Here is a 96,401-nt window from a genome sequence, read left to right as displayed (position 1 = left end):
GGCGACGCCCGCGGCGCCCGCACCGATCACGGCCGGTCCCAGCGCCAGGCGCCCCCCGAACGCGCCGGCCATGGCCGCACCGCCGGCGGTCGCGCCCAGAAGCGCGCGGCGGCTCAGGCCGTTTTGCTGTTTGGTTTCCATGGTCGAACTCCTTTTCGTGTGTTCAAGCTTCGATCTTGCGGGTGGCGTTGGGATGGCCGGCCGGGGGCTGGCCCAGCTTGGGCGTGCTGCCGGCGGCCACGGCCTCGCGCCGTTTCAACTTGCGGATCACCACCGGGCAGGTGGTCTTGGACTGGTAAAGCACCTGGCAATGCATGCAGTTGATGCATTCGTTGGGATTGATCTCGCCCGTCGGGTGGATCGACTGCACCGGGCATTGCTGGGCGCAGATCTGGCAGGGATTGCCGCATTCGTGATAGCGCTTGAGCCAGTCGAACATGCGCATCCGCGCCGGGATCGCCAGCGCCGCGCCAAGCGGGCACAGGTAGCGGCAATAGAAGCGCTCGACGAAGAGCCCGGCGATCAGCAGCGCCGCGGCATAGGCCACGAAGGGCCAGGCGCGGATGAATTTCAGGATGATCGCGGTCTTGAAGGGCTCGACCTCGGCCAGATGCTCGGCCTGCTCGACGCTCATCAGCGAGACGCCGAAAAGGCCCAGGAAGATCATGTATTTGACCGGCCACAGCCGCTCGTGCAGACCCCAGGGCAGCGTCCATTGCGGGATGCGCAGCTTGCGCGCGATCTGGTTGGTCAGCTCTTGCAGCGCGCCGAAGGGGCAAAGCCAGCCGCAATAGGCGCCCCGGCCCCAGAACAGCAGCGCGGCGGCGACCGCGAACCACAGGATGAAGGTCAGCGGGTCCAGCAGGAAGGCCTGCCAGCTAAAGCCGTTCACCAGGCTGCCGAACAGCGCCATCAGGTTCACGACCGAAAGCTGCGCATTGGCATACCAGCCCAGGAAGACCAGCGTCACGGTCAGAAAGCCCATGCGGAAGATGTAGAAGGCGCGCTCGTTCCGGGTCGCGAAGCTCTGGAAGAAGAATGCCCCCGTCAGCACCAGCAGCATGGCGGCAAGCCCGGCGATCTTGGGCTTGGAATCCAGCCAGATCCGCTTCCACAGCTGCGCCTGGGCCTGGCTTTCGTCGGACTGGGCCACGGGTGCCGCCGCCTCGGGCGCGGGTGCGGGGGCGGCAACGCTGCGCAGGTATTTCTGCGGCAGCTGATAGCCCAGGTCGAAGGTGTGGAAGACCTTCTCGATCGGCCCGACCTCGCGATGCACCAGCAGCTGGATGCGGAAGGGCTTGGTCGGGTCGAAGCCCGAGGCGGCGGGGATCTTGAACAGGTCCATCTCGGTGAAATCCGGCGCGCCATCGGCGGCGACGGCGTTCAGCCGGCGATGGTCGCGGTCGCGGAAGCGCACCGAGACGTCGTCCTGGATCAGCACGATGCGGTCGAAGATGCCGCCGCGGACATAGCCCGAGCCCTTGAAGCTGTAGAGCCCGCGGCCCATGACCGCGATGGCCTGGTCGCCCGGCGCCAGCCAGGCCTGCAGGTTCGCGGCCTGCGCATCGCCCAGCAGCGCCTTGCCGACGGCCGGGACCGAGACCAGCCCGGCCTGCATCTCGATGAAGGTGGTGTCCGGCGCCTCGGACAGCGCGCGCTCGGCGGCGCGGCGGTCGGGATTGGCGGCGAAGGCCGCGTTCACTTGGCCCACGTCCAGCGACAGCCGGCGCAGGGTGCCGTCGCCCTCCATCTCGTGCCAGTCGGCCGAGGGGGCCGCGTCGGGGTCGATCTCGAATTTCGGGCCGGCGGCCACGGTTTCGGCGGCCAGCCCGCCAAGGCCGAGCGCGCGCGCGACCTTCAGCCCCGAGCGCACGATGGAATCGTCGATCACCATCACCGTGACCGTGGCGCCCGAGATGATCTCGACCTCATGCGCCGTGCCGCCCGATTGCGCCTCGGCCACGAGGTCGAGGCCCCGGTAGCCCTCGACCAGCGCCTTGACCTTGGCCTCGGGGATGCCGATCAGCACGATGGGTTCGGAATGCTTGACCAGCCGGACGCCAGCCACCTTCGCGTCCTTGTCCAGCGCGACGAGCGTATGGATGGGCTTGCCGGAATAGCCGGTGGTGCCGACGAAATCCGAGGTGACGAAGGCATGGGCGACGGTCTCGCCCCCCTTCAGCACCGGCGCCACGGCCAGGTCGGCGCGGATCGGCCCGAAACCGTCGGCGCCGGGCACCAGCTCGCCCGCGTTCTGTTCCGGCAGCAGCTGCGCCAGCACGCTTTCGGCGGCGGCCGGCAGGGCCGGCAGCAACAGCGATGCGATCGTCAGGACAAGGCGGAGGATCTTCATGCTCGGGCATCCATGGCAATTGCCTGGACCCGGCGCATCGGCTGGCGCGGATTGCCCGCATCAGACCAGAGGCTGTCGCCCGCAGGCGACGGGACCGCATGGGTCCAGGCAGAGGGGAAAGACGGGGGGCCGCGCGTCAGCACCAGCACCGGACGAACCGCACCGCGCACCTGCGCCGCGCCCGGCGCCACGGCCGGCCGCACCCAGGGCATCGTCCGGACCGGCAGGACGGAGTCGCCCCCCGAGGCCAGCAGCGGCGGGTGGCAGACCGGGCAGTCGCGGCATTCCTGCGGCGCGGGATGTTCGTTGCCTTGGGCGTCCAGCCAGACGGTGCGGGCATGGCCCTCGGCGCAGATGACGACCTCTTGCAAGGGGCCCGACGCCGCCGCGGCCAGATGGGCGGGCATCGCCGCACCCGTCCCCGCCCATCCCGCAACGAGAAGAAGGAGAATCGCGGCAAAGGCGAAAAGGCGCTGGGCCCGGTTATGGTTCGCGCGGCGGCACATGTCGCCGGTCTATGCCTTTGCCCGATCGCAAGCGTTGATCTAGGTCAAGCCAAATACAATGACGCGAGGTCACAGGGGGCCGGCCGCGGACAGGGACGCCGCCCTGCGACATTCTGTCATGACGGAAATCCGAGTTTTTCCCTCTGCCTTTGACTTATCTCAAGCCATGCGTCGCGCAACGGCCCTAGAACAAGACACGACGGGCGGGTTTGCCGCCCGGACCACCAAGGAGAACACGATGTTCCACAATTCCCTCGCCGCTGCTGCCGCCGCGCTGCTGGCCCTTGCCGCCCCCGCGTTCGCTGCGACCCACGAGGTGCATATGCTCAACAAGGGCGAATCGGGCGCCATGGTGTTCGAGCCGGCCTTTGTCCGCGCCGAGCCCGGCGACGTCATCAACTTCGTCCCCACCGACAAGAGCCACAACGTCGAAGCGATTAAGGAAATCCTGCCCGAAGGCGTGGAAACCTTCAAAAGCAAGATCAACGAATCCTATACGCTGACCGTGACCGAACCGGGGCTCTATGGCGTGAAATGCACGCCGCATTTCGGCATGGGCATGGTCGGGCTGGTGCAGGTGGGCGAGGCGCCCGATAACCTCGACGCCGCCAAGACCGCCAAGATGCCCAAGAAGGCGCGCGAGCGCATGGATGCCGAACTGGCCCAGGTCAACTGACCGGGGCCGGCGGCCACCGCCCAAGGGGGAAACAAGCGCGGCGCGAGACACTCGCCCGCGCCTTTCTTGATGAAAGTCGTGTCTTATCCGCCCCCCGCCATGGCCAAACGCCCGGCGCATCCCCATATGCCGGACAGGACGGCACCCCGGAGGGCAATGGCATGACCAGGATCGACTTGACCGAACAGGGTTTTATCGTCGAGGCGCAGGAACTGGCCGCGGCCTTCGGCGTCGAGCCGGGCCAGGTGCCCGAACTGATGCGCGCCAATCGCATCACCACCCGCTGCGAAACCGGCGAGGGCGAGGATGCCGGGCGCCATCGCCTGACCTTTTTCTTCCGGAACCAGGCGCTGCGCCTGACCGTCGACGCCGAGGGCACGATCCTGAAACGCGCGCGCTTCGACGTCCCGGCCCGCAACGCCGGGGCGCGCTGAACACGCAGGCGGGGCATCCGGCCAGCCGAAAGCCCCGCGCCCGGTCACGACGCAAGGACGCGCGGGAACAGGACTTCCTCTTCCAGATGGATATGGGCGATCACGTCGTCGCACAGCTTGCGCAAGCCGGTGTAAAGCGCCGTCCACGAACCGCAGGCGCCGGCCGGCAGGGTCAGGCCATGGGTCACATGCTCGATCCGGCGCAGCAGCTCGGCAGTATCCTCATGCTCGGCCCGCATGATGCGAATCGGCCCGGCCAGCATGGCGCCGCCGCCTTGCAGGATGGCGGGGAACAGCACGGTTTCCTCCTTGGCCATGTGCGATTCCAGGTCGTCGCGCAGCGCGATCAGCGCCTCGGTCAGGCCCAGGGGGGCCTCGTCATGGTCGCCATGCACCATCTCGACCCGGTCGGCCAGGCCGATCAGCCAGCCCAGCTCCTCGCGGTGGGTGTCGTGATAGCGGCTCAGGATATGGTCGATCAGCGCCGAGGTCTCGGTCGGGGCGTCGCGGCCGGCATTGTCGATCAGCGCCTGCAATTCGGCGGTCAGCGCCGGCAGGGCGATGCCGGCCTTTTCGGCGGCTTCGGCCAGGCCGGCACTGGCACCGCAGCAAAAGCTGATGCCGGCGCGGCGGAACACCTCGGCGGCGCCGGGCAGCCGGGCGGCGATGTCGCCGACGGGGGTATCTGGGGCAAGGGTGATGTCAGTCATGATGGTCTCCTCCATGGGGGGCGGGTCGAGAGGGGGCCCAGGCTTGGGCCCGGGGCGGGCCGAGGCGCAGCAGATCGACCGCGCGGGCGGCGATCTGGGCGGTGACTTCGGCCAGGCTTTGCGGGCGCAGGTAGAAGGCCGGCACCGGCGGCAGGATCACCGCGCCCATCCGGGTCGCGGCCTGCATGTTTTCCAGATGCGCCAGGGTCAGCGGCGCCTCGCGCGCCAGCAGCACCAGCGGCCGGCGTTCCTTCAGCTGCACCCCGGCGGCGCGGGTCAGCAACCCGTCGTCGAAGCCATGCGCGATGGCCGCGAGGCTGCGCATGGAACAGGGCGCGACGATCATGCCCGCGACCGGGCACGACCCCGAGGCGATGGCCGCGCCCAGGTCGCGCTGCGCATGCACCCGCGCGGCCAGCGCCTGCAAGGCGGTCAGCGCGTCCGGCCCGACCTCTTCGGCCAGCGTGCGCCGCGCCATGTCCGAGACGACCAGGTCGATTTCCGCCCCGGCGCGGGCCAGCGCGCGGGCGCAATCCAGCGCCAGAACCGCGCCCGAGGCACCCGAGACGCCCAGCACCACCCTCATGGCAGCACCGCGGCCAGCAGCGCCTCGGCCCGCGCCTCGTGCGCCGGGTCAAGCCGCATGACCCGGCCCCATTCGCGGCTGGTCTCGGCGCCGATCTTGGTGGTGGCGTCCAGCCCCAGCTTGCCCGCCAGCCCCTCGACGGGCGAGGCGAAGTCCAGGTAGTCCATCGGCGTGCGGTCCAGCAGCATCACGTCGCGGCCGGGGTCCATCCGGGTCGAGATCGCCCAGGCGATGTCGTCCCAGCTGCGCACGTCGATGTCGCTGTCCACGACCACCACCAGCTTGGTATAGCTGAATTGCGGCAGCATCCCCCACAGCGCCATCATCACCCGCCGCGCCTGGCCGGGATAGCGCTTGTCGATCGCCACCACCGCCATGCGATAGGAACAGGCGGCGGGCGGCAGCCACAGGTCGGTGATCTCGGGGATCTGGGCGCGGATCACCGGCAGGGCCAGGTCGTTGAACACCTCTCCGATGACCGAGGGCTCGTCGGGCGGCCGGCCGGTGACGGTCGACAGGTAAAGCGGATCGCCCCGGCAGGTGATGCGGCTGACGCGCATGACCGGAAAGGGCTCGACGGCGTTGTAATAGCCGGTGTGGTCGCCGAAGGGGCCCTCGGGTGCGGTCTCGCCGGGATGCACCCAGCCCTCGACGACGATTTCGGCGCGGGCGGGGACCATCAGCGGCACGGTCTGCGCCGCAACCAGTTCGGTCCGCGCGCCGCGCAGCACGCCGGAAAAGCCCAGTTCCGACACTGTCTCGGGCAGCGGCAGCGCGGCGGCCAGCAGCAGCGCCGGATCGGCGCCAAGCGCGATGGCGACCGGCATCGGCTCGTCCGCCTGCGCCCAGCTGCGGTGATGCGCCGCACCGCCGCGATGCGCCAGCCAGCGCAGGATCAGCCGGTCGGGGCCCAGCACCTGCGCGCGATAGACGCCCAGGTTGTAGCGGGTCAGATCCTCGGCCCGGCTGTCCTGCGGCCGGGTCAGCACCACCGGCCAGGTGATCAGCGGCCCGCCGTCCTCGGGCCAGGGCGTCTGCACCGGCAGCGAATCGAGGCCGGGCAGTTCGGCCTCTTGCGCCGGGCCGTGGCGCAAGAGCTTCGGCCGCGTCGCCAGCGCCGCGCGCAGCATGGGCCAGCGCGACATGACGTCGCGCATGCCCTCGACCGGGGCCGGGCTGCGCAGCGCGGCCAGGAATTCGCCAAAGCCCGCGACCTCGTCCGGCTGCAGGCCCAGCCCGGCCGCGACCCGCGCCCTGGTGCCGAAAAGATTGGCGATGACGGGGATGCGCGCGCCCTCGGGCCGGTCGAAGCGCAGCGCCGGCCCGCCGCGGCGCAGGCAGGCCAGCTCGACCGCCGTCATCTCGTGGCGCAGCGACACCGGCTCGGCGATGCGCGCGAACTCGCCCCGCGCCTCCAGCCAGGACAGAAAGGTCCGCAGGTCGGGAAATGAAGGAAGGCTGCGCATCAAGGGCTCCGACAGGCCCGCGGCAAGGCGGGCGGATCATGGCGGAAAGGCTAGGCGGGAATTTCCGCGGCTGATTTGACGAATATCAATCACAGCGCCGATTGGTCGGCCTAGACCCGGAACATGACCCAGCGCCCCACCCTGCCGCCGCTGCTGATGCGGCTTCCGCCCCCGCCGCTTTCCCGCCCGGCCCTTGGCCTGGCGCTGACGGCGTTCCTGCGCCGGATCGCCGCGAACAACCCGGCGATCCTGGCGCGCCTTGGTCCCTATGGCCAGGCGCGCTTCCTGCTCGATGTCAGCGACGGGCCGTTCCTGCTGCTGATGCAGCCCCAGGCGCGGCGGCTGACCGCCCATCCGCGCCATGCCCCCGAGCCCGAGCATGACGCCGCGATCCGGGGCGGGCTGGCGGCGTTCCTGGCCATGCTGCATGGCGCCGAGGACGGGGATGCGCTGTTCTTTTCCGGCGAGTTGCAGATCGGCGGCGATACCTCGGCGGTTCTGGCGCTGCGCAATGCGCTGGACGATGCCGAGCTGGACCTGACCGAGGAACTGGCGGCGCTGACCGGCCGGCCGCTGGGGCGCTGGCTGCGCCGCGGCTCGGCGCTGGTCGCGCGCAGAAGCGGGCTGGTTCTGTCCCGACAAGAGGTGATGCCATGATGGAGCTGGTCTGCCCGGCCGGAACCCCGGCGGCCCTGCGCGCCGCGGTCGATGCGGGGGCGCATACGGTCTATTGCGGCTTTGCCGACGAAACCAATGCCCGCAACTTCCCCGGCCTGAACTTCAGCCGCGAGGAACTGGCCGAGGGCATCGCCTATGCCCATGCCCGCGGCGCGCATGTGCTGGTGGCGATCAACACCTTCCCGCGCGCCGGCGACCAGGCGCTGTGGCACCGCGCCGTCGGCGACGCCGCCCGGCTGGGCGCGGATGCGGTGATCCTGGCCGACCTGGGCCTGATCGCGCATGCCGCCGAGGCTCATCCCGGCCTGCGGCTGCACCTGTCGGTGCAGGCCGCCGCCGCCAATCCCGACGCGATCAACTTCTATGCCGAAACCTTCGGCATCCGCCGGGTCGTCCTGCCCCGCGTGCTGTCGGTCGAGGAGATCACCGCCATCAACCGCGAGATCGAGGTGGAAACCGAGGTCTTCGTCTTTGGCGGGCTCTGCGTCATGGCCGAGGGGCGCTGTTCGCTGTCCTCCTATGCCACCGGGCTGTCGCCGAACATGAACGGCGTCTGCTCGCCCGCCAGCCACGTCGCCTACGCCGATGTCGCCGGCAATCACGAGGCGCGGCTGGGCGATTTCCTGATCCACCGCACGCCCAAGGGGATGCCGGTGCCCTATCCGACGCTGTGCAAGGGCTGCTTCAGCTCGCCCGACGGCAAGGGCGGCGGCCAGACCGGCCATATCTTCGAAGACCCGGTCAGCCTGGACGCGACCCGGCTGATCCCGGCGCTGCAAAAGGCCGGGGTCAGCGCATTGAAGATCGAGGGGCGGCAACGCTCGCGCGCCTATGTGGCGCAGGTGGTGCGCGCCTTCCGCGCCGCCGTCGAGGCCGCCGACCAGGGCGCGCCCATGCCCGAGGGACTGCTTGCGCGGCTGACCGAGGGCCAGGCCGCGACCACCGGCGCCTATGCCAAGACCTGGAGATGACCATGGACCTGACCGTCGGCCCCATCGCCTTTTTCTGGAGCGCGGAGCAGGTCCGCGCCTTTTACCTGACGCTGGCCGATACCCCCGTTCAGCGGGTGGTGATCGGCGAATGGGTCTGCTCGAAGCGCCTGCCCTTCTGGCAGCACGAGATCCCCGCCGCGGTCGAGGTGCTGCAGGCCGCAGGCAAGGAGGTGGCGCTTTCCACGCTGACGCTGATCACGCTCAAGCGCGAGCGGCGGCAGACGGCCGAGCTGTTCGCCTCGGGCCTGCCGGTCGAGATCGCCGACCTGACCGCGCTCCAGCACCTGCCCGAGGGCGCGCCCTTCTGGGTCGGCCCGACGGTCAACGTCTATAACGAGGGCACGCTGGAATGGCTGGCCGCGAAAGGCGCGCAGCGCATCTGCCTGCCGCCCGAGCTGCCGCTGGAATCGGTGGCGCAGCTGGCCCGCGCCGGGCAGGACGCCGGCGTCGCGGTCGAGGTCTGGGGCCATGGCCGGGCGCCGCTGGCGATCTCGGGGCGCTGCTATCACGCGCGGCTGCACGACCGCGCCAAGGACAGCTGCCAGTTCGTCTGCGCCGAGGATCCCGACGGCCGCACGGTCGAGACGCTGGAGGGCCAGCCCTTCCTGACCGTGAACGGCGTGCAGACGCTGAGCTATACGCATATGAGCGTCGCGGGACAGGCCGATGCCCTGCGCGATGCCGGCGTCGCCGCGCTGCGGCTTTCGCCGCAGCCGGGCGATTTCGCCGCTGTGGCCCGGCTTTACGCCCAACTGCTGGAAAGCGGGCTTTCGCCGCAGGACGCCCTGGCCGGCTTGCGCCGCATCCAGCCCGGCGCCATCTTTGCCCAAGGGTTCCTGGAGGCGCGCCCCGGCGCCGCCCCCTGCCCATGACCCCATCTTGACGGAGACGCGCGATGTCCACCTCGGAACGCATGCGCAACTATCGCGGGCCGGTGCTGCTGAGCCACGGCTTCCGCGCCTTCTTCCTGATCTCGGCGCTCTGGGCGGCGCTGGCCATGGCGATCTGGGTGGCCATGCTGGCGGGGGCCGAGATCCTGCCCCTGGCCTTCGACCCGTTCAGCTGGCACGCCCATGAATTCCTTTACGGCTATCTCGGCGGGGTCATCGCCGGCTTCCTGCTGACCGCGGTGCCGAACTGGACCGGGCGGCTGCCGGTGATGGGGGCGCCCCTGGCCGGGCTGGTCGGGCTGTGGCTTCTGGGCCGGGCCGCGGTCGGGGTCTCGGCGCTGCTCGACTGGCGCGTGGTCCTGCTGGCCGATCTGGCCTGCGGGCTCATGCTGCTGGCCTTCCTGGCGCGCGAGATCCTGCACGGCCGGAACTGGCGCAACCTGCCGGTTCTGGCGCTGCTGGGGCTGTTCGCCGCCGGCAACGCGCTGTTCCATGTCGAGGCCGCCCGCGGCGACGCGGCCTTCGAGGGCATGGGGATGCGGCTGGGCCTGGCCGCGGGCCTGATGCTGATCGCGCTGATCGGCGGGCGCATCATCCCCAGCTTTACCCGCAACTGGCTGGCAGCGCGGGGGGTGCAGCAACTGCCGGCGCCCTTCGACCGCGGCGACGGGCTGGTGCTGGGGCTGACCGGGGTGACGCTGGCGGGCTTCGTCGCCCTGCCCGACGGCCGGGCCATGCCCTGGCTGATGCTGGCCTGCGGCGCGGCGCATCTGTGGCGGCTGGCGCGCTGGCAGGGGGCGCGGACCGGGGCCGAGCCGCTGCTTTGGGTGCTGCACCTGGCCTATGGCTTCCTGGCGCTCGGCTTCTGGGCCGAGGCGGCGGCGGGCCTGGGCCTGATGGCGGCGGCACCGGCGCGGCATGTCTGGCTGGCCGGCGCCATAGGGCTGATGACGCTGGCGGTGATGAGCCGGGCGAGCCTGGGCCATAGCGGGCGGGCGCTGCATGCCGGGCGCGGCACCACGGCGCTTTACCTGGCGCTCGCCGCCTCGGTGGTGCTGCGGCTGCTGGCCGGGGTACTGCCGGCGCAGGTCTGGCTGCTGCACCTGTCGGGGACGCTGTGGGTTCTGGCCTTCGGCGGCTTCGCCCTGCTCTACCTGCCGGTGCTGGCGCGGCCGCGCGTGGCGAAAAAGCCGGTCTCGGGCGCAAGGCGGACAGCCTGAAGCGCACCACGAAAAGAAAGGCCCGGTCGCGACGACCGGGCCTTTTTCGTTGCATGAGCCTTGGGGGCCTTGGGGGCCTTGCAGGTCAGGCGGGTTGCAGCCGGCAGGCCCGCTGGCACCAGCCCATGACCGCCGCCTGATCGGCGGGAAGCGGCGTGGCGAGCCCGTCGGCAAAGGCCTGGAACGCCGGCAGGTTCAGCCCGTTCACACCAGCCAGCACCGGGATGCCGCGCGACAGTGCCTCGGCGATCAGGGGCGCAAAGCCGCGGCCCTCGGATTCCTGCTTGCCGAACTTGTTGACCAGCAGCAAGTCGGCGCCGGGCAGCGCGGCGGCGACGCCCAGCACCGCCGCCTCCAGCACGCCGGCGTCCAGCCGGCAGCCGCGGGCGCCGTTGCCGCGATCCTCGCTGATGCGCAGCACCGGGCCGTCGGGCAGCACGCGCAGGTCCATGTCGCATTTGACGCGGCCCTCGCGCTCGGGGTTGGTCTGCACCGTCCCGGCCAGCCGCAGCCCCGCCGCCTGCGCCGCCCCGGCAAGGGCGGCAAGGAAGCGGTCGTTCGCGCCGCGGCCGGGCAGGCTGACATAGGCCAGTTGCATCACGCCCGCCTTTCCTGGTCGAAGGAAACGCCCGAGATCTCGGCCCCGGCGACCAGCCCGTCCAGGTAGTCGCGGCTGGCGCGCAGCCAGGCCGCCTTGTCATGCGCCTGGCGCAATTGCGGCAGCACGGCCTGGAACGGCAGCACCGCGCCCTGCGCGCGCGCATCCAGGCGGACGACATGCAGGCCATAGCGGGTTTCGGCCAGGGCCAGCGCGCCTTCCTCCATCGTGGCCAGCACGGCCTCGAACTCGGGGACGGTATCGCCCGAGGTCAGCTGCCCCAGAACCCCGCCGGCATTCTTCGAGGAACAGGCGCTCAACTCGGCCGCCAGTTCGGCAAAGCGGCGCGGCTGGGCGCGCAACTGGGCCAGCACCGCCTCGGCCCTGGCCCGCGCCTGGGCACGGGCCTCGGCATCGTCGGGGGCGGTGGCGAACAGGATATGCGCCGCCTCGAAAAGCGAGGGGGCGCGGAACTGTTCGGGATGGGCGGCGTAATGCGCGGCCAGCGCCGCCTCGTCGGCAGGCGCGGGCCGGATCTTCTGGTCCAGCAGGGCGCGGATCGCGGCCTCGTCCTCGGTCTCCCATTGGCCGGGGGCAAGCTCGGCCGGTTCGGCCGCGATGCCCTGGGCGCGGGCTTCCTGCAGCAGAAGCTCGCGCACCGCCAGCGCCCGCGCGGCGGCGCGCCAGGCATGGCCGGGCTTGCCCTTGGGCGCGGGGTGGTTCTGCGCCTCGGCCGCGATGCGGCCGGGGTCCAGGGTCACGCCGTTCACGACGACGGGCGGTAGCAGCGGTTTCATCTCCATCGCCGCTTACTCCGCCGGGTGGCGCTTGGCCGGGTAACGCTTGGTCCGCACGATCTGGTAGCCCGGCCGCCACAGGTAGCGCACGGGGGCCGAGATCATGTGGACCAGCCGGGTGAACGGGAACAGCAGGAAAATGGTCAGCCCCAGCAGGATATGCAGCTTGAAGAGCCAATGCACGCCCACGAGGTGATCCGCCGCGCCCGAGCGGAAATAGACGATGCCCTGCGCCCAGGACATCAGCCGCGTCATCTCGTGCCCGTCCAGATGCTGCATCGAGACCAGGATGGTCGCAAGCCCCAGCACCAGCTGGGCGATCAGCAGGGCCAGGATGCCGGTATCGGCCAGCGTCGTATGGGCGCGCACCCGCGGGTCGGTCAGCCGGCGATGCAGCAGCATCCCGCCGCCCACCAGCGCCATGACCCCGGCGATGCCGCCGGCGGTCATCGCCAGCACCTGCTTGGCGCCATGGCTGATGCCGAAGGCGTCAAAGACCGCGATGGGCGTCAGAAGCCCGCCCAGATGGCCGAAGAAGATCACCAGCACGCCGACATGGAACAGGACCGAGCCGATGACGAATTGCCGCCGCCGCAGGATCTGGCTGGACTTGGATTTCCAGCTGAACGGATCCTGGTCATAGCGGATGATCGAGCCGAGGATCATCACCGTGATGGCGATATAGGGATAGATCCCGAAAAGGAAATTGTTCATCTGCTCCTCCTCATTGCGCCGGGTTCGCGACGCGCGGGGCGTCCATGCGGGCAAGGATGTCGCGGCTGACCGGGCAGCCGGCATTGGGGTCGGGACCGAAAGTGACCTGCGCCTCTTCCCAGACGGCATCCAGCGCGGCCAGATCCTCGGGGTCGTCGTCGGGGACGGCGGCCAGCTCCTCGGGCAGTTCGGGTGGCTCGGTCACGACCAGCGTCACCAGCGCGCTCAGCACGCCGGCATAGGCGCTTTCGCGCCGCGTCAGCCGGTCAGCCAGCGCGACCAGGATATGGGCGGCATCGGCCAGCAGCGCCTCGGCCTCGGGCAAGGGCCGGGTGGACAGGTATTCCAGCAGCACCGGCAGGTGGTCGGGCAGTTCCGGCCCGACCAGGTCGAAGCCGCCGGCGCGATAGGTTTCCAAGAGATCGACCATGGCGCCGCCGCGGTCGCGGCTTTCGCCATGCACATGCTCGAACAGGTTCAGCGACAGGCTGCGCGAGCGGTCGAACAGCAGCACATAGCGTTCCTGCAGGTCGTAGAGGTCGCCCTGGCGCAGCTCTTGCAGCAGCCGGGCGATTTCCTCCATGCGCTTGGGGCCAAGCAGCCCCTCGGCATGCAGCACCGCGTCGATTTCGGTCAGCGCCGCGATCAGCTCCTCGCTGGGATAGGAAAGCAGCGCGGAAAGGGCCTTGAAGCTTTTCATGCGATGAACTCCTGCGGGCTGCGGAACTTCTTGCCGCCGAAGAGCGAGGGGGTGTCGCCCGACGAACAGCCGTGCCCGTCGGTAAAGCCGCAGCCGCCGCGCAGGTCATAGGCGTCCTCGACGATCTCGCGATGCGTGGTCGGGATGACGAAGCGGTCCTCGTAATTGGCGATGGCGAGCAGCTGATACATCTCGTCGATCTGCTGCGGGGTCAGGCCGACGCGCTTGGCGACGCCCAGGTTCACCACCCCGTCCAGCGTCTTGGAACGCATGTAGCTGCGCATGGCCAGCATCCGCTCCAGCGCGGCGGCGACCGGGGCCTCGTCCCCCGCGGTCAGCATGTTGGCAAGGTAGCGCAGCGGGATGCGCAGGCTGCGCACGTCGGGCATGTCGTCCTGCGCTGCGATCTTGCCCGCCTCGGCCGCGTTCTGGATCGGCGACAGCGGCGGGACATACCAGACCATCGGCAGGGTGCGATATTCCGGGTGCAGCGGGAAGGCGATCTTCCATTCCATCGCCATCTTCCAGATCGGCGAGCGCTGCGCGCCGCGGATCCAGTCCTCGGGCACGCCCTCGGCGCGGGCGGCGGCGATCACCTCGGGGTCGTTCGGGTCCAGGAACACGCCCAGCTGCGCGTCGTAGAGGTCCATTTCCGATTCCGCCGCCGCGGCCTCGGCGATCCTGTCCGCATCATAGAGCATCACCCCCAGGTAGCGGATGCGGCCGACGCAGGTTTCCGAACAGACCGTGGGCTGGCCCGATTCAAGCCGGGGATAGCACAGGATGCATTTTTCCGACTTCCCGGTGGACCAGTTGTAATAGATCTTCTTGTAGGGGCAGCCGGACACGCACATCCGCCAGCCCCGGCACTTGTCCTGATCGATCAGCACCACCCCGTCCTCTTCGCGCTTGTAGATCGCGCCCGAGGGGCAGGAGGCGACGCAGGCCGGGTTGAGGCAATGCTCGCAAAGCCTCGGCAGATACATCATGAAGGTGTTTTCATATTCGCCGTAGATGTCCTTCTGGATGCCCTCGAAGTTGTAGTCCTTGCTGCGTTTCTCGAACTCGCCGCCCAGGATCTCCTCCCAGTTCGGGCCCCATTCGATCTTTTCCATCCGCTCGCCCGAGATCTTGGATCGCGGCCTTGCGGTCGGGAAGGCCTGCATCTCGGGCGCCGATTTCAGGTGGTCGTAGTCGAAATCGAAGGGCTCGTAGAAATCGTCGATCTCGGGCAGGTCGGGGTTGGCAAAGATATTGGCCAGGATGCGCCACTTGCCGCCCTGCTTGGGCCGCAGATGGCCCGAGCGGGTCCGCACCCAGCCGCCGTTCCAGCGCTTCTGGTTTTCCCAATCCTTGGGATAGCCGATGCCGGGCTTGGTCTCGACGTTGTTGAACCAGGCGTATTCGACGCCTTCGCGCGAGGTCCAGACGTTCTTGCACGTCACCGAGCAGGTATGGCAGCCGATACACTTGTCCAGGTTCAGCACCATGCCGATTTGCGCACGCACTTTCATTCCGCTGCCTCCATCTTTTGGGTTGCGGGCCCCGTTTGCAGGGGCTGGTCGAGCCAGTCGACCTTGTTCATCTTGCGAACGATGACGAATTCGTCGCGGTTGGCCCCCACGGTGCCGTAGTAGTTGAAGCCATAGGCCAGTTGCGCATAGCCGCCGATCATGTGGGTGGGCTTGGGCACGATGCGCGTCACCGAATTGTGGATGCCGCCGCGCAGGTTGGTGATCTGGCTGCCGGGCGTGTTCACGATCTTTTCCTGGGCGTGATACATGAACATGCTGCCTTCCTTCATGCGCTGGCTGACCACCGCGCGCGCGGTGATGACGCCATTGCTGTTGAAGACCTCGACCCAGTCGTTGTCGACCAGCCCGGCTTTCCTGGCGTCGATCTCGGATATCCACACCACCGGGCCGCCGCGGTTCAGCGTCAGCATCAGCAAGTTGTCGGTATAGGTCGAATGGATGCCCCATTTCTGGTGCGGGGTGATGAAGTTCAGCACCACGTGCTTTTCGCCCGCGGCCAGCGACTTCCTCGCATCCGCGCCGACGGTCTTCAGGTCCACCGGCGGGCGCCAGGTCACGAAGCTTTCGCCAAAGGCGCGCATCCATTCGTGGTCCTGGTAAAGCTGCTGGCGGCCCGAGACGGTGCGCCACGGGATCAGCTCATGCACGTTGGTCCAGCCAGCGTTATAGCAGACCTCCTCGCTTTCGATGCCGGACCAGGTGGGGGACGAGATGATCTTGCGCGGCTGGGCGGCGATGTCGCGGAAGCGGATCTTCTCGTCCTCCTTGACCTCGGCCAGATGGGCGTGGTCGCGGCCCGTGGCGCGGCCAAGCGCGGCCCATGCCTTGACCGCCACCTCGCCATTGGTCTCGGGCGCCAGCATCAGCACCACCTCGGCGGCGTCGATAGCCGTCTCGATCCGCGCCATGCCCTTGGTCGCGCCCTCTTCGGTCACGCGGCCGTTCAGCGCCTGCAGGTGATGCACCTCGTCCTTGGTGTCCCAGCTGATGCCCTTGCCGCCGTTGCCCAGCTTTTCCATCAAGGGGCCCAGCGCGGTGAAGCGCTTGTAGAGGTTCGGATAGTCGCGCTCGATCTCGATATAGGCGGGCGCGGTCTTGCCGGGGATCAGCTCGCATTCGCCCAGCTTCCAGTCCTGCACGAAGGGCTGGGCGATCTCGCCGGCGCTGTCGTGCTGCAGGGGCAGCTGCACCACGTCGGTCTCGACCCCCAGCACCTCGGGCGCAATCTCCGAGAACTTGCGGGCGATGGACTTGAAGATCTCCCAGTCGGATTTCGACTCGTAGGCCGGGTCCACCGCCGCTTGCAGCGGGTGGATGAACGGATGCATGTCCGAGGTGTTCATGTCGTCCTTTTCATACCAGCTGGCGGTCGGCAGGACGATGTCGGCATAGACGGCGGTGGTGGACATGCGGAAGTCGATCGTCACCAGCAGGTCCAGCTTGCCCTCCGGCGCCTGCTCGTGCCAGGCGGCCTCGACCGGCTTCTGCCGGCCCTCCTGGCCCAGATCCTTGCCCTGCACGCCATGATCGGTGCCCAAGAGGTGCTTGAGGAAATATTCATGCCCCTTGCCCGAGGAACCGAGCAGGTTCGAGCGCCAGACGAACAGGTTCCTCGGCCAGTTCTCGGGCGCGTCGGGGTCTTCGCAGGACATCTGCAGATCGCCCGACTTCAGCTCGCGCGCGACGTAATCCCTGGCGGGGATGCCTTCGGCCTTGGCGGCACGGCCGACCTCCAGCGGGTTGGTCCTCAGCTGCGGGGCCGAGGGCAGCCAGCCCATCCGCTCGGCGCGGATGTTGTAGTCGATCAGGCTGAGCCGGTTCCAGTCGCCCGCCGGCGCGGTCGGCGACAGGATCTCCTGCGCGCTGACCGTCTCGTAGCGCCATTGGTCGGTATGGGCATACCAGGCCGAGGTCGCGTTCATGTGCCGCGGCGGGCGCGCCCAGTCCAGCGCGAATGCCAGCGCCGTCCAGCCGGTCTGTGGGCGCAGCTTTTCCTGGCCGACGTAATGCGCCCAGCCGCCGCCCGACTGGCCGACGCAGCCGCACATCACCAGCATGTTGATGACGGCGCGATAGTTCATGTCCATGTGGAACCAATGGTTCATCGCCGCGCCGATGATGATCATCGACCGCCCATTGGTCTTTTCGGCATTGGCGGCGAATTCGCGCGCGACCTGGATGATCTTGTCGCGGCGCACGCCGGTGATGCGCTCGGCCCAGGCGGGGGTAAAGGGCACGTCGGCGTCATAGTCGCGCGCGACGTTCTCGCCGCCCAGGCCCCGGTCCAGGCTGTAATTGGCGCAGAACAGGTCGAAGACGGTGGCGACCAGCGCCTGCTGGCCATCGGCCAGGGTCAGCCGCTTGACCGGCACGTTGCGGGTCAGCACCGCGCCGCGGTCGTCGACGGCGAAGCCATTGGTCGCGGCGCCGCCGAAATAGGGGAAGTCGACGCCGACCACGTCGTCGCGATCCTCGTCCAGGATCAGGCTCATCTTCAGCCGGACCTCGTCCTCGCCGGCCTTCTGCTCAAGGTTCCAGCGCCCCTGCTCGCCCCAGCGGAAGCCGACCGAGCCGTTCGGGACCACGATGCGGCCGGTCACGTCGTCGATGGCGACCGTCTTCCATTCCGGGTTGTTCGCCTGGTCCAGCGCGCCGTCGAAATCGCTGGCGCGCAGCTGGCGGCCGGGGATCAGGCGGCCGTCCCGTTCCTCCAGCCGCACCAGCATGGGCATGTCGGAATAGCGCCGGCAGTAATCCTCGAAATATTCGGCCTGCCGGTCCAGGTGGAACTCGCGCAGGATGACATGGCCGAAGGCCATGCCCAGCGCCGCGTCGGTGCCCTGCTTGGCGTTCAGCCAGATGTCGCCGAACTTCGCCGCCTCGGAATAGTCGGGGCAGATCACCGCCGACTTGGTGCCGCGATAGCGCGCCTCGGTATAGAAATGCGCGTCGGGCGTGCGGGTCTGCGGCACGTTCGAACCCCAGAGCAGCAGGTAGCCCGCGTTATACCAATCCGCCGATTCCGGCACGTCGGTCTGTTCGCCCCAGGTCTGCGGGCTGGCCGGCGGCAGGTCGCAATACCAGTCATAGAAGGACATGCAGGTGCCGCCCAAGAGCGACAGGTAGCGCGTGCCCGCCGCATAGGAGATCATCGACATGGCCGGGATCGGCGAGAAGCCGAAGACCCGGTCTGGGCCATAGGTTTTCGCCGTATAGGCATTGGCCGCGGCCACGATCTCGGTCGCCTCGTCCCAGGTCGCGCGCACGAAGCCGCCCTTGCCGCGGATGCGGGTATAGCTTTCGCGCGCCTGCGGGTCGGCCTGGATCGCGCTCCAGGCCTCGATGGGGGTCATGGTCCGGCGCTTTTCGCGCCAGAGCTTCATCAGCCGGCCGCGGATCAGCGGCGTCTTCACCCGGTTCGCGGAATAGAGATACCAGCTGTAGGAGGCGCCGCGCGCGCAGCCGCGCGGCTCGTGGTTGGGCAGGTCCGGCCTGGTGCGGGGATAGTCGGTCTGCTGCGTTTCCCAGGTGACGATGCCGGATTTGACATAGATCTTCCAGGAACAGGAGCCGGTGCAGTTCACCCCATGGGTCGAGCGCACGATCTTGTCGTGCCGCCAGCGCCCGCGATAGGTGTCCTCCCAGTCGCGGTTTTCGGTCGTGGTCTGGCCATGCCCTTCCGAAAACACGTCCTTGCGCGTGGATTTCAGGAAGTTCAGGCGGTCCAGCAGATGGCTCATGGCTGTCTCCTATGTCAGGCAGGGGTGGCGGCGCCGGCAGGGGCGCGGCCGCGTTCGATGTCGTGCAAAAGCCCGCCCGGCCGGGTGTAGAACACCCAGGTCACGGCAAGGCACAGCACGTAGAAGCCCAGGAAGGCCCAGAGCGCGCCCAACGCCGATCCGGTCAGCGCGATCGAGCTGCCGTAGGCCTTGGGGATGAAGAAGCCGCCATAGGCGCCGATCGCGCTGGTGAAGGCGATGATCGCGGCGGATTCGCGGTCGGACTGCCGGCGGCGGTCCTCGGGGGAAAGCTGCGGCTCAAGCCGGGCGACTTCCTTGCGCATGATGACGGGGATCATCTGGAAGGTCGAGGAATTGCCGACCCCGGTAAAGAAGAACAGCGCCATGAAGCCCGCGAAGAAGCCCCAGAAGGACAGCGCCTGGAGCGAGACGATCACCAGCCCCACCGACACGATCATGCCGGCAAAGACCCAGAAGGTCACGCGCCCGCCGCCGACCCGGTCGGAAAGCCAGCCCGTCCCCGCCCGGCTGAGCGCGCCGACCAGCGGCCCCAGGAAGACGAATTGCAGCGCGTTCACATCGGGGAAGGCCAGCTTGATCAGCAGCGGGAAGCCCGCCGAATAGCCGATGAAGCTGCCGAAGGTGCCGATATAGAGCAGGCACATCACCCAGTTGTGCAGCCGGGTAAAGATCACCGCCTGCTCGCGGAAGCTGGCGCGGGCGTCGGTGATGTCGTTCATGCCCAGCCATGCCGCGATGGTCGAGACGATGATGAAGGGCACCCAGATGAAGCCCGCGTTCTGCATCCACAGCCGGCTGCCGTCCGAAAGCTCCTGCGCCGCGCCGCCCATGGCGCCGAAGACGCCCATGGTGATGACGATGGGCACCAGGAACTGCATCAGCGACACGCCCAGGTTGCCCAGGCCCGCGTTCAGCCCCAGGGCGTTGCCCTTTTCCGATTTCGGGAAGAAGAAGCTGATATTGGCCATGGACGAGGCGAAGTTCGCGCCCCCCAGCCCGCAAAGCAGCGCCAGCGCCACGAAGATCACATAGGGCGTCGAGGGATCCTGCACCGCATAGCCGATGCCCATGGCCGGGATCAGCAGCGAGGCGGTGGACAGCGTCGTCCACAGCCGCCCGCCAAAGATCGGCACCATGAAGCTGTAGAAGATGCGCAGCGTGGCCCCCGACAGCGCCGGCAGCGCCGCCAGCCAGAACAGCTGGTCCTGCGTAAAGTCGAAGCCGATCAGCGGCAGCTTGGCCACGACCACCGACCACACCATCCAGACCGCGAAGGCCAGCGTCAGCGCCGGGATCGAGATCCACAGGTTGCGCCGGGCGATCCTGCGGCCCTGCTCGGCCCAGAAGGTCGGGTTCTCGGGGCGCCAGTCGTCCAGCACGCGCGGCATCACCGTGCGCTCGGGGTCATGCACCTCGGCCAGTTCGGGAAAGTTCGGCAGCCGGTCCAGGGCGCGGCCCTGGGCGCGGCGCTCCATGGCGCGGATCGACAGGTGCATCCAGGCCATCGAGACGACGACGATCAGCAAAAGCAGGGCAAAGCACGAGGTCCAGATCCCGGTCAGGTCCAGCGCCGCGCCGAAGACGATGGGCAGAACGAAGCCCCCCAGCCCGCCGATCATGCCGACAAGCCCGCCGACCGCGCCGACGTGGTTCGGGTAATAGACCGGGATGTGCTTGAAGATCGCGGCCTTGCCCAGGCTCATGAAGAAGCCCAGCGCAAACAGCGTCACCACGAAGGGCCAGAGCCCCATCTCGGTCGAGAACGAGATCAGCCCGTCCTTGCCGCGGATGGTATAGTCCGTCGGCGGATAGGACAGCATGAACAGGAACAGCGCGCTGAAGCCGAAGGTCCAATACATCACCGTGCGCGCGCCGAAACGGTCCGACAGGATGCCGCCATAGGCGCGGAAGATGCTGGCCGACAGGCTGAAGGCCGCCGCCGCCATGCCGGCCACCCGCAGGTCGACGCCATAGACCTGCGTCAGGTAATGCGGCAGCCACAGCGCCAGGGCGACGAAGCCGCCGAAGACGAAGAAGTAGTAAAGCGCAAAGCGCCAGACCTGCAGATTCCTGAGCGGCGCGAACTGCTCGGCCAGGGTCGGCGCGGCGATGCCCTGGGCGCGGCGCGCCTCGAAATCGGGATCGTCGCGGGCGACCAGCAGGAAGACCACGCCCATCAGCGCGATGCCCACCGCCCAGATCTGCGCCACCGCCTGCCAGCCCCAGGCCACCAGGATGAAGGGCGCGATGAACTTGGTCACCGCGGCGCCGACATTGCCCATGCCGAAGATGCCAAGCGCGGTCCCCTGGCGCTGGGCCGGGAACCATTTCGAGACATAGGCGACGCCGATGATGAAGGAACCGCCCGCCATGCCCACGCCAAGCGCGGCCAGCAGGAAGGTGGCATAGCTGTCGGCCCAGGTCAGCGCCCAGGTGGCAAGGCCGGTGAACAGCATCTGCAACGAGAACACCAGGCGCCCGCCATAGCGTTCGGTCCAGACGCCCAGGATCAGCCGGATCAGCGACCCGGTCAGGATGGGCGTGGCGATCAGCACCCCATATTCGAACTCGGTCAGGCCGAGTTCCTGCTTGATGGTGATGCCGATGATGGAAAAGATCGTCCAGACGGCGAAGCACAGCGTGAAGGCGGTGGTGCTGAGCCACAGCGCCTTTTGCTGCTGCATCGGGGAATAGGAACTTGGGTCCGGCATGGCGGATGCTCCGATTGGGACGTTCGCGCGCTGTTTGTGGCGCTCACCCAACACGGGCCGCGGCGGCAATGTTTGATCTGGATCAACCTGGCCCAGCCGCACCCCGGAAACCGACCGGATTTCGATTCTGCGCCGTCAGGGTTGAAGGATACTCAATCCGGCACCCATCGTTCGCCCTGTCATTTCATGACAAATATGCCATTATTGATTGACAAATATCAAGATTTTTGCTATGTCAGATGCGATTCCAGACCCATCCGACAGGACAGCTTTATGCGCGAAGAGGACCGCAACGACATCCGCAACCTGCCGCTGTTTCGCAACATGACCAGCCCGTGCTTCGACGCGCTGATCCATGCGGCCTACGACCAGGTGTTCCCCGCCCAGCTGGAGCTGATCCGGCAGGGCGAGGTGGCGAATTTCCTGCATGTCGTGCTGGAGGGCGCGGTCGAGCTTTACGCCAACTGGCAGGACCGCGACACCACCATGGCCGTGGTCCAGCCGGTCGCCACCTTCATCCTGGCCGCCTGCATGCGCGACGCGCCCTATCTGATGTCGGCGCGCACCCTGCAACGCTCGCGCATCGTGCTGATCCCGGCGGTGGACGTGCGCGCGGCCTTTTCGCGCGACCACGGCTTTGCCCTGGCCACGGTGCAGGAACTGTCCGAGGGCTATCGCAACCTGGTGCGCCATGCCAAGAACCTCAAGCTGCGCAATGCCCGCGAAAGGCTGGGCGCCTATCTGTGGCAACGGTCGCAGGACGCGGGCGGCGTGGCGGGCTTCGTGCTGCCGCAGGAAAAGCGGCTGCTGGCCTCTTACCTGGGCATGACGCCGGAAAGCCTGTCGCGCGCCTTCAAGGCGCTGCGCGACCATGGCGTGCATATCGACGGCATGCGCGTCACCATCACCGACCCGGCCGCGCTGAAGGCGCTGGTCCAGCCCAACACCCTGCTGGACACGGCGCTGAACATTCCCTGACGGCGGGGATCCGAGCGCAAGCGGCGGCCTCCGACCGCGCCCGGATATGCCGGCGGATAGGTTCCGCCGATCCCGACCGAAAGGCAGCGGGTGCTGGCGCGACACGGCGCGCCGGCCCAGCGTGCCAGCCCGCCGGCGTGATCCATGATGCGGGTTTCGGCCCGAGCGCGCCCTGCCCGCCCCCAAGGGCGCGGCGCAGGCTGGGGCGGGACCGGGAAGGTCAGGCCAGCAGCCGCAGCCGCGGCAGCGAGGCCGCGGCCGCCGCCCAGGCAAGGCCCGCGCAAAGCGTGATCGCCGGCACCATGGTCGCCGCGGTATTGTCCAGGAGCGGCCCGGTCACGGCGATCATCAGCCCGCCCGTCAGCATCTGCAGCGTGCCGCCCAGCGACGAGGCGAGCCCGGCGATGTCGGGATGCGGGTCCAGCGACATGACCATGGCTGTCGGCATGACCAGCCCCAGGCAGGCATTGGCCACAAACAGCCCGGCGATGACCACCGCCAGCGCGTCGAACCCCGCCAGCACCACCAGGGACAGCGCCAGCGACAGCCCGGCAAAGCCGGTGATGGCCAGCGAGATCACCCGCTCCATCCCGAAGCGCTCGGCCAGCCGGCCGGCGAATTGCGAGGCGGTGAAGAAGCCCACCGCATTCACCGCGAAGGCCAGCGAGAACCCGGTCGGGCTGAGCCCGTATTGCCGGGTATAGACGAAGCTCGCCGAGGCCAGGAACACGAAGAAGCTGGCCATGCCGAAGCCGCCGATCATGGTCAGCCCCAGGAAGCGGCGGTCGGACAGCAGCCGCCGCGCCCCGGCCGTCATGGCCGCCAGCCGCACCGGCCGGCGCCGCTCGGCCGGCAGGGTCTCGGGCAGCACGAACAGGATCAGCCCCAGGCTCAGCAAGGCGGCCGCGGCCAGCACGGCGAAGATCTCGCGCCAGCCGCCCCAGGCCATCACCGCCGATCCGGTCAGCGGCGCCAGCATGGGCGAGACCGAGATCACGATCATGATCGCCGCCATCATCCTGGCCGCCGCGGGGCCGGTCGCCATGTCGCGGATCACCGCGCGCGGCACCGCCATCAGCGTGGCCGCGCCCAGCCCCTGCAAGGCGCGGGCGGCGATCAGCCAGCCGATGGTCGGCGCCAGGCTGGCCGCGACTGTGGCGGCCAGAAAGATCGCCACGCCGATCACCAGCGGCTTCTTGCGCCCGACCGCATCGGCCATGGGCCCATAGATCATCTGCGCAAAGCCGAAGACGATGAAATACGAGGTCAGGGTCAGCGCCGCCCCGGCCTCGGTGGTGCCAAGGTCGCTGGCCACCTGCGGCAGGGCGGGCAGATACATGTCGATCGCAAAGGGACCGACGGCGGAAAGCAGGCCAAGAAGCAGGGCCATGCGGAACAGGGGATCACGCATCGGAAAACCTGTAGCTGTTCGGATATGGGAAATGCGGGCGCAGAATCGCGCCAAGGGTCGTTCGCCGCCGCCGGCCCTGACTGCCATACCGCAGCAGCGGGTGCAACCCCGCACGGGCCGGGCGGGCAGAGTTGATAAATGTTCACCGCGCCCGGAATCCGGCTTCCAAAAATCCGCGACCCCCGGCAGGATGAGAAACGATTTCCCCGGATTCTGGACGCGGAGCGACGCGGATGAGGATCTATCACCTGATTTTCATGGCGCAGATCGCCGGCCTGGCCGGGCTGCTCGGCGCCGCCATTCTGTACTGGTAGACGGTTCCCCGACAGCACGTCTTGACAGGTGCGCCTGACATGCAACATTGGCGCCATGAACAAGGTGGCTGATTGGTTGTCCCATAAGAGCCCGGTCAGTCGGAAAAACGCCGCCGAGACGGTGTTCGAGGATCTGCGAGGCGCGATACTGGCCGGCCGCTTGCCGGTCGGCATCCGGCTGCCCTCCGAGGCCAAGCTGGCCGAGCATTACGGCGTCAGCCGCCCGATCATCCGCGAGGCCATGCGCTCGCTGCAGACGCTGGGCCTGACCCGCAGCCGCAGCGGCAGCGGCAGCTTCGTCATCTCGGACCGGCAGGCGCCGGAGCTTGCCTATGGCAACTATTCGGCGCGCGAGCTGATCGAGGCCCGCCCCTTCATCGAGATCCCCGCCGCCGGCTGGGCCGCCCTGCGCCGCAGCGACGAGGACATGGCCCGGCTCTTGCAGCTTTGCGACAGCATGGAGCGACAGGAGGATGCGCTGAAATGGGTGCGGCTGGATTCCGATTTCCACTGCCTGATCGCCGAGGCCGCCCGCAACCGGCTGTTCGCCCGCATCGTCACCGATTCCCGCGACGCGCTGATGCGGCAATCCGAACTGGTGAACCTGATGGCGGATCGGCGCATCACCTCGAACCTGGAACATCGCCGCATCGCCGAGGCGATCGCCGCCGGCTCCGAGACCGAGGCGCGCACCGCCATGCGCGACCATCTCGACGAGGTCGAACAGGCGATGACCTGGATCATCAGCCAGCGCCCGGCCAATTCCTGATCTTGCGGTGGCAGGCCCGCTGCGGCAATGATCCGCCCGCTTTCGCCCCCGGCCGCGCAAGATTACGCAGGGTGCAGGCGACCGGCCGGGCTTGACCCCGGCGGCGGCTGTGTTTATCGCAAGCTGTCAGACAGATCGCGGCAGGCCGGGCCCGCCCAAGCCGGCCGCAGTTCTGCAAGGGAGGGATTGCGCAACCATGCAGTTCGTGTCGTGACCGGGACCGGACGGATTCCGCTGCTGGCGGTGCTTGCCACCGGCGGCACCATCGCCAGCAGCCGGGACACGAACGGCGCCGCCAGCCCCAGCCTGGGAGCGGCGGATCTTTTGGCGATGCTGCCGCCGATGGCGGTCGACCTGCGCCCGCAAGAGGTGCTGGCCAAGGATTCCGCCAGCCTGACGCTGGCCGACATGCAGCGCATCAGTGACGCGGTGGCGGCCCAGCTGGCCGATCCCGGCATCGCCGGCGTCATCGCCCTGCACGGCACCGACGCGATGGAGGAAACCGCGCTTCTGGTGCAATTGCAGCATGCGCCGCGCAAGCCGGTGGTGTTCACGGGGGCGCAATTCGCCTCGGACCACCCGCGTTCGGACGGGGCGCGCAACCTGGCCGATGCCGTCCGCGCGGCCCTGCAGCCGCCCGGCCAGGGGGGCGTGGTCCTGGCCTTCGGCGGCCGGCTGCTGCCGGTCTGGGGGCTTTACAAATTCGCCTCGGACGCGCCGGACGCCTTTCGCCGCGTGGCCGAGGAAGGCCCCAGCGTCACCCGGCCCCTGCCCGCCCCGGTCGACAGCCTGCGCGTCGACATCGTCGCCACCCATCCCGGCAGCGACGGGCTGCATCTCGAGGCCAGCCTGGCCGCCGGGGCGCGGGGCATCGTGATCTCGGCGCTGGGATCGGGCAATGCCACGCCCGAACTGGTCGCCGCCATTGCGCGGGCACGAGCGCAGGGCGTGGTGGTGGTGGTCTCCAGCCGGGTGCCCGAGGGGCTGCTGTCGCCGATCTATGGCGGCGGCGGCGGCGGCCATGACATGCGTCGTGCGGGTGCCATCCATGCCCGGCTGCTGCGCCCCGGCCAGGCGCGCATCCTGCTGGCGGCGATGCTGGCCAATGGCTGCCCCGAGGCCGAGATCGCCCGCGCCTTCGAAACCGCACCGGAAGCCGCAACGACCTGAGCCCGGCCGCACAGCTCGTGGCGGACGCCACGCCGCTGATCTTGGCGGATGGAAGCCTCTGCCCACCCGCCAACGAATCGCGCCGCGGCGGGCCTTTCCCGCGCAGCCGATGCAGGGGAGCCGTGCTGGTTGGTCCAAGCCCCGCAGGAACATCCCAAGCGGCCGATGTTCCGGTGGTGGTTCGGGGAAATGGCGCACCCGACAGGATTCGAACCTGTGACCTTCGCCTTCGGAGGGCGACACTCTATCCAGCTGAGCTACGGGTGCCTCAGGCCGGTCCATAGCCGATCGGACCGGCCCCCGCAATGGCAAATCGCCGGTCAGGGCTTCAGGCGCCGGGGTTCCTCGGCGGCCAGATAGGCTTCCTGCTCGGGCGTCAGGTCGACGGTCTCGAACCCGGTCAGCATCGGCTTCACATGCTCGCGAAAGCCGTGGCCGACGGTCAGCAGGTAGACATGCGCCACCACGAAGCTGCCGATCGCAAAGGCGGTCAGGATGTGGATGTTGGCCACCGCCCAGATCGCCCATCCCGACGGGTCGAGATCGTCCCACAAGCCATAGCCCAGATAGGCAATGCCGCTGAGAAACACCGCCGGGAACAGCAGCACCTTCAACGCCAGATAGGCCAGCGCCTGCAAGGGGTTGTGCCGGCGCCGCAGCACCTTGCGATAGGGGTGCTCCTCGCCGCGGAACACCCCCCAGGCATAGAAGCGCGCGACCTGCCACAGCCCGGCGCGGCGCGGCGCGAACTGTCGCCACGTCCCGGTCGTCAGCAGCCAGAAGGCGGTGAAGGCCCAGAGCAGCATCAGCGCCACCGCGACGACGGAATGGATCGTCACCGCCAGGCCGAAGGTCAGAACCCCGTGCAGCCCCATGATCCGCAGCCCGGTGAACAGCAGGACCAGGATCGAGGCCGCCTGGCTCCAGTGCCACAGCCGGTTGAAGCGGGTATAGACCAGAACCTTGCGCTCAGCCATGATGCGCCCCCTTTCCCTTCCTGCCAAGCAGGCGCAGAAGCCCGTGCCCGGCCACGCCCGCGACCGCCATCGCCAGCAGGGCCAGCCCGATGATCCCGCCCGGCGGCAGGCCGGTGCCGGGAATATAGACGCCGGTGATTCCGGCCATGCGGCCTTCCGGCCGGTGGCAGGCACCGCATTTCAGCGCATCCTCGGCCGGCGCGACCATATGGGTGATCGGCCAATACATCTGCGTGTCGACGAAATCGAACTTCCCGGAATAATCCGTGCCCATGTAATGCGCCGCCGCCTGCAGCGCCTTGGACCAGTCGAAATTCGTCCAGAAGGCGGTATCGGTCTGCGGGCCATAGACCTGGCTGTGCAGAAGCACGTTGCGCTCGGTGTCGAAGGCCTGGCGGCCGACCATCTGCTTGAAGGGCCAGATCCGCGCATCCGGGTCGACGGCCGAACCCTCGAGCCGGTTGATCTCGACCGGCAGCGACGGATCGAAGACCGTCTCGGCGGTGGTGTACTCGACCGTGCCGTTGAACCAGCCATAGAAGGGCACCACGTTCTCGGCCCATTCGAAATTGCCCTTGGTGGACAGGTAGGTGTGCAGGTGCTGGCCGTCGGACTGGGTGAACTCCTCTTCGGCGAAGGGCTTGCCGTCCTTGAGCTTGCCGGCGGTCGACCAGTCCCACAGCGTCTTGGTCGCGACGCCGCCGCGAGCAAAGGACGGAATGTGGCAGGTCTGGCAGGCGACGCGGTCGGTATGGTCGTTCAGCTTCATCCCCGTCGGCGTCGCGGCATGGGGCCGGTTGCCGTGGCAGCTTTCGCAGGTCGCGGCATCGCGCGGCTGGCCCAGCAGATGGGCATCGACGATGTCCTTGGCCTCGACGGCATAGCGCGAGCCGGCGACGCGGTGGTCCTCGGTGACATGGCAGGTCTGGCAGGTGAAATTGCCGCCTTCGGGCGACATATGCACATCGGTCGCCAGGTCCGGCCGGATCAGCGCCGAGGACAGGTCGCCATGCTTCACGTTGTCGCCGCCGCCGCCGTAGAAATGGCAGTTGCCGCAATTGTCGCGTCCGGGCGCGCCCACCGATTGTGCCGCCCGCGCCAGATCGACCGGCTTGGCATCGGCGCCGGTGATGGTCTTGGCCCCGGCAGGCACCGGCTCCAGCGGCGGATGGCCCGCCATGTTGTCGAGCTTGGTATATTGGCCGGAACGGTCATGGCAGGCCAGGCAATCCACCCGCGCCGGGTCAGAGGGCGGCGGCTGGCGCACGTCGGTCCAGCCATAGCCGGCGTGGCAGGATGTGCAGCGCGCCTCGTTCGAGCCGACATTGCCGCAAAACGAATTGATGACGCTGGATTTTCCCAGCTTCTGCCCAGTTTCGGCATGGGTATAGTCCCATGTCCAGTGCAGCGTGTGCATGACCTGGTCGCCGGCCTCGGTATGGCAGGACAGGCAGGCCTGGGTGACTTCCGGCCCCGATGAGAAGGGCCCCTTCAGCGCCGGAAATTTCGAATGGTCGGCGGTGCTGCCGCTGCCCGGAACGGCAGGCGCCTCCTGCGCCTGCGCCGGCGCGGCCATCGCGGCCGCGACCCAAAAGGCCCATGCGAGCAAACGCATGGCCCGGTTTGTCGGTGGCATTTGCCCTCTTCCTCCCAAGGGTCGGCCGGTTCGCTACGGCCGAAGAGAGCGCGCTTCCTGAATGCAGTCTAGCAATGCCGGCACAACGCCGCCAGAATCGGGCGCCGCCGCAAATTGACGCATGCCTACGAAGGAACGAATATTACGCCGGAGGGGTCAGGCGAACAGTTCCCGGCAGAAGGACAGCCCGTCCACCAGCGCATCGACCTCGGCGCGGGTGTTATACATGGCGAAGCTGGCGCGCGCGGTGGCGCTGAGGCCGAAGAAGTCCAGCAGGGGCATGGCGCAATGCGTTCCCGCCCGCACCGCGATGCCGCGCTTGTCGAGGATGGTCGAGATGTCATGGGCATGCGCGCCCTGCATCGTCATCGAGAAGATCGCGCCCTTCTCGGCCGCGTCGCCCTGCACCGACAGCCAGTTCAGGCTGCGCAGCCGCTCGCGGGCATAGTCGCGCAGGTCACGCTCATGCGCGGCGATGTTCTCCATGCCAAGCGCCATCAGGTATTCCAGCGCCGCGCCCAGGCCGATCTGGTTGGCGATGCCGGGGGTGCCCGCCTCGAAGCGCAGCGGCGGGTCGGCGTAATCCACGCCGTCGCGGGTGACGGTGCGGATCATGTCACCGCCGCCCATGAAGGGGCGCATCTCGGCCTGGCGCTCGGCCCGGATCCAGATCGCGCCCGAGCCCGAGGGGCCATAGAGCTTGTGCCCGGTGATGCAGTAGAAATCGACGCCCAGCGTGGACAGGTCCACCGGCATATGCACCGCGGCCTGCGACCCGTCGGCCAGCACCGGCACGTCGGTCGCCCGCGCGATGGCGCCGACATCGACCACGGTGCCGGTCACGTTCGACATATGGGTGACGGCGATCAGCCGGGTGCGCGGTCCCACCGCCGCCAGCACCTTTTCGGGCGGCAGCGAGCCGTCGGGCTCGGGCTCGACCCATTTCAGCGCCACGCCCTGGCGTTCGCGCAGGAAGTGCCAGGGCACGATATTGGCGTGATGCTCCAGCACCGACAGCACGATCTCGTCGCCCGGCCCCAGCCGCGGCGCGGCCCAGCCATAGGAGACCAGGTTGATCCCCTCGGTCGCGCCCGAGGTGAAGATCACCTCGTCCTCGCGCGGGGCGTTCAGGAAGCGGGCGATGATGGCGCGCACCCGCTCGTAATTCTCGGTCGCGAGGTTGGACAGGAAATGCAAGCCGCGATGGACATTGGCATATTCCGCCTCATAGGCGCGGGTGATGGCGTCGATCACCACGCGCGGCTTTTGCGCCGAGGCGCCATTGTCCAGGTAGACCAGCGGCCGGCCGTTCACCTGCCGCGACAGGATCGGGAAATCGGCACGGATCTTTTCGACGTCGAAGCTCATGGTGTCACCTCGGGGACGATGCCGAATGCCGCCGCGATCAGCGACAGCACGAAGCCAAGCAGGAAAATGCTGCCGATCAGGCCCACGACCACCTTGCCGGTGCTGGTGAACCCGTGCAGCGCCTTGGTCATGGTCACGGCAAGATAGAGGAAAAGGCCAAAGGCCAGCATGGACAGCAGCGTGGCGGTAGCCGGGAACAGCGCCATCATCACCACCTGCACCGCCTGCAGCCCGACCAGCATCAGCTCGACCCAGCCGACGATCAGCAGCGCATCGGCGAACGTGCCATGCCCGCCGAACAGCCGGCCGATCTGGGCCACGAACAGCGCCGACAACGCCATGGCGCCCAGCTGGATGCCGGCCAGCGTCATCGGTTCGGAAAGCATGCGCGAGACAGGGTTGTCCACCTCGATCGGGAACAGCAGCAGCGACAGCGCGGCCAGCAGCGTGGACAGCGTCACCGCCAGCAGCAGCACCATCCAGCGCGTCGCCATCGGCAGGTCCAGCCCGCGCAGCACCGCGACCGCCGCATCGGGGTCGCGCAGGGTCAGGACCATCAGATCGCCAAGATCGCCCAGTTTCATCTGTTCCCCGCCAATGCGCGCAATCCCGCGCCCCATATCACGAGAAAGCCGAGCCCCGCCACCGCCCGCGTCACGCCAAGCGCCGCACCGGGGCCGACCAGCCCGGCGGTCAGCCCCGCCAGCAGCATCGCCGGCGCCACAGCCAGCAAGGCCCAGAACAGCGCCAGCCGCGAATCCTGCGGCGCGACCGGCCAGGGCGTCAGCCGCGACAGCGCCGAAACCAGCGCCGCCAGCCCATAGGCCAGCAGCGGCATCATGAACATCACCGCCAGCAGCGCCCCGCCCATGCGCGCGCCCAGCGGCACCTCGGGCATGAGCTGCGCATCCCGCGCATGGCCCGGCGCCTGCGCGATCAGAAAGATCAGCATCGCCGCCATCAGCACGACGATCAGCGCCCGGTCGGGCATGCCGCGCAGGGACCTAACTACCCTGCCCGGCGCCCACCAGCTTTCCAGGATGCGCGGGACGATGCCGGCCCGGCTCATGCCTTGCCCGGACTGGCCGCCTTGCCCGGATTGCCCGCGCGCGCCGTCAGCCAGTCTTCCAGCCGGCCCAGGATGTCGTCGCGCAGCCGCTGGTCCTCGATCTCGTCCAGCGCATCGGCCAGGAAGGACAGCACCAGCAGCACGATGGCGCGCTCCTTGGGCACCCCGCGCGAGCGCAGGTAGAACAGCGCCGTCTCGTCCAGCGCGCCGGTGGTCGAGCCATGCGAGCATTTCACGTCGTCGGCATAGATCTCGAGTTCCGGCTTGGCGAGGAACTGGCTGCCCTCGTCCAGCAGAAGCCCCTGGCTGATCTGGTAGCCGTCGGTCTTTTGCGCGCCGGGCTTGACCAGGATCTTGCCCTGGAAGATGCCCTCGGCCCCGTTCTTCAGCACCTTCTTGAACACCTGGCGGCTTTCGCAGCGCTCGGCGGCATGGGTGACGAAGACGGTGTCGTCATGGTGGAAGCGGCCGATGTCGCCGTCGCCCAGCACCGCGGCGGCGATATGGGCCACGGCATCGTCGCCGGCGATGTCGATCACCGCCTCGTTGCGCATCATCGAGCCGTTGACCGAAAGCGTGAAGGACTTGAACAGCGCCTCGGCAGCGACGCGGGCAAAGATATGGCCCAGCCCCAGCTTGGGATCGTTGGCGCGCTTGGCGCTGATGTGATGGAAGCGGGCGCCCCGGCCCAGGTCGGCCTCGATCACCACGTTCGAGCGCGCGCCGATCGAGCCGGTTTCCAGCAGCGTCAGCTCGGCCCCCTCCTCCAGCTGGACGAGGTGGTGCAGATGCACGTCGGCATCCGCCGCCGAGCGGCGATAGGTGATATGCACCGGACGCTCGACCTTGCCGGTGACGCGGATCAGCACGCCCTCGGCGGCGACCAGCGTGTTCAGCGCGGCGAAGGGTCGCTTGACCGGCACCTGGCCCGCGGTTTCCAGCCGGCCGTAAAGCCCGGCCGCCCAGTGATCCGCCCCGGCATCGGCGGCGGCCAGACTTTCGACCTGCACCCCCTCGGCCACAAGCGCATCCGAGGCCTCGGCGTCGAAGCGCCCGTCCACGAAGACCAGGTTCAGCCGGTCGATGCCGGTGAACAGGGTGGTTTCATCCGCCGCCAGCTCGACCGGCTGCGGCCGGGCCGCGTTGAAGGGCGCGGGATCGGTATAGCGCCAGTATTCGTCGCGCGCGCCGGGCAGGCCCATGGCCTCCAGCCGCTGCGCCGCATCCTCGCGCGCGGCGCGGGTAAAGCCGCCGCGCGGCAGGTCCAGCGCGTCCAGGCGCGCCGCAAGCGCGGCATCGCCGGGACGGGCCTTGCCCTCGACCGTGGGCACCTGCGCGGCAAGAACAGCCGTGTCCGCCATCATCCGACCTCCGCCAGCAGATCGCCGTAGCCGTTCTGCTCGACCTCCAGCGCCAGTTCGGGGCCGCCGGTGCGCACGATGCGGCCGTCGGCCATGATATGCACCACGTCGGGCCGGATATGGTCCAGAAGCCGCTGGTAATGGGTGATGACCAGGAAGCTGCGGTCGGGCGAGCGCAGGGCGTTCACGCCCTCGGCCACCAGCCGCATCGCGTCCACGTCAAGGCCGGAATCGGTCTCGTCCAGGATGCACATGCGCGGCTCGAGCATCGCCATCTGCAGGATCTCGTTGCGCTTCTTCTCGCCGCCCGAGAAGCCGACGTTGACCGCGCGCTTCAGCATCTCGCTGTCGATCTTCAGCGTCGCCGCCTTCTGGCGGATCAGCTTGAGGAAATCGGCCGAGGACAGCTCTTCCTCGCCGCGCGCCTTGCGCTGCGCGTTCACCGCGGTGCGCAGGAAGGTCATGTTGCCCACGCCGGGGATCTCGACCGGGTATTGGAAAGCCAGGAACAGGCCGGCGGCGGCGCGTTCCTCGGGCTCCATCTCCAGCAGGCTCTCGCCGTCCAGCGTGGCCTCACCGCCGGTGACCTCATAGCCGTCGCGACCCGACAGCACATAGGACAGCGTGGACTTGCCCGAGCCGTTCGGCCCCATGATGGCATGGACCTCGCCAGCCGGGACGGTCAGATCGACGCCCTTGAGGATCTGCTTGTCCTCATCCTCAAGCTTGACGTGCAGGTTCTTGATTTCCAGCATGGTTCGTTCCTATTCGACGCTTACGGCGGTGCCCGAGGCGGACACCATCAGCATGTTGTTGATGACTTCATAGTCCAGGTCGACGCCGACCACGGCATTGCCGCCCAGGGCGGCCGCGCGGTCCTGCATCTCGGACAGGGCGGTTTCGCGGGCCGAGGCCAGCGCGGATTCATAGGCGCCCGAACGGCCGCCCACGATGTCGCGAATCCCGGCGAAGATGTCGCGAAAGATATTGGCGCCGATGATGGTCTCGCCCGTCACCACGCCGTGATAGGCGCTGATGCGGCGGCCCTCGATGCCGGGGGTGGTGGTGACGATCATCCGACCGACCCCTCCAGGCTGATGGCGACCAGCGATTGCGCCTCCATGGCGAATTCCATCGGCAGGGCCTGCAAGACCTCGCGGCAGAAGCCGTTCACCACCAGGGCGACCGCCTCTTCCTCGTCCATGCCGCGCGAGCGGCAATAGAACAGCTGGTCGTCGTCCACCTTGCTGGTGGTCGCCTCATGCTCCACGCGGCTCGAGGTGTTCTTGACCTCGATATAGGGCACGGTATGGGCGCCGCATTTGTCGCCGATCAGCAGGCTGTCGCATTGCGTGTAGTTGCGGCTGTTCTTGGCGCGCGGGTGCATGGTCACGAGACCGCGATAGGTATTCTGCGCCTGCCCGGCGGAAATCCCTTTGGAAACAATGCGCGAGCGGGTGTTCTTGCCAAGATGGATCATCTTGGTGCCGGTATCGGCCTGCTGGTGGTTGTTGGCAATGGCGATCGAATAGAACTCGCCCTGCGACTCGTCGCCGCGCAGGATGCAGGAGGGGTATTTCCAGGTGATCGCGCTGCCGGTCTCGACCTGGGTCCACATCACCTTGGCCCGCGCCTCGCGGCAATCGGCGCGCTTGGTGACGAAGTTGTAGATGCCGCCCTTGCCTTCCTCGTCGCCGGGGAACCAGTTCTGCACGGTCGAATACTTGACCTCGGCATCCTCCAGCACGACGATCTCGACCACCGCGGCGTGCAGCTGGGCCACGTCGCGCTTGGGCGCGGTGCAGCCTTCCAGGTAGCTGACGTAAGAGCCCTTGTCGGCGATGATCAGCGTGCGCTCGAACTGGCCGGTATTCTCGGCATTGATGCGGAAATAGGTGGACAGCTCCATCGGGCAGCGCACCCCCGGCGGCACATAGACGAAGCTGCCGTCCGAAAAGACCGCCGAGTTCAGCGTGGCGAAGAAATTGTCCGACTGCGGCACGACCGAGCCCAGGTATTTCCGCACCAGCTCGGGATGCTCGCGGATCGCCTCGCTGATCGAGCAGAAGATGACGCCGGCCTTGGCCAGTTCGTCCTTGAAGGTGGTGCCGACGCTGACGCTGTCGAAGACCGCATCGACCGCGACCTTGCGCCCTTCGGCGGGCGCGCCCTCGGCACCCTCGATCCCGGCCAGGATCATCTGCTCCTTCAGCGGGATGCCCAGCTTTTCATAGGTGGCCAGCAGCTTGGGATCGACCTCGTCCAGCGACTTGGGCTTTTCAGCCATGCTTTTCGGGCGGGCGTAGTAATACTGGTCCTGATAGTCGATCTCGGGATAGTTGAGCATCGCCCATTTCGGCTCGGTCATGGTCTGCCAGCGGCGGAAGGCCTGCAGCCGCCACTCGGTCATCCATTCCGGTTCCTCGTTCTTCTTCGAGATCAGCCGGACGATGTCCTCGTTGATGCCCTTGGGGGCATATTCCATCTCGATCTCGGTATCCCAGCCGTATTTGTACGACCCCATGTTCTGGACGGTCTCGACGGTCTCGCGGTCTACGCCCTCGCGGATTTCGATTGCCTCGCCGATCTCTACAGTCATCTCAAACCCTTCCCGCGGTCGCCCGCCAATCATTCCTTTGCCGCCAGCGGCCATGCGCCGCAAGCCAGGCATCCGCAAAACGCATCACGTCCCGAGGCTCCGTCACCGGGCCGATCGAGACGCGGATCGCATCGCCCGCCCATTCCGCCGCGATGCCCATGGCCGTCAGAACCGAACTTGGCCGGACCTTGCCCGATGAACAGGCCGAGCCTGCCGAGACGGCAAATCCGGCCAGGTCCATCTGCATCACCTGCGTCTCTCCGCGCCATCCCGGCGTCAGGATCGACAATGTATTGGGCAGGCGGCGGGCCTCGCGCCCCGGAAATGTAACCATTTCCGCCCCGGATTCCAGTGTGGCCATCAGGGAATCGCGCAGTTGCGACACTTTTTCCCCGATTCCTTGATTCAGATCATTCTGCGCCGCTTTTGCGGCCGCTGCAAAGCCCATGATGCCGATCAGATTCTCGGTCCCGGCGCGGCGGCCCTGTTCCTGGCCGCCGCCCTTGATGCGCGCCTCGACCTCGGTGCCGCGGCGGACCACCAGCGCGCCGATGCCGCGCGGCCCGCCCAGCTTGTGGGCGCTGACGATGCCGGCCTCGATCCCCAGCCAGTTGAAGGCAAGGGGGATCTTGCCGAAGGCCTGCGTCAGGTCGCTGACCGCCAGGCCCTGCGGCAGATCCTGGATCACCCCGGTTTCGGAATTGGCCAGTTGCAGCGCGGTGCGGGCGGGATCGGCGACGGCGACCAGCCCCGCGCGGTCCGCGGGCAGCGTTGCCTCGCACCAGGCCAGGACAGCCGGATGCTCGACCGCCGCACAGGCCAAGCCCCGGCCCTCCAGCGCCAGCGCAGCCGCCTCGGTCGCGCCCGAGGTAAAGATCACGTCCGCCCCCTCGGCGCCAAGCGCCACGGCGACGTCCTCGCGCGCGCGCTCCAGCGCGGATTTCGCCGCCCGCCCCTCGGCATGGACCGAGGAAGGGTTGCCGACGATTTCCATCGCCGCCAGCATCGCCTCGCGCGCCTCGGGGCGCAGCGGCGCGGTGGCGTTCCAGTCCAGGTAGACCCGGCCGCTGCTCATCCGTGGTCCTCCGGCAGGCCCTGGCCGGCAGGGCTCAGCGCCTCGGCGATGCGGCCGGCCAGGCGGCGCGCCACCTCGTCCTTGGTCAGGCGCGGCCAGCTTTCCGCCCCTTCCTCCGAAATCAGCGTGACCGCATTCTCGGTCCCGCCCATGATCCCGGTCTCGGGGTTCACGTCATTGGCGACGATCCAGTCGCAGCCCTTGCGCTTGCGCTTGCGGGTGGCATTGTCCAGCACGTCGTCGGTCTCGGCGGCAAAGCCCACCACCAGCGCCGGCCGGTCGCGGTCGAGCCGGCTGATCCAGGCCAGGATGTCGGGGTTCTCGGCGAATTTCAGTTCGGGCAGCTTGCCCGAGCCGTCCTTCTTGATCTTGCCCGGACGGGCATTGGCGACATGCCAGTCGGCGACCGCCGCCGCCATGATCGCGGCATCGGCGGGCAAGGCCGCCTCGACCGCCTCGCGCATCTCGCGCGCGGTCTGGACGGCGATCACCTCGACGCCCTGGGGCGGCGGCACCTCGGCCGGGCCGGTGACGAAGCTGACCCGCGCGCCCAGGTCGCGCAGCGCCGCGGCGATGGCCGCGCCCTGCGCCCCGCTGGAGCGGTTGGCGATATAGCGCACCGGGTCGATGGGCTCATGCGTGGGCCCCGAGGTCACGATGACATGCCGCCCCGCCAGCACGCGGGCGGGCAGCGAGACCACCGCCTCGGGCGGCAGGCGCAGCGGCCGGTCGCGCCCCAGCGCCGCGCGGATCGCCGCCAGGATCGTCTGCGGCTCGGCCATGCGGCCGGGGCCGTATTCGCCGCAGGCCATGTCGCCCTCGTCCGGGCCGACGAAGCGGATGCCGTCGTTCTCCAGCGTCTCAAGGTTACGTTGCGTCGCCGGATGCTGCCACATGCGCACGTTCATCGCCGGCGCCGCCAGCACCGGCTTGTCGGTCGCCAGCAGCAGGGTCGAGGCCAGGTCGTCCGCCATCCCCGCCGCCATCCGCGCCAGCAGATTCGCCGTGGCCGGGGCGACCACCACCAGGTCGGCGGCGCGCGACAGCTGGATATGGCCCATCTCCGATTCGCGCGTCAGGTCGAACAGCTCGGTATGGCAGGGCGCCTCGGCCAGGGCCGAGAGGGTCAGGGGCGTCACGAACTCGGCCCCCGCCTGGGTCAGCACCGGCACGACCGAGCCGCCCTCGCGCCGGATCATGCGGACCAACTCGGGTATCTTGAATGCGGCGATGCCCCCGCCGACGATCAGCAATATGCGGCTGCCTTGCATGGTCGTTTCCCTGTGCCCCGTATGTGCCCCGTGTCATCCGCCCTGCACATAGGCGCAAGCGCGGCCCGGAACAAGCAAGCCGAACCCGTTAACCATTCTTTAAACCCTGCGGGTTAAGCCTGCCCCGGTGCAGGGGAGAAGTGCCGATGGCGGCGATTGCCTATACCGTGGCCTTCGACGGGGTCGAGGCGCGACTGGTCGAGGTGCAATGCTCGGTCTCGCCGGGCCTGCCGGGATTCGGCATCGTCGGCCTGCCCGACAAATCCGTCAGCGAGGCGCGGGAACGGGTGAAGGCCGCCTTCGGGGCGCTGTCCATCGCCATGCCCTCGCGCCGGGTGACGGTGAACCTGTCGCCCGCCGACCTGCCCAAGGAGGGCTCGCATTTCGACCTGCCCATCGCGCTTGCGGTGCTGGCCGCGCTGGAGATCGTCCCGGCCGAGGCGCTGGAGCGGGTGGTGGCGCTGGGGGAACTGGCGCTGGATGGGCGGCTGTCGCCGGTCGCAGGCGCCCTGCCCGCCGCCGTGGCCGCGGCCGAGGACGGCCGCGCGCTGCTGGTGCCGCGCGCCTGCGGGGCCGAGGCGGCCTGGGTCGGCACCGTGCCGGTCCTGGCGCCGCAGAGCCTGCGCGAGGTGGTCGATCACCTGACCGACCGCGCGCCCCTGGCCCGCGCCGCACCGGGCGAGCTGGCAGAAGCCGTGTTCGAGGCCGACCTTGCCGAGGTCAAGGGCCAGGAACGCGCCCGCCGGGCGCTGGAGATCGCCGCCGCCGGCCGCCACCACCTGCTGATGATCGGCCCGCCCGGCGCCAGCAAGTCGATGCTGGCAACCCGCCTGCCCGGCATCCTGCCGCCGCTGAGCCCGCAGGAGGCGCTGGAGACCTCGGTGATCCATTCCGTCGCCGGCCTGCTGGCCGAGGGCGGCATCTCGCGCACCGCCCCCTTTCGCCAGCCGCATCACACCGCCTCGATGGCGGCGATGGTGGGCGGCGGGCGCAACGCCCGGCCCGGCCAGGCGAGCCTTGCGCATAACGGCGTGCTGTTCCTGGACGAGCTGCCCGAGTTCGAGCGCCGGGTGATCGACGCCTTGCGCGAGCCGATCGAGACCGGCGAGATCCACGTCTCGCGCGCCAATGCCCATATCCGCTATCCGGCGCGTTTCCTGCTGGTCGCGGCCGCCAACCCCTGCCGCTGCGGCGAGATCGCGGATGCCAGCCGCGCCTGTTCCAAGGCGCCGCGCTGCGGGGCGGATTACCTGGGCCGCATCTCGGGGCCGATGATGGACCGGTTCGACCTGCGCATCGAGGTGCCGCAGGTCGCGATCGAGGATCTGGGGCTGCCCGCCACCGGCGAAAGCTCGGCCAGCGTCGCCCTGCGCGTGGCCGCCGCCCGCGCGCTGCAAGCCGCCCGCTTTGCCGATCACCCGACGGCGCGGGTGAACGCCGACGCCTCGGGCCGGCTGCTGGAGGAGATCGCGCCGCTCGACGGCGAATGCCGGTCGCTGCTGGCGCTGGCGGCCGAGCGGCTGGGGCTGACCCCGCGCGGCTATCACCGCATCCTGCGCAGCGCGCGCACCATCGCCGACCTGGACGCATCCGCCGCGATCCGCCAGCCGCACCTGGCCGAGGCGCTGTCCTATCGCCTGCCCTTCGGCCGCCCGGATTGAGGGGCGGAGCGTCGCCATGGCGGCAGGCGGCAGGCGGCAGGTGGCAGACGGCAGACAGCAGACGGCAGACGGCAGACGGCAGACGGCAGACGGCAGACGGCAGACGGCAGACGGCAGACGGCAGACGGCAGGAAGGATGGTTGCCAGAACAGGCGGCGCCGCAAGGCCGGCGGCCAGGTTCGAGCCATGCGGCTGGGAGAAAGGGCAAGCCGCGGGGCTGGCTCCCTCTTGCCGAAAACCGGCTCGCCCGCCGCCAGGGCATGGCGGCGCGGCACCTTTCCACGCCGGGCCGGTCCACACCGGGCCGGCATCGCGACAGGCCAATCCGCCCCTGCGCCGACCCCGCGGCCGCGGGTCAGCCCCGCTCGGCCAGCCGCCGCTCGATGGCGTCCCAGATCAGCCCTGCGGCATTGATGCCGTCGAAACGCTCAAGCTCCTGGATGCCGGTGGGCGAGGTCACGTTGATCTCGGTCAGCCAGCCGTCGATCACGTCGATGCCGGTGAAGATCAGCCCCTTTTCGCGCAGCACCGGGCCGATGCGGGCGCAGATCTCGTATTCGCGCTCGGTCAGGCCGATCTTTTCCGGCCGGCCGCCGACATGCATGTTGGAGCGCGCCTCGCCCGCAGCCGGGACGCGGTTGATCGCGCCGACCGGCTCGCCATCGACCAGGATGATGCGCTTGTCGCCGCGGACCACGGCGGGCAGGTATTTCTGCGCGATGATCGGCTCGCGGCTGTTCGACAGGAAGGTCTCGACCAGCGAGGACAGGTTCGGATCGTCGGGCCGCATGTGGAAGATGCCCACGCCGCCGTTGCCGTAGAGCGGCTTGAGGATGAAATCGCCGTGCCGCTCGCGGAAGGCGCGGATCTGCGCCAGTTCGCGGGTGATCAGCGTGGGCGGCGTCAGTTCGGGGAAATCCAGCACCAGCAGCTTCTCGGGGCTGTTGCGCACCCAGAAGGGGTCGTTGACGACATAGGTCGAGGGATGCACCCGGTCCAGCAGATGCGTGGTGGTGATATAGCCCATGTCGAAGGGCGGGTCCTGGCGCAGCCAGACCACGTCGAATTCCGACAGGTCCACGTCGGCCCAGTCGCCGAAGGTCACATGGTTGCCCTGTTCGCGGCGCAGGCTGATCGGGCGGCCGCGGGCCATGACCCGCCCCTCGCAATAGCTCAGGCGGTCGGCGGTATACTGGAACAGCCGGTGGCCGCGGGCCTCGGCCTCCAGTCCCAGCCGGAAGGTGCTGTCGCCGTCGATCGAGACATGCTCGACCGGGTCCATCTGAAGGGCCACGTAAAGACTCATGCTATCATTCCCAGCCAGTTTCGCCCGAAGTTCTGGCAAGCATGGGCGGGGTTTGCAAGCGGCAGCGCCGCGGCCCGCCCGCGGCAGGACCGGCGCGCCGGCACCGCCGCCCTGCGCGGTGGCCGGCCTGGGGGACGCCCAGGGGCGGCTCAGCCCTGGTCGGTTTCGTCCGCGTCCTGGCCGCGAAACCCCTGCGCCACCACGAATTTCTCGGAGGAATCCGAGCGGCTGGCCGGCGGCTTCACATTCGCCACCTTGCGGAAATTGCGCTTGAGCATGGCCTGCATCTCGGTCTCGGCCCCGCCGGCCAGAACCTTGGCGACGAAGGTGCCGCCCGGCTCCAGCACGTCGAAGGCCAGCTGCGCCGCCGCCTCGACCAGCGCCACGATGCGCAGGTGGTCGGTGCCCTTGTGCCCCGACGAGGCCGCCGCCATGTCCGACATCACCACATCGGCCCGCCCGCCAAGCCAGGCCTTGACCTGCGCGTCGGCGCCGTCGGACAGGAAGTCGAGCTGGTGGATCTCGGCCCCCGGAATCGGATCGACCTCTTGCAGGTCGACGCCCAGCACCCGGCCGACCTTCTTGCCGGGCTTGTCGCCAAGCGCGTTCACGCGCGCGACCGCCACCTGGCACCAGCCGCCGGGCGCGCAGCCCAGATCGACCACCCGCGCGCCGGGCACCAGGAAGCGATACTTGTCGTCCAGCTCCAGGATCTTGTAGGCGGCGCGGCCGCGATAGCCCTCGCGCTTGGCGCGCGCGACATAGGGGTCGTTCAACTGCCGCTCCAGCCACAGCGTGCTGGAAAGCTTGCGCCCCTTGGCCGATTTCACCCGCACCCGCAGGTCGCGCTGGCCGCGGCCCGAGCTTTTGCGCCCCTCGCCCGGCTTCTTGCCTTCGCTCATCTTCAAGCCACCCCGTTCATTCCATCCGGGGCCAGCACCCCGTCCTTGACCATCTGCACATAAAGCAGCCCCTCGCGCAGGCCGCGGTCGGCGACCGAAAGCCGCGTCGTCGGCCAGACCCGCATCAGCGTCTGCAGGATCGCCGCGCCCGACATGATCAGCGCATGGCGTTCCCGCCCGATGCGCGGATCGGCGCGCCGCCCCTCGGGGCCAAGCGCCAGATAGTCGCGGATCACCCGGTCGATCTGGGCCGTGGTCATGGTCAGCCCGTCCACCTTGGTCCGGTCATAGCGGCGCAGGCCCAGATGGCTGGCCGCCACCGTGGTCACGGTGCCCGAGGTGCCGATGATCTGGAACCCCTCCCGCATGGTCTGGGCCAGCGCATAGGGGGCGAAATCCGCCAGCATCTCCTCGAAATGCCAGGACATCAGGGCAAAGCGGCCTTGGTCGTCCTCGACATCCTCGAACTGGTCGCGCAGCGTGGCCACGCCCAGCGGCACGCTGATCCAGTCCACCACCCGCGCGCCGCCCGGCTGCGGGTCAGTGAAACCATTGCCCAGCCGCATGATCGCGCGCGAGCGTTCCTTGGGCTCGACATCCTCGAGGTCGATCCAGACCAGCTCGGTCGAGCCGCCGCCGATGTCCACCACCAGCAACTGCTCGGTGCGCTGGCTGACCAGCGGCGCGCAAGAGATCACGGCCAGCCGCGCCTCTTCCTCGGCGTCGATGATCTCGACCGGCAGGCCGGTCTCGCGCCGGATCATGCGCAGGAAGTCGCGGCTGTTCCTGGCCCGCCGGCAGGCCTCGGTGGCGACAAGGCGCATGCGCGCGACCTTGTGCGCCTCGAGCTTGCGCCGGCACACCTGCAAGGCATGCACCGTCCGCGCCATCGAGGGACGCGACAGCCTGCCTGATGCCTCGAGGCCGTGCCCAAGCTGGACCGGCTTCGAGAAACTGTCCACCACCTGGAACTGGCTGCCCGCGGGACGGGCAATCAGCATCCGGCAGCTGTTGGTGCCAAGATCCAAGGCCGCATAGAGCGGCCCGTCCTCGGCCGGGCGGGTGACGAAAGGCTCGACCGTTTTTCTCGGGAACGCGTCCGCACCCGCAGGACGCCTGGGCGCCATGGTCACGCCCTCCGATAACAAGTTGGACCGAAAGTAACCTGCGGCCGCCACGCCTTCAAGGGGGCGCGCGTTGGGGCGTGCGTGGGGCGTGCCTCTCGACAGGGGCGCGGGGGCGGGCTATGCCCTGCCCATGATCGTGATCGCCGCCTTCCTGATTGGCGCAGCGATCGGCTGGATGCGCGCCGCGAAAGCCGGCGGCAGCCGCGCCGACAAGCTGCAATATGCCGCCGCCCATGCTCTGGCGCTGACCGTGCTGGGGCTGTTCCTGACCATATTGCTCAGCCGGATGGGCTGATGTTCCGGCCCTTCCTCGACAGTCTGCGCCGCCATGGGGTGCCGGCCAGCCTGCGGGAATACCTGGACCTGCTGGCGGGGCTGCAGGCCGGGCTGTCGGACTGGTCGCCCGAGGGCTTCTATCACCTCGCCCGCGCCACGCTGGTCAAGAACGAGGCGCATATCGACCGATTCGACCGCGCCTTTGCCGAAGCCTTCGCGGGTCTGGACGAGATCCCGGTCGAGGCGCTGGTGAACGAGGTCTCGATCCCGCGCGAATGGCTGGAAAAGCTGGCCGAGAAGCTGCTGACCCCCGAGGAACGCGCCGCCGTCGAGGGCGCCGGTTCCTTCGAGGAGCTGATGAAGCGCCTGCGCGAGCGGCTGGCCGAGCAGCAGGGCCGCCACCAGGGCGGCAACAAGTGGATCGGCACCGCCGGCACCTCGCCCTTCGGCGCCTATGGCTACAACCCCGAGGGCGTGCGGATCGGCCAGCACGAAAGCCGCCACCGCCGCGCCGTCAAGGTCTGGGACAAGCGCGAGTTCCGCGATTTCGACGATTCGGTGGAACTCGGCACCCGCAACATCAAGGTGGCGCTGAAGCGGTTGCGGCAATGGGCCCGCCACGGCGCGCTCGAGGAGCTGGACCTGCCCGGCACCATCCGCGCCAGCGCCGAGCATGGCTATATCGACGTCCAGACCCGGCCCGAGCGCCACAATGCCGTCAAGGTGCTGCTATTCCTGGATGCGGGCGGCAGCATGGACGACCATTCCCGGCTGGTGGACGAGCTGTTCTCGGCCGCCCGCGCCGAGTTCAAGCACCTGGAGCATTTCTATTTCCACAATTGCGTCTACGAGGCGCTGTGGAAGGACAACCGCCGCCGCTGGACCGAAACCACGCCGACGTGGGAGGTCATCAACCGCTTCGGCCGCGACTACAAGGCGATCTTCGTCGGCGACGCCGCGATGTCGCCCTATGAGATCGCCATCCCCGGCGGCGCCAACGAACACTGGAACCCCGAATCGGGCGAGACATGGCTGCGGCGCCTGCGCGAGACCTGGCCCGACCATGTCTGGCTGAACCCGGTGCCCCGCGCGCATTGGCCGCATACCCGCTCGATCGACATGATTCGCGAGATATTCGAGGATCGCATGCAGCCCCTGACGCTGGAGGGGCTGACCCAGGCCATGCGCATCCTTGGCTGAGCGCCGCGCCATGCCCATATTGCGCTTATGCTGAAATTCACGCCGATCCTGCTGATCCTGCTCTATGCCGCCGCGATGTGGTTCTTTTCCGCATGGCGGCTCAAGGCCGAGCTGAACCAGAAGTCCACGCCGCTGCAGCACCCCCGGCTGGTGCCGATGCTGGAACGGCTGGGCCGGGCCATGGACCTGCCGCGGGTGCAGGCGCATGTCTACGAGGTCGGCCATGTGAACGGGCTGGCCGCGCCGGATGGCCGCATCTTCCTGACCCGCGGTTTCCTCGACCGGCTGGACCGCGGCGAAGTGACCGAGGCCGAGCTGGCATCGGTCATCGCGCATGAGCTGGGCCATGTCGCCCATGGCCATACCCGGCGCCGCATGGTGGATTTCGCCGGCCAGAACGTGGTGCGCATGGTGCTGGCGGGCGTCCTGGGCCGTTTCCTGCCCGGCATCGGCGTCTGGATCGCCAATCTCGCCGCCAGCGCCATCGCCGCGCGCCTGTCGCGCCAGGACGAGTTCGAGGCCGACGCCTTCGCCAGCGCGCTGATGGTCAAGGCCGGGCTGGGCACCGAGCCGCAGAAAAGCCTGTTTCGCAAGCTCGACCGGCTGGCGGGCGCGGGACGCGCCGGGGCGCCGGCCTGGCTGATGTCGCATCCGCCCGCCGCGGCACGCATCGCCGCCATCGAAAAGCTCGAGGCGCGCTGGGAATTAGCCTAACTTGTCTGCGCGCGCGGATCGCGTATGCTGCGCGGGCAAGCAGTTGATTTTCCATGACCCGCCCCTTTCGTCGCCGCGTCCTCTACATTCCGGGCTATGATCCGATCCCGCCCCGCCGCTATCGCGAGCTTTACCGGCGCGAGGGGGCGGAACAGGCCCGCATCTCCGGCTACGGCCTGGCCTTCGGCTCGCGCCGCGACCGCACGGGCTTCGGCTGGGGCGTGACCGGCGATTTCGCCGGCACCGCCGCCGAGGCCGAGTTCGAGGTGCTGGTCTGGGCCGACATCGTGCAGGGCTCGATGGGCCAGGGCATCCTTGCGACCTATGGCCAGCTTTTCCGCACCGCCTGGGCCTATGTCGGCTCGGGCGCACTGTTCCGGCTGATGCGGCTGCGCCGTGGGCCCGTGATCGCGGCGCTCTACCCGGTGGCGGTGCTGCTGGCGCAGCTGCTGGCCTCGGCGCTGGCCGGGGCGCTGGTCGGCTGGGCGCTGGGACGGCTGACCGGGTTCGGCTGGTGGCTGGGCGGACCCGTCGCGCTGGCGCTGACCTGGGCCGGGCTGCACCTGTGGCGGCGCATCGACGGCAAGATATTCGCCTGGTATCTGATGCACGACTATGCCTTCACCGCCCAGGACCGCGGCGCCTATCCCCCGGCGCTCAAGGTGCGGCTGGCGCGTTTCGCCGACCGCATCGCCGAGGTGCTGGCGGGCGACTGGGACGAGGTGCTGGTCGTCGGCCACAGTTCCGGCGCCTATCTGGGCGTCTCGGTTCTGGCCGAGCTGATCCGCTCGGGCCGGGTTCCCGCGCAGGGACCGCGGCTTTCCTACCTGTCGCTGGGCCATGTCGTGCCCATGGCGTCCTTCCTGCCGCACGCGAACCGGCTGCGCGCCGACCTGCGCTTTCTCTCGGCGCGCGGGGAACTCGACTGGATCGACGTGACCGCGCCGGGCGACGCCTGCTGCTTCGGCCTGTGCGATCCGGTCGCGGTCTCGGGCGTCGAGCCGCCCGGCCGCCGCCACCCGCTGGTGCTGTCGGCGGCCTTCACCCAGACGCTTTCCCCGCAAAAGCGGCGCGCGCTGCGCAGGCGCTGGTTCCGGCTGCATTTCCAGTATCTCTGCGCCTTCGACCGGCCGGGCGACTACGATTACTTCGCCATCACCGCCGGGCCGCTGACGCTGGGACAGCGCTTCGCTGGGCGCAGCCATTCGCCGGGGCGGATCGCGCGCGCCGTCAACCGCTGGTGCGCGCCATGATCCCGCCCAAACCGCCGGCCCGGCCGGGAAAAGCCTCGGTCTGGCGCTTCATCCGCGATTTCCGCCGCGACATCCTGTCGGCGCAATCCGACCGGCTCTATCGCGCCTGGATGGCCGAGTTCCGCGGCCCCTTCGTCCACAGCTTCACCTGCAACGACCCGGCGCTGGTCGATCTGATCCTGAAGAAGCGGCCGATGGATTTCCCGAAATCGCCGCGCATGGCCGCGGGCTTGCAGCCGCTGCTGGGCAATTCCAGCTTCATCTCGAATGGCGAGACCTGGCTCCACCAGCGCCGCATCATCGACCCCGCCTTCGAGGGCGGCCGCCTGCGCGAGGCTTTCCCGGCGATGTGGGACGCGGCCCAGGCCGGCGTCGCGCGCCTGCAGCCGCTGGCCGACGGCGCCGAGATCGACATCGAGCCGCAGACCAGCCATATCGCCGCCGACGTGATCTTCCGCACGCTGTTCTCGATCCCGATCGAGGATGCGACCGCCGCCCAGGTCTTCCAGGCCTTCCGCGAGCATCAGGAGGCGCAGCCGATGGTGAACCTCGGCGGGCTGATGGCGCTGCCCCGCTGGGCGCGGCTGCACGGCCGCCGGGTGCGCCGGACCGCAAGCCGCATCCGCACCCTGATCCGCCAGCTGGTCGCGGCCCGCACCAACGAGATCGCCACCGGCACCGCGCCGCCGGACCTTGCGACCAAGATCATGACCACCCCCGACCCGCAGACCGGCCGCACCTTCACCGAGGCCGAGATGATCGACGAGGTCGCGACCTTCTTCCTGGCCGGGCACGAGACAGGCGCCTCGGCCCTGGCCTGGGCGCTCTACCTGCTCGCCGAAAGCCCCGACTGGCAGGACCGGCTGGCCGAAGAGGCGCGGCAGAACCTCGCCCCCGATTTCGCCGCCATGCGCCACTTGCCGCTGGCCCGCGCCGTCTTCCGCGAGGCGCTGCGGCTCTACCCGCCCGTGGCGATGACCGTGCGGCAATGCCGCCGGCCCGAGACCCTGCGCGACCGCAAGGCACCGAAAGGGGCGCAACTGGTGCTGTCGCCCTGGCACCTGCACCGGCACCAGCGGCTCTGGGACGACCCCGACCGCTTCGACCCCGCGCGCTGGGAAACCGAAAACGGCAAGACCTGCCAGCGCGAGGCCTTCATCCCCTTCTCGGCCGGCCCCCGCGCCTGCCCCGGCGCCGGCTTCGCCATGATCGAGGGGCCGCTGATCCTCGCGGCGCTGCTGCGCGCCTATCGCCTGGAACCGGCCCGCGAACGCCCGGTGCCGGTGATGCGGCTGACGCTGCGCGGCAAAGACGGCATCCGCCTGCGCCTTTCCCCAAGGCAAGGGGGATGACCCGCGCCCGCAGCACCCCCAAGGCACCGACGCCAGGACATTTCTTCGTTCCACAAATACTCATGCGACGCCGCCAACCGGCGCAAACCGCCGCACCCCGCACCGGCATTTCCACCGCCCGCCCCGGCAATTCGCCCGTCCCGCCGCCCGCCAGCCGTCACTTGGCCGCGGCCCCCATTGAACCGCCCCCGGCGCCCGGCTAGCCTTCCGCCAAAGCAGATGGAGGCTGACGTCATGAACCAACCGCAAAGCTGGGAAGCCAGGGCCGAGACCTATTCGCTCTACGGCTTCACCGACATGCCCTCGGTCCATCAGCGGGGCACGGTCGTCGTGACCCATGGCGAGGGGCCCTATATCGTCGACGTGCATGGCCGCCGCTACCTGGATGCCAATTCCGGCTTGTGGAACATGGTCGCCGGCTTCGACCACAAGGGCCTGATCGAGGCCGCCAAGGCGCAATACGACCGCTTTCCCGGCTATCACGCCTTTTTCGGCCGCATGTCCGACCAGACGGTGATGCTGTCGGAAAAGCTGGTCGAGGTCTCGCCCTTCGACAGCGGCCGGGTCTTCTATACCAACTCCGGCTCCGAGGCGAACGACACCATGGTCAAGATGCTGTGGTTCCTGCATGCCGCCGAGGGCAAGCCGCAAAAGCGCAAGATCCTGACGCGCTGGAACGCCTATCATGGCGTGACCGCGGTTTCCGCCTCGATGACCGGCAAGCCCTACAACTCGGTCTTCGGCCTGCCGCTGCCCGGCTTCATCCACCTGACCTGCCCGCATTACTGGCGCTATGGCGAGGAGGGCGAGACCGAGGAACAGTTCGTCGCCCGCCTGGCCCGCGAACTCGAGGACACCATCGAGCGCGAGGGCGCCGACACCATCGCCGGCTTCTTCGCCGAGCCGGTGATGGGCGCGGGCGGCGTGATCCCGCCGGCAAGCGGCTATTTCCAGGCCATCCTGCCGATCCTGAAAAAGCACGACATCCCGATGATCTCGGACGAGGTGATCTGCGGCTTCGGGCGCACCGGCAATACCTGGGGCTGCCTGACCTATGACTTCATGCCCGATGCGATCATCTCGTCCAAGAACCTGACGGCGGGCTTCTTCCCGATGGGCGCGGTGATCCTCGGCCCCGACCTCGGCAAGCGCTTGGAAGCCGCCGTCGAGGCGATCGAGGAATTCCCGCACGGCTTCACCGCCTCGGGCCACCCGGTCGGCTGCGCCATCGCGCTGAAGGCCATCGACGTGGTGATGAACGAGGGGCTGGCCGAGAACGTGCGCCGCCTCGCCCCCCGCTTCGAGGCCGGGCTGAAGCGCATCGCCGACCGCCCGAACATCGGCGAATACCGCGGCATCGGCTTCATGTGGGCGCTGGAAGCGGTCAGGGACAAGCCGACCAAGACCCCCTTCGACGCCAATCTCTCGGTCAGCGAGCGCATCGCCAACACCTGCACCGACCTGGGTCTGATCTGCCGGCCGCTGGGCCAGTCCATCGTGCTGTGCCCGCCCTTCATCCTGACCGAGCCGCAGATGGACGAGATGTTCGAGAAGCTGGAAAAGGCGCTCGACAAGGTCTTCGCCGAGGTCGCCTGAGCCCTCGGGCGGCCCCTACCAGGGGTCGCCCCCGCCCAGCACGGCGCGCGCCAGCAGCACCCGCTGCGGCGCGATCTGCGCCGCCTGCGCGAAGTCCAGCACGCGCTGGTCATGTTCCAGCAGGAAATCCAGCACGAAGACGGAAAACTCCGGCCGCGCCGCCATCGCGCGCAACCCCGCCACGTCGCTGCCCGATTGCGCCAGCAGCGCCCCCACCAGTTCCGCATCCCCGGCGATATGGGCAAAGCCCGCATCGGCAATGTCGCGCGCCTCGTTTCGTGTCATTCCGCTCTCGCTTTCGTGAAGCCCGGCGCGAATTTCTTCGCGGCCGGAAAGGATTTGTTAACCATTGCCGCGCAAGATGCGGCTCTGGGCTCGGGGTGTAAAGCAGGCGTAACCATGGCAGGGCGCATTCTTGTCGTTGACGGCGTGCCGACGAATCGCATCACCATGAAGGTGCGGTTGTCCTCGGCCTGCTACGAGGTCACGACCGCCACCTCGGGGGCCGAGGCCCTGCGCATCGCGCGGCTGATCCATCCGCAGATCGTGCTGGTCGGCGCCAGCCTGCCCGACATGGACGGGGCCGCGCTGTGCAGCGCGCTGCGCGCCCAGCCCTGGGCCGCCGACCTGCCGGTCCTGGTCCAGGCCAGCGGCACGGATCGGGTGGCGGCGCTGCGGGCGGGCGCGGCGGCGCTGATCGACGCATGCAGCGACGAGTTGACGCTGCTTGCGCGCATTCGCGGGCTGATGCGGCATGAATACGGCGGGCTCGATCATCCCGCCCCCGGCATGGCCGAGGCGGCGGCGGGCTTTGCCGCGGACAACCGCCCGCGCGCGGTCTTCGTCGCCGACCGGACTGCCACGGCGCTGGGCTGGCGGCACGCCCTGCGCGACCGGGTGGACTTCGCCATCGCGGTCCACGAACCCGAACATGCGCTGGCCGAGGCGGCATCCAGCCGGGTCGCCGATCTCTACCTGATCGCCGCCGACATCCAGCAACCCGGCGACGGGCTGCGGCTGCTGTCGGAACTGCGCTCGCGCCCACGCTCGCGCGAGGCGGCGGTGGTGGTGGCGCTGCGCCCCGAACGGGCCGAGATGATGCCGGTGGCGCTGGATCTTGGCGCCGGCGACGTGCTGCCCTGGGATCTGGCCCGCCCCGATGCGGCGCCCGAGACGGCGATGCGCCTGCAGGCCCAGCTGGCCCGCAAGCACGAGGCCGACCGCCGCCGGCACGAGACCCAGCGCAACATGCGCTGGGCGATGACCGATCCGCTGACCGGGCTGCACAACCGCCGCTTTGCCCTGCCTCGCCTGGGCGAACTGGCGGCCGAGATGCAGGAACGCCAGGGCGACCTGGCCGTCATGCTGCTGGACCTGGACCGCTTCAAGCAGGTGAACGACATCCACGGCCATCCAGCCGGCGACGCCGTGCTGGCCGAGATCGCCGCCCGCCTGGCCGCCACCCTGCCCGAGGGCGCGCTGCTCGCCCGTTTCGGCGGCGAGGAGTTCCTGGCCGTCCTGCCCGATTGCCCGGCCCGCGCCGCCCGCCGCGTGGCCGAGGATCTGCGCCGCGCGGTGATGGCCGCGCCGGTCGCCCTGCCGCAGGGTTGCCAGAACGCCGAGCTGGGCGTCACCATCTCGGTCGGCGTGGCCACCGGCCAGGGCGCCCCGCATCTGCTGCCGCTGGACCCCGAGGCGCTGCTGGCCAGCGCCGACCGCGCGCTGCTCAATGCCAAGTCCTCGGGGCGCAATCGAATCGTCATGGCCGCGCCCGGAATTGCGGCCTGATTGCCGCTGCGTCCCTTTGTCGCGGCAATTCCCGACTTACGGCGCGCTTTTCTTTATGGGCCGCATCCCCTAGATAAAGGCGGAACAGGAAAGGAACGCGCCCATGCCTCATGCCTATTCCGACACCGCCCTGCCCGAACGTCCCGTCAAGCCGGCCATGCTGCGCGGCGCGCTTGGGCGCTGCCCCTCTTGCGGGCAGGGCCGGCTGTTTCGGGGCTATCTGTCGGTCAGCCCCACCTGCCCGCATTGCCACGAGGAACTGCACCACCAGCGCGCCGACGACGGCCCGGCCTATCTGACCATCCTGCTGGTCTCGCATCTGGGTGCGCCGCTGCTGCTGGCGATCTTCATGATGTATCGCCCCTCGGCCATGGCCATGCTGATCGGCTTCGGCCTGGGCGCGGTGGTGCTGTCGCTGCTGTTGCTGCCGCGGATCAAGGGCGGGATGATCGGCTTCCAATGGGCGCGCCGGATGCATGGCTTCGGCGCCGAGCCCGCCTCGATCGAGCCTGCCGCGATCGAGGCCGCCGCGTCGTGAGCACCATGGCCGGAACCCCCGCCCCGACGCGCGACGCCGCCGAGCAGCCGATCCGCGATGCCGCCACCGTCATCGTGCTGGACCGCAACGCCCAGGGCGGGCCTTCGGTGCTGATGGGGCAGCGCGGGGCTTCGGCCGTGTTCATGCCTTCGAAATACGTCTTTCCCGGCGGCGCGGTGGATGCGGGCGATGCGCAGGTGCGCCTGGCCGGCGAACTGCCGCCCCGGACCTCGGCGCTGCTGGCGGCCGAGCCGCGCAACGGATCACAGGTCACGCCCCTGGCGCTGGCCGCCGCCGCCCTGCGCGAACTGGCCGAGGAAACCGGCCTGCTGACCGGCCCCCCCGGCCCCGCGCCCGAGGGCTGGGACCATTACGCCGGCGCCGGGCTGGCGCCGGATGCCTCGGCGCTGATCTACATGTTCCGCGCCATCACCCCGCCCGGCCGGCCCCGCCGCTTCGACGCGCGCTTCCTGCTGCTGGACGCCGAGCGGCTGCACGGCGACCGCCACGATTTCAGCGCCGCCTGCGATGAGCTTTCGCATCTGCATTGGGTGCCCCTGCCCGAGGCGCGGGCGCTGGACCTGCCCTTCATCACCGAGGTGGTGCTGGCCGAGGTGGCAAGCCTGCTGGCCGGGGCCGGCGACGGGCCGCTGGCCCCGCCGCCGACGGTGCCCTTCTTCGACAACCGCCTGGGGGTGCCGCGCTTCAAGCGCATCGGCTAGGCGGGCTCAGCCCCCCGATTCAGCGCCCGTTGAAGCGGGGCGCGCGCTTTTCCAGGAAGGCGGCGACGCCCTCGGCGAAATCCGCCGTGCGGGCCATGTCGCCTTGCAGCCTAGCCTCCAGCCGCAACTGCCCGGCCATGTCGTTGCCGCCCGAGGCGCGCAGGGCCTGCCGGATCGCCAGGAAGGCCGCGGTCGGCCCCTGGGCCAGGGCTTGGGCCCGCGCGGCCACCACGGTTTCGAACTCGGCGTCCGGCACCGCCTCCCAGATCAGCCCCCATTCCGCCGCCTTCGCCGCCGGGATGCGGTCGGCGAAGAGCATCATCCCCATGGCGCGCGGCACCCCGACCGAACGCGGCACGATGAACGTCCCGCCCGCATCCGGGATCAGGCCGATCCGGCTGAACGCCTGCACGAAACTGGCGCTTTCCGCGGCGATGACCACATCGGCGGCCAGCGCCAGGTTGGCCCCCGCCCCCGCCGCGATGCCGTTCACCGCGGCGATCACCGGCACCGGCGCGTCCGAGATGGCGGCCAGCATCGGCTCGTATTCCTCGCGCAGAATGGTTTCCACGTCGAACCCGCCGGTGGCATCGGTCAGATCCTGGCCCGAGCAGAAGCCGCGCCCGTTCCCGGTCAGCACCACGCAGCGCGTGCCCGGCGGCAGGTCCGTCAGCGCCGCGACGATCTCGGCCCGCATGGCGCGGTTGAGCGCGTTGACCACGTCGGGCCGGTTCAGCGCCAGCCTTGCGATGCCGTCTCGATGCGTGAATTCGATGGTCTGAAAGCTCATCCTGCCCCTCCCCCGGTTTCGGCCATCCTGCCGGGGCGGGGCGCGGCGGGAAAGCCCCGACCCTGCGTCAGTCGCGCAGGATCCGCTCCAGCCGGGCCTTTTCCTCGTCGCTGAGCTTGGCCGGCCCTTCCTCGGCCAGGCCGCGCGAGCGGATGAAGCGCCAGCCCACCAGCAGCGCCAGCAGCGCCATGACCGGCCCGGCCAGGTAAAGCAGCCAGTTCGCCCCGCGCGCCGGCGGCTCGAACAGGACATATTCGCCGAAACGGTCGGCGATGGCCTGCACCGCCTCGCCGTCGCTGTCGCCGGCGACCAGGCGCTCGCGCAGGTAAAGCCGCAGATCGCGGCTGATGGCGGCATTCGATTCGTCGATGGTCTCGCCCTGGCAGACCGGGCAGCGCAGGGTCTTGGAGATCTCGCGCGCCCGCGCCTCCAGCGCCGGGTCGGACAGCACTTCGTCGGGCTGGACGGCCAGGGCGGGCAGCGCAAGCAGCAGCGACAGGCACAGGATCAGGGCGCGCATGGGCTACTCCGCCGGCTGGGGCGCGACGCGGGCATGGCGGGCACCGGCGGCGACGCGATAGCGCCGGTCCGACAGGCTGATGAAGCCGCCAAGCGCCATCAGCGCCGAACCCAGCCAGATCCAGCTGGCGAAGGGCTTGATATAGACCCGCACCGCCCAGCCGCCGTCCTGCTGCTCGTCGCCGATGACCAGGTAGAGGTCGCGGAACAGCCCGTTCTGGATCGCCGCCTCGGTCGTGGGCATGGATTGCACCGGATAGACCCGCTTTTCGGGATGCAGCAGTGCGACCTGCCGCCCGTCGCGATCGACGCTCATCGCGGCGATGATCGAGTTGTAGTTGGGGCCCGGACGCTCTTCGACGCTGTCCAGGGTGATGTCGTAGCCGGCGACGGTAAAGGTCTCGCCGATCCGGGCCACGCGGATGTCCTCGACCTGCCAGGCCATCAGCAGGCTGATGCCAATGAAGGTGACGCCCAGCCCGGAATGGGCCACGGCCTTGCCCCAATCGGCGCGCGGCAGCCGGCGCAGGCGCGCAAGGCCGGAATTGCCGGTGCGCAGCCACAGGTCGGCGGCCGCGCCCGCGACCAGCCAGGCGCCCAGGCCCGCGCCGATCACCGCCAGCGCCGAATGGCCGGTCGAGACGGCAAAGACCAGCGCCATCACCGCCCCGGCAAAGACCAGCGCGCCGCGCAGCGGGTAAAGCGCGCGCTTCAGCCTGCCGCGCTTCCACGGCAGGATGGCGCCGACCGGCAGGATGATCGCCAGCGCCACCATGAAGGGCGTGAAGGCCTGTTCGAAGAAGGGCGCGCCGACCGACAGCCTGCGGTCCCACAGCATCTCGGCCACCAGCGGCCAGACCGTGCCGATGAAGACCACGAAGGTCGAGACCGCCAGCAGGATGTTGTTCAGGACCAGCGCCCCCTCGCGCGAGACGGGGGCGAAGGCGCCCCGCGCCTGCATCGAGGCGGCGCGGAAGGTGTAAAGCAGCAGCGCGCCGCCGACGAAGAAGGCCAGGATCGCCAGGATGAACACGCCGCGCTGCGGATCGCTGGCGAAGCTGTGGACCGAGGTGATGACGCCCGAGCGCACGATGAAGGTGCCGATCAGCGAAAAGCCGAAGGCCATGATCGCCAGCAGGATGGTCCAGCTTTTCAGCACCTCGCGCTTTTCCACCACGATGGCGGAATGCAGCAGCGCGGCGGCGATCAGCCAGGGCATGAAGCTGGCGTTTTCCACCGGATCCCAGAACCAGAAGCCGCCCCAGCCCAGCTCGTAATAGGCCCACCAGGACCCCAGCGCGATGCCGATGGTCAGGAACACCCAGGCCGCCAGCGTCCAGGGCCGGACCCAGCGCGCCCAAGCGGCATCGACCCGCCCCTCGATCAGCGCGGCGACGGCAAAGCTGAAGGCCATGCTGAGCCCGACATAGCCGAGGTAAAGGAAGGGCGGATGGAAGGCGAGGCCCGGATCCTGCAGCAGCGGGTTCAGGTCGCGCCCGTCGAAGGGCGGGCTTTCCATGCGCAGGAAGGGGTTCGAGGTGAACAGGGTGAAGGCCAGGAAGGCCGCGCCGATCGAGGCCTGCACCGACAGCACCCGCGCCCGCAGCTTGGGCGGCAGGTTGGCGTCGAAGACGGCCGCCATGGCGCCGAACAGCGCCACGATCAGCACCCACAGCAGCATCGAGCCCTCGTGGTTGCCCCAGACGCCGCTGATCTTGTAGATCATCGGCTTGGCGGTGTGCGAGTTCTGGTAGACCAGCGCGACCGAGAAATCCGAGGTCACGAAGGCCATGGTCAGCGCCGCGAAGGAAATGCCGACCAGCCCGAACTGCGCCAGCGCGGCAGGGCGGGCGGAGTCGATCCAGCCGCTCCAGCCCTTGCTGGCACCGATCATCGGCACGACCATCTGGAACAGGGCCACGACAAAGGCCAGGATCAGTGCAAAATGGCCAAGTTCAGCGATCATGGGCTTCCTCCGGGGGTGGCTGCGCCGCAGGATAGCCGCGGTGCGGGCGGCAAACCAGCCCCCCGCACCTGCCAGATTGTCACAGCATCGCTAGCGCGCCGCGCCGGCCGCGGCCCAATCCCGCAGGGCCGGGTTGTCCTCGAAGGGCTCGGCCGTCATCAGCGGCGCCTGGGATGCGGCCGGCGCGTCCTCGGCGCCTGCCTTGCGCGGCGGGACGGGCAGCATGGGCCGGCTGCGAAAGTAATGCGCCTCTCGCGCGCCGAAATAGAAGCTGATGATGGCGCCCAGCAGCCACCAGAGCGGCTCGGGCACCAGGTTCAGGTTCTCCATCCGCAGGCCGAAACCCTCGGGATCGGCCATGGCATAGGTGAACAGCCCCACCGTCCCCAGCGTCATCAGCGGCCGCGGCAGCCGGTTCAGCCCGTTCATCATCGCGTCGAACCAACCACACGGCTGGGCGGCGAACTCGCCGGAAAGCTGGGCGATGGCGCGGGCATAGGCCTCTTCGTCCAGTTCCATGCGCCGCGTCGCGTTCTCGCGGAACACCTCGGCCACGCCGGTCGCGGCATTGGCGACGGTGGTGACGGCGCCGCTGGCGCCCAGGAAACGGTCCATCAGCCCCATTTCGCCACCCTCGCCCGATGCTCGGCCGCCGTCAGGTGATACTTGGCCGAGATGAACTCCTCGGCCCGCAGGATCCAGCCGCCCTTGCCCCCCGTTCTGGTGCGGGCGTATTTGCGGCTGGCCGGGCGCGCATCGCCCAATGCGTAGTAATAGTTGCGCCGCGCGATCCCGTAGGCATCGGCGAAATAGCCCGGCGCCGCCGCATCGGCCTGCTGCGCAGCCTGGATGGTGCGCGGCCCGACCACGCCGTCGTCCGTGGCCGCAAAGCCCATGCGCGTGGCCAGCCGTTGCAGGATCTTCACCGCATTGGCACCGGCATTGACATACATGTCGAAGACCGAGGCCTGCACCGAGACCGGCAGTTCCGCCAGCCGCGGGCGGCGGAAATAATGCTCGACGAAGATGCGCTCGGCATCGGCGCGGGTCAACGCCCTGACATCCGCCACGTCGACCCGCCCGTCGCCGGTCTTGTCGATCCCCAGCCGCTGCAGGGTCGCCAGCGTGACGCCGAATTTCGTCGCCCCGCCCGGATCGTCGGGGTCGTTGACGTAGCCCCCCTCACGCGCGACGATCTCGGCCGCGATCTGCGTTACTGTCTTCATGTCCAGCCCCCAATCCTGAAGCGGACCAAGGCTGGAGAAATCCGGTTAACCGGCCGTTAACCGGGCGCGCGTTGCGTCAGGAGTTCGGCTCCTGGTAGACGCCCTGCTCCTTCAGCGAATCCATGACTTCGCGCGGCATGTAGTTCTCGTCGTGCTTGGCCAGGATTTCCGAGGCGACGAAGGTCTCGCCCTCCATTCGCCCGGTGCCGATCATGCCCTGGCCTTCCGAGAACAGGTCGGGCAGCACGCCGGTAAAGCGCACCGGGATGGTGGCGCCGCCGTCGGTCACGCGGAAGGTCACCGTCTCGCTGGCGCCGCGCACCAGGCTGCCGTCCTCGACCAGGCCGCCCAGGCGGAACACCTCGCCCACCTCGGGCGGGTTCTCGGTCATCTGGCTGGGCGAGCGGTAAAGGTTGATGCCGTCGCGAAACCCGTAGCCGATCAGCCCGACGGCCAGCACAAGGGCCACGGCGGCGGCTATCAGGATCTGGATCCGGCGTCTTTTCTTCAATGACTTCATGTTGCAAGCTTTCCTTGTTCAGGCGCTTTCGAACCTGATCGGATGGCGGAGGAATTGCGTGGCCTTGCCCGAGACGCGCTCGGGATCGCCCGTGGTCAGGAAGCGCGAACGGGTGCCCGCGCCCAGCATTTCAGGATGGCGCTCAAGATAGTCATCAAGGCTTTCGGCGACCAGGTCGGGCTGGGAATAGACCTTGACCCCCGGCCCCAGCGCCTTCTGGAAGGCGGCCTGCACCAGCGGGTAATGCGTGCAGCCCAGGATCGCCGCCTCGGGATGCGGCATCCGGCGCAACAGCGCCTCGACATGGGATGTCACCAGCGCCTCGGCCAGGATCTCGTCGCCCATCTCGATGGCATCGACGACGCCGCCGCAGGGCTGGGCCTCGACATCGACGCCGATGGCGCGAAAGGCCAGCTCGCGCTGGAAGGCGCGGCTTGCCACGGTGGCGGGCGTGGCGAACAGCGCCACATGCTTCACCGCCACCTCGCGCGGGGGCGAATTGTCGCCCCAGCCGCGCTCGGTCAGTGCCTCGATCATCGGCACGAAGACCCCCAGCACGCGCTTATCCGCGGGCAGCCAGGTCTCCTGCATGCGCTTGAGCGCGGCGGCTGAGGCGGTGTTGCAGGCCAGGATCACCAGATCGCAGCCCTCGGCCCAAAGCCGCTCGACCCCGGCGCAGGTCAGGCCGAAGATGTCCTCGGCGTCGCGCACGCCATAGGGGGTATGGGCATTGTCGCCCAGATAGACCAGCGGCAGGTCGGGCATCCGGGCGGCGATGGCGGCCAGAACAGTCAGCCCGCCCAGACCCGAATCGAATACGCCCACCGCCATGACTAGCCTCCTGCTCGCGAATGGCCTTTTTTAGGATGCGCCGCGCCGGAATGCCATGATTTATGTCACCCCGCCGCCGGGCCGGGGAGTGCGGCGAGGCAAGGCCTTTGGGGCCGCCCCAGCACGGGTTTTCCCGGCCGATTCCCCTGCCGGCGGGACGCAGGGGCGGCAGCGGCGGGCCGCCCTTGCGGCAGAAGGTCGCGCGGCCCGGTCCCGCGCCCGGTCGGGGGCACCCGCCCGGACCCTGCCCCAGACCACCCGGCGCAGTTCAAAAGCGCGTGACGTTTCGCCGGTCCGAATCGGCACCCCGGACGGGATTTGCACAGGCCTGGCCTGCCCCTGCTCGCCGGGTGGCCATTCGCTGCGCATTGTGGGTAAGCAACACTGTCCGAGAAAGGGTTTTCTTGGCGTTTTGCAGGCTTGTTCCGCTAACCTTCTGTGATAAGGGTTGCACGGATTGCATGGCTGATGCCGCAAGAAAGCACTGTTATGGACTGGGATAAGTTAAGAATATTTCACGCCGTCGCCGACGCGGGCAGCCTGACCCACGCGGGCGATGTTTTGCACCTGTCCCAGTCCGCCGTCAGCCGCCAGATCCGCGCGCTGGAGGATTCGCTGGGCACCACCCTTTTTCACCGTCATGCCCGCGGGCTGATCCTGACCGAACAGGGGGAACTGCTGTTCGAGGCGACCTCTTCCATGGTCCGCAAGCTCGACACCACCGCCGCCCGCATCCGCGACAGCGAGGAAAGCGTCTTCGGCGAACTCAAGGTCACGACCACCACCGGCTTCGGCACCATGTGGCTGGTGCCGCGGCTGGCCAAGCTTTACGATCGCTATCCCGATCTCAAGATCGACCTGATGCTGGAAGAACGCGTGCTGGACCTGCCCATGCGCGAGGCCGACGTGGCCATCCGCATGAAAGAGCCGAACCAGCAGGATCTGATCCGCCGCCGGCTGCTGAACATTCGCATGCGGCTTTATGCCACGCCGGAATATCTGGCCAAGGCCGGCACCCCCGAGACGCTGGAGGATCTGGGGCCGCACCGGCTGATCTGCCAGAACCCGCAGACGCCGCAGGTCAGCTCGGGCGCGGTGCTGTCGCAGATGCTGCTGGCGCGCAACGTCAGCTCGACCCTGATGGTGAACAATTACTTCGGCGTGCTGCAAGGCGTGCTGAACCATGTCGGCATCGGCGTCCTGCCGGATTACCTGTCGTCGGATTTCCCCAGCCTGACCCGCGTGTTGCCCGACATCCAGTCGGGCGAGGTGCCGGTCTTCCTGGCCTTCCCCGAGGAATTGCGCGCCTCGCGCCGCGTCGCCGCCTTCCGCGATTTCGTGCTGGAGGAGATCCAGTCCCTGCGCCGCCAGCAGACCGAGGAACAGGCCGCCGACCCCTCCGCGGGATGAGCGCGAAACGGGCAGATGCCGCACGGCTTTGCCCGAGGCATTCGCAGAATGCATATCGGGCATGTGCTGCAATGCGGAAATGATCCTTGAACCGTTCGCCGACTGCACATATTTCCGATCTCGAAGGCGATGGTTTGAGGAAACTCTCATCACCTTCAACCTCCCTGTTGGACTTGAGCCGGGCTTCATGCCCGGCTTTTTTTTTGCCCCGCCGGCCGCGGTTTTTCCCGGCCCCGCGCGCGGGCCCCTTTCCTAACCCTTCGCCGCCGCTTAAAAGGCCGCAAAACCGGGGGAAAGGCGCCAGGACATGAACGAACCGCAGATCACCGAGGAACTGATCGCCGCGCACGGGCTCAAGCCCGACGAATACCAGCGCATCCTCGAGATCATCGGTCGCGAGCCGAGCTTCACCGAACTCGGCATCTTCTCGGCCATGTGGAACGAGCATTGCTCCTACAAGTCGTCCAAGAAATGGCTGCGCACCCTGCCGACCACCGGCCCGCAGGTGATCTGCGGTCCGGGCGAGAACGCGGGCGTCGTGGACATCGGCGACGGCCAGGCCGTGGTCTTCAAGATGGAGAGCCACAACCACCCCAGCTATATCGAACCGCACCAGGGCGCCGCGACCGGCGTCGGCGGCATCCTGCGCGACGTCTTCACGATGGGCGCCCGCCCCATCGCCGCCATGGACGCGTTGTCCTTCGGCCGGCCCGAGCATCCCAAGACCGCGCATCTGGTCAAGGGCGTGGTCGAGGGGATCGGCGCCTATGGCAATGCCTTCGGCGTGCCGAACGTGGGCGGCGAGGTGCGCTTTCACCGCAGCTATGACGGCAACTGCCTGGTGAACGCCTTTGCCGCGGGCCTGGCCGACAGCGACAAGATCTTCTATTCGGCCGCCTCGGGCGTGGGCATGCCGGTGGTCTACCTGGGCGCCAAGACCGGGCGCGACGGCGTCGGCGGTGCCACCATGGCCTCGGCCGAGTTCGACGACACCATCGAGGAAAAGCGCCCGACCGTGCAGGTCGGCGACCCCTTTACCGAGAAATGCCTGCTGGAAGCCTGCCTGGAGCTGATGCAGACCGACAGCGTGATCTCGATCCAGGACATGGGCGCGGCCGGGCTGACCTGCTCGGCGGTCGAGATGGGCGACAAGGGGGGCCTGGGCATCAAGCTGGTGCTGGACGCCGTACCGCAGCGCGAAACCGCCATGACCGCCTATGAGATGATGCTGTCCGAGTCGCAGGAACGCATGCTCATGGTGCTGAAGCCCGAGAAGGAGGCCGAGGCGCGGGCGATCTTCGAGAAATGGGACCTGGACTTCGCCATCGTCGGCGAGACCATCGCCGAGGACCGTTTCCTGATCGTCCACGGCAACGAGGTCAAGGCCGACCTGCCGCTGTCCAAGCTTTCCTCCAGCGCGCCGGAATACGACCGCCCCTGGGTGGAAACGCCTGCCGCTCCCGAGATGCCCGCCCTGCCCGCCCTTGCCCCGATCGCGGCGCTGAAGGCGCTGATCGGCAGCCCCAGCTACGCCCACAAGGGCTGGGTCTGGGAACAATACGACACCCAGGTCGGCGCCGATACCATCCGCCGCCCCGGCCTGGGCGCCGGGGTGGTGCGGGTGCATGGCACGAAGAAGGCGCTGGCCTTCACCAGCGACGTGACGCCGCGCTATGTCCGGGCGAACCCCTATGAGGGCGGCAAGCAGGCGGTGGCCGAGGCTTACCGCAACCTGACCGCCTGCGGCGCCCTGCCGCTGGCCACCACCGACAACCTGAACTTCGGCAACCCGGAAAAGCCCGAGATCATGGGCCAGCTGGTCGGCGCCATCAAGGGCATCGGCGAGGCCTGCGCGGCGCTGGATTTCCCCATCGTCTCGGGCAACGTCTCGCTTTACAACGAGACCGACGGCAAGGGCATCCTGCCCACGCCCACCATCGGCGGCGTCGGGCTGATCGCCGACCTGGACGGGCTGATCGCCGGCCTGCCGGCCGAGGGCGACCTGGCGCTGGTCATCGGCGAGACGCGGGGCCACCTGGGCCAGTCGGCGCTGGCCGCCGAGGCCTTCGGCATCGAGGCCGGCGACGCGCCGCCCGTGGACCTGGCCGCCGAGCGCCGCAATGGCGAATTCCTGCGCGCGCATGGCGGGCTGGTCCGGGCCGCGGCCGACCTGTCGGATGGCGGGCTGGCGCTGGCGGCCTTCGAACTGGCCGAGGCGGCAGGCCTGGGCGTGACGCTGGACAGCGCCGGGATCGCCCAGCTTTTCGGCGAGGACCAGGCGCGCTACCTGGTCGCCTGCACCGCCGGGAACGCGGCCAAGCTGGCCGATGCGGCCGCGGCGGCCGGCGTGCCGCTGGCGACGGCCGGCAGCTTCGGCGGCGAGACGGTGGTCCTTGGCGGCGATGCCGCGCCCCTGGCCGAGCTGTCGCAGCTTTATCGCACCGCCTTCGAGAAAAGCCTGAACCTGGAACTCGCCTGAGCCCGGAAAGCGGCCCTTGGCCGCTGCCTCCGGCGGGGAGTATTTGGGGAACAGAGAAAGCGCTAGCCGGCGGTTTCGCCGTGCCGGCGCCGGCCCCTGGCAGGCTGCTGCGTGCGACAGGAGAGCTTGGGCCGGGAACCGGGAAAGTCGCCTCAATCCTGCCGAAAATGCCCGGTTTTCAGGCCGGTCGCCGCCGAATCCAGAACGAATTCCGCCACGGGGCCCCGTCAAAACCCTTTTTTCAGCGGCCTACTAGAAAACGAAGGGCTCGACGATCCGGCGGCTGCCGAGGGTAAAGGCGTCGGCGGTCAGGACCATGGGGGAGAGGTCGACGTCGGAGGCGCCCTTGCGCACCAGCGCCGCCATGCGGGCGTAGAGCGCCGGGTATTCGCCCATGATGCTGGCCTCGCCCGTCGCCGGGTGGCCGTCGATCTCCAGCAGGTTGCCGCCCAGGCGCAGCGCCAGCTGGCCGGCGTCGGTCTGGAACTCCATGTCCCAGGTCTGCGGGCCCTGCTGGCGGAAGTCGAAATCGGCCGCGATCCCATGCGACAGGTTCAGCCGCGCGGCGATGGGGGCCTGGCGGTTCTGCGGGAAGTCCAGCTCGGCCGCGGTGACATGCACCGGCATCGGCAGGATCTCGGTCAGGATCGACAGCGCGTTGATGCCGGGGTCGAAGACGCCCATGCCGCCGGCCTGAAAGATCCAGTCCTGGCCGGGATGCCATTTGCGCACGTCCTCGCGCCAGGTGATCCGGCCCTCGTGGATCACGCGGCCGGCCAGCCAGGCCTTGGCCGCCGCCACCGCATGGGCCATGCGCGAATGCCAGCTGGCATACAGCGTCACGCCCTGCGCCTGCGCCAGGTCACGCAGGATATGGACTTCGGAGAGCGTCGCGCCGGGCGGCTTTTCCAGCATCAGGTGCCGGCCGGCGCGCAAGACCGCCTGCGCCGCCTGAAAGCGCGGCACGGGCGGCAGGCACAGGCTGACCGCGCCGATATCGGGGCGGGCCTCCAGCATGTCCTCGATGCGCGCAAAACCCTCGACCCCCTCGACCCTTCCATGCCGGCTGACGGTCGCTGCCAGTTCCCAGTCGGGGCTGGCCGCCAGCGCCGGGACGTGCTGGTCCAGCGCGATCTTGCCGATGCCGACGAGCGCGATCCGCATCAGTGGCTGTCCTTTCCGACCGGGTTGCCGCGGCAGCCGCGCAGGAAATCCAGGTCCGCGCCGGTATCCGCGCCCATGACATGCTGCTGGTGCAGCCAGGCATAGCCGCTGGCGGGCTGGTCGGGCAGCGGCCGCCATTCGGCCAGCCGCGCCGCCAGTTCCGCGTCCGAAATGTCCAGGTGCAGCCGGCGGTTCGGCACGTCGAGCGCGATCATGTCGCCGTCGCGCACCACGGCCAGCGGCCCGCCCGCCGCCGCCTCGGGCGAGGTGTGCAGGACCACGGTGCCATAGGCGGTGCCCGACATGCGCGCATCGGACACCCGCACCATGTCGGTGATGCCCTTGCGCAGCACCTTGGGCGGCAGGCCCATGTTGCCGACCTCGGCCATGCCGGGATAGCCCCTGGGCCCGCAGTTCTTCAGCACCATGACGCAGGTCTCGTCGATGTCCAGCGCCTCGTCCCCGATCCTGGCCTTGTAGTCGTCGATGTCCTCGAAGACGACCGCCCGGCCGCGATGCACCATCAGGTGCGGGCTGGCGGCCGAGGGCTTCAGCACCGCCCCGTTCGGCGCCAGGTTGCCGCGCAGCACGGCGATGCCGCCCTGGTCGGTCAGCGGCCGGTCGGCGGGCAGGATCACCTCCTCGTTCCAGTTCACCACCTCCTTGACCTCGTCCCAGATCGTGGCGCCGCTGACGGTCAGCGCGTCCTTGTGAAGCTGCCCGGCCTCGCCCAGCCGCTTGATGACCACCGGCAGGCCGCCGGCATGGAAGAACTCCTCCATCAGGTATTTCCCCGAGGGCATCAGGTTCACGATGGTCTTGACGTCGCGCCCCAGCCGGTCCCAGTCCGCCAGCGTCACATCGACCCCGACCCGGCCGGCCAGCGCCAGCAGATGCACCACTGCGTTGGTCGAGCCGCCGATGGCGCCATTGGTGCGGATCGCGTTCTCGAAGGCCTGCTTGGTCAGGATGTCGCTGGGCTTCAGGTCGTCCTTGACCATCTGCACGATGCGCCGGCCCGACAGCTGCGCCATGGTGCGGCGGCGCGAATCCACCGCCGGGATCGCGGCATTGCCCGACAGCGCCATCCCCAGCGCCTCGGCCATGCTGGCCATGGTCGAGGCGGTGCCCATGGTGTTGCAGGTCCCGGATGAGCGCGACATGCTCGCCTCGGCCTCGAGGAACTCGGCCTGGGTCATCTCGCCGGCCTTCACCGCCTCGGAAAACTTCCACAGATGCGTGCCCGAGCCGATGCGCTCGCCCCGGAACCAGCCGTTCAGCATCGGCCCGCCGGTGACGACGATCGAGGGAATGTCGGTCGAGGCCGCCGCCATCAGCAGGCTGGGCGTGGTCTTGTCGCAGCCCACCAGCAGCACCGCCCCGTCGATGGGCTGGCCGCGGATCGTCTCTTCGATGGCCAGCGCCGCGAGGTTGCGAAACATCATCGCGGTCGGGCGGAAGGTGTTCTCGCTGGCCGAGAACACCGGCACCTCGACCGGAAAGCCGCCGGCCTCCCACACGCCCGCCTTCACCTTTTCCGCCAGTTCGCGCAGGTGGCCGTTGCAGGGCGTCAGGTCCGACCAGGTGTTCAGGATGCCGATCACCGGGCGGCCGTCGAACAGGTCATGCGGATAGCCCTGGTTCTTCATCCAGCCGCGGTGATAGATCGTGTCGCGCGAATTGCCGCCATACCAATGCTGCGAGCGCAGCTTGCGCGGCCATGGGGCGGGGGTAAAGGACGGGGTGCTGGACGACATGGGCGACCTCTAGAGAGTGGCGACGGCGACCGGCGCCGCATCGTTGGGCAGCTGGACCAGCGGGTTGCGCAGCGGCAGGCCGAGCGCGGGGGCCTCGATCTGGAACACGTCGCCCGGCCGGGCATGGACGCCGTCGGCAAAGGACAGCGTCGCCGTGCCGAAGAAATGCACATGCACGTCGCCCGGCTGGCGGAACAGCGCATATTTGAAATGATGGTGTTCCAGGTTGGCGATGCTGTGGCTCATGTTCGCCTCGCCCGACAGGAAGGGCCTTTCCCAAAGCACCGCCCCGTCGCGCAGGATGCGGCTGCTGCCCTCGACATGCTGCGGCAGCGCGCCCAGCAGCATCTCGGGGCCGAAGCTGGCCGGGCGCAGCTTGGAATGGGCGAGCCAGAGGTAGTTGCCCCGTTCGGTCACATGGTCCGAGAACTCGTTGCCAAGCGCAAAGCCCAGGCGAAAGGGCGTGCCGTCGGGGCCGATGAGGTAGAGCCCGGCGATCTCGGGCTCTTCGCCCGCGTCGAGCGCGAAGGCGGGCGAGGCAAGCGGCGCGCCCGGCGCCACGGCGGCATGGCCGTTGCCCTTGTAGAACCATTCGGGCTGCACACCCGCCTCGCCCGGACGCGGCTTGCCGCCCTCGAGCCCCATGCGGAACATCTTCATGCTGTCGGTCAGCTCGCCCGCATCGGGTGCGCCATGCATCGCATCCCGCGTCGCGGCCGAGCCCAGATGCGTCAGCCCGGTGCCGGTCAGGTGCAGATGCGCGGGGTCGGGATGGTCGACGGGCGGCAGCACCCGCCCCTCGGCCAGGGCCTGGGCCAGGTCGACCGGCGCGCCGCGGCCGCGGCGCGCAGCCTCCTCGGCCAGCCCGCGGCCGGCAGCGATGGCGGCCTGCGCCAGGTCGCGGGTGCTCTCGGCCCCCGGAACCAGATGCGCGGCATCGCCTTCGCGCAAGGCAACCCCGCGCCCGCCACCCGGCAAAAGCAATTGCGACAGAAACATGGCATGGTCCCCCGCGCAGATCGGCCAGGCGGCGCCGCGCAGCCTGGCGGTTGCGCTTGATCTAGCCATGAAACGACATAATGGTAAAATTACATCGCCTGCAGTCTGCATATCGGAATCGTCATGTCATTACCCCCTGCCCGCCTGATGCTGAAGCCCGCGCAATTGCGGCTGATCCAGCAGATCGCCGAAACCGGCCAGCTGCAGCTGGCGGCCGAGCGGGTCGGCATGACCCAGCCTGCCGCATCGCGCATGCTGGCCGAGATCGAGAACCAGGTCGGCGCGCAGCTGTTCCTGCGCCAGCCCAAGGGCATGGAGCCGACCGAGATCGGCCGCGCCGTGCTGCGCCGCGCCCGCGTCATCCTGCGCGAGATGTTCAGCATGGCCTCGGAGGTGCAGGCGCTGCGCGAGGGCTTCGGCGGCGCGCTGCGGGTGGGGGCGGTGACGGGGCCGGCGGTCAGCTACCTGGTCTCGGCCATCCGCGAGATCAAGCAGGGCGCGCCGGATGCCGACATCACCGTGGACGTCATGCCCTCGCGCGAGTTGCTGCTGCACCTGGCGGCCGGAGAGATGGATTTCGTCCTGGCCCGCATCCTGCCGGAATTCGACAGCCAGGATTTCAACATCCTGCCGATGCGGGACGAGAAGGTGGCCTTCCTCGTGCGGTCGAGCCACCCGCTGGGCCGCGCCGCCCCGGTCACGCTGACCGAACTGGCCGGGCAGGAATGGATCATGCAGCAGCGCGGCGCGCCGATCCGCGAGGCGGCGCTGGCGGCCTTTGCCGATGTCGGCCTGTCCGAGCCGAAGAACATCGTCAACAGCCCCTCGCTGCTGCTGACCATCGCCTATCTGGCGCAAAGCGACGCGGTGGCGCCGATGTCCGAGGAGGTGGCGGAGCTGCTGATCCGGCCGCCGGTCGGGGCGGGCTTCGCCATGCTGCAGGTGCCGCATGAGATCCGCGTCTCGCCCTATTACCTCCTGGACCTGAAGCGCCGGCCGCTGTCGCCCTTGGCGCTGCGGCTGCGCGAGAAGCTGGTGGCGCTGTCGAAAAGCCCGGTGCGGGACGCATTCGGCTGAACCGGCGACAGCGCGCGCCGTCGCATGGGTATTTGGGGAACGAAGAAGTCCGGCGCAGCGTCTGCGGGCGGCGCCGGGATGTCGTCAGGCGTTTTGCAGGCCGCGCTCTTCCCGGCTTTGCAGGACGGCCTTGTCGGTCTGGCCGAGGATCTGCGAGGTGACCGTGCCTGCCGTCATCGAGCCCGAGACGTTGAGCGCCGTGCGCCCCATGTCGATCAGCGGCTCGACCGAGATCAGCAGCGCCACCAGCGTCACCGGCAGGCCCATGGCCGGCAGCACGATCAGCGCCGCCATGGTGGCGCCGCCGCCCACGCCCGCGACCCCGGCCGAGGACAGCGTGACGATGGCCAGCAGCGTCATGATCCAGGCCGGGTCCAGCGGGTTGATGCCGACCGTCGGCGCCACCATCACCGCCAGCATCGCCGGATAGAGCCCGGCGCAGCCGTTCTGGCCGATGGTCGCCCCGAAGGAGGCCGAGAAGGACGCGATGGTCTGCGGCACGCCCAGCCGGCGGGTCTGGATCTCGACATTGAGGGGGATGGTCGCGGCGCTGGAGCGGCTGGAGAAGGCGAAGGTCAGCGCCGGGACGATCTTGCGAAAGAAGGTCAGCGGGTTCACCCCGGTCAGCGTCAGCAGCACGGCATGCACCCCGAACATGATCGCGAGGCCCAGGTAGGAGGCGACGACGAACTTGCCCAGGTTCAGGATGTCGGCCGCGTTCGAGGTCGCCGCCATCTTGGTCATCAGCGCCATGACGCCATAGGGGGTCAGCACCATGATCAGCCGCACCAGCTGGCCGATCCAGGCCTGCAGGATGTCGATCAGGTTCAGCAGGCTGCGGCCCTTTTCGGGATCGCGGCGCAGCAGGCGGATGGCGGCGACGCCGAGGAAGGCGGCAAAGACCACCACCGCGATGATCGAGGTCGGGTTCGCCCCGGTCAGCTCGGCAAAGGGGTTCCTGGGGATGAAGGACAACAGCAGCTGCGGCACCGTCAGGTCGGCGACGCGCGGGGCATAGGTGGTCTCGAGCGCGGTCAGCCGGGCGGTCTCGGCCGCGCCCTGGGCCAGGCCCTCGGCGGTGAGGCCGAAGGCCAGCGACATGACCACGCCGACGAAGGCCGCGATCGCGGTGGTGCCAAGCAGCGTGCCCAGGGTCAGCACCGAGATCCGGCCGAGCGCCGAGGCGTCGTGCAGCCGCGCCACCGCGCTGAGGATCGCCGCGAAGACCAGCGGCATCACCACCATCTGCAACAGCTGCACATAGCCGTTGCCCACCACGTTGATCCAGTCGATCGTAGTTTGCAGCGCCGGCGCGCCGGTGCCATGGACGAGTTGCAGCCCGATCCCGAACAGCGTGCCCAGGACAAGGGCGATGAAGACCCGCACCGACAGCGTCAGCTGCCCGCCCTGCAGGCGGACCAGCACGACGATCAGCGCGGCAAAGATCACAAGGTTGATGAGGACGGATGCCATCGCGCGTCTCCGGCAATTTCAGATTGACCCATCAAGCCACAATGCACGTCCGGCGTATAGCCCATCGGCCGCGCGGCTCCGCGGTCCTTGGCCGATAAAGCCAGGCGGCCGCGCGCCGCAAGGCCCTTTGGCCGCGGTTCGGGCGGTTATTTTCCACGAAATATTGAAACAGCATTCGGATATTCGAGATTATTTTCGCTGCGCCGCCGCGATACCCTTTGCGAAACCGATCCCTGCGGCCGCTTGGGATCGCGCCGCCGGCGCCGGGTCCAATCGCAACAGCAAGGCAGGCCATGCACAAGCTTCTGGCGATCCTGTTCGCATTCGTCCTGGGCGCCTCCAGCCCCTTGCCCGTCCAGGCACAGACCATGCCAGAGACCGCCCTGTTCACCGCCGCGGCCGATGGCGATGCCGCGGCCATCCGCGCGCTTCTGGCCCGCGGCGTGCCCGTGGACCCGCGCGACGCCAAGGGGCGCACGCCCTTGCTGGTGGCGACCCATGCCAACCGGGTCGAGGCGGCGCGGGCTCTGGTCGAGGCCGGCGCCGACGTGAACGCCAGGGATGCCATCGAGGACAGCCCCTATCTTTATGCCGGGGCGCGCGGGCATCTGGAGATCCTGGAGCTGACGCTGGCCCATGGCGCCGACCTGGCCAGCACCAACCGCTTCGGCGGCACGGCGCTGATCCCGGCGGCCGAGCGCGGCCATGTCGAGACCGTCCGCCGGCTGATCCAGGCCGGAGTCGAGGTCGATCACGTCAACCGGCTGGGCTGGACCGCGCTGCTGGAGGCGATCATCCTGGGCGATGGCGGCCCGCGCCAGCAGCAGGTCGTCGACCTGCTGGTCGCGGCCGGGGCCGATGTGAACCTGCCCGATGGCGAGGGGGTCTCGGCGCTGGCCCATGCCCGCCGCATGGGCTTCGACGCGATCGCGGCCCGGCTGGTTGCCGCCGGCGCAAGATGAGGGGAAAGGCGATGACCGACAAGGCGAGGCACTATCTGGAACAGGCGGTGATGCTGGCGCATCGCAACGCGCAGGCGGGCGGGCGGCCCTTTGGCGCGGTGGTGGTGCGGGGCGGCGAGGTGCTGGCCACCGGCGTCAACGAAACCGTCGCCACCCACGACCCGACCGCCCATGCCGAGCTGGTGGCGCTGCGCGCTGCCGCGCTGCGGCTGGGCTCGCCCGATCTTGCCGGCTGCGCGGTCTATGCCAGCGGCCAGCCCTGCCCGATGTGCCTGGCCGCCATGCGGCTGGCGGGCGTCGCCGATGTGCATTACGCCTATTCGAACCAGGACGGCGCGCCCTATGGCCTGTCCACGGCCGCGCTCTACGAAGAGATGGCAAGGCCCCTGGAACAGCAATCCATCGCCATTCGCTACCTGCCCGTGCGGCCCCAGGGCGCGGGCGACCTATATGCAGGCTGGAAGGCACGGCAGGACCAGGCGTGACGAACCGGCAGCCGCTGATGCTGGCCGTGGTGGCCCTGGTCGGGCTGGCGCTGCGGCCCTTCCTGACCGGGGTCGGCCCGTTGGCGGCGCCGATCTCGGCCGAGACCGGCCTGACCATGCAGGGCCTTTCGGCGCTGACGCTGCTGCCGATCCTGCTGATGGGGGCGGGTGCCTTCCTGGGGCCGGAGATCCAGGCGCGGCTGGGGGCGAAACGCGCCGCCGTGCTGGCGCTGCTGGTGCTGGGCCTGGGCTCGGGCCTGCGGCTGTGGGCGCATTCGGCGCTGGACATGCTGGGCTCGGCCGTGCTGCTGGGCGCGGGCGCGGCGGTGGTTCAGGCGGTGTTCCCCACCATCATCAAGCGCGAATTCCCGCGCGGCATCAACCTGGCCATGGGGCTTTACGCCGCGATGATGATGGGCGGCGGCGCCTTTGGCGCGCAGGCCGCACCGCTGATCGCCGCCTGGTCGGGCAGCTGGCGGCTGGCGCTTGGCTGGCTGGCGCTGCCCGCCGCGCTGACCGCGCTGCTGGTGGCGCTGGCCCTGCCGCCCGAGGCGCGCGCGCCGCAGGGCAGCCGGCAGGGGTTGTGGCACTGGCTGCGCCTGCCGCGGGTCTGGCTGCTGATGGCCTGTTTCGGGCTGATCAACGGCGGCTATTCCTCGTCCGTCGCCTGGCTTGCGCCTGCGTTCCAGGATCTGGGCTGGTCGGCGGGTGCCAGCGGCGGGCTGCTGGCGGTGCTGGCGGTGGGACAGGCGGTCTCGGCGCTGGCGACGCCGGTCCTGGCCAGCCGCGGCAGCGACCGGCGGCCCTGGCTGGGGATCTGCCTGGCCATGCAGGCGCTCGGCTTCGCCATGCTGGTCCTGCGCCCCGAGGCCGCGCCCTATCCCATTGCCTTCCTGCTGGGCGCCGGGCTTGGCGGCTGCTTTTCGCTGATGATGATCGTGGCGCTGGACCACCTGCCCGATCCCGCCCAGGCCGGGGCGCTGGCGGCGCTGATGCAGGGCGGAGGCTTCCTGCTGGCCGCGATCCCGCCCTGGATCCTGGCGCTGCTGCACGACCTGACCGGCAGCTTCACCCTCGGCTGGGCGCTGCATCTGGCGGCCGTGCTTGCGGTCTGCGCGCTGGCGCTGCGCCTGTCGCCGGCCAGCTACCGCGGCGCCCTGCACCGGCCCGGCCCGCAGCACAGCGGCGGCGCGCCGGCCGAGTGAACGATTTTCGACAAGGAGGAGGAGAAACCATGCTGACCATCACCCGACTGGACCAGGCCGATGCCCGCCTGCTGATCGCCGGCGCCGAGGCCCATGCCCGCGAGATCGGCGTGCCCATGTGCATCGCCGTCACCGACGAAAGCGGCCAGCTCCTGGCCTTTTGCCGCATGGACGGCGGCAAGGTCACGTCGGCGACCATCGCCATCGACAAGGCCTTCACCGCCGCCGCCGCGCGCAAGGCCACGCATGAATACGGCGCCGCCAGCCAGCCGGGCGCCCCGGCCTGGGGCATCTCCTCGGCCATCGGCGGGCGGCTGATGGTGGTGGGCGGCGGCCTGCCGGTCGATCACGACGGCCAGACCGTCGGCGGCATCGGCGTATCCTCGGGAACGCCCGCGCAGGACCAGGCGGTGGCGCAGGCCGGCATCGACCATTGGCGGGCGCATCGCGCCTGACCGCACCCCTTCCGGCCGGTTGCACTTGCGCCCGGCCCCGCAAAAGGCTAGCAGCGCGGGCTTTGCGGACAGGGGCACGGGGATGCTGGACGACAGGCTTGCCATCGATTTCGGAACCTCGAACTCGGCCGCCGCGATCCTGCACGACGGCCGGCCCCGGCGCATCGCCATCGAGCCGGGGGCCGAGACCCTGCCGACCGCCGTCTTCTTCCCGGCGCAGGGCGGCGCCATGCGCATCGGCGCGGCGGCGGCCGAGGCGCTGGTCCAGGGCGCCGAGGGCCGCTACATGCGGGCGCTGAAAAGCGTGCTCGGGACGGCGCTTTTCCACGAATCGCGGCTGATCGCCGGCAAGCGCCGCACGCTTTGCGACATCGTCGCCGCCTTCCTCGCCGCCCTGCGCGAGCGGGCCGAGGCGGCGGCGGGCCGGCGCTTTCGCCGCGCGCTTTCCGGCCGGCCGGTGCATTTCCATTCGAACGACCCCGCCCGCGACGCCCAGGCCGAGGCGGACCTGCGCGGCTGCTACCTGGCGGCCGGCTTCGACGAGGTCGCCTTCCTGCCCGAGCCCGAGGCGGCGGCGCTGGCCAGCCATGGCTTGGGCCGCGCGGGCGAGATCGGGCTGATCGTCGACATCGGCGGCGGCACCTCGGATTTCTCGGTCTTTCGCAGCAGCGGCGCGGGGGTGCAGATCCTTGCCAATCACGGCATCCGGCTGGGGGGCACGGATTTCGACCAGCAGGTCTCGCTCTGCCATGCCATGCCGGCCCTGGGCCACGGCGGGCAGCTGCGCCGCGCCATGGGGCCGGGGCTGCTGCCGGTGCCGAATGCGATCTATGTCGACCTAGCGACCTGGGCCAGGATCCCCTTTCTCTACGTGCCCGAGACGCGGCGCATGGCCGCCGGGATGGCGCGCATGGCGGTGGACCGCAAGGCGATGGACCGGCTGGTCGCGGTGCTGGACGAGGAGTTGGGCCATGAGCTGGCCTTTGCCGTCGAGCGCGGCAAGATCGCCGCCAATGCCGGCGAGGGCGCGCGCATCGCCATGGGCTTCGTCGAGCCAGGGCTGGCGCCGGAAATCTCGCCCGCCTCGCTGGAGGCGGCGCTGTCGGATTGCCGCGGGGATCTCGCGCAAGCCGCGGCCGAAACGCTGCGGCTGGCCGGCATCGCGCCCGGACAGGTGGGCAGCGTGATCCTGGTCGGCGGCTCCAGCCTGATGGGCTTCGTCGCCGCCGAGGCGCTGCGGCTTTGCCCCGGCGCGCAGCTGCGGCGCGCGGGGGCGTTCACCGCGGTGGTGGACGGGCTGGCGCTGGCGACGGCGGCCTAGCGCTTGCCGGGCTTCGGCCCGGCGCGAAAGGGCCTGTCGCCGCCCTTGCCCGACCCGCCGGCCGCAGGCTTGTGCGACTTGAAGCCGGCGGCGCGCCGGGGACGCGCCTCGGCGCCGTCGCCACGCGCGGGACGGTCGTGGCGCGCCGCGCCGCCATGTGTCTTGAAGCCCGCCGATTTCCCCTCCGCACGCGGAGCGGTTTTCGGCGCGGCCTTGTGCGCCTGCTTCTTCTCGGCGCTCCAGCGGGCCTTGCGCGGGGCTTCAGCCGCCGCTTCCGGCGCGGCGTCGCGGTCGGGCACGGCACGGGGGGCGGGCTTTACCTGCTCCGGGTCCAGCAGCGCCGGACGCCGGGCCGGCTTGGGCTTCGGCTCGGACCTGGGCCCATCTTCCGACCACGCGGGGCGCGCGGGCTGGCCGCGATGCGGCTTCCTGTCCCGCAGGGGCGCGTCGGATGTTTCTCCGTTCTCCAAATACCCATGCCGGCCGGGCCGCCTGTCGCGCACGGGGCCGGTCTCGAAAACCGGCTCGCCCTCGATCCGGCGCATGGTCAGGCCCGGCTCCAGCTCCACCCGCTCGCCGAAATTCGGCGCGGCGGGCGCGGCGATCTGCACGAAGGTCTGGTCGGTCTTGACCCGGATCGCGCCGATCGCGTCGCGGGTGATGCCGCCCGCCTCGCAGATCTTGGGCAAAAGCCAGCGCGCCTCGGCCCGGCCGGAATGGCCGACCGAAAGCAGGAACCAGACTGCCGGCCCGAACTCGCCCCGCTCGCGCGGCGCGGCAGGCGCGGGTGCCACGTTTTCCGACAGTTCCTCGGGCGCCGGGCGCCCCTCGCGCCACAGCCGCACGAAGGCCGAGGCGACACGCTCGGCACCGAAACGGTCGAGCAGCGCCGCGGCCAATCCCGCCTCGTCGCCCGGCGCCTCGGCCAGGGCGGGATGGTCCAGCATCCGCGCGTCGTCGCGGGCCTGCACCTCGTCGGCCGAGGGGGCCTTGCCCCATTCCGCGACCAGCTTGGCGCGCTGGAGCAGGCGCTGCGCCCGCTTGTATTCCGCCGCCGGCACGATCAGCACCGAGGTGCCCTTGGCCCCAGCCCGGCCGGTGCGGCCGGAACGGTGCAGCAGCGTGTCGGGATTGGTCGGCAGGTCGGCATGGATCACCAGCTCCAGCCCCGGCAGGTCGATGCCGCGCGCCGCCACGTCGGTGGCGATGCAGACCCGCGCCCGGCCGTCGCGCAGCGCTTGCAGGGCGTGGCTGCGTTCCTGCTGGGACAGCTCGCCCGACAGCGCCACCACCTTGAAGCCGCGATTGCCCATGCGCGCCAGCAGGTGGTTCACGTTGGCGCGGGTCTTGCAGAAGATGATCGCCCGGCTGGCCTCGTAGAAGCGCAGGGTGTTGAAGATGGCATGCTCGCGGTCGCGGGTCGTCACCGACAGGGCGCGATAGTCGATGTCGCCGTGCTGGCGCGCCTCGCCCATGGCCTGGATGCGCAGCGCGTCGCGCTGGAAGTCGCGGGCCAGCGCCTCGATGGCCGGGGGCACGGTGGCCGAGAACATCAGCGTGCGCCGTTCCTCGGGCGCGCTGCCCAGGATGAACTCCAGATCCTCGCGGAAACCCAGGTCCAACATCTCGTCCGCCTCGTCCAGCACGCAGGCGCGCAGGGCGGTCAGGTCCAGCGAGCCGCGCTCGATATGGTCGCGCAAGCGGCCGGGGGTGCCGACGACGATATGGGCGCCGCGCTCCAGCGCCCGGCGCTCGGTGCGATAGTCCATGCCGCCGACGCAGGTGGCGATGCGCGCGCCCGCCTGTTCGTAAAGCCAGCCCAGCTCGCGCGCCACCTGCAAGGCCAGCTCGCGCGTGGGCGCGATGGCCAGCGCCAGCGGCTGCTCTGCGTCGGGCAGGGTGTCGCCCGCAAGGATGTCGCCGGCCATGGCCAGGCCGAAGGCCACGGTCTTGCCCGAGCCGGTCTGGGCCGAGACCAGCACGTCGCGACCCCGCGCCTCGGGCGCGAGCGCCGCTTCCTGCACCGAGGTCAGGCTGGCATAGCCCTTGGCCGCCAGCGCCGCGGCCAAGGGCGCGGCAATATCATGTTCGTTCATCTTCTTCGCCAGAAAGGGGATGCGGGGGCGCATCCGGTGAAAGGCACCATCCCCTTTGCGGCCGGGCCCTCCCATGGCCCGCCGGCCCGGAATGCGGAGCCAAGCCGCCCGCCTATCCTGTCCCGGCCCGCAAGTCAAAGCGAAACTAGGGCCGCATCAGCTGATCCTCGGTCCAGCCGAGCCGCGCCATGTCCTCGGCCCGCGCCGCCGCATCGTCGCCGACGATGAATTCGTCCAGCTGCGGCGGGACCACGCCGGCCTGCGACAGCAGGCCATGCACCTGCCCGCGATGATGGGTCTGGTGCTGGAACAGATGCGACAGCAGGTCGTCGCAGCGGTCGTGCTGCATGCGCGAGCCGCGATCCACCGGCACGATTTCCGCCAGGGTGTCGGGCGTCAGCGCCGCGACCAGCGCCAGCAGGCGGTCGTCCTCGTGCGCCTGCCATTCGGCCAGCCGCGCAAGGTCCGGGCAGTCCCCCGCCTCGGCCAGCGCGGCCTTGTCCAGCGGCCGGCCCGCCAGCGCATCGATATAGAAGCGGTCGACCAGCAGGACATGGTTCAGCGTGGCGCGGATCGAGCCGAAGAAGGACGGGCGCGGCGCCTCGTATCCGCCGGGCGGCAGGGCGGCGCAGGCGCGATGCAGCCGGGCATTGGCCAGCCGGTTCATCTGCGCCAGCTTGCGCAGCATGCGCAGCATCTCGGTCATCGGGCACCTCCGGTCGCGATGATGCCGCGCGGCCCCCGCCGGGTCGAGCCCTCAGCGCGCCGGCCCGGCCGGATCGTGGCCCAGGCTGCGGCGGATCTCGGCCAGGAACAGCTGCAGCGCCGGCACCGGGTCGCGGTGGTGATAGACGATATAGACCTCGGAAACCGGCGGGTCGGGCCGGATCGGCAGGAAGGTCAGCGGCCCCGCCGTCAGCCTGGCGATGCCCGCCGGCACGATGCTGACCCCGAAGCCCGCCACGATCAGGCTGGGGACCGACTGCGCGTCCACCACCTGCTGCGAGACCCGCGGCCGATAGCCCGAGGCGACGATGCAGGCCATGACATAGGCCGCGAAATCGGAACTGTCGGGGCGCAGCACGACATGCTGGTCCTCGCGCAGGTCGTCGATCGAGACGCAGGTGCGCCCGGCCAGCCGGTGGTCGCTGCGCACCAGCGCCACCATCTCTTCGCGCCAGCCGTATTCATAGGCCAGTTCCTCGTCGCGCGGCACCGAGCGGTTGAAGCTGACGTCGGTGCGCCGGCTCAGCACCTCGGTCAGCTGCGCGGCCGGGGTCTGTTCGTGGACGCGCAGGGTGATTCGCGGGTGCAGCCGGGCGAAATGCGCCAGCAACTCGGCCAGGCCGCCGCGCAGGATCGAGCCGGTTGCCCCGATTTCCAGCAATCCGTCCTGGCCCTGCTGGATTTCACGGATCTCCTGCAGGCTGCGTTCATACTGGTCCAGCATGTTGCGCGCCCTGGGCAGGAACAGCGCGCCCGCCCGCGTCAGCGCCACCTTGCGGCTGGTACGGCTGATGAGTTCGGCGCCGACCTCGCGCTCAAGTGTCTGGATTTGCGTGCTCAGCGGCGGCTGCGACATGTTCAGCCGCCGGGCGGCGCGGGTGAAGTTCAGCTCTTCGGCCAGGACGACGAAGCAGCGAAGCTGGCGCATTCTCATATCGTCACCCTATGGATTAACGGTAAATCGATATTAGACACGGATGTGCCCTTGGCCAACACTCTTCGGCATGAGGGGACCGGCCGCGGCCATGCGCCCGATGCGCGAGGAGATGCATCGGGCGCATCGCGGCCCCCCTTCCGTCACAGGGAGGAACAGAAAACACATGCCGAATTGGTCCAGGTCCTTGTTTGGACAGGTTTGCGTGGCGCTGGTGCTGGGGATCGTCGCCGGCTTCTTCGCGCCCGAATTCGCCGCCAAGATGAAGCCGCTGGGAGACGGGTTCATCAAGCTCATCAAGATGCTGATCCCCGTCATCGTGTTCTGCGTCGTCGTGCATGGCATCGCCGGCGCGGGCGACCTGAAAAAGGTCGGCAAGGTCGGCGTCCGCGCCATCGTCTATTTCGAGATCATCACCACCATCGCCCTGGCCCTGGGCATCGCGGTCGCCTATCTGTTCGGCCCCGGCCACGGCATGAACATCGACGTGAGCCAGCTCGACGCCTCGGCGCTGTCGGCCTATGTGGACCGCGCGCATGAAGTCAGCAGCGGCGGCACCGTCGAGTTCCTGATGAAGCTGATCCCGACCACGATGATCAGCGGCTTCGCCCAGGGCGACATCCTGCAGGTTCTGCTGGTCGCGATCCTGTTCGGCTGCGCCCTGTCGCTGGTGGGCGAGCGCGGCAAGCCGCTTTTGCACATGATCGAGCTGACCGGGGACGTCACCTTCAAGATCATGTATTTCATCGTCCGGCTGGCGCCCCTGGGCGTGTTCGGCGCCATCGCCTTCACCGTCGGGCAATACGGCATCGGCTCGCTGGCGCAGCTGGGCTACCTGGTCGGGCTGTTCTATGTCACCATCGCCATCTTCGTCTTCGTGATCCTGGGCTTCGTGCTGCGGCTGGCGGGCTTCAGCATCTTCAAGCTGCTGCGCTACCTGCGCACCGAGGTCGGCATCGTCGCCGGCACCGCCAGCAGCGACGCCGTGCTGCCGCAGACCATGCGCAAGCTGGAACACCTGGGCATCAAGGACTCGACCGTGGGGCTGGTGGTGCCGACGGGCTATTCCTTCAACCTCGACGCCTTCTCGATCTACCTGACGCTGGCGGCGGTCTTCATCGCCCAGGCCACCAACACGCCGCTGTCCACCACCGACCTTCTGGCCATCCTGGGCGTGGCGCTGGTGACGTCCAAGGGCGCGCATGGGGTGCCGGGCTCGGCCATCGTGATCCTGGCCGCGACACTGGCCGCGATCCCGGCCATCCCCGCCATCGGGCTGGTGCTGGTGCTGTCGGTCGACTGGTTCATGGGCATCGCCCGCGCCTTGGGGAACTACCTGGGCAATTGCGTCGCCACCGTGGTCGTCGCCTCCTGGGTGGGGGACATCGACCGCGACCGCGCCCGCCGCATCCTCGAGGGCGAGGACGTGCCGACGCTGGACGTGCTGGACGAGGACGCGCCGATGTCGCAGCCCCAGCATGGCTGACGAAGTCGCCTCGCGGGGCTGAACGGGGCCCGCGCGACCGGCCCCGCCAGCCTCCGAGAAGACGGCCTGCGCCTTCCCTCCCGATGGCGCAGGCCATTTCGCGTTAGGGGAGGCCGGCGGCGAAGCCCTCATCCGTCAGGATCTCGTCCGTCAGGATCTCGTCCGTCAGGATCCCGATCAGCGCCTGCTGCGCCCGCGTGCGATAGCGCTGCGGATTGGTCAGCAGCGAGAACGGCCGCTCTGCCCCCGGCAGCGGCAGGGTGCGGATCCAGCCGGCGGCGGCGGGCCGCGCCACCGCGCGTTGCGACAGCGCGGCAAGGCATTGGCTGGCGGCCACCGCGTTCAGCACCGCCTCGTTCGAGGGCAGTTCCAGCGCCAGGGGCAGCCCGGCCACGGAAAGCCCCTGCCCGGCCATCCAGGTCTCGAACTCGGACCGGGTGCCCGAGCCCGGCTCGCGCAGGATCCAGTTCTGCGCCGCCAGCCCGGCCAGGGGCACGGCGTCGCGCCCGGCCCAGGGGTGATCGGTCGCCATGACCAGCACCAGCCGGTCGCGCGCCACCACCTGCCGGTGCAGATCGCCATGCGCCACCGCGCCCTCGACCAGCCCCAGGTCGGCGCCGCCCTCCTGCACCGCATCGGCGACCTGGGTGGTGTTGCTGACGGTCAGCCGCAGCTCGATCCCCGGATGCATCTCGCGCAGCGCGACCAGCCGCGGCGGCAGCCAGTAGCTGGCGACGGTCTGGCTGGCATGGACCCGCAGCCGCCCGCGCGGCTCGCGCGCCAGATCCTCCAGCACCATCTCGGCCGTCTCGGCGCGGTCCAGCACCGCGCGCGCCTCGGCCATGAAGGCTTCGCCGGTCTCGGTCAGCACGATGCGCCGCCCCACCCGGTCGAAGAAGCGCACGCCATGCCGCGCCTCCAGCGCCGAGACGGCAGCGCTGACCGCCGATTGCGTCAGGTTCAGCGCCTCGGCCGCGCGGGTGACATGCTGCCGCTCGGCCACGGCAAGGAAGATGCGGAGCTGTTCCAGCGTCATGGCCAACTGATAAGCAAAATCGAACGATATGGCAAATATAATGCGATGGATTGAACGTGTATCCGGGACCATGTTCCGCCTTGCAAGCAAGGAAGCGCCATCATGTCCTCGACCGAGCAGAACCAGCAAACATCTTCCGCGATCACGGCCTGGCTTTCCGCCACGCTGCCGGGGCTGGGGCTGACCTTCGGCATCGCGGTCCTGGCGACGGCGGTGCAGCGCTTCTCGGGCATCCCGGCGCTCAGCCCGCTGGTGGTGGCCATGGTGCTGGGCATGGCGCTGCGCAACCTGGCCGGCACGCCCGAGGCGGCGCGGCCGGGCATCGGCTTTTCGCTGCGCCGCGTCTTGCGTTTCGCCATCGTGCTGCTGGGCTTCCAGCTAACGCTGGAGCAGTTGCGCGCCGTGGGCCTGGCGGGGGTGGCGGTGATCGCGGTGGTGCTGGCCGCGACCTTCGTCTTCACCAAATGGGCCGGGCGGGCGCTGGGGGTCGAGGCGCGGCTGGCCGAGCTGATCGCGGCCGGCACCTCGGTCTGCGGCGCCTCGGCGGTGATCGCGACGAACACGGTCACGCGCGGAACGGACGAGGACGTGGCCTATGCCATCGCCTGCGTGACGGTCTTCGGCTCGCTCTCGATGATCGCCATGCCGCTGCTGGGCGAGATGATGGCGATGGGGCCTTCGCATTACGGCATCTGGGTCGGTGCAACCGTGCATGAGGTGGCGCAGGTCGTCGGCGCCGGCTTCCAGCATGGCGCCGAGGCCGGGCAGGCCGCGACCGTGGCCAAGCTGAGCCGGGTGATGCTGCTGGCGCCGCTGATCCTGGTGCTGGGCGCGCTGGCGCGGCGCGGCGGCAAGGCCGCGCATGGCTCGGCGCCGACGCCCTGGTTCGTGCTGGGCTTCATCGCCGTCGTGCTGCTGAACAGCGCCCTGCCCCTGCCCGAGGCGCTGCATGCCGAGGTGGTCGGCCTGACCGCCTTTCTGCTGACCATGGCGCTGGCGGCGATGGGGCTCGAAACCGACATCCGCAAGCTGCGCGCCAAGGGCGTCCGGCCGCTGGCGCTTGGCGCGCTGGCCTGGCTGTTCATCTCGACCCTGGGCCTGGGGCTGGTCGCGCTGCTGTGACCGCGCGGCATTGAGCCGCCCCGCCGCGATGCCTAGATTGGGCGCGATCCGCCAAAGGACCGCGCCCATGGCCCTAAAGCCCGCCGACCCCCGTCCGATGACCCGGCGCGAGACCGAGGTCCACCGCTTCGTCCGCGCCCGCTATGGCCCGCGCGGCACGCTGGCGCTGCATCGCCACGCGCTCGGCCTCGACCTGCTGCGTGCGCCGGTGAACGTCATGCTGTCGCCGCTGTTCCTGCTGGTGCGGCTGGCCGCGCCGCTTCTGCGCCGGATCGGGCTGCGGCGCGCCGGCGACTGGCTGTCGCGCCGGCAGATCTTCCTGAAATCCGACGTGGCGCAAAGGATCGAGGCCGATCTGGCCCATTTCATCGACGACCTGGCCGAAAAGGGGCTGGCGCCCCAGGCCGCGCCGCAAAGCGTCGCCCGCGCCGTCTCGGACTATGCCGAGACCCGCAATGCGGTCTCCGAGATCACCACCTCGGTCCTGGTGCTGGGCTCGGGGCTCTTGCTGTTCCACCGCGCCACGCCGGGGGTGATCTCGCTGGCCGGGCCGGTCGCGCATCTGCGGGCGCAGGCACAGGCGGTCGAGGATTTCGCGCTGGGAAGCTGGGCCGGCCGCATGTGGTATGGCGCCTTCCCGCGAGAGCTTTCCAGCGTGGATCTGCTGCTGACCGGGGTGGTGCTGGCCATGCTCGCCTCGGTCCTGACGACCTTTGCCGGGCTGGTCGCCGATCCGGTCCAGCTTTGGACCGGCATCCACAAGCGCCGGGTGCTGCGGCTGCTGCGCCGGCTCGACCGGGCCGAGGACGGGCCGGGGCTGGGGCGCGAACATGTGCTGGCCCGACTGGGCGACCTGTCGGATGCGGCGCTGAGCCTGTGGCGCAGCTTCAAGGGCTAGGCCAAAGCACGGTTTCGTCGATCCCGGCCAGGTCGCAGCGTCCGGTCAGGGCCATGGCGACCTCCAGCTCGGCGCGCAGGATGGTCAGCATATGCGCGACTCCCGCCGCGCCGCCCACGGCCAGGGCGTGGATCTGCGGCCGCCCGACCAGCACCGCCGATGCCCCCAGCGCCAGGGCCTTCAGCGCATCGGTGCCGCGACGGATGCCGCCGTCGCACAGCACCGGAATGCGCCCGGCGACCTGGCGGGCGACGACCGCCAGAGCCTCGGCCGTCGCCGGCAGCGTGTCCAGCGCCCGCCCGCCGTGGTTCGAGACGATCACCCCGTCCACCCCAGCCGCGACCGCACGCTCGGCATCATGCGCCGACATGATGCCCTTGAGCAGCAGCGGCAACCGGGTCTGCGACTTCCGCCGCGCTCTTTGATCTGGCGCGCGGTCACGACGGTGACGGTCCGTGGCGTGTCGAGCAGCGGCGCGGTGATCTTGTCCGAGGCGCTTTCGGTGGTCTTGTAGCGGGTCTCGGCCTCGCTGCCCTGCTGGCGGCGGATGACCGCCGTGTCCAGCGTCACGGTGTCCTGCGCCTGGGCGGGGCCGCCGACCCCCGCGGAAATGGCAAGGACCGGAAGCAGGCCCAGGGTCGGCAGCAATTGCGCGGCAGACCCCGAGGCTGGCGGTTTGGGATGGGTTTTGTTCATGGGTTATCCCGGCACAAAGATGCATCCCCTTCCACCGGCAGGCAGAGACGACATGAAGTGTTGACTTATCAATGGCTTGCGCTCTGGCGCGCCGGAACGGGAACGGGAACCGGAACGGGAACGGGAACGGGAACGGGAACGGGAACGGGAACGGGAACGGGAACGGGAACGGGAACGGGAACGGGAACGGGAACGGGAACGGGAACGGGAACGGGAACGGGAACGGGAACGGGAACGGGAACGGGAACGGGAACGGGAACGGGAACGGGAACGGGAACGGGAACGGGAACGGGAACGGGAACGGGAACGGGAACGGGAACGGGAACGGGAACGGGAACGGGAACGGGAACGGGAACGGGAACGGGAACGGGAACGGGAACGGGAACGGGAACGGGAACGGGAACGGGAACGGGAACGGGAACGGGAACGGGAACGGGAACGGGAACGGGAACGGGAACGGGAACGGGAACGGGAACGGGAACGGGAACGGAGCCCCGGTTCACGCGCGCGCGATCCACGCAAGAGGGCGAATTGTCGCGCTTTGTCAAACGACGCGACGTCATTCCATGCCATGTCCCCGCGCCTGTTGCCATAATCCAACAGCCGCGCAGGTGCGGCGGCCCGTGGCCGCAGCCTGCCCACCACCATGGCCCGGCGGCAAATCGAGCCCTTGGCGCGATCCGGGAACCCACCAGATATTCCGGGCACAGCCCGGCCATCCACTAAATATGGATTGACCCGGCCCGTGACCCGTGGCTAACTGCCGGGGTCATGGTTGCCCTGGGGCCGACTCGGGGATGAAAAGGGAAGCCGGTGAAAAGCCGGCACTGCCCCCGCAGCTGTAAGCGGCGAGCGACGCTGGAATGCCACTGGGGCCAAGGCTCCGGGAAGGCCGGCTAAGCCGAGACCCGCAAGTCAGAAGACCTGCCATGGCGCGAAAGGACGAAACCGTGCGGCGGGCGCGGGGCTGGAACAGGGTCCGGTGGCACGCCCATCGGCCCGGCCCCCTCTTGCCGACAGAACAGAAGGAGCCGAGCCATGTCCATCACCGTTTACTCCAAGCCCGCCTGCGTGCAATGCACCGCCACCACGCGGGCGCTCGACGCGCGCGGCCTGGCCTATCAGCTGATCGACCTGACCGAGGACGACGCGGCGATGGAACTGGTCGTCTCGCTGGGCTATCGCCAGGCCCCGGTGGTCGTCGCCGGCGATGCGCATTGGGCGGGCTTCCGGCCCGACATGATCGGCCGGCTGTCCTGACCGGCGCCATGGGCGGGCTGGTCTATTATTCCTCGGCCTCGGGGAACACCGCGCGCTTCGTGGCGCGGCTGGGGCTGGCGGCCGGGCGCATCCCGGTCTCGCCGTGCGATCCGCTGCCCGAGGCGGCAACGCCCTATGTGCTGATCTGCCCGACCTATGCCGACGGGACCGGCCGGGGCGCGGTGCCCAAGCAGGTGATCCGCTTCCTGAACGATCCCGCCCGCCGCGCCGGCCTGCGCGGCGTCATCGCCGCCGGCAACCGCAATTTCGGGGCGACCTATGCCTTGGCCGGCCGGGTGATTTCTGACAAGTGCAACGTCCCCGTGCTGTATCGATTCGAGCTGGCGGGGACTGATCTGGATATTTCCCGCGTCCGTGCGGGGCTTGAGAAATTCTGGGGGACGGAATGCTTGACGATGGCGTAAAGGCCGAGCTGGACTATCACGCGCTGAACGCGATGCTGAACCTTTACGACGGCGAGGGCCGCATCCGCTTCGACGCGGATCGCAAGGCCGCGCGGCAGTATTTCCTGCAGCATGTCAACCAGAACACCGTCTTCTTCCACTCGCTGGACGAGAAGCTGGGCTACCTGGTGGACGAAGGCTATTACGAGGCCGAAGTCCTGGACCAGTATCCGCGCGCCTTCCTGCACCGGATCTGGGACGCGGCCTATGCGCGCAAGTTCCGCTTTCCGACCTTCCTGGGCGCCTTCAAGTATTATACCAGCTACACGCTGAAGACCCGCGACGGGCGGCGCTATCTGGAACGCTACGAGGACCGGGTGGTCATGGTCGCGCTGGCCTTGGCGCGCGGCGACGAGGATCTCGCCATGCGCTTCATGGAGGAAATCCTGTCGGGCCGGTTCCAGCCCGCGACGCCGACCTTCCTGAACGCCGGCAAGAAATCGCGCGGCGAACTGATCTCGTGCTTCCTGCTGCGGCTGGAGGACAACATGGAAAGCATCGGCCGCGGCATCAATTCGGCGCTGCAGCTTTCCAAGCGCGGCGGCGGCGTCGCCCTGATGCTGACCAACCTGCGCGAGGCCGGGGCGCCGATCAAGGGGATCGAGAACCAGTCCTCGGGCGTCATCCCGGTGATGAAACTGCTGGAGGACAGCTTTTCCTATGCCAACCAGCTGGGCGCGCGGCAAGGCGCGGGGGCGGTCTACCTGAACGCGCATCACCCCGACATCCTGCGCTTCCTGGACACCAAGCGCGAGAATGCCGACGAGAAGATCCGCATCAAGACGCTGTCGCTCGGGGTGGTGATCCCGGACGTGACCTTCGAACTGGCCAAGAAGAACGAGGACATGTACCTGTTCTCGCCCCATGACGTGGAAAAGGTCTATGGCATGGCCTTCTCGGAGATTTCCGTCACCGAGAAATACGCCGAGATGGTGGACGACAAGCGCATCCGCAAGAAAAAGATCAACGCCCGCGCCTTCTTCCAGACCCTGGCCGAGATCCAGTTCGAAAGCGGCTATCCCTATATCATGTTCGAGGACACGGTGAACCGCGCCAACCCGGTCGCCGGCCGCATCAGCATGTCGAACCTGTGCAGCGAGATCCTGCAGGTCAACGAGGCCAGCACCTTCGACGAGGATCTGAGCTATCGCCACCTCGGCACGGATATTTCCTGCAACCTCGGCTCGCTCAACATCGCCGCGACCATGGACGGGCCGGATTTCGGCGCCACGGTCGAGGCGGCGATCCGCGCGCTGACCGCGGTGTCGGAAATGTCGGCGATCGAGGCCGTGCCCTCGATCCGGCGCGGCAACGACGAGGCCCATGCCGTGGGGCTGGGCCAGATGAACCTGCACGGGTTCCTGGCGCGCGAGCGCATCCATTACGGCAGCCCCGAGGGGATCGAGTTCACCTCGGTCTATTTCGCCGCCGTCGCCTATCACGCCATCCGCGCCTCGAACCTGTTGGCGCAGGAAAAGGGGCGCAGCTTCAAGGATTTCGAGACGTCGAAATATGCCGACGGCACATTCTTCGACAAATACGTGACGCGCGACTGGCTGCCGACGCTGCCCGATGTCGCGCGGGTGTTCGAGGGTGTCGCGCTGCCCACGCGCGAGGACTGGGCCGCGCTGCGGGACGCGGTGATGCGGCATGGGCTTTACAACCGCAACCTGCAGGCGGTGCCGCCCACCGGCTCGATCAGCTATATCAACAACTCGACCAGCTCGATCCACCCGATCGTCGCCAAGATCGAGATCCGCAAGGAAGGCAAGATCGGCCGGGTCTATTACCCCGCCGCCTTCATGTCGAACGAGAACCTGGACTATTACCGCGACGCCTACGAGATCGGCCCCGAGGCGATCATCGACACCTATGCGGCGGCGACCGAACATGTCGACCAGGGCCTGTCGCTGACGCTGTTCTTCCCGGCCGAGGCCACGACGCGCGACATCAACCGCGCCCAGATCCATGCCTGGAAGAAGGGCATCAAGACGATCTATTACATCCGGCTGCGCCAGACCGCGCTGGAGGGCACCGAGGTGCAGGGCTGCGTTTCCTGCACGCTTTGAGGCGGGGGCTGTCTGCCCCCGCACCCCCGAGGATATTTGGACACGAAAGAAAGGGTCTTCGGATGAAGGACCATGCGCCGCGCACGCCCCTGCGGGCCATCAACTGGAACCGGCTGGAGGACGAGAAGGACCTGGAGGTCTGGAACCGGCTGACGGTGAACTTCTGGCTGCCCGAGAAGGTGCCGCTGTCGAACGACGTGCAGAGCTGGGCCACGCTGCGCCCCGAGGAGCGCGAGCTGACCATCCGCGTCTTTACCGGGCTGACGCTTCTGGACACGATCCAGAACACCCTGGGCGCGCCGGCGATGATGCCCGATGCGATCACCCCGCATGAGGAGGCGGTGCTGTCCAACATCGCCTTCATGGAGGCGGTGCATGCGCGCAGCTATTCCTCGATCTTCTCGACGCTGTGCCTGACGCCCGAGGTGGATGCGGCCTTTCGCTGGGCCGAGGAGAACCCGCACCTGCAGCAGAAGGCGCGGCTGGTGCTGGAGGAATACAAGGCCGGCTCGGACCCGCTGAAGCGCAAGATCGCCAGCGTGTTCCTGGAGAGCTTCCTGTTCTATTCCGGCTTCTACCTGCCGATGTACTGGTCGAGCCGCGCCAAGCTGACCAATACTGCCGACCTGATCCGGCTGATCATCCGCGACGAGGCGGTGCATGGCTATTACATCGGCTACAAGTACCAGCGCGGGCTGGAGCGGCTGGGCGAGGCCGAGCGCGCGGCGCTGAAGGATTTCGCCTTCTCGCTGATCTTCGATCTCTACGACGTCGAGGCGAAATACACCGCCGAGCTTTACGACGGCATCGGCCTGACCGAGGACGTGAAGGCTTTCCTGCATTACAATGCCAACAAGGCGCTGCAGAACCTGGGCTACGAGGCGCTGTTCCCGCCCCAGGCCTGCGAGGTCAACCCGGCGATCCTGGCCGCGCTGTCGCCCGACAGCGAGAACCACGATTTCTTCAGCGGCTCGGGGTCGAGCTATGTCATCGGCAAGGCGGTCGCGACCGAGGACGAGGACTGGGACTTCTAGGCACGCGGGTTGCGCGCCAGCCGCTGCGCGATGGCCGAGCAGACCAGCAGCTGCGTCATGTGATAGACCATCACCGGCAGCACGATCGCCCCCACCGCCGCGGCCGGGAAGATCGCCGTGGCGATGGGCAGCCCGCTGGCGAGGCTCTTGGTCGAGCCGCAGAAGAACAGCACCGCCCGGTCCTGGCGCGGCAGGCGGAACAGCCGCCCGGCACCGAGCATGGCGCCCATGACCAGCGCCAGCAGCAGCGCCGTGACCAGGAAGCACAGCACCAGCCCCGGCAGCGGGATCGCCGACCAGATGCCCGCCACGGTGCCGGCGCCGAAGGCGGAATAGACGATGAGCAGGATCGAGCCGCGGTCCACCGCCATGGTCAGCAGCCGGTGGCGCTGGACGAAGCCGCCGATCCAGCGCCGCAGCAATTGCCCGGCGACGAAGGGCAAGAGGATCTGCACGGCGATCTTCTGGATGGCGTCGAGGCTGGCGCCGCCGCCGTCGTGGTGCAGCAGATGCGTGACCAGCAGCGGCGTCAGCACCACCCCCACCAGGTTCGACAGCGAGGCCGCGCAGATCGCCGCCGGCACGTTGCCGCCCGCGATCGAGGTGAAGGCGATCGAGCTTTGCACCGTCGAGGGCAGCACGGCCAAAAACAGCAGCCCCAGCGTCAGCTCGGGGCCCAGGACGCCGCCGAACAGCGCGGCCAGCGCGATGCCCAGCACGGGAAACAGCGCATAGGTCGCGCCGAAGGTCAGGCCCTGGAGCCTGAGGTTCAAGAGCCCCGCCCGGACCGAAGCCGCATCGAGCTTGGCGCCGTAGAGGAAGAACAGCAGCGTCACCGCCCAGAAGGTCGCGCCGCGCAGGGCCTCGGCCGCCATGCCGCGGGCGGGCAGGAACACCCCCAGCAGCACCATGCCGACCAGCAGCAGCATGTAGGTGTCGATGCCGATCCGTTTCAATGCCTGCATGGTCTTCCCCGTCGCGCGCCAGCCCCCTGTCTGATATACATCGCCGCCGGGCACAAGCCGGGCCCGGCCGGGCGCCATGAGGCTTGCCCTGTTAGCGAAAAACGGTCACAGCAGGATCATGCCCGACCAAACCGTTCCGACCATGCGCCCCGCTTTTGCCCCCTGGCTGTCCCGCAGCAACGACGTGACCTCGGTCTTTCTGGCGGCGGGCCAGGTGCCCGGCCTGGTCAACCTTGCCGGCGGGCTGCCCGAGCCCTCGGTCTGGCCGGTCGCGGAACTGGCCGGACTGGCGGCCGAGGCGATCCGCAGCCACCCCGACGAGACGCTGGGCTATGGCCCGATCCCCGGCCTGCCGGCGCTGCGCGAGTTGATCGCCACGCGCTTCTCGACCGATACGCTGCGGCTTTCGCGCGAAAACGTGCTGATCACCACCGGCGGCATGCAGGCGCTGGAGCTGATGGGCAAGGTGCTGCTGCAGCCCGGCGGGCTGGTCGCGGCACAGAGCCCGGCCTATCTAGGCGCGCTCGACGCCTGGATGCCGCATGCGCCGCGCTATCGCCCGATGCGGATCGAGGGCAACGATTTCGACCCCCATGCCGCGCTGGCGGGGGCTCAATTCGCCTATACGGTGCCGAATTTCTCGAATCCCAGCGGCCGGCTGGTGGCCCTGCCCGAGCGGCAGGCGCTGGTCGCCGCCGCCCATGCCACCGGCACCTGGCTGATCGAGGACGACCCTTACGGCGCGCTTTACTACGAAGGCGAGCCCCTGCCGCGGCTGCTCGAACTGTCGGCGGGGGCGCGGCCCGGCCCCTATGACGGGCCGGTGGTCTACATGGGGTCGCTGTCCAAGGAGCTGGCGCCGGGGCTGCGCGTCGGCTGGGTGATCGCCGCGCCCGAGATGATCGCGGCGCTGGCCACCGCCAAGCAGGGCTCGGACATGTGTTCCAGCGGCTTGTCGCAGATGCTGGCGCTGCGCGCGCTGCAGGCGGGGATCACCGACCGCATCCGCCCCGAGGTGCTGGCGATCTATCGCGCCCGGCGCGACGCGCTTTGCGCCGCCATGCAGGCGCATCTGGCGGGCGACCTGGACTGGCAGGTGCCGGTGGGCGGCATGTTCGTCTGGGCCACGGCGCGCGATCCGCGGCTGAACACCGACCGGCTGCTGCATCATGCGATGGCCGAGGGGGTCTGCATCTCGCCCTCCAGCGTCTTCGACCCCGAGGGGCTGGACCGCCGTTCGCTGCGGCTGAACTTTACCCTGAACCCGCCCGAGCGGCTGGAAGAGGGCTGCCGCCGCCTGGCCCGCGCCATCCGCGCCGCGCTGGCCGAGACGGGCTGAACCGGGACGTCACACTGCCGCGTCTGACCGCCCGTCAGACCGGCCAGACCAGCAGGATCAGCGGCACGCCGGTCAGCACCACCAGCGCCGACAGCGGCGCCCCCAGCCGGGCGTAGTCGCCAAAGCGATAGCCGCCCGGCCCCATCACCAGCGTGTTGCACTGATGCCCGATGGGGGTCAGGAAATCGCAGCCTGCCCCCACCGCCACCGCCATCAGGAAGGCATCGGGCCGATAGCCGAGCTGGTCGGCAAAGGTCGCGGCGATGGGGGCCATGACCAGCACGGTCGCGGCATTGTTCAGGAAGGGCGTGACCGCCATGGCCGTGACCAGGATCAGCGTCACCGCGCCCCAGACCGGCAGGCCCGTCGCCGCCTGCGACAGCCACGCGCCCAGCAGGTCGGTCACGCCGGTCTTTTGCAGCGCCTCGCTGACCGGGATCAGCGCGCCCAGCATGATCAGGATCGGCCATTCGATGGCCTCATAGGCTGCCTCGGCGCTGATCGCGCCGGTCAGGATCATCAGCACGGCGGCGGCGAAGAAGGCGACGGCGACCGGCACCAGCCCCGCCGCCGTCGCCGCCATGGCGACCGCCAGGATCAGCACCGGCAGCAATTGCTTGCGCACCCCGCCCAGCCGGATATGGCGCTCGGCCAGGGGCAGCAGGCCCAGCACGCGCATCCGCTCGGGCAACAGCTCGATCGGCCCCTGCACCAGCAGCACGTCGCCCGCCGCCAGCACCGTCCGGCTGAGCCGCTGCGTCATGCGATGCCCGGCGCGCGAAATCGCGATCAGGTTCACGCCATGCTGGTCGAACAGCGCGATCCGCCCCACCGTCTGGCCGACCAGAAGCGAGGCCGGCGCGATCACCGCCTCGATCACGCCGATCTTGTCGGCCGGCAGCCCCTCTTCGGCCCCCGCATCCTGCCGGGTCAGCTCCATGCCCAGCTTGGTCACGGCGCGTTCCAGCGCATTCGGCTCGCCGCGCAACAGCAGGGTGTCGCCCATCTCGATCACGGTGTCGGGCAGCGTCACCGCGCGGCGCGCGCCGCCGCGGATCAGCCCGGTCACGGCCACCTCGCCATCGACGGCGCTGAGATACTCGCCCACCGTCATGCCGACGATGCCGGCGCCCTCGGGGACGGTGGCCTCGGTGTGATAGTCGCTGATGTTCACCGCCTCGCTCAGCGAGGCCGTCGCACGGCGGTCGCGCGGCAGCAGCCGATGGGCGAAAAGCAGGAAGACCAGCCCCACCAGCGACAGGCCGAGGCCGACCGGCGCATAGTCGAACATGGTGAAGGGCTGGCCCGTCATCTGCTCGCGCACCCGCGAGACGATGATGTTGGGCGAGGTGCCGACCAGCGTGATCAGCCCGCCCAGGAGCGAGCCGAAGGCCATCGGCATCAGATAGGCCGAGGGCGAATGCCCCGAGCGCCGCGCCATCTTCAGCGCCGCCGGCATCAGCATGGCCAGCGCGCCGATGTTCTTGACCAGCGCCGACAGGCCCGTGACCGAGCCGACCAGCACCAGAAGCTGCCAGCGCAGGGTCCGCAACCGCCCGAGCATCCGGCGCATCACCGCCTCGATCACGCCCGAGCGCGAGATGCCGGCGCTGACCACCAGCGCGCTGCCGACGATGATGACGATGTCGTCGCTGAAGCCGCGGAACGCCTCCTCCGGCTTGACCGTGCCGGCCAGCAGCGAGGCCAGCAGCGCGATCATCGCCACCACGTCGTAGCGCAGCCGCCCCCAGACGAACAGCGCCATCATCGCGCAAAGGATCAGCACGGCCAGGATCTGCGGCATGGCCATCGCTTGACCTTCCCTTCCGTCGGATACCTGACCCAATGCCGCGGCCCGGCGGGCGGTTCCGCGGCCGCGTTCCCGGACAGGTTGTCGCGGCGGCCGGGTGCCGGGTGCATTGCCGCTTGACAGCCGGCGCCCGGCTGCGGCAATGCGGGGCCGCTACGGTTCCGGCGGGCTTGCGCGCCGGATGAAAAGGGAACACCGGTGCGCCCGCCGGCCGCGATGCGGCCAGGGCAAGGCCGGGGCTGCCCCCGCAACTGTAAGCGGTGAGCGACGGTCGAACGTGCCACTGGGATCTCCTGGGAAGGCCGGCCTGAGCAGCGATCCGCGAGCCAGGAGACCTGCCGTGGCGATCACCCATTTCCGGCGCGGGGCGCGTCTGGAAAGCGGCCGTTCCGCAGAGGTGACGATCGTCGTCTTGCGGTCGGGCCTGCCAGCCTTTCCGCAGGGCATTTCTGCAAATCGCGGGCCGCGGGCCCGTGCTGGAAAGGCTTTGGAATGTTCAGAACTCCGGTTTCCCTGCTGGCCGCCACCGCCGCCCTGCTGCCGGCGGCCGCCACCGGCCAGGAAGGCTATCGCCTGGACGAGGTGGTGATCTCGGGCGGGCTGACCGCCGTGGCCGAGGGCGGCTATGCCCGCGCCCATACCGTGCTGACCGCCGCCGAGATCGAGGCCAGGGGCATCGCCACCGTGCAGGACGCGCTGCGCGCCGTGCCGGGGGTTTCGGTCTCGGCCACCGGCTCGACCTTCACCCAAGTCCGCATCCGCGGCGGCGAGGGCAACCACACGCTGATCCTGATCGACGGGATCGAGGCGACGGGCGGGGCCGACGAATACATCCTGTCCGGGCTGGAGACCGCCAATATCGAACGCATCGAGGTGCTGCGCGGGCCGCAATCGGTCTATTACGGCTCGAACGCCTCGGCGGGCGTCATCAATATCATCACCCGCAAGGGGGAACCGGGGCTGCATTACGGCGGCTCGGTCGAGCTGGGCAACGGCGCCGCCGCCTCGGCCCATGTCAGCCAGCGCGGCGCGCAGGGCGGGATCGCGCTGACCCTCTCGGCGCGGGACGACCACGGCTATGACCAGTCGGGCGACGGCGGCGAAAAGGACGGGACCAACCGCAAGACCATCGGGCTTTCGGGCGACTGGCAGATCGGCGAGGATCTGCGCCTGGGCACCACCCTGCGCCGCGCGAAGGAGAAATACGATTACGATTCCACCAGCTGGTCCGCGACCAGCGCGCAGGAATATGTGGTGGACGACCCGCACAAATACAGCGAACGCGACGAGTTCCAGGGCGGGATCTGGGCCGAATATTCCATGCTGGGCGGCCGGCTGACGCATCGGCTGGACTATCAGGACACGATCTACAAGCAAAGCTACGAGGGCGGCCCGGTCACGCGCGGCGAGACGCGCAAGCTGAAATACCGCGGCAGCTTCGGCATCGACGGCACGGTGGCCGAGGCGTCGCACCTGCTGAACGTGCTGGCCGAGCGGCAAAGGGACGAAAGCTCCTCGGCCCCGGAAAACCGGCGCGAGATGACCTCGGTCGCGCTGGAGTATCGCGGCTTTCTGGACAACGGGCTGGATGTCCAGGCCGGTGTCCGCCACGACGGCAACAAGGTGTTCGAGGACTTCACCAGCTGGAACCTGGGCCTGTCCTGGCACGTGCCGGACCGGCCCTTCCGCCTGCACGCCTCGGCCGGGACCGGGCTGGTCAACCCGTCCTATTTCGAGCTTTACGCCAATGCGGATTATGGCTCTTCGGTCTACCTGGGCAATCCGAACCTGAAGCCCGAAAGGAACCGCGGATTCGACCTGGGCGTCGAGGCGCAACTTCCCAATGGCATGGGCGTGGTCGACGTCACCTGGTTCAAGGAGGATCTGGAGGACGAGATCAAGGATTACGTGATGCGCGTCGAGAACGGCACGCAGTATATCAGCTATCGCAACCTGCCCGGCGAAAGCCCGCGCGAAGGGGTCGAGGTGACCGCCCGCATCAAGGCGACCGACACGCTGGATGTCGCGCTGAACTACACCTATCTGGACGCCAAGGAACCCAGCGGCGCGGTCGAGGTGCGCCGGCCTCGGCACGAACTGGGCCTGTCGGCGACGCTGGCCGTCCTGGAAGGGCGCGGCACCGTCACGGCCGACATCCGGCATGTCTCGGGCAATTGGGATACCCAATACTGGACCTATGATCCCGCTTCGCAAAGCTACGATGTCGGGGAAATACCCGCCCATACCGTGGTCAACCTGGCGGCGGGCTACGACCTGACCGAGAATCTCCGCGTGACCGGACGCGTGGTGAACCTGTTCGACAAGGAATATTCCGATGTCTGGGGCTATGCCTCGCAGGGCCGCACCCTTTACGCCGGCCTGACGGCGAAATGGTAAGGCGGCTCGGCCTTGTCGCCGGCCTTCTGGCCGGCCTGATCCTGCCCGGTCTTTTCCAACCCGCCGCGGCAGAGCCGCCGCGCCGGGTGCTGTCGATGAACCTCTGCACCGACCAGCTGGCGATGATGCTGGCGGCGCCGGGCCAGCTGGTCTCGGTTTCCTATCTGGCGCAGGATCCCAGCGCCTCGGCCATGGCGGTCGAGGCCGGCCGCCTGCCCGTCAACCATGGCCTGGCCGAGGAAATCTTCCTGATGCGGCCCGACCTGGTGCTGGCCGGGGCCTGGACCACGCCCGAGACCGTCCGGCTGCTGCGCCGCCTGAACATCCCGGTCGAGGTCTTTCCGATCGAAAGCGACCTGGCGGGCATCCGCGCCAATATCCGCCGCATGGGCGCGGTGCTGGGCCGCGAGGCCCAGGCCCGCGCCATGCTCGCGCGCTTCGACGCCGATCTGGCGCGGCTTTCGGATGCGCAGGGCCCGCGGCCGCGCGCCGCGCTCTATGCCGCGAACGGCTACAGCTCGGGCTCGGACAGCCTGGCGGGCGAGATCGTGGCGCTGGCCGGCTTCGACAATGTCGCCGACGAACTCGGCCTGCCCTCGGGCGGGGTGCTGCCGCTGGAAACGCTGCTGCTATCCGACCCCGACCTGCTGGTCGAGGGCCGCCGCTATGCCGGGCATGCCCGCGCGCAGGAGGTGCTGGACCACCCGGCGCTGCAGGCGCTGGCCCGCGGCAGGCCTGCCGAGCTCATGTCCGATCCCGACTGGGTCTGCGGCAATCCGCATATCCTGCGCGCCGTCTCGCAGCTGCGCGACGCGCGCCTTGCCTTGCAGGCCCGGCCATGACCGGGCCGCGCTACCCGCTGCTGATAGCCGCGCTGTCCGCGCTGGTCGTGGCCCTGTTCTTGGCCTCGCTGCTGACCGGCCCGGCGGGGATCGGGCCCGGCGAAAGCCTGGCCGCGCTGTTTCGCGGCGGCGACGACCTGCTGGCGCTGGTCATGCGCGAGCTGCGCCTGCCGCGCGCCATCCTGGGCCTGCTGGTGGGCGCGGCGCTGGGGATGGCGGGGGCGGTGCTGCAGGGCTTCCTGCGCAACCCGCTGGCCGAGCCGGGGCTGATCGGCACCAGCGCCTCGGCCGCGCTGGGGGCGGTGCTGGCGATCCAGACCGGGCTTTCCGCCGCCTTTCCCCTGGGCCTGCCGCTGGCGGCGCTGGCGGGGGCGGCGCTGTCGGTGCTGCTGGTACTGATGCTTGCCGGGCCGCGCGGCGGCACGCTGGCCCTGATCCTGGCCGGCATCGCCATCTCGGCGTTGGCGGGGGCGGCGACCTCGCTGGTGCTGAACCTGTCGCCCAACCCCTTTGCCATCAACGAGATCGTGTTCTGGATGATGGGCTCGCTGGCCGACCGCTCGATGCTGCATGTCTGGATCGCGGCGCCCTTCATGGGCTTGGGCTTCGTGCTGATCTGGCCCATGCGCCGCGCGCTGAATGCGCTGACGCTGGGCGAGGACGCGGCGGCATCCAGCGGCGTGCATCTGGGCCGGCTGCGGCTGATGCTGGTCGCGGGCATCGCCGCGCTGATCGGCGGCGCCACGGCGGTCGCCGGCACCGTGGGCTTCGTCGGGCTGGTGGTGCCGCATGTGCTGCGCCGCGCGGTCGGCGCCAGCCCGGCTCGGCTGGTCCCGGCGGCGGCGCTGGGGGGCGCGGCGGTGGTTCTGGCCGCCGACATCGCGGTGCGGCTGATCGCGCCGGGCCGCGACCTCAAGCTCGGGGTGCTGACGGCGCTGGTCGGCGCGCCCTTCTTCCTGCACCTGATCCTGAAAACCCGGCGCGAGGGGCTGTGACCATGCTCGAGCTTCGCGCCCTTTCGTTCCACCGCGGCGGCCAGGCGGTGCTGGACAGCATCGACCTCAGCATCGGCGCAGGCGAGTTCGTGGGCCTTCTGGGTCCGAACGGCGCCGGCAAGACCACGCTTCTGCGCGCGGCGCTGGGGCTTTTGCCGGCACGGGGGCACAGCTCGCTGGCGCGGCTTTCGGTGCGCGAACGCGCCCGCGCCGCCGCCTACATGCCGCAGGGCCGCGAGATCGCCTGGCCGATGCCGGTCGAGGCGCTGGTGGCGCTTGGCCGCATCGCCCATCCGCATTCCGTCGGCGCAACCGACCGCGCCGCCATCGAGCGCGCCATCGCCGCGCTGCACCTGGATCCCTTGCGCCACCGCCGCGCCACCGAACTGTCGGGGGGCGAACAGGCCCGCACCCTGATCGCCCGCGCCCTGGCCCAGGAAACCCCGCTTCTGATCGCGGACGAGCCCATCGCCGGGCTCGACCCGGCGGCGCAGATCGACGCGATGCGGCTGTTTCGCCGGCTGGCCGGACAGGGCCATGCGGTGCTGGCCTCGCTGCACGACCTGGGGCTGGCGGCGCGGCATTGCACGCGGCTGATCCTGCTGCACCAGGGCCGGATCGCCGCCGACGGCCCGCCTCAGGCGGTGCTGACCGCCGCGAACCTGGCCCGCGTCTTCGGCATCACCGCCCATCTGGCGCAGGGCCCCGGCGGCATCCTGTTCCAGCCGCTCGACACCATTGAGGGAGAAGACCGATGACCGACATGCTGACCGCCCGGCTTGCCGCGGCGCTGACCGATACCGGCGCCGGCTGGTCCATGGGCTCGTTCGGGGCCATTGCCGAGTTCCACCATGTCGCGGGCGATCCGCCGCCCCAGCCCCTGGGCGAATGCGGCATCGTCACCGCCCGCGGCGGGCTGCGGCTGGACGACCTGGCCGAGGTGATCCTGGTGGCGTGGGAGGCGCTGAGCCCACGGCCGCATCGCTGGCAGCAGGGCGTCTCGCTCTGCCTGCCCCAGGGGCGGCTGGGCACGGCGCGGCGCCAGGTGCTGACCGAGCTTGGCCCCGACGCGGGCGCGCTGCGCGACCAGGATCGCGGGGCGGTGCTGTTCGACCTGGGGCTGGACCAGCCGCAGGTCGATTTCTGCATCCGCAGCGACGATCCTGTGCTGGTCGCGCGGCTGCGGGCGGAATGCGGCCGCTCGGTCCTCGACCCCGAAAGCCGCGCCATGGCGGCGATCCTGCCCGCCCATCCGCATCGCGTGGCGCTGAGCCGCATCGGCCGGATCGAGGTCTACCAGAAGATCGGCGGGCCGGATACCGGCGGCGTCTCGCCCGTCGGGCCGCATACGCATATCCTGCCGCCGCTGCTGCGCGCCGGCCGCACCCATTCGGCGAATACGCCGATCCCGCCCGGCCTGGTGCCGGTCGCGGGGCTGCACCCGGCCAGCCCGGTCATGGACAGCCTGGGCCAGGACCGCGATTTCGACGCCGCCGCCTTCGCCGGGTTCCAGGCCATGCTGGCCGATTGGGGCGATGCCGAGCGCCATGCGCTGAAAGCGCGGGTCTGGGCGGCGCTGGCGGCGGGCGAGCCGCCCTCGGCCCTGGCCGAGCCAGCCGACCGCCATGCCCGCGCCGCGCTGCGCATCGCCCTGCGCCAGGCCGAGCGGCGGGACGGGCCCTCGGCCCTGCTGTCGCAATGGCGCGCGGCGTTCGACCGCGAGGCGGCTCCGGCGGATGAGGACGCGCCGGGTCATTGACCGCGGCGCGGGCCGATCAGCCGGCCACCTCCATCGTCGCCTTGACTGCGGTTTTCCACCTTGCGTATCGGGCC

The 96,401-nt window shown here is 69.3% G+C and carries 86 protein-coding genes, 1 tRNA gene and 2 riboswitches; of the genes, 40 read left to right on the top strand and 47 right to left on the bottom strand.

The genetic code is table 11. From position 1 onward, the window contains the following. Nucleotides 1-163 precede the first annotated feature (163 nt). Together FE811_RS02480 and FE811_RS02475 are read right to left on the bottom strand one after the other, a co-directional pair. Entirely contained in the window at nucleotides 164-2,353 is a 2,190-nt protein-coding gene (locus FE811_RS02480; protein ID WP_116220733.1) for a NosR/NirI family protein, read from the bottom strand. Further along, entirely contained in the window at nucleotides 2,350-2,760 is a 411-nt protein-coding gene (locus tag FE811_RS02475; RefSeq protein WP_116220732.1) for a hypothetical protein, read from the bottom strand. Before FE811_RS02475 ends, FE811_RS02480 begins: the two co-directional genes overlap by 4 nt. Before the next feature lie 337 nt (nucleotides 2,761-3,097). Here FE811_RS02475 and FE811_RS02470 point away from each other — a divergent pair, with 337 nt between their 5' ends. After that, nucleotides 3,098-3,535: a pseudoazurin gene (locus tag FE811_RS02470; protein WP_036756592.1), complete on the top strand. Its 438-nt coding sequence runs from the start codon at nucleotides 3,098-3,100 to the stop codon at nucleotides 3,533-3,535. A 161-nt stretch (nucleotides 3,536-3,696) separates the two neighbouring features. Continuing rightward, the gene (locus tag FE811_RS02465) at nucleotides 3,697-3,969 is read left to right on the top strand and encodes a DUF6522 family protein (protein WP_036756589.1); all 273 of its coding nucleotides are present in this window, start codon (nucleotides 3,697-3,699) and stop codon (nucleotides 3,967-3,969) included. A gap of 44 nt (nucleotides 3,970-4,013) precedes the next feature. Here the strand turns inward: FE811_RS02465 and ric are convergent, their stop codons facing one another. From ric to FE811_RS02450, 3 genes are read right to left on the bottom strand one after another with little or no spacing between them, the layout of a single operon-like run. Next, on the bottom strand, nucleotides 4,014-4,679 hold the full coding sequence (ric, locus tag FE811_RS02460; RefSeq protein ID WP_114536112.1) for an iron-sulfur cluster repair di-iron protein: 666 nt from the start codon (nucleotides 4,677-4,679) through the stop codon (nucleotides 4,014-4,016). Next, nucleotides 4,672-5,265, bottom strand: a complete 594-nt coding sequence (locus tag FE811_RS02455; RefSeq protein WP_116220731.1) for a UbiX family flavin prenyltransferase — start codon at nucleotides 5,263-5,265, stop codon at nucleotides 4,672-4,674. Before FE811_RS02455 ends, ric begins: the two co-directional genes overlap by 8 nt. Beyond that, nucleotides 5,262-6,731 carry a UbiD family decarboxylase gene (locus FE811_RS02450; protein ID WP_116220730.1) on the bottom strand — a complete coding sequence of 490 codons (1,470 nt, stop codon included), beginning with the start codon at nucleotides 6,729-6,731 and terminating at the stop codon, nucleotides 5,262-5,264. The genes FE811_RS02455 and FE811_RS02450 overlap by 4 nt, the downstream gene beginning before the upstream one ends. A gap of 123 nt (nucleotides 6,732-6,854) precedes the next feature. Between FE811_RS02450 and FE811_RS02445 the strand changes: the two genes are divergently transcribed. The 4 genes from FE811_RS02445 to FE811_RS02430 are packed head-to-tail and all read left to right on the top strand — an operon-like array spanning nucleotide 6,855 to nucleotide 10,511. Then, entirely contained in the window at nucleotides 6,855-7,388 is a 534-nt protein-coding gene (locus FE811_RS02445; protein WP_116220729.1) for an SCP2 domain-containing protein, read from the top strand. Continuing rightward, complete coding sequence (locus FE811_RS02440) at nucleotides 7,388-8,380, top strand: peptidase U32 family protein (RefSeq protein WP_036756575.1); 993 nt, start codon at nucleotides 7,388-7,390, stop codon at nucleotides 8,378-8,380. Before FE811_RS02445 ends, FE811_RS02440 begins: the two co-directional genes overlap by 1 nt. 2 nt (nucleotides 8,381-8,382) lie before the next feature. Beyond that, nucleotides 8,383-9,273 (top strand): U32 family peptidase, encoded by an 891-nt coding sequence (locus tag FE811_RS02435; RefSeq protein ID WP_116220728.1) that lies wholly within the window; start codon nucleotides 8,383-8,385, stop codon nucleotides 9,271-9,273. A gap of 23 nt (nucleotides 9,274-9,296) precedes the next feature. Next, nucleotides 9,297-10,511 (top strand): NnrS family protein, encoded by a 1,215-nt coding sequence (locus FE811_RS02430; RefSeq protein ID WP_140846493.1) that lies wholly within the window; start codon nucleotides 9,297-9,299, stop codon nucleotides 10,509-10,511. 85 nt (nucleotides 10,512-10,596) lie between these two features. On the opposite strand, the gene FE811_RS02425 is transcribed toward FE811_RS02430, so the two are convergent. Genes FE811_RS02425 through FE811_RS02395 form a run of 7 tightly spaced genes read right to left on the bottom strand, consistent with a single transcriptional unit; the run spans nucleotide 10,597 to nucleotide 21,327 of the window. Further along, entirely contained in the window at nucleotides 10,597-11,109 is a 513-nt protein-coding gene (locus FE811_RS02425; protein ID WP_116220726.1) for a DUF2478 domain-containing protein, read from the bottom strand. Then, nucleotides 11,109-11,906, bottom strand: coding sequence for a peptidylprolyl isomerase (locus FE811_RS02420; protein WP_244294882.1), 798 nt, complete (start codon nucleotides 11,904-11,906; stop codon nucleotides 11,109-11,111). Before FE811_RS02420 ends, FE811_RS02425 begins: the two co-directional genes overlap by 1 nt. A 12-nt stretch (nucleotides 11,907-11,918) precedes the next feature. Next, nucleotides 11,919-12,620: a respiratory nitrate reductase subunit gamma gene (narI, locus tag FE811_RS02415; protein ID WP_116220724.1), complete on the bottom strand. Its 702-nt coding sequence runs from the start codon at nucleotides 12,618-12,620 to the stop codon at nucleotides 11,919-11,921. A 10-nt stretch (nucleotides 12,621-12,630) separates the two neighbouring features. Beyond that, entirely contained in the window at nucleotides 12,631-13,320 is a 690-nt protein-coding gene (gene narJ / locus FE811_RS02410; RefSeq protein WP_116220723.1) for a nitrate reductase molybdenum cofactor assembly chaperone, read from the bottom strand. Beyond that, nucleotides 13,317-14,834: a nitrate reductase subunit beta gene (gene narH, locus FE811_RS02405; RefSeq protein ID WP_116220722.1), complete on the bottom strand. Its 1,518-nt coding sequence runs from the start codon at nucleotides 14,832-14,834 to the stop codon at nucleotides 13,317-13,319. The genes narJ and narH overlap by 4 nt, the downstream gene beginning before the upstream one ends. After that, a complete protein-coding gene (locus tag FE811_RS02400; RefSeq protein ID WP_072463076.1) occupies nucleotides 14,831-18,595 on the bottom strand; it encodes a nitrate reductase subunit alpha in 3,765 nt (1,254 codons plus the stop codon). Before FE811_RS02400 ends, narH begins: the two co-directional genes overlap by 4 nt. A gap of 14 nt (nucleotides 18,596-18,609) precedes the next feature. Next, entirely contained in the window at nucleotides 18,610-21,327 is a 2,718-nt protein-coding gene (locus FE811_RS02395; RefSeq protein ID WP_116220721.1) for an MFS transporter, read from the bottom strand. Nucleotides 21,328-21,600: 273 nt separating this feature from the next. On the opposite strand from FE811_RS02395, the gene FE811_RS02390 reads away from it, so the two are divergent. After that, the gene (locus tag FE811_RS02390; protein ID WP_036756548.1) at nucleotides 21,601-22,305 is read left to right on the top strand and encodes a helix-turn-helix domain-containing protein; all 705 of its coding nucleotides are present in this window, start codon (nucleotides 21,601-21,603) and stop codon (nucleotides 22,303-22,305) included. Nucleotides 22,306-22,525: 220 nt separating this feature from the next. Here the strand turns inward: FE811_RS02390 and FE811_RS02385 are convergent, their stop codons facing one another. Next, nucleotides 22,526-23,716 (bottom strand): multidrug effflux MFS transporter, encoded by a 1,191-nt coding sequence (locus tag FE811_RS02385; RefSeq protein WP_116220720.1) that lies wholly within the window; start codon nucleotides 23,714-23,716, stop codon nucleotides 22,526-22,528. Between the two features lie 390 nt (nucleotides 23,717-24,106). On the opposite strand from FE811_RS02385, the gene FE811_RS02380 reads away from it, so the two are divergent. Both FE811_RS02380 and FE811_RS02375 read left to right on the top strand, forming a co-directional pair. Further along, the gene (locus FE811_RS02380) at nucleotides 24,107-24,799 is read left to right on the top strand and encodes a FadR/GntR family transcriptional regulator (protein ID WP_240540514.1); all 693 of its coding nucleotides are present in this window, start codon (nucleotides 24,107-24,109) and stop codon (nucleotides 24,797-24,799) included. Between the two features lie 210 nt (nucleotides 24,800-25,009). Beyond that, complete coding sequence (locus tag FE811_RS02375) at nucleotides 25,010-25,969, top strand: asparaginase (protein ID WP_166435386.1); 960 nt, start codon at nucleotides 25,010-25,012, stop codon at nucleotides 25,967-25,969. Between the two features lie 190 nt (nucleotides 25,970-26,159). Here FE811_RS02375 and FE811_RS02370 read toward each other — a convergent pair. The 12 genes from FE811_RS02370 to coaBC form a co-directional block, all read right to left on the bottom strand. After that, nucleotides 26,160-26,236: transfer RNA gene (locus FE811_RS02370), tRNA-Arg, on the bottom strand. A gap of 53 nt (nucleotides 26,237-26,289) precedes the next feature. After that, complete coding sequence (locus tag FE811_RS02365; protein ID WP_036756536.1) at nucleotides 26,290-26,946, bottom strand: cytochrome b/b6 domain-containing protein; 657 nt, start codon at nucleotides 26,944-26,946, stop codon at nucleotides 26,290-26,292. Beyond that, nucleotides 26,939-28,582 carry a tetrathionate reductase family octaheme c-type cytochrome gene (locus tag FE811_RS02360; protein WP_208861511.1) on the bottom strand — a complete coding sequence of 548 codons (1,644 nt, stop codon included), beginning with the start codon at nucleotides 28,580-28,582 and terminating at the stop codon, nucleotides 26,939-26,941. The genes FE811_RS02365 and FE811_RS02360 overlap by 8 nt, the downstream gene beginning before the upstream one ends. Nucleotides 28,583-28,738: 156 nt before the next feature. Then, on the bottom strand, nucleotides 28,739-29,950 hold the full coding sequence (locus FE811_RS02355) for a cysteine desulfurase (protein ID WP_036756531.1): 1,212 nt from the start codon (nucleotides 29,948-29,950) through the stop codon (nucleotides 28,739-28,741). Further along, nucleotides 29,947-30,534 carry a YIP1 family protein gene (locus FE811_RS02350; protein ID WP_036756528.1) on the bottom strand — a complete coding sequence of 196 codons (588 nt, stop codon included), beginning with the start codon at nucleotides 30,532-30,534 and terminating at the stop codon, nucleotides 29,947-29,949. Before FE811_RS02350 ends, FE811_RS02355 begins: the two co-directional genes overlap by 4 nt. Then, nucleotides 30,531-31,019, bottom strand: coding sequence for a hypothetical protein (locus FE811_RS02345; RefSeq protein WP_114536110.1), 489 nt, complete (start codon nucleotides 31,017-31,019; stop codon nucleotides 30,531-30,533). Before FE811_RS02345 ends, FE811_RS02350 begins: the two co-directional genes overlap by 4 nt. Next, the gene (locus FE811_RS02340) at nucleotides 31,016-32,380 is read right to left on the bottom strand and encodes a SufD family Fe-S cluster assembly protein (RefSeq protein WP_116221672.1); all 1,365 of its coding nucleotides are present in this window, start codon (nucleotides 32,378-32,380) and stop codon (nucleotides 31,016-31,018) included. The genes FE811_RS02345 and FE811_RS02340 overlap by 4 nt, the downstream gene beginning before the upstream one ends. Then, complete coding sequence (sufC, locus tag FE811_RS02335; RefSeq protein ID WP_036756524.1) at nucleotides 32,380-33,135, bottom strand: Fe-S cluster assembly ATPase SufC; 756 nt, start codon at nucleotides 33,133-33,135, stop codon at nucleotides 32,380-32,382. The genes FE811_RS02340 and sufC overlap by 1 nt, the downstream gene beginning before the upstream one ends. A 9-nt stretch (nucleotides 33,136-33,144) precedes the next feature. Further along, on the bottom strand, nucleotides 33,145-33,456 hold the full coding sequence (locus tag FE811_RS02330) for a heavy metal-binding domain-containing protein (protein ID WP_036756521.1): 312 nt from the start codon (nucleotides 33,454-33,456) through the stop codon (nucleotides 33,145-33,147). Further along, nucleotides 33,453-34,979, bottom strand: coding sequence for a Fe-S cluster assembly protein SufB (gene sufB / locus FE811_RS02325; RefSeq protein ID WP_072463069.1), 1,527 nt, complete (start codon nucleotides 34,977-34,979; stop codon nucleotides 33,453-33,455). Before sufB ends, FE811_RS02330 begins: the two co-directional genes overlap by 4 nt. Before the next feature lies 1 nt (nucleotide 34,980). Further along, entirely contained in the window at nucleotides 34,981-36,054 is a 1,074-nt protein-coding gene (locus FE811_RS02320) for a cysteine desulfurase family protein (RefSeq protein WP_140846492.1), read from the bottom strand. Further along, nucleotides 36,051-37,325 (bottom strand): bifunctional phosphopantothenoylcysteine decarboxylase/phosphopantothenate--cysteine ligase CoaBC, encoded by a 1,275-nt coding sequence (gene coaBC / locus FE811_RS02315; RefSeq protein ID WP_116220716.1) that lies wholly within the window; start codon nucleotides 37,323-37,325, stop codon nucleotides 36,051-36,053. The genes FE811_RS02320 and coaBC overlap by 4 nt, the downstream gene beginning before the upstream one ends. A 146-nt stretch (nucleotides 37,326-37,471) precedes the next feature. Between coaBC and FE811_RS02310 the strand changes: the two genes are divergently transcribed. Continuing rightward, nucleotides 37,472-38,986, top strand: a complete 1,515-nt coding sequence (locus tag FE811_RS02310) for a YifB family Mg chelatase-like AAA ATPase (protein ID WP_036756512.1) — start codon at nucleotides 37,472-37,474, stop codon at nucleotides 38,984-38,986. 355 nt (nucleotides 38,987-39,341) lie between these two features. Here FE811_RS02310 and gshB read toward each other — a convergent pair whose 3' ends face one another. From gshB to FE811_RS02290, 3 genes are all read right to left on the bottom strand, one after another. After that, a complete protein-coding gene (gene gshB / locus FE811_RS02300) occupies nucleotides 39,342-40,292 on the bottom strand; it encodes a glutathione synthase (RefSeq protein WP_116220715.1) in 951 nt (316 codons plus the stop codon). A gap of 149 nt (nucleotides 40,293-40,441) precedes the next feature. Next, entirely contained in the window at nucleotides 40,442-41,194 is a 753-nt protein-coding gene (locus FE811_RS02295; RefSeq protein ID WP_036756507.1) for an RlmE family RNA methyltransferase, read from the bottom strand. Between the two features lie 2 nt (nucleotides 41,195-41,196). After that, a complete protein-coding gene (locus FE811_RS02290) occupies nucleotides 41,197-42,321 on the bottom strand; it encodes a Ppx/GppA phosphatase family protein (protein ID WP_072463064.1) in 1,125 nt (374 codons plus the stop codon). 70 nt (nucleotides 42,322-42,391) lie between these two features. Between FE811_RS02290 and FE811_RS02285 the strand changes: the two genes are divergently transcribed. The 6 genes from FE811_RS02285 to FE811_RS02260 all read left to right on the top strand — a co-directional run bounded on the left by FE811_RS02285 (nucleotide 42,392) and on the right by FE811_RS02260 (nucleotide 48,712). After that, nucleotides 42,392-42,616 carry a hypothetical protein gene (locus FE811_RS02285; protein ID WP_140846490.1) on the top strand — a complete coding sequence of 75 codons (225 nt, stop codon included), beginning with the start codon at nucleotides 42,392-42,394 and terminating at the stop codon, nucleotides 42,614-42,616. After that, nucleotides 42,616-43,797, top strand: coding sequence for a VWA domain-containing protein (locus FE811_RS02280; protein ID WP_036756501.1), 1,182 nt, complete (start codon nucleotides 42,616-42,618; stop codon nucleotides 43,795-43,797). Before FE811_RS02285 ends, FE811_RS02280 begins: the two co-directional genes overlap by 1 nt. A gap of 27 nt (nucleotides 43,798-43,824) precedes the next feature. Next, the gene (locus FE811_RS02275; protein ID WP_036756498.1) at nucleotides 43,825-44,511 is read left to right on the top strand and encodes a M48 family metallopeptidase; all 687 of its coding nucleotides are present in this window, start codon (nucleotides 43,825-43,827) and stop codon (nucleotides 44,509-44,511) included. Nucleotides 44,512-44,564: 53 nt separating this feature from the next. After that, complete coding sequence (locus FE811_RS02270; protein WP_116220714.1) at nucleotides 44,565-45,764, top strand: hypothetical protein; 1,200 nt, start codon at nucleotides 44,565-44,567, stop codon at nucleotides 45,762-45,764. Further along, nucleotides 45,761-47,116, top strand: coding sequence for a cytochrome P450 (locus tag FE811_RS02265; RefSeq protein ID WP_116221671.1), 1,356 nt, complete (start codon nucleotides 45,761-45,763; stop codon nucleotides 47,114-47,116). Before FE811_RS02270 ends, FE811_RS02265 begins: the two co-directional genes overlap by 4 nt. 234 nt (nucleotides 47,117-47,350) lie before the next feature. Further along, nucleotides 47,351-48,712: an aminotransferase gene (locus FE811_RS02260; RefSeq protein WP_036756611.1), complete on the top strand. Its 1,362-nt coding sequence runs from the start codon at nucleotides 47,351-47,353 to the stop codon at nucleotides 48,710-48,712. Between the two features lie 15 nt (nucleotides 48,713-48,727). On the opposite strand, the gene FE811_RS02255 is transcribed toward FE811_RS02260, so the two are convergent. Further along, nucleotides 48,728-48,997 (bottom strand): DUF3572 domain-containing protein, encoded by a 270-nt coding sequence (locus FE811_RS02255; RefSeq protein ID WP_114536948.1) that lies wholly within the window; start codon nucleotides 48,995-48,997, stop codon nucleotides 48,728-48,730. A gap of 114 nt (nucleotides 48,998-49,111) precedes the next feature. Between FE811_RS02255 and FE811_RS02250 the strand changes: the two genes are divergently transcribed. The 3 genes from FE811_RS02250 (at nucleotide 49,112) to FE811_RS02240 (ending at nucleotide 51,760) form a co-directional block, all read left to right on the top strand. Next, the gene (locus FE811_RS02250) at nucleotides 49,112-50,500 is read left to right on the top strand and encodes a diguanylate cyclase (protein WP_116220713.1); all 1,389 of its coding nucleotides are present in this window, start codon (nucleotides 49,112-49,114) and stop codon (nucleotides 50,498-50,500) included. A 103-nt stretch (nucleotides 50,501-50,603) separates the two neighbouring features. Then, nucleotides 50,604-51,038: a DUF983 domain-containing protein gene (locus FE811_RS02245; RefSeq protein WP_036756488.1), complete on the top strand. Its 435-nt coding sequence runs from the start codon at nucleotides 50,604-50,606 to the stop codon at nucleotides 51,036-51,038. Between the two features lie 5 nt (nucleotides 51,039-51,043). Next, on the top strand, nucleotides 51,044-51,760 hold the full coding sequence (locus FE811_RS02240; RefSeq protein WP_116220712.1) for a DNA mismatch repair protein MutT: 717 nt from the start codon (nucleotides 51,044-51,046) through the stop codon (nucleotides 51,758-51,760). A 19-nt stretch (nucleotides 51,761-51,779) separates the two neighbouring features. Here FE811_RS02240 and FE811_RS02235 read toward each other — a convergent pair whose 3' ends face one another. From FE811_RS02235 to FE811_RS02205, 7 genes are all read right to left on the bottom strand, one after another. Beyond that, entirely contained in the window at nucleotides 51,780-52,550 is a 771-nt protein-coding gene (locus tag FE811_RS02235) for an enoyl-CoA hydratase-related protein (RefSeq protein ID WP_036756483.1), read from the bottom strand. 67 nt (nucleotides 52,551-52,617) lie between these two features. Next, nucleotides 52,618-53,070 (bottom strand): cytochrome c-type biogenesis protein, encoded by a 453-nt coding sequence (locus tag FE811_RS02230; protein ID WP_116220711.1) that lies wholly within the window; start codon nucleotides 53,068-53,070, stop codon nucleotides 52,618-52,620. A 3-nt stretch (nucleotides 53,071-53,073) separates the two neighbouring features. Then, on the bottom strand, nucleotides 53,074-55,035 hold the full coding sequence (locus FE811_RS02225) for a heme lyase CcmF/NrfE family subunit (RefSeq protein WP_036756478.1): 1,962 nt from the start codon (nucleotides 55,033-55,035) through the stop codon (nucleotides 53,074-53,076). A 90-nt stretch (nucleotides 55,036-55,125) separates the two neighbouring features. Beyond that, nucleotides 55,126-55,659, bottom strand: a complete 534-nt coding sequence (locus FE811_RS02220) for a holin family protein (protein WP_243785851.1) — start codon at nucleotides 55,657-55,659, stop codon at nucleotides 55,126-55,128. Continuing rightward, nucleotides 55,650-56,261 (bottom strand): holin-associated N-acetylmuramidase, encoded by a 612-nt coding sequence (locus FE811_RS02215; RefSeq protein ID WP_116220710.1) that lies wholly within the window; start codon nucleotides 56,259-56,261, stop codon nucleotides 55,650-55,652. The genes FE811_RS02220 and FE811_RS02215 overlap by 10 nt, the downstream gene beginning before the upstream one ends. Before the next feature lie 76 nt (nucleotides 56,262-56,337). After that, nucleotides 56,338-56,781: a cytochrome c maturation protein CcmE gene (ccmE, locus tag FE811_RS02210; protein ID WP_036756472.1), complete on the bottom strand. Its 444-nt coding sequence runs from the start codon at nucleotides 56,779-56,781 to the stop codon at nucleotides 56,338-56,340. A gap of 18 nt (nucleotides 56,782-56,799) precedes the next feature. Beyond that, nucleotides 56,800-57,612 (bottom strand): glutamate racemase, encoded by an 813-nt coding sequence (locus FE811_RS02205; RefSeq protein WP_036756470.1) that lies wholly within the window; start codon nucleotides 57,610-57,612, stop codon nucleotides 56,800-56,802. Nucleotides 57,613-58,101: 489 nt separating this feature from the next. Between FE811_RS02205 and FE811_RS02200 the strand changes: the two genes are divergently transcribed. Both FE811_RS02200 and purL read left to right on the top strand, forming a co-directional pair. After that, entirely contained in the window at nucleotides 58,102-59,022 is a 921-nt protein-coding gene (locus FE811_RS02200) for a LysR family transcriptional regulator (RefSeq protein ID WP_140846489.1), read from the top strand. 307 nt (nucleotides 59,023-59,329) lie between these two features. Further along, on the top strand, nucleotides 59,330-61,501 hold the full coding sequence (gene purL / locus FE811_RS02195; RefSeq protein ID WP_116220708.1) for a phosphoribosylformylglycinamidine synthase subunit PurL: 2,172 nt from the start codon (nucleotides 59,330-59,332) through the stop codon (nucleotides 61,499-61,501). Nucleotides 61,502-61,753: 252 nt separating this feature from the next. Here purL and FE811_RS02190 read toward each other — a convergent pair whose 3' ends face one another. Genes FE811_RS02190 through araD1 form a run of 3 tightly spaced genes read right to left on the bottom strand, consistent with a single transcriptional unit; the run spans nucleotide 61,754 to nucleotide 65,490 of the window. Then, a complete protein-coding gene (locus tag FE811_RS02190; protein WP_116220707.1) occupies nucleotides 61,754-62,665 on the bottom strand; it encodes a Gfo/Idh/MocA family protein in 912 nt (303 codons plus the stop codon). Then, nucleotides 62,665-64,422, bottom strand: coding sequence for an L-arabinonate dehydratase (araD, locus tag FE811_RS02185; RefSeq protein ID WP_116220706.1), 1,758 nt, complete (start codon nucleotides 64,420-64,422; stop codon nucleotides 62,665-62,667). The genes FE811_RS02190 and araD overlap by 1 nt, the downstream gene beginning before the upstream one ends. A 9-nt stretch (nucleotides 64,423-64,431) precedes the next feature. Continuing rightward, on the bottom strand, nucleotides 64,432-65,490 hold the full coding sequence (gene araD1 / locus FE811_RS02180; RefSeq protein WP_276330400.1) for an AraD1 family protein: 1,059 nt from the start codon (nucleotides 65,488-65,490) through the stop codon (nucleotides 64,432-64,434). A gap of 54 nt (nucleotides 65,491-65,544) precedes the next feature. Between araD1 and FE811_RS02175 the strand changes: the two genes are divergently transcribed. After that, nucleotides 65,545-66,498, top strand: coding sequence for a LysR family transcriptional regulator (locus FE811_RS02175; RefSeq protein WP_036759231.1), 954 nt, complete (start codon nucleotides 65,545-65,547; stop codon nucleotides 66,496-66,498). Nucleotides 66,499-66,582: 84 nt separating this feature from the next. Here the strand turns inward: FE811_RS02175 and FE811_RS02170 are convergent, their stop codons facing one another. Then, complete coding sequence (locus FE811_RS02170) at nucleotides 66,583-67,971, bottom strand: L-cystine transporter (RefSeq protein ID WP_072463756.1); 1,389 nt, start codon at nucleotides 67,969-67,971, stop codon at nucleotides 66,583-66,585. Between the two features lie 293 nt (nucleotides 67,972-68,264). Here FE811_RS02170 and FE811_RS02165 point away from each other — a divergent pair, with 293 nt between their 5' ends. The 5 genes from FE811_RS02165 (at nucleotide 68,265) to FE811_RS02145 (ending at nucleotide 72,399) form a co-directional block, all read left to right on the top strand. Next, nucleotides 68,265-68,933 (top strand): ankyrin repeat domain-containing protein, encoded by a 669-nt coding sequence (locus tag FE811_RS02165; RefSeq protein WP_116220704.1) that lies wholly within the window; start codon nucleotides 68,265-68,267, stop codon nucleotides 68,931-68,933. Nucleotides 68,934-68,944: 11 nt separating this feature from the next. Then, nucleotides 68,945-69,418, top strand: coding sequence for a nucleoside deaminase (locus tag FE811_RS02160; protein WP_116220703.1), 474 nt, complete (start codon nucleotides 68,945-68,947; stop codon nucleotides 69,416-69,418). Beyond that, the gene (locus FE811_RS02155) at nucleotides 69,415-70,623 is read left to right on the top strand and encodes an MFS transporter (RefSeq protein ID WP_244294878.1); all 1,209 of its coding nucleotides are present in this window, start codon (nucleotides 69,415-69,417) and stop codon (nucleotides 70,621-70,623) included. The genes FE811_RS02160 and FE811_RS02155 overlap by 4 nt, the downstream gene beginning before the upstream one ends. Nucleotides 70,624-70,652: 29 nt before the next feature. Beyond that, on the top strand, nucleotides 70,653-71,078 hold the full coding sequence (locus FE811_RS02150) for a heme-binding protein (protein ID WP_072463759.1): 426 nt from the start codon (nucleotides 70,653-70,655) through the stop codon (nucleotides 71,076-71,078). A gap of 82 nt (nucleotides 71,079-71,160) precedes the next feature. After that, nucleotides 71,161-72,399 carry an Hsp70 family protein gene (locus tag FE811_RS02145; protein WP_116220702.1) on the top strand — a complete coding sequence of 413 codons (1,239 nt, stop codon included), beginning with the start codon at nucleotides 71,161-71,163 and terminating at the stop codon, nucleotides 72,397-72,399. Here FE811_RS02145 and FE811_RS02140 read toward each other — a convergent pair. The 3 genes from FE811_RS02140 to FE811_RS02130 all read right to left on the bottom strand — a co-directional run bounded on the left by FE811_RS02140 (nucleotide 72,396) and on the right by FE811_RS02130 (nucleotide 76,149). Then, nucleotides 72,396-74,495, bottom strand: a complete 2,100-nt coding sequence (locus tag FE811_RS02140) for a DEAD/DEAH box helicase (protein WP_116221668.1) — start codon at nucleotides 74,493-74,495, stop codon at nucleotides 72,396-72,398. The genes FE811_RS02145 and FE811_RS02140 overlap by 4 nt on opposite strands. Nucleotides 74,496-74,640: 145 nt before the next feature. After that, complete coding sequence (locus tag FE811_RS02135; protein WP_116220701.1) at nucleotides 74,641-75,201, bottom strand: DinB family protein; 561 nt, start codon at nucleotides 75,199-75,201, stop codon at nucleotides 74,641-74,643. A gap of 51 nt (nucleotides 75,202-75,252) precedes the next feature. Then, nucleotides 75,253-76,149 carry a LysR family transcriptional regulator gene (locus FE811_RS02130; RefSeq protein WP_052096186.1) on the bottom strand — a complete coding sequence of 299 codons (897 nt, stop codon included), beginning with the start codon at nucleotides 76,147-76,149 and terminating at the stop codon, nucleotides 75,253-75,255. Nucleotides 76,150-76,321: 172 nt separating this feature from the next. Here FE811_RS02130 and FE811_RS02125 point away from each other — a divergent pair, with 172 nt between their 5' ends. Then, nucleotides 76,322-77,641 (top strand): C4-dicarboxylate transporter DctA, encoded by a 1,320-nt coding sequence (locus FE811_RS02125; protein WP_036759250.1) that lies wholly within the window; start codon nucleotides 76,322-76,324, stop codon nucleotides 77,639-77,641. A gap of 103 nt (nucleotides 77,642-77,744) precedes the next feature. Here the strand turns inward: FE811_RS02125 and FE811_RS02120 are convergent, their stop codons facing one another. Then, entirely contained in the window at nucleotides 77,745-78,677 is a 933-nt protein-coding gene (locus FE811_RS02120; protein ID WP_116220700.1) for a LysR family transcriptional regulator, read from the bottom strand. A 102-nt stretch (nucleotides 78,678-78,779) separates the two neighbouring features. Here FE811_RS02120 and FE811_RS02115 point away from each other — a divergent pair, with 102 nt between their 5' ends. Together FE811_RS02115 and FE811_RS02110 are read left to right on the top strand one after the other, a co-directional pair. Continuing rightward, nucleotides 78,780-79,799: a YeiH family protein gene (locus FE811_RS02115; protein WP_116220699.1), complete on the top strand. Its 1,020-nt coding sequence runs from the start codon at nucleotides 78,780-78,782 to the stop codon at nucleotides 79,797-79,799. A gap of 67 nt (nucleotides 79,800-79,866) precedes the next feature. Further along, nucleotides 79,867-80,697, top strand: coding sequence for a DUF6635 family protein (locus FE811_RS02110; RefSeq protein WP_116220698.1), 831 nt, complete (start codon nucleotides 79,867-79,869; stop codon nucleotides 80,695-80,697). On the opposite strand, the gene FE811_RS28115 is transcribed toward FE811_RS02110, so the two are convergent. Then, nucleotides 80,687-81,418, bottom strand: a complete 732-nt coding sequence (locus tag FE811_RS28115) for an alpha-hydroxy acid oxidase (RefSeq protein WP_244294875.1) — start codon at nucleotides 81,416-81,418, stop codon at nucleotides 80,687-80,689. The two genes, FE811_RS02110 and FE811_RS28115, sit on opposite strands and share 11 nt — an antisense overlap. Nucleotides 81,419-82,148: 730 nt before the next feature. Next, nucleotides 82,149-82,340, top strand: a riboswitch (cobalamin riboswitch). A 91-nt stretch (nucleotides 82,341-82,431) separates the two neighbouring features. Here FE811_RS28115 and nrdH point away from each other — a divergent pair. The 4 genes from nrdH to nrdF all read left to right on the top strand — a co-directional run bounded on the left by nrdH (nucleotide 82,432) and on the right by nrdF (nucleotide 86,220). After that, nucleotides 82,432-82,653 carry a glutaredoxin-like protein NrdH gene (gene nrdH / locus FE811_RS02095; protein WP_036759261.1) on the top strand — a complete coding sequence of 74 codons (222 nt, stop codon included), beginning with the start codon at nucleotides 82,432-82,434 and terminating at the stop codon, nucleotides 82,651-82,653. 8 nt (nucleotides 82,654-82,661) lie between these two features. Continuing rightward, nucleotides 82,662-83,078, top strand: coding sequence for a class Ib ribonucleoside-diphosphate reductase assembly flavoprotein NrdI (gene nrdI, locus FE811_RS02090; RefSeq protein WP_116220696.1), 417 nt, complete (start codon nucleotides 82,662-82,664; stop codon nucleotides 83,076-83,078). Beyond that, nucleotides 83,060-85,186, top strand: a complete 2,127-nt coding sequence (gene nrdE / locus FE811_RS02085; RefSeq protein ID WP_036759266.1) for a class 1b ribonucleoside-diphosphate reductase subunit alpha — start codon at nucleotides 83,060-83,062, stop codon at nucleotides 85,184-85,186. Before nrdI ends, nrdE begins: the two co-directional genes overlap by 19 nt. A gap of 62 nt (nucleotides 85,187-85,248) precedes the next feature. Then, a complete protein-coding gene (nrdF, locus tag FE811_RS02080) occupies nucleotides 85,249-86,220 on the top strand; it encodes a class 1b ribonucleoside-diphosphate reductase subunit beta (RefSeq protein ID WP_036759269.1) in 972 nt (323 codons plus the stop codon). Here nrdF and FE811_RS02075 read toward each other — a convergent pair. Beyond that, nucleotides 86,217-87,185, bottom strand: coding sequence for a bile acid:sodium symporter family protein (locus FE811_RS02075; RefSeq protein ID WP_116221667.1), 969 nt, complete (start codon nucleotides 87,183-87,185; stop codon nucleotides 86,217-86,219). The genes nrdF and FE811_RS02075 overlap by 4 nt on opposite strands. 118 nt (nucleotides 87,186-87,303) lie before the next feature. Between FE811_RS02075 and FE811_RS02070 the strand changes: the two genes are divergently transcribed. Continuing rightward, complete coding sequence (locus tag FE811_RS02070; RefSeq protein WP_116220695.1) at nucleotides 87,304-88,524, top strand: PLP-dependent aminotransferase family protein; 1,221 nt, start codon at nucleotides 87,304-87,306, stop codon at nucleotides 88,522-88,524. Between the two features lie 34 nt (nucleotides 88,525-88,558). Here the strand turns inward: FE811_RS02070 and FE811_RS02065 are convergent, their stop codons facing one another. Beyond that, nucleotides 88,559-90,334: an SLC13 family permease gene (locus FE811_RS02065; RefSeq protein WP_116220694.1), complete on the bottom strand. Its 1,776-nt coding sequence runs from the start codon at nucleotides 90,332-90,334 to the stop codon at nucleotides 88,559-88,561. A gap of 139 nt (nucleotides 90,335-90,473) precedes the next feature. After that, a riboswitch (cobalamin riboswitch) is annotated at nucleotides 90,474-90,692 on the top strand. A gap of 134 nt (nucleotides 90,693-90,826) precedes the next feature. On the opposite strand from FE811_RS02065, the gene FE811_RS02060 reads away from it, so the two are divergent. The 5 genes from FE811_RS02060 to FE811_RS02040 are packed head-to-tail and all read left to right on the top strand — an operon-like array spanning nucleotide 90,827 to nucleotide 96,327. Then, nucleotides 90,827-92,731 carry a TonB-dependent siderophore receptor gene (locus FE811_RS02060; RefSeq protein ID WP_116220693.1) on the top strand — a complete coding sequence of 635 codons (1,905 nt, stop codon included), beginning with the start codon at nucleotides 90,827-90,829 and terminating at the stop codon, nucleotides 92,729-92,731. Beyond that, nucleotides 92,725-93,573 (top strand): ABC transporter substrate-binding protein, encoded by an 849-nt coding sequence (locus FE811_RS02055; RefSeq protein WP_116220692.1) that lies wholly within the window; start codon nucleotides 92,725-92,727, stop codon nucleotides 93,571-93,573. Before FE811_RS02060 ends, FE811_RS02055 begins: the two co-directional genes overlap by 7 nt. Further along, the gene (locus tag FE811_RS02050) at nucleotides 93,570-94,568 is read left to right on the top strand and encodes an iron ABC transporter permease (RefSeq protein ID WP_116220691.1); all 999 of its coding nucleotides are present in this window, start codon (nucleotides 93,570-93,572) and stop codon (nucleotides 94,566-94,568) included. Before FE811_RS02055 ends, FE811_RS02050 begins: the two co-directional genes overlap by 4 nt. Further along, a complete protein-coding gene (locus FE811_RS02045) occupies nucleotides 94,565-95,326 on the top strand; it encodes an ABC transporter ATP-binding protein (protein ID WP_166435385.1) in 762 nt (253 codons plus the stop codon). Before FE811_RS02050 ends, FE811_RS02045 begins: the two co-directional genes overlap by 4 nt. After that, a complete protein-coding gene (locus tag FE811_RS02040) occupies nucleotides 95,323-96,327 on the top strand; it encodes a hypothetical protein (RefSeq protein ID WP_208861510.1) in 1,005 nt (334 codons plus the stop codon). Before FE811_RS02045 ends, FE811_RS02040 begins: the two co-directional genes overlap by 4 nt. Nucleotides 96,328-96,401: the final 74 nt, after the last annotated feature.

It is taken from the genome of Paracoccus sp. FO-3 (assembly GCF_006386455.1).
Lineage (GTDB): Bacteria > Pseudomonadota > Alphaproteobacteria > Rhodobacterales > Rhodobacteraceae > Paracoccus > Paracoccus versutus.
This window is presented reverse-complemented; position numbering and strand designations above follow the sequence as displayed.

Bases quoted from the DNA above. Each gene is read 5' to 3' on its own strand.
- FE811_RS02480 (WP_116220733.1), bottom strand. From the start codon at position 2,353: ATGAAGATCCTCCGCCTTGTCCTGACGATCGCATCGCTGTTGCTGCCG.
- FE811_RS02475 (WP_116220732.1), bottom strand. From the start codon at position 2,760: ATGCCCGCCCATCTGGCCGCGGCGGCGTCGGGCCCCTTGCAAGAGGTC.
- FE811_RS02470 (WP_036756592.1), top strand. From the start codon at position 3,098: ATGTTCCACAATTCCCTCGCCGCTGCTGCCGCCGCGCTGCTGGCCCTT.
- FE811_RS02465 (WP_036756589.1), top strand. From the start codon at position 3,697: ATGACCAGGATCGACTTGACCGAACAGGGTTTTATCGTCGAGGCGCAG.
- ric (WP_114536112.1), bottom strand. From the start codon at position 4,679: ATGACTGACATCACCCTTGCCCCAGATACCCCCGTCGGCGACATCGCC.
- FE811_RS02455 (WP_116220731.1), bottom strand. From the start codon at position 5,265: ATGAGGGTGGTGCTGGGCGTCTCGGGTGCCTCGGGCGCGGTTCTGGCG.
- FE811_RS02450 (WP_116220730.1), bottom strand. From the start codon at position 6,731: ATGCGCAGCCTTCCTTCATTTCCCGACCTGCGGACCTTTCTGTCCTGG.
- FE811_RS02445 (WP_116220729.1), top strand. From the start codon at position 6,855: ATGACCCAGCGCCCCACCCTGCCGCCGCTGCTGATGCGGCTTCCGCCC.
- FE811_RS02440 (WP_036756575.1), top strand. From the start codon at position 7,388: ATGGAGCTGGTCTGCCCGGCCGGAACCCCGGCGGCCCTGCGCGCCGCG.
- FE811_RS02435 (WP_116220728.1), top strand. From the start codon at position 8,383: ATGGACCTGACCGTCGGCCCCATCGCCTTTTTCTGGAGCGCGGAGCAG.
- FE811_RS02430 (WP_140846493.1), top strand. From the start codon at position 9,297: ATGTCCACCTCGGAACGCATGCGCAACTATCGCGGGCCGGTGCTGCTG.
- FE811_RS02425 (WP_116220726.1), bottom strand. From the start codon at position 11,109: ATGCAACTGGCCTATGTCAGCCTGCCCGGCCGCGGCGCGAACGACCGC.
- FE811_RS02420 (WP_244294882.1), bottom strand. From the start codon at position 11,906: ATGAAACCGCTGCTACCGCCCGTCGTCGTGAACGGCGTGACCCTGGAC.
- narI (WP_116220724.1), bottom strand. From the start codon at position 12,620: ATGAACAATTTCCTTTTCGGGATCTATCCCTATATCGCCATCACGGTG.
- narJ (WP_116220723.1), bottom strand. From the start codon at position 13,320: ATGAAAAGCTTCAAGGCCCTTTCCGCGCTGCTTTCCTATCCCAGCGAG.
- narH (WP_116220722.1), bottom strand. From the start codon at position 14,834: ATGAAAGTGCGTGCGCAAATCGGCATGGTGCTGAACCTGGACAAGTGT.
- FE811_RS02400 (WP_072463076.1), bottom strand. From the start codon at position 18,595: ATGAGCCATCTGCTGGACCGCCTGAACTTCCTGAAATCCACGCGCAAG.
- FE811_RS02395 (WP_116220721.1), bottom strand. From the start codon at position 21,327: ATGCCGGACCCAAGTTCCTATTCCCCGATGCAGCAGCAAAAGGCGCTG.
- FE811_RS02390 (WP_036756548.1), top strand. From the start codon at position 21,601: ATGCGCGAAGAGGACCGCAACGACATCCGCAACCTGCCGCTGTTTCGC.
- FE811_RS02385 (WP_116220720.1), bottom strand. From the start codon at position 23,716: ATGCGTGATCCCCTGTTCCGCATGGCCCTGCTTCTTGGCCTGCTTTCC.
- FE811_RS02365 (WP_036756536.1), bottom strand. From the start codon at position 26,946: ATGGCTGAGCGCAAGGTTCTGGTCTATACCCGCTTCAACCGGCTGTGG.
- FE811_RS02360 (WP_208861511.1), bottom strand. From the start codon at position 28,582: ATGCCACCGACAAACCGGGCCATGCGTTTGCTCGCATGGGCCTTTTGG.
- FE811_RS02355 (WP_036756531.1), bottom strand. From the start codon at position 29,950: ATGAGCTTCGACGTCGAAAAGATCCGTGCCGATTTCCCGATCCTGTCG.
- FE811_RS02350 (WP_036756528.1), bottom strand. From the start codon at position 30,534: ATGAAACTGGGCGATCTTGGCGATCTGATGGTCCTGACCCTGCGCGAC.
- FE811_RS02345 (WP_114536110.1), bottom strand. From the start codon at position 31,019: ATGAGCCGGGCCGGCATCGTCCCGCGCATCCTGGAAAGCTGGTGGGCG.
- FE811_RS02340 (WP_116221672.1), bottom strand. From the start codon at position 32,380: ATGGCGGACACGGCTGTTCTTGCCGCGCAGGTGCCCACGGTCGAGGGC.
- sufC (WP_036756524.1), bottom strand. From the start codon at position 33,135: ATGCTGGAAATCAAGAACCTGCACGTCAAGCTTGAGGATGAGGACAAG.
- FE811_RS02330 (WP_036756521.1), bottom strand. From the start codon at position 33,456: ATGATCGTCACCACCACCCCCGGCATCGAGGGCCGCCGCATCAGCGCC.
- sufB (WP_072463069.1), bottom strand. From the start codon at position 34,979: ATGACTGTAGAGATCGGCGAGGCAATCGAAATCCGCGAGGGCGTAGAC.
- FE811_RS02320 (WP_140846492.1), bottom strand. From the start codon at position 36,054: ATGAGCAGCGGCCGGGTCTACCTGGACTGGAACGCCACCGCGCCGCTG.
- coaBC (WP_116220716.1), bottom strand. From the start codon at position 37,325: ATGCAAGGCAGCCGCATATTGCTGATCGTCGGCGGGGGCATCGCCGCA.
- FE811_RS02310 (WP_036756512.1), top strand. From the start codon at position 37,472: ATGGCGGCGATTGCCTATACCGTGGCCTTCGACGGGGTCGAGGCGCGA.
- gshB (WP_116220715.1), bottom strand. From the start codon at position 40,292: ATGAGTCTTTACGTGGCCCTTCAGATGGACCCGGTCGAGCATGTCTCG.
- FE811_RS02295 (WP_036756507.1), bottom strand. From the start codon at position 41,194: ATGAGCGAAGGCAAGAAGCCGGGCGAGGGGCGCAAAAGCTCGGGCCGC.
- FE811_RS02290 (WP_072463064.1), bottom strand. From the start codon at position 42,321: ATGGCGCCCAGGCGTCCTGCGGGTGCGGACGCGTTCCCGAGAAAAACG.
- FE811_RS02280 (WP_036756501.1), top strand. From the start codon at position 42,616: ATGTTCCGGCCCTTCCTCGACAGTCTGCGCCGCCATGGGGTGCCGGCC.
- FE811_RS02275 (WP_036756498.1), top strand. From the start codon at position 43,825: ATGCTGAAATTCACGCCGATCCTGCTGATCCTGCTCTATGCCGCCGCG.
- FE811_RS02270 (WP_116220714.1), top strand. From the start codon at position 44,565: ATGACCCGCCCCTTTCGTCGCCGCGTCCTCTACATTCCGGGCTATGAT.
- FE811_RS02265 (WP_116221671.1), top strand. From the start codon at position 45,761: ATGATCCCGCCCAAACCGCCGGCCCGGCCGGGAAAAGCCTCGGTCTGG.
- FE811_RS02260 (WP_036756611.1), top strand. From the start codon at position 47,351: ATGAACCAACCGCAAAGCTGGGAAGCCAGGGCCGAGACCTATTCGCTC.
- FE811_RS02255 (WP_114536948.1), bottom strand. From the start codon at position 48,997: ATGACACGAAACGAGGCGCGCGACATTGCCGATGCGGGCTTTGCCCAT.
- FE811_RS02250 (WP_116220713.1), top strand. From the start codon at position 49,112: ATGGCAGGGCGCATTCTTGTCGTTGACGGCGTGCCGACGAATCGCATC.
- FE811_RS02245 (WP_036756488.1), top strand. From the start codon at position 50,604: ATGCCTCATGCCTATTCCGACACCGCCCTGCCCGAACGTCCCGTCAAG.
- FE811_RS02240 (WP_116220712.1), top strand. From the start codon at position 51,044: ATGGCCGGAACCCCCGCCCCGACGCGCGACGCCGCCGAGCAGCCGATC.
- FE811_RS02235 (WP_036756483.1), bottom strand. From the start codon at position 52,550: ATGAGCTTTCAGACCATCGAATTCACGCATCGAGACGGCATCGCAAGG.
- FE811_RS02230 (WP_116220711.1), bottom strand. From the start codon at position 53,070: ATGCGCGCCCTGATCCTGTGCCTGTCGCTGCTGCTTGCGCTGCCCGCC.
- FE811_RS02225 (WP_036756478.1), bottom strand. From the start codon at position 55,035: ATGATCGCTGAACTTGGCCATTTTGCACTGATCCTGGCCTTTGTCGTG.
- FE811_RS02220 (WP_243785851.1), bottom strand. From the start codon at position 55,659: ATGGGGCTGATGGACCGTTTCCTGGGCGCCAGCGGCGCCGTCACCACC.
- FE811_RS02215 (WP_116220710.1), bottom strand. From the start codon at position 56,261: ATGAAGACAGTAACGCAGATCGCGGCCGAGATCGTCGCGCGTGAGGGG.
- ccmE (WP_036756472.1), bottom strand. From the start codon at position 56,781: ATGAAGTCATTGAAGAAAAGACGCCGGATCCAGATCCTGATAGCCGCC.
- FE811_RS02205 (WP_036756470.1), bottom strand. From the start codon at position 57,612: ATGGCGGTGGGCGTATTCGATTCGGGTCTGGGCGGGCTGACTGTTCTG.
- FE811_RS02200 (WP_140846489.1), top strand. From the start codon at position 58,102: ATGGACTGGGATAAGTTAAGAATATTTCACGCCGTCGCCGACGCGGGC.
- purL (WP_116220708.1), top strand. From the start codon at position 59,330: ATGAACGAACCGCAGATCACCGAGGAACTGATCGCCGCGCACGGGCTC.
- FE811_RS02190 (WP_116220707.1), bottom strand. From the start codon at position 62,665: ATGCGGATCGCGCTCGTCGGCATCGGCAAGATCGCGCTGGACCAGCAC.
- araD (WP_116220706.1), bottom strand. From the start codon at position 64,422: ATGTCGTCCAGCACCCCGTCCTTTACCCCCGCCCCATGGCCGCGCAAG.
- araD1 (WP_276330400.1), bottom strand. From the start codon at position 65,490: ATGGCTAGATCAAGCGCAACCGCCAGGCTGCGCGGCGCCGCCTGGCCG.
- FE811_RS02175 (WP_036759231.1), top strand. From the start codon at position 65,545: ATGTCATTACCCCCTGCCCGCCTGATGCTGAAGCCCGCGCAATTGCGG.
- FE811_RS02170 (WP_072463756.1), bottom strand. From the start codon at position 67,971: ATGGCATCCGTCCTCATCAACCTTGTGATCTTTGCCGCGCTGATCGTC.
- FE811_RS02165 (WP_116220704.1), top strand. From the start codon at position 68,265: ATGCACAAGCTTCTGGCGATCCTGTTCGCATTCGTCCTGGGCGCCTCC.
- FE811_RS02160 (WP_116220703.1), top strand. From the start codon at position 68,945: ATGACCGACAAGGCGAGGCACTATCTGGAACAGGCGGTGATGCTGGCG.
- FE811_RS02150 (WP_072463759.1), top strand. From the start codon at position 70,653: ATGCTGACCATCACCCGACTGGACCAGGCCGATGCCCGCCTGCTGATC.
- FE811_RS02145 (WP_116220702.1), top strand. From the start codon at position 71,161: ATGCTGGACGACAGGCTTGCCATCGATTTCGGAACCTCGAACTCGGCC.
- FE811_RS02140 (WP_116221668.1), bottom strand. From the start codon at position 74,495: ATGAACGAACATGATATTGCCGCGCCCTTGGCCGCGGCGCTGGCGGCC.
- FE811_RS02135 (WP_116220701.1), bottom strand. From the start codon at position 75,201: ATGACCGAGATGCTGCGCATGCTGCGCAAGCTGGCGCAGATGAACCGG.
- FE811_RS02130 (WP_052096186.1), bottom strand. From the start codon at position 76,149: ATGCGCCAGCTTCGCTGCTTCGTCGTCCTGGCCGAAGAGCTGAACTTC.
- FE811_RS02125 (WP_036759250.1), top strand. From the start codon at position 76,322: ATGCCGAATTGGTCCAGGTCCTTGTTTGGACAGGTTTGCGTGGCGCTG.
- FE811_RS02120 (WP_116220700.1), bottom strand. From the start codon at position 78,677: ATGACGCTGGAACAGCTCCGCATCTTCCTTGCCGTGGCCGAGCGGCAG.
- FE811_RS02115 (WP_116220699.1), top strand. From the start codon at position 78,780: ATGTCCTCGACCGAGCAGAACCAGCAAACATCTTCCGCGATCACGGCC.
- FE811_RS02110 (WP_116220698.1), top strand. From the start codon at position 79,867: ATGGCCCTAAAGCCCGCCGACCCCCGTCCGATGACCCGGCGCGAGACC.
- FE811_RS28115 (WP_244294875.1), bottom strand. From the start codon at position 81,418: ATGCATCTTTGTGCCGGGATAACCCATGAACAAAACCCATCCCAAACC.
- nrdH (WP_036759261.1), top strand. From the start codon at position 82,432: ATGTCCATCACCGTTTACTCCAAGCCCGCCTGCGTGCAATGCACCGCC.
- nrdI (WP_116220696.1), top strand. From the start codon at position 82,662: ATGGGCGGGCTGGTCTATTATTCCTCGGCCTCGGGGAACACCGCGCGC.
- nrdE (WP_036759266.1), top strand. From the start codon at position 83,060: ATGCTTGACGATGGCGTAAAGGCCGAGCTGGACTATCACGCGCTGAAC.
- nrdF (WP_036759269.1), top strand. From the start codon at position 85,249: ATGAAGGACCATGCGCCGCGCACGCCCCTGCGGGCCATCAACTGGAAC.
- FE811_RS02075 (WP_116221667.1), bottom strand. From the start codon at position 87,185: ATGCAGGCATTGAAACGGATCGGCATCGACACCTACATGCTGCTGCTG.
- FE811_RS02070 (WP_116220695.1), top strand. From the start codon at position 87,304: ATGCCCGACCAAACCGTTCCGACCATGCGCCCCGCTTTTGCCCCCTGG.
- FE811_RS02065 (WP_116220694.1), bottom strand. From the start codon at position 90,334: ATGGCCATGCCGCAGATCCTGGCCGTGCTGATCCTTTGCGCGATGATG.
- FE811_RS02060 (WP_116220693.1), top strand. From the start codon at position 90,827: ATGTTCAGAACTCCGGTTTCCCTGCTGGCCGCCACCGCCGCCCTGCTG.
- FE811_RS02055 (WP_116220692.1), top strand. From the start codon at position 92,725: ATGGTAAGGCGGCTCGGCCTTGTCGCCGGCCTTCTGGCCGGCCTGATC.
- FE811_RS02050 (WP_116220691.1), top strand. From the start codon at position 93,570: ATGACCGGGCCGCGCTACCCGCTGCTGATAGCCGCGCTGTCCGCGCTG.
- FE811_RS02040 (WP_208861510.1), top strand. From the start codon at position 95,323: ATGACCGACATGCTGACCGCCCGGCTTGCCGCGGCGCTGACCGATACC.